Here is a 114,753-nt window from a genome sequence, read left to right on the forward strand (position 1 = left end):
GAGCGCATGATGTGCTCCAGCGTGCCGAGCGTGTCGAAACCGGGAAAGAGCGGTACGGGCAGCCGCCGCCCGGTCGCGTCCAGCCAGAGCGAGGACGGTCCCGGCAGGATACGGATGCCGTGCCGGGCCCAGACCGGATTCCAGTTCTCGATGCCCTCGGTGTAGTGCCACATCCGGTCCCGGTTGATGTGGTGTCCGCCCGCCGCCTCCGTGATGCCGAGCATCAGCCCGTCGACATGCGCGGGCACTCCGGAGAGCATCTTGCGCGGCGGAGTGCCGAGCCGCTCCGGCCAGTGGGCGCGGACCAGATCGTGGTTGCCGCCGATACCGCCGGAGGTGACGATCACGGCCTGCGCCCGCAGTTCGAAGGAGCCGGTGACCGTACGGCTGCTCGCGGTGCCGCGTGCGGCGTCGCTCGGCTCCAGGATCTCGCCGGTGACGGTGTCCACGGCGCCGGCCGTGGCGCCGAGGCCGGTGACACGGTGCCGGAACCGGAAGGTCACCAGCCCTCGGGCGGCGCCCTCGCGCACCCGCCGCTCGAACGGCGCGACCACTGCGGGCCCGGTGCCCCAGGTGATGTGGAAGCGCGGTACGGAGTTGCCGTGCCCGAGCGCGTCGTATCCGCCGCGCTCGGCCCAGCCCACCACCGGGAAGAACCGCACGCCCTGCGCATGCAGCCAGGCCCGCTTCTCGCCCGCCGCGAAGTCGACGTACGCCTCGGCCCAGGCGCGCGGCCAGCGGTCCTCGGGACGGTCGAAGCCGGCCGTGCCGAGCCAGTCCTGGAGGGCGAGTTCACGGCTGTCCTTGATCCGGAACCGGCGCTGCTCGGGCGAGTCCACGAAGAACAGCCCGCCGAAGGACCAGTACGCCTGGCCGCCGAGCGACTGCTCGGGCTCCTGGTCGAGAAGGATGACGGACCGGCCCGCGGCGGCCAGTTCGGCGGTGGCGACCAGGCCCGCGAGGCCCGCCCCGATCACGATCACATCAGCGTCGTACGCCATGGTTTCCGTCCTTCGCGAGCAGATGGCGGGCCGCCGGCCGGACAGGCGGCCGGGCAGGTGGTCCGATCCTCCGTACGCGTGAGTAACACGTCAACTGGTTGGATGGGGTTCATGAGCCCTGCTGACGAGATCCTGGACGTCGTCGACGAGAACGACCGTGTGGTCGGACGGGCGCCACGCGGTGAGATCTACGCCAAGGGCCTGCGCCACCGCTGTGTCTTCGTACTGGTACGGGACGCCGAGGACCGGGTGTTCGTCCATCGCCGGACCGCCGGCAAGCTCGTCTTCCCTTCTCTCTACGACATGTTCGTGGGCGGTGTCGTGGGCGCGGGCGAGAGCTATGACGAGGCGGCGCTGCGGGAGGCCGAGGAGGAGCTCGGCGTGTCTGGCCTCGACCGTCCCGTACCGCTGTTCCCGTTCCGCTACGACGCGCCGGACGGATCCGTCCGGGAGAGCGCGTATGTGTACTGGGTGCGCTGTGCGCTGCCGGTCGATCCGCAGGTGGAGGAGGTCGACTGGCACGATTTCCTGACGGAGGCCGAGCTGGAGCGGCGGCTCGGCGAGTGGGAGTGGGTGCCGGACGGCCTCGCGGCGTACGAGCGGCTCCGGGCCTCCCGTGCGCCTCACGCGCCGCCCGCGTAGGGTGCGGCACGTGACCGGCTTTGTACGGAGCCTGCGGCTGTGGTTCGCGCCCGGGCGCATCGGCGACGAGGGCGAGACACCCGACTACCGGTTCTCGCTGGCCAATGAGCGCACCTTCCTGGCCTGGATCCGTACGGCGCTCGCGCTGGTGGGCGGCGGATTCGCGGTCGACCAGTTTCTGCCGGACCTGCGCTGGGGCGTACGGGTCGGGCTCGCGGTGGCGCTGCTCGCGGCCGGAGCCCTGTGCGCGCTGCGCGCCGTCAACCACTGGGTGCGGTGCGAGCTGGCGATGCGGCGCGGCGAGGATCTGCCGGTGTCCGGTTTTCCCACGCTGCTGAGTCTGGCGGTGGGACTGGTGGCGGTGGTGATGCTGATCATCGTGCTGCTGGGCCGGGCGGGCTGATGCCGACGGGCGCTCCCGGGCCTCCGGAGCCAGTGCCTCCGGGCCAGGTGCCTCCGTCTCCGGTGCCCGACCGGGATCCCGGACTCCAGCCGGAGCGCACCCGGCTGGCCTGGCGGCGTACGACACTCACCTGCACCGTCGTGGCGGTGCTGGCGGCCCGCCAGGCGATCCACGGCGGTGGTACGGCCGCCACGCCGGCCGCCGTCGCGGCCGTCGCCCTGGTCTGGCTGGGCTTTCTGGCCGTGGCCCATCGCCGGGTGCGGGCCCTGGACTCCGTACGGCCGCGGGCGCTCCCGGTGAGCGGCGCCGTCGCCACGGCGGTCTGCACCGTACTGCTGGCGGTGTGCGCGGTGGCGGTCATGAGGTGAGCCTGTGAGCCTCCGGGCCGCCCGGCACCGAGGCTTCAGCACTGGGCTTCGGCACCGCGCTTCGGCATCGGGCTTCGGCACTGGACGGCATACCGACCGGTCGGCATCATGGTCGCAAGACCGTACAGCCGGTACGGCCCTGCCCTCCCTCGACCGCCCACGGAGGTACCGCACCATGAGCCCAGCTCCCCTGCCAGGACTCGATCCCGAGAAGCTGCGCGGCCGGCTCGATCTCGTCCGGCCCGGACTGGTGGGCGGGCCGCTGGAGGCACGGCTGATCGAGGGCGGCCGGTCGAATCTGACGTACACCGTCACCGACGGCTCCGGGCGCTGGGTGGTCCGCAGGCCTCCGCTGGGCCATGTGCTGGCCACCGCCCATGACATGGCGCGCGAGTTCCGGGTGATCAGCGCGCTCCATCCGACGGCCGTGCCGGTACCGGAACCGCTGCTGCTCTGCGAGGACGAGTCCGTCCTCGGCGCGCCCTTCTATGTCATGGAGCATCTGGAGGGCACGGCGTACCGTACGGCCGAACAGCTCGCGCCGCTCGGTCCCGAGCGCACCCGCGCCGCCGTCCTCGCGCTGGTCGACACGCTGGTCGAGCTGCACGCCGTCGATCCCGAGGCGGTCGGTCTCGGTGACTTCGGCCGGCCCGAGGGCTTCCTGGACCGTCAGCTCCGCCGCTGGGGCAAACAGCTCGCCGCCTCCCGCGACCGCGAGCTGGCCGGTATCGACGAACTGCACGCCGCTCTCGGCCGCGCGCTGCCCGGCTCGCCCTCCCCCACCGTCGTCCATGGCGACTACCGGCTCGACAACGTCCTGATGGACAAGGACGACCGGATCACCGGAGTGCTCGACTGGGAGATGTCCACGCTGGGCGATCCGCTCACCGATCTGGGCCTGCTGGTGATGTACAGCAAGCCCCTGGAGGTGGCGGACTCGCCGGTCAGTACGACGGCGGGAGCGGCCGGCCATCCCTCGCCCGGCGAACTGGTCGAGCGGTACGCGGCGCGCTCGGGCCGTGACACCTCCGCCATCGCCTGGTACACGGCGTTCGCCTGGTTCAAGCTCGCCGTGATCCTGGAGGGCATCCACTACCGCTACACCCTCGGCCGGACCGTGGGACCCGGCTTCGACCGGATCGGCGATCTCGTCCCCGTCTTCATCGAGCACGGTCTCACCACACTCCAGGAAGGCTGAGTCCCACCCATGGATTTCGCATTCGACGCCCGTACCGAAGAGCTGCGCGCCAGGCTGCTCGCCTTCATGGACGCGTATGTCCTGCCGGCCGAGCAGGTGGCACAGGAGCAGCGCGCGCGGCTGGCCGATCCCTGGGACACGCCGCCGGTGGTGGAGGAGCTGAAGGCCGAGGCGCGCCGGCAAGGGCTGTGGAATCTGTTCCTGCCCGACAAGGAGTACGGCGCCGGGCTGACCAATCTCCAGTACGCGCCGCTCGCCGAGATCACCGGGCGCTCACCGCAGTTGGCGCCCACGGCGCTGAACTGCGCGGCGCCCGACACCGGCAATATGGAGGTGCTCGCGCAGTTCGGCACCGGGGAGCAGCGGAAGCGCTGGCTGGAGCCGCTGCTCGCGGGCGAGATCCGCTCGGCGTTCGCGATGACCGAGCCGGAGGTCGCCTCGTCGGACGCGACGAACATCCGGACCAGGATCGAGCGTGACGGCGGTGACTATGTCATCAACGGCCGCAAGTGGTACATCTCCGGTGCGATGAACCCGGAGTGCGCCATCTTCATCGTGATGGGCAAGACCGATCCGGACGGCGAGGACATCCGCCGCCAGCAGTCGATGGTCCTGGTGCCGCGCACCGCTCCCGGGCTCGAAGTGCGCCGCGCGATGCGGGTGTACGGCTACGAGGACCACTTCCACGGCGGCCATGCCGAGGTCGTCTTCGACAACGTACGGGTGCCCGCGACGAATCTGGTGGGCGAGGAGGGCGGCGGTTTCGCGATCGCGCAGGCCCGGCTCGGGCCCGGCCGTATCCATCACTGCATGCGGCTGATCGGCATGGCCGAGCGCGCGATCGAGCTGATGTGTCTGCGGGCCGTGTCCCGTACGGCGTTCGGCGGGCCGCTCGCCCGGCAGGGCGTCGTACAGAACTGGATCGCGGACGCCCGGGTGACGGTCGAGCAGCTCCGGCTGCTGGTGCTGAAGACGGCCTGGCTGATGGACACGGTCGGCAACCGTGGCGCGCACACGGAGATCCAGGCCATCAAGATCGCCACGCCGCGCGCGGTGGTGGACATCATCGACTCGGCGGTCCAGTTGTACGGCGCCGGCGGAGTCAGCCAGGATTTCCCGCTGGCCGAACTGTGGGCGGCGGCGCGGACCTTGCGGCTGGCGGACGGTCCCGACGAGGTGCATCAGCGGTCGCTGGCGCGGCGGGAGCTGAAGAAGTACCTCTGAGGCTCGGGCGGCCGGAAGCATGGTGGCGGTGGAGGCGCCGCGAGGGTTGCGCGTGGGTCGCCGGGGACGTCGCGAGGGTCGCGCGGTGGTCGTCAGGAGCGCCGTGCGGCATCAATTCGCCACTTATTTCAGCCTTTACGGTGGTAATCGCCTCATGGGTCTCAACTCGGGCCTCTTCCCTGGCTAGCGTCGGCAGCGCTCTACCGACCGCAAGCCGTGCACCGGAGCCACAGGGGGAACCACCATGCGTCACCGTTCGATCGCCGCTCTCGCCGTGTCCGCCGCCTTCGCGGCGGTCGTCGCCGCCGCGCCCGCCGCCTCGGCCGAGCCGAATCCGCCCGGCTGTCCCAAGCAGTACTTCTGCGCCTACTCCGGCGAGGGACAGAGCGGCAGCCTGCTGCTGAAGACCGCGGGCAACTGGTCGGGCAGTGTGGCCGGCGTCCGCTCCGTCTTCAACAACGGAGTCCGCTTCGCCGGCGGCGACCATGTCCAGCTCTCCTGGCGGTTCAACGGCCGCGACTGGGGCCAGTGCTTCCACTACAACCCGGGGCCCGGCGAGTACAAGGCCGACTTCGTCGGTGTCACGGTCACCAAGGTGGTCTGGCGCGGTGAGTGCTGAGCCACCGCCATGGAGAGCCACTGAGAGCTCCTGAGAACTCCTGAGAGGATCCGGCGGCAGCCGAGGGACCTCTCAGGGCCCGTCCGTAGGGCCTGTACGGCGCACAGGCCCTACGGACGAAGCGCCCGCAGCAGCAGGTCCGCGAGATGGTCGGCGACCTGCTGCGGAGTGAGGCTGCCGTCCGGCCGGTACCAGGTGGAGAGATGGTGGACCGAGCCGAAGTGGTAGTCCACCACCAGATCGGCCGGAGTGGCGGTGGAGAAGACACCGCTGCGCTGGCCCTCCTCGATCAGCGCGCGGAACCGCTCATGGTAGCGCCGCCGCTCGGCCCGTACCTGCTTGTTCTTCTCCGGGCTGAGATGGTGCATCGAGCGGAAAAAGATAGAGGCGTCGTCCAGATTGTCGATCGTCGTCACCACGACATCGGCGGCGGCGGCCCGCAGCCGGCGCTCCACCGGCTCGTCCGCGTCGGCGAAGGCGTCCAGACGCTCCTGCTGAAGGCGCAGAACACGGGCGTAGACCTCCTGGAGGAGATCCTCCTTGGAGCCGAAGTAGTGGTAGAGGGCGCCCTTGGTGACGCCCGCCGCCTCGACAATCTCCTGCACCGAGGTGCGGTCGTAGCCGTGCTCGGCGAAGAGCCGGGTGGCGGCGGCCAGCAGCCGTTGAGGGACGGGCACTCCGCCCCCGTCCGTCGTCCTGGCCATCTGCCGCCACCTGCTTTCCGTTCCGTACCGCGCGCACTGTCCGTCCGCGCGCTGTCCGTCCGAGGGAACGCGGTCCCTGTCCGAGGATCTTCCCACCTCCGGTCACGGACGGCTCCGGCGGGAAGGCCGGAACCGTCAGACCGTCAGCGGCTCTGTCCCTCGGTCGCCTCCCATTTCTGCTGGACACGGTTCATCGTGGCCAGCCAGCGGTCGGGATCGCCCGCGCGCGCCTGGTAGTAGTCGGCCACCTCCGGATGCGGCAGAACGAGGAAACGGTCCTCCGCCATGGCGGTGAACAGGGCGTCGACCACCTCCTCCGGCTCGATGGCGGTGGCGGCGAGCACCAGTTCGCCCGCGCTGCCGGACGCGGTGAGCATGTCCGTACGGACGCCCTGCGGACAGACGGCGTGCACCTTGAGCCCGCGGTGGCGGTAGGTCAGCGAGAGCCACTCCGCGTAGGCCAGCGCGCCGTGCTTGGTGACGCTGTACGGAGCCGCGCCGATCATGGTGAGCAGTCCGGCGGCGGAGACGGTGGAGACGAACCGGCCGCTGCCGCGCTCCAGCCAGTCGGGCAGCAGCGCCCTGACGGTCCGTACATGCGCCATGACATTGACGTCCCAGGCGGTCGACCAGACCTCCTCGCCGACGAGCCCGTCGCCCGGCGAGCCGACTCCGGCGTTGGCGCAGTAGATGTCGACGGTGCCGCCGAGCGCCTCACGGGCCTCGGCCACGATCAGCGAGGCGTCACCGGGAACAGCACGGGCGCCGATCTCCGCGGCGACGGCCTCGGCCTTCTCCGCGTCGAGATCGTTGACCACCACCCGGGCGCCCTCGGCGGCGAATCTGCGGGCGAGCGCGGCGCCGATACCACCGCCGGCTCCTGTGACCACAACTCCCGCGCCCTGCACCGTACTCATCGGGTCCTGCCTCTCCGGGCTTCCGGTTCCGCGCCGGCCGCTCCGCCGACACCAGCAGACTAACCAGTCGGTATGTACGGAGGGAAGGGAGCAGGACACGGGCGGGGCTCAGCCGTACAGGGTGCAGAGTGGAAGCAGAGAGGAAGAGGGAGGCTGCACATTCAAGGTGCCTCGGTTGCCCTCCATACGCTCGATGGTGATCTCGAAGCTCGGGGTGAGGTCAGAGTGCCATCAGGCGCTTTCGATTCAGGCGACAGTGCCCGCGGTTCTTTGCGCGGCCTCGGCGGTGTCGCTCGCGCGAGCTGCTGCTTCCCATGCGGCTACGGCGGCGACGATGCTCAGGAACGCGGCTACGACGGCGGCGCGCCCGGCGGTGAGCCAGTCCTGCCAGATGGTGAGGGCGAGGGCTATGGCGACGATGAGGGCGGATACGAGGATCAGGGCGTGCCGCTTCTTGGTCGGTGACATCCCAGGACCGTATCCGAGCCCGAGCGTCCGGGTTCTGCGGCAGGGGAGCGCTCAACTCCGAACCGGAGAAGGGCCCTACGGTCACAGATCCGTAAGGCCCATCCCGGTAGCCCCGTCGTCTGACGCGGGTACATTTCCCAGTGGACGCTAGGAATGGAGACCAGTATGCCCCACTACAGCGACATCCAGGGGAGCGCAGACAGCAACGGACAGAGGCTGTCTCGCCTACGCATGCGCCGCCGCTGGACTCAACAACGACTCGCTACCGAAACCGGATACTCCCTCTCCGCAGTGAAAGCCTTTGAACAGGGACGCCGTTCCCTTGACCGCCCCGCAGTCATCCTCACCCTCTGCCGCGCTCTCGACTGCCACCCCACCGAAATCACGGGCGGCCCCGTAATTCCCCCGACGAGCGACCACGACGGCCAAGAAGCCGTTGCGGGCGTGGCCGCAGTACGCCGCGCGATCCTCCGCCACGGCCGGCCCGCCCGTCCAACCGAGCAGGAGGTCCGAGAGGTTGACCTTCACGACCTTTGCAAGCGGACGAACGAGGCCAACCGTCAAAGGGCCTCCGCTTCGTTCACGAAGGCCAGCCGGACCCTGCCCGCGCTACTCCGTGACCTCCAAGTGGCCGCCGAGGTCAGCGAGGGAGACGATCGCCGTACAGCGTTCGGTCTGCTTACCTCCGCCTACGAATGTGCAATGCAGTACCTCTACAAACTCGGTCACGTCAGTGACGCGACCCTCGCCACCGAGCGCGTGATGTGGTCTGCCCAGGAGACAGGCGACCCGCTTCGCATCCTGGCCGCCAACTGGTACGACGCTGGAGAGTTCCTGTCGATTGGCGAGCACGACGAGGCTGGCGCCATCATTGACGGCGCGCTGTCCAGCATCAGCGCCATCAGGGGGCCAGGGCCTGCGGCCGTGTCGTTGAAGGGGGCATTCGAGCTGAAGGCGTCGCTGAACTACGCTCGCGCGGCAGACGGCAAGTCCGCAGAGCAGTACTGGAAGCGCGCAGGCGAGACCGCAGAGCAACTTGGCGAGGACCGGAACGACTTTCAGTTGCAGTTCGGGCCAACAAACTTCGCTATCTGGGGTGTCTCTCTTCCAGTCGAAATGGGCAAGGGACGCCTGGCGGTAGAGCGCGCGGAAAAGGTCAAGCTCCCCGAGCAGTACTCGCCCGAGCGGCGGTCGCATCACTTCATCGACGTGGGCCGTGCCCACTTCTACAACGGACAGCGGGAGGAAGCTCTCGGCGCGTTCCTCACTGCGGAACGCCTGGCTCCGCAGGCGACCCGGATGCATGCTGGGGTGCGGGAGACCGTCGGCACGATGATCCGCACCCAGAAGCGCGGCCAACTGGCGGAGTTCGGCACCCGGTTGGGGGTGGTCTGACGGAAAGGGGCTACATTCTGTAGCCCAAGCGTCACCCCTCGGTCCGTAGCGTCAGTGGCAGAGATCACAGACTCAATGGACTGAGGGGGCATTATGCCCGAATCGATCGAACGACGGCCGTGTGGACGCGCCACGAACGCTGACTTTCCGCTCGACTTCGCCACGATGGTGGAGACCGCGCGACGAGTGATCGACTGGGACGGCCGGGTGCCGGCCAAGGATCTAGAGACGGCCACGCACCAGATGCGCGGCTTCCTCGGTCTGCTCATTCCGGCTGCGGAGGAGCGTCTTGGGCGCTTTGCCCCCGTGGGTATCGAGGAGGCCCGCCGACGCCTGGCCGCCGGCCCCGGGCTGCTCGGCCCTGTCCGTCACGCGCGCTGTCTGGCCCGGTCCGTTCTCTCCCTGTGCGCTCACCTCGGCCAGGGCGACGAGGAGCGGAGTACGGCGGCTGAGTCTCCCGAGCCGTGGACGCCGCCGACCGGGACGACGGTCGAGATGGTGCCCGTTGGGCGTTACTGGGACGCCGTCCGGGTGCGGTCCTATATCGGCGAGCGTGTGATCGAGCGCATGGGCGCGGACAGCGGTGCGGTCATCGAGGACTGGCACGGCCAGGTCCTGTACTGGCTGATTCCTCTCGGTGCCGCCGACGCCTGGGATCTGCCGTTGTCGGCAGTCGTGCCGCTGAGCGTCGCCACCTTCCTCTCGGTGCCGCCCGTGAGCTACACGGGAGAGGAGAAGCGGCTGCGCTGGATCGTGCCGCTGACCGCCACGCGCTACCTGACGGATCCCGTGCTGCTGCACGACACGCTCACCGCGGAGATCCTCGCGGCGGCCAGCAGCACCTCATGAACTCCGTACCGGCCACCCCTATCGGCGGGGACGGTCCGGCCGGTACGGACAACTGCCCTGGTCGTCATGAGCGGCTGCTCTTCGACGGCCAGAGCAGGCACGACAAGCAGTCAAGTTCTCTCACCCATCCCGAGAGGAAAGCGATCATGACAATGCTCGTTGAACTGCCCAGCCGAAAGACCGTCCCGCTCGACATACTGGAGCTGGAAGTCACCGGGGGGTGTCAGCTCACGTGCACGCACTGCCTGTCCTCGTCCAGCCCTCAGGGGACGCACGGGGCGATGACCCCGGCCGACTGGGAGTCGGTCGTGACGGAAGCTGCGGCGCTCGGCATCCCGACAGTGCAGCTCATCGGTGGCGAGCCCACGATGTACCCGCAGTGGATCCCGCTCACCCAACTCGCCCTGACGCTCGGCCTCAAGGTCGAGATCTACAGCAACCTGTTTCACGTGCGCCCGCAGTGGTGGGACGTGTTCAGCCAGGACGGGGTGTCGCTCGGGACGAGCTACTACAGCGACCGAGCTGAGAAGCACGACAAGATCACCGGCAGGCCCGGGAGCTATCACCGGACCCGCTTCAATATCCAGCACGCGGTCTCGCTCGGTATTCCGATCCGGGCCGGCATCGTGGACGTGCTCGATGGGCAGCGCGTCTCGGAGGCGCGCGCCGAGCTGCTGGAGATGGGGGTGACGCGGATCAACACCGACCGGGCGCGTGCCGTGGGCAGGGCCTCGATCCCGGGGCAGTCTCCGACCCTGGACGAGATGTGCGGCCGGTGCACCCGAGGCCGCGCGGCCGTACTCCCGAACGGTGACCTCGCGGGTTGCGTCCTGTCCCGCAACTTTCCCGCCGGCAACGTCCGGGAACAGAGGCTGGCGGACCTGCTCAGCGGGCCCGCGTGGGCGGATCTCTCGGCGAGGATCCCGCTCCCGGCCCGCGGGGCGTGCGGGCCGGACGACTCCGATGCTTGCGACCCCTCCAACAACGCGTGCGACCCCACCGACGACTAGCCAGACCGACAAGGAAGAGTGCACATGGACTGGGAGCAGAGGGCCTTACGGCTCGCCGACGAGGTGACCGATCCCGTCTCGCGGTGGCGCGAATCCATCGCCAGCACGGCCCGGCATGAACTGGTGCCGCGCTGGTGGGAACGGCACGACGGAGACACATGGATCCTCCGGGACGGGCCGTCGGACATCGAACATTGGATGCGCAGGGCCTACAGCGATAGGTCGGTGATCACCCGGGTGGGGACAGCCCACGCAGACCACGGCGAGCTGGGTGACCTCACGGAGGGACGGCCGACGTCGTCTGCCACGCATCCGGGACTGGTCGTACGGATGCTGCGCCACGGACGCCTGGCGGAAGGCATGGATCTGCTGGACGTCGGCACCGGCGCCGGCGGGCTGACCGCGTACGCGAGTCGCCGACTCGGCGACCAGCATGTGACTAGCGTCGACGTCGACCCGTACCTCTGCGACGTGGCGCGGGACCGCCTGGCGGCCATGGGCCTGCATCCGCAGATCCACACCCTGGACGCCACTGCCACCAAGCTCCCTGAGACGTACGACCGGATCATCGCCACAGTCTCCGTACGGCCAGTGCCCGCGTCGTGGCTCGCCGCTCTGCGGCCGGGCGGCCGACTGGTCACGACCATCGCGAATACGAGCCTGATCCTCACCGCCTGGAAGACGGAGGACGGTGGAGCGACAGGCCAGTTCGAGCGCGACTGGGCCGGATTCATGACCTCGCGCCGCGGCGAGGACTACGAGCCGGGCCTGACCAAGCTGTTCGATGTGGCGCGCGACCTCGACGGAGACGAGGCGTCGACCGGCCGGTATCCGGTGGTGGACGTGGAGAATGCCTGGGAGCTGCGCAGCATGCTCGAAGTCCTCGTACCCGGCGTGGAGTTGGACTACGAGCAGCAGGGCCGGAGGCGCATCGCGTACCTCGTCCACGCGGACGGCTCATGGGCACGCGCTGCGGCCGACCGTCTGGATCCGCCCACGGTGCACCAGGGCGGCCCCCGCCGACTGTGGGACGAACTGGAACGCATCCGCAACCGGCAGTCCGCGGAGGGCGGTCTGTCGCTGTACGGCAGTCCGGTCAGGGTCACGCCGGACGGTGTGTGCCACCTGTCCCGCGGAAGGTGGACGGCCACCATCGCATGAACGGCCAGGACGGGGACGGTCCTCCGCCACCCCATTGGCACGGCTACGCCTGGAACGGACGCCGATGCCGCCCCGGAAGCGACCCGTACCTCCGCCCCCGGCCGGCGGATACGGAGCCGCCGAGCATCGAGGTCCAGTTGGCGCGGTTCGCTGAGACCGCCGCTGTGCTCACCACACACCACACGGTTGATGAGGCGTGTGCCTGGCTGGAGGCCACACTCCAGGGGTACCCGCGGGCCGCCAGGACCCCGCTGCCGACGGATGTACTCGCCCAGGCGCGGGCGCAGCTCGAACGCGGCGGGGAAGTGGACTGGTTCTACTACTCCATCGACGGCCGGTACGTGGAACGCACACTCGATATCTGCCCCCGTCCCGGCGCCGAGACGGTGCGGTGGCCGTACAGCGGGTGTCCCCAGCCTTCATAGCGGGGCCAGCACGGCGGCAGGTATCAACCCATGGCGACTGAATCGGGTTAAGGGTCGCGCCTATGAACGCCTCTCCCCGGCTGGTGGTCCGGAAGCCCTGGCCGGGGGAGGTCTGCAAAACCCCGGCGCGGCGGCCGACACCGGAAGTTCCGGACGCCGCGCCGGGTCCATTCTGAATCAGGCTCTCCCGCTCGAGAGCAGGTAAGGCCCCGTCGCGGGAGGTCTCGAAGCCCTCCGCGTCGGGGCCTTCGGCATGCTATGGCTGCCCTCGCCGGGGCCAACCGTGCGTCTACGCAGGCGTCCGTCAAACAGGGGGTCATCTACATATTCGACAAGCCGCGGGCTTCGTTCCGTATGGCACTCACGCGCGCTAGCGTGCGTGAGCATGACAGACGACCCGATCACGGAGGTAGCGGAATGAGCCTGTCCAGACGGGGTTTGCTGGCCGCCGGCGGCGCGGTGGGAGCCGCCGGAGCGCTCGCCGCGGGTGCCTCGCACGCCGCCGCGCACTCCGGGAGCGCGCCCGCGGTGCGTACGGGCTTCGACCGGCTGGCCGCCGACGGCTACCGGCTGCTGTCGGGCCGGAGTATCGGCCTTGTCACCAACCCGACCGGGATCACCCGCGACGTACGCCATGTGGTGGATGTGATGCACGGCGACGACCGGGTGGATCTGGCCGCCGTCTTCGGCCCGGAGCACGGCTTCCGGGGGACGGCCCAGGCCGGTGGCTCCGAGGGCCGCCACGACGACCCGGCCACCGGGCTGCCCGTCTACGACACGTACCTCAAGAGCGGTCAGGCTCTCGCGGACATCTTCACCGAGTCCGGAGTGGACACCGTCGTCTTCGACATCCAGGACGCGGGCGCCCGCTTCTACACCTATATCTGGACGCTCTACGACTGTATGGAGGCGGCGGCCCTCGCGGGCAAGCGCTTCGTCGTACTGGACCGGCCCAATCCGGTCACCGGGCGGGCGGCGCTCGGGCCCGTTCTCCAGCGGGAGTTCGCGACCTTCGTGGGACGCGAGCCGATCTCTCAGGCGCACGGAATGACGGTCGCCGAGCTGGCGCTGCTCTTCAACGGTGAGTTCCTGGCGGAGCCCGTGGAGCTGACGACGGTGACCATGTCGGGCTGGCGCCGCGCGGACTTCTTCGACGCGACCGGACTGCCCTGGGTGCCGCCGAGCCCCAATATGCCGACACCGGACACGGCGCTGGTGTACGCGGGCACCTGTCTGTTCGAAGGGACGAATCTGTCCGAGGGACGCGGTACGACCAGGCCGTTCGAGCTGCTCGGCGCCGAGGGCATCGACCGGACCTGGGCCGAGGCGGCCAACGCGCTGGAGCTGCCCGGAGTGCGCTTCCGCGAGGCGTACTTCGCGCCGACCTTCTCCAAGTTCCAGGGCAAGACGATCGGCGGAGTGCAGCTCCATGTCCATGACCGGACGTCGTTCGATCCGGTACGCACCGGGATCGCGCTGCTGGTGACGGCGAAGCGGTCCTGGAGCGGATTCGCCTGGCGCCCGGACAACTGGATCGACAAACTGACCGGCTCGGCACAGGTCCGGACACTGATCGACGCGGGCGCCGACACGGACGAGGTGGTGGACGCCTGGCAGAGCGAGCTGGCCGCGTTCCGCAGGGTACGGCGCGGCTATCTGCTCTACCGCTGAGCACCGGGCGCCGGGCCGGACCGGGCCGGACCGTACGTATCCGTCACGGTCCGGCCCGGTCCCTGGATCAATCCGCCGGCATCACTCCGTCAGCGGTGCGACGGGAACTCCACCACCTGCTGGTAGGTCGGCCTGTTCTGCCAGTTGACCGTGGGATGGGTGATACCGCCCAGCGCCCGGTGGATGATCGCGTCCGTGCACCACTGGTTCCCGGCCGAGCAGTTCTCGTCGCCGGGATAGACCGTGTTGGCGGGCGCCGCCACCGCTGCCTTCAAGGTGGTGAGCAGCGTGTCCCGGCAGGCGCTCAGCCCACCGCCGCCGCAGTAGGTGGTCGCCGTCGGGGCCTGGACCGGATCGCCGAGCACCTGCCTGAGGTCCTTGTCGACATATCCCCACCAGCCGTACTGGAACGCCGAGCCGCTGTGCGCGCCCGTCGGACCGTGGCTCGACGCCGGTGACTCGTCGATCGGGAGCGAGGCGGTGAGCGCCTGGTAGAGCCCGTCGCCGAGCGCGGGCCTGAACTGCGCCTCGACCAGCCGTGGCCACCAGGCGTCCATGATCCGTACGGCGGCGGAGTGGCCGTAGGTGTGCGAGCCGGGCGCGGTCTCCTTGCGCTGAGCGCCGGCCGCGCGCCAGGTCTCCAACTGCTGTACGGCGGTGTTCAGCGCCGGATCGGTGACGGGCGCCGAGCGCACCACCCGGAGCAGTTCGGGCAGCACCTGCTCACCGCGCAGATCGGTCACGGCGGCCTCGGCCATCGCCCGGGTCAGGGAGGCACGGGTGACTCCGCCCTGCGCGACCAGCCTCTTGACGCGGCCGTCGAGCAGATCGCCGCGGTGCACCGCGCCGAAGCCGAATCCGGCCGTGTCGTACTCCCTGGCCTGCCGGTTGTTCCAGGAGATGTAGTAGTCCTGGCCGGCCGACTGCGGATGCTCGGCGAAGGGCGTGTACGCGGCGGTGTTGTGCACCGGGTCGTAGCTCTGCCACTCGTACGCCTGCTCGGCCCGCACGGGCAGCGCGGCATCGACACCGGCCGCCCGCACCGGATTCATCCCGCTGTTGAAGTAGGCGGCGGTACGGGAGTCCGCGTAGAACCAGTTGAAGGCGTAGTCGATGTTCGAGGCCGCCCGCTGGAAGGACGCGGCGTCCTTGGTGTACGAGGGATCGTTGAGCATCTGGAAGCCGATGATCGAGTCGGCCTCGTGCCGGTAGGTGGTGCGCAGCGAGGTGTACGCGACGGGCTTGCCGCCGATGGTCGCGCGATGGGTGACCGTGCCGTACTCGGTGCGCCGGACCTGGAGCCGGTAGGAGCCCGCGGCGGTGGAGTCCGCGACGCTCGGCTTCCAGGAGTTGACGCGCTCCAGCTTCTCCATCGGTGTGCAGACCGAGCGGAAAAGATAATGAGCGGACGCCTTGGTGGGAGCCGATCCGTCGGGCTCGCACAGCTCGACGGCATAGGTGTCGGTGATGTCCTGGCCCGAGGAGGTGGCGCTCCAGGCGTAGTCCTGGCCACGGCCCATCTGGACATACATGCCGACTCCGGCGAAGGAGACGCCTCGGGCGCTGATACCGGGGCCCTGGAGTTCCTGAAGCATCATGAGCTGTGGCGCGAAATAGCCGGTCTGCGGACCGAAGACGGCCACGGGATTTCCGCTCGCGGTGTGCTCGCCGGAGACCAGCAGGGCGTTGGACATCCCGCGCTTCGCGGAGAGCGAGCCTTGCGGGATCACACCGTTGTCGAAGATCCCTTGGGCGGGCTTCAGCCGCTCGGGAGCGCGGACCGGCGCCCTGGTGCCGGTGCCCGCCGAGCCCGTCCTGTCGTACACGAGCTGCTCGGCCTGGACGGAGCCCGCGTCGGGCAGGGCCGTGCCTCGTGGCTGCGCGGGCCTGCGCGCGTACGGGAAGGCGGTGCCGTCATGGATGGTGAGCACGGCCTCGGGATCGTCGCGCTGGCGGAAGGACTCCCAGACCCGGGTGCCCTCGACGACGCCGTACTTCTGCTGTGCGGCCAGCAGCGAGAGAGCGGCCTGCACCTCGCCGCCGCCTCCGCCGCCGAACTGACCGCCGACGACGGACGCGATGGAGATCAGGTCCGTGATCTTGAAGGGCTGGATCTCGCCCACGTTGGTGATCGAGTCGATCTTGCCGGTGAGAACGTACTCACCGGGGAAGTACCGCCCGTCCTTGGACTGCTGGCGATAGGCGTTGATGCCGTCGACATACGCCTGCGCGTCGGCCATGGCCAGCTCGCCGCGCTCGCCCTCGGTGGTTCTGATCCGCTCGATCTGGGCCTCGTACTCGGCTTCGGTGTACGGGGCCGAGGGCCAGAACTGCTGCTCCAGGCCCTGGTTGGCGAGCGCGCCGCCGGCGAAGGAGGTCAGCTCGCCACGGCCGATGTGCCGGAAGAGATCCATCATCCAGAGCCGGTCCTGGCCCGCGGCGTAGCCGGCGCCGAACTCGGTGCCGTAGCGGGTGGTGCCCTTGATGTGCGGTACGCCGGTGCGCTTGTCGCGCGTGATCGTGACATCCGGGCGCGGAGTGGTGACGGACTCGACCTGGTCGGCGGGAACACCGAAGGAGGCGTCGTTGAAGAAGTCGTTGAGCTTCGCGTCGGTGAGCCCGCTCTGGCCCGCCACCAGCGCGTCGTACCGGCCGAGTTGGTCGGAGCTGTGCGCCGGGCGGGTGCCGAACACCTGGTGGAGGAGGATATCGGCGAGGGTGGCGTTGCCGTTCTGTCCTGGCGGCAGGATGTCGTCGCACTGGCTCTGGCAGTGGTCGGCGACGGGATCCGCGGCGAGTGCGGACGCGGAGGCGAGTGCAGGGGCGCGGGCCGGCTCGGCGGAGGCCCGCGCCTGCGGGATCAGCAGAGCCGCGCCCAGCGCGAACACCGCGGCGGTGGCGGGCAAGAGTCTTCCGGTGCGTCGTCGCATGGATGCTCCTCAGGGAGGCCGGTGCGCCGGAGGTTAGCGACGGTATGACCGCTGAGTAAGATGAACATCAGTCACCTTTTCCGGATCCCCACATCGGCCCTCCCGCGGACCGCCCCCGGATCACCGCTGGATCGCCTTTACATCACCTCCGATTTAGGCTCGAAATCGACCGGGATGTCCCGGATATTGAGGCGATCCGGAATTCGATGGAGCCAAACGGGGCAGGCGTACGTCCATTCCTCAACGCCGAAGTAGCGACGGAGGTGGCATGCGATGGCCGGATTCCGGAGTCTTGCGAGACAGGTGCGCGATCCGCGGTGCGATCTGGCCTTGCGACGGTACTCACTGCGCAAGTGCCTGGAGCGGTTTGCCCCTTATGGGCACCGGGCGACCTGGGATCATCTGTGCGCACGGCACAGCATCGAACCCGAGGACAGGTCACCCGATCCGGTGCGGCTGATGGCCGCGCTGGATGAACTGGAGGAGGCGCGGGCCGTCTGGCTCGCGTACGAGGGAGAGTTCGCGGAGCGGCGCAAGCGCGAGAAGCACGACGGGCTGAGGCGGCCCGGGAGCTTCGACGACTGGCACCGGCGGACCTGGGGCGGCAACGGTGTGGCCCGCTGCGACGATCCGGCGGTCCATCCGTCCGAGTCGCTGGCCGAGGTGCTGCGCCGGCTGATCTCGGGCCTGGAGTCGGAGCCCGGCACGGCCTGTCCTGTCTGTGCGGAGAACGGCATCGTCTGGCGGCCCGATCTGTCCGACGAGCCGTGGTCGGGGCCGGTCTGCCGGGGCTGCGGCATTGTCGTACCGCAGCCGGTCCTGACGGCCGAGGCGCTGGACCGGGCGAAGCGGATACGGCTCAAGGAACTCGCCTCGGTGGCATGAGAACCGCGGGGGCGGGCTCCGAGACGGTACGCCCCCGCTCGGTCCTCGGCTCCTCTATGGCCCTGTTTCCGGCTCGGTCGGGCAGCTCGTGTCAGCAGCAGGCGTCGACATCGGCGTCCGAGGCGGTGTCCGTGGTGTCCGGGGCAGTGGTGTCCGTGGCAGCGGCTTTACGTTCCTTGGGGATCCGGCGCTCGGGCAGCAGACGCGAGCCCGCCATCCGGTCGCCGAAGACATCGTCCGGATTGGACAGGACGCAGGTCTCCAGCGAGAGACAGCCGCAGCCGATGCAGTCCGTGAGATGGTCACGGAGCCTGCCGAGCTGCTTGATGCGCTCGTCCAGCTCCGAGCGCCAGGCCCGTGAGAGCCGGGCCCAGTCGTCACGGTTCGGTGTGCGCTCCTCCGGGAGCTCGGCGAGGGCGTCCCTGATCGTGGCGAGCGGAATGCCCACGCGCTGGGCGGCGCGTACGAAGGCGACACGGCGCAGCGTGTCACGGCTGTAGCGGCGTTGGTTGCCGCTCGTCCTGCGGCTGCTGATCAGTCCTTTGGACTCGTAGAAGTGGAGCGCCGACACCGCGGCGCCACTGCGCGCGGAGAGCTGTCCGACGGTCAGCTCATGGATCTTCTCGGGAATCTGTGGCACCTCTCGAAGCGTACTGTCCGCGCCTGATGTCCGCGGCCCGGTGTCCGCGTCGGAAGCACCCGGTGTCCGCGTTGACAGAAGCAACCGGGCCCAGCAAGCTGAGCAAGCGCTTGGACAGGATGAGCCGCCCGGACAGGCCGCGGAACGGGCTTCGAGAGGCAGGGAACAGGGACATGGCTGAGCCGAGGATCTTCACCTCCGCCGAGGAGCTGCGCGCCGGGGTCGGCGAGCCGCTCGGTCACAGCGACTGGCTGGAGATCGACCAGAAGCGGATCGATCTCTTCGCCGAGGCCACCGGTGACCATCAGTGGATCCATGTGGATCCGGAGCGGGCGGCGGCCGGTCCGTTCGGTACGACGATCGCGCACGGCTATCTGACGCTGTCGCTGCTGCCTCTGTTCGTACCGCAGATCGTCCGGGTCGAGAACGTCACGATGGGCATCAACTACGGGACCAACAAGGTCCGTTTCCCTTCGCCCGTGCCCGTCGGCTCACGGCTGCGCGCGTCGGCCGTCATCACGGAGGCCGTGGAGGCGGGCGGCGGTGTGCAGATCACCACTCTGGTCACGGTCGAGCGCGAGGGCGGCGAGAAGCCGGCCTGTGTGGCGGAGGCCGTCTCCCGTTACTACTTCTGATCACCACTTCCGACCGGTCACTGCTTCTGACCGGCTACGGCCTCCGAGTGGCTGCTACTTCTGGGCCGAGACCATACGCAGCACGAGGTCGGCGTAGAGCGCGCCGACCTCGTCGGGCGTGCGGCGGCCCGCCGCGTTGAACCAGCGCGCCACATCGATACAGAGCGACAGCACCGCGAGCGTGGTGCCCGGCACATCCGGTACGTCGAACTCTCCGTCCCGTACACCGTCGCCCAGGATGCGCCGTACGGCCGCGTCGCTGCGCCGCCGCAGTCCGACGATCTCCGTACGGTGCTCGGGCGCCAGTGCGTCCAGCTCGTACTGCACGACCCGCGCCGTGGTGTGCCGCTCCGCGTGCCAGCGGACGAAGGAGCGTACGGCCTCGGCCAGCCGGTCCGCCGCCGTGCCGCCGCCGTCGGCCGCGGCCGTCAGGATCTCCAGCGCCTTGTCGTGCCCGATCCTGCTGATCCGGTGGAGCAGCTCTTCCTTGGTCTTGTAGTGGATGTAGAGCGCCGCCGGGCTCATCCCGGCGCGGCCCGCGATATCGCGGGTGGTGGTGGCGTGGTATCCGCGCTCGGCGAATGCCTCGACGGCGGCGACCAGCAGCCTTCTGGCCGCCTCCGGCTCGACCTCACCCCACGGAGCGCTCTCGCCGTCCGCCGTCTGTTCCGCCGTACGCATCGCTCACACCTTCCACTTCCACTCGGCCTCGGCCTGCCGTTCGGCCGTCCACTCGGCAGGACGAACACCATACCCCGAGCTGAGCAAGCGCTTAGAGCCGCGCATATTGCGGTGAGGGCCGAAGCGTCGCGCGCGTACCTTCCCCGTATGACGCACTCGCACACAGACCGTCCGACGCCTCCGGCGCAGACGTCCTCCTCGCAAGCCCCGGACTCCGGCTCCGCCCGCCCCTCCCCCGCGACCTGGCTGCCGCTCGCCGCCGCCGCTGTCACGGTCGTGCTCTGGGCCTCGGCCTTTGTCTCGATCCGCAGCGCGGGCGCCGCCTACTCGCCCGGAGCGCTGGCCCTCGGCCGGCTGCTCTTCGGCGCGCTCGTCCTCGGTACGGTCTGTCTCGTACGGCGCGAGGGCCTGCCGCCGCGAGCGGCCTGGCCCGGTATCGCCGTCTCGGGTGTGCTCTGGTTCGGGCTCTACATGGTGGCGCTCAACTGGGGCGAGCAGGAGGTCGACGCGGGCACCGCCGCGATGATCGTGAACATAGGCCCGGTCCTCATGGCGCTGCTGGGCGTCCGGCTGCTCGGCGAGACGCTGCCGCCGCGGCTGGTGGCGGGCATGGGGGTGTCGTTCGCGGGCGCGGTGGCCGTGGGGCTCTCGATGTCGGGCGAGGGCCGTGCCTCGGTGCTCGGCGTGCTGCTGTGTCTGCTGGCGGCGGTGGCGTACGCCTCCGGCGTGGTGGCGCAGAAGCCGTCGCTGGCGCGGGCGAGCGCGCTCCAGGCGACGACCTTCGGCTGTCTGGTGGGCGCGGTGGCCTGTCTGCCGTTCGCGGGACAGCTCGTCCACGAGGCCGGGAGCGCGCCGCTGTCGGCCACGCTCAACATGGTCTATCTGGGCGTGTTCCCGACCGCGCTGGCGTTCACGACCTGGGCGTACGCACTGGCCCGTACGACGGCCGGGCGGATGGGCGCGACGACCTACGCGGTTCCGGCGCTGGTCGTGCTGATGTCCTGGCTGTTCCTGGACGAGGTCCCGGGCCTGTTCACACTCGCGGGCGGCGCGCTGTGCCTCGCCGGAGTGGCGGTGTCCCGCTCCCGACCGCGCCGCCGTACCGCCGTCGCGCCGCTCAAGGAGGAGAGCTGACAGGCGTGCCCAGCGCCCTCGGTGCTTCGGCTGCGGTCTACGCGTCCAGGCCCGGCAGGTTTCTCGGTGCCGGGCAGATACGGCGGCCGAAGTCGTCGAAGACGTACAGATGCGCGAGATCGACCAGCAGCGGCACCTGGGCGCCCGTACGCAGCCGCATGTCCGGGCCGGTGCGGACGACGAGATCGCTGGCCGCGATGGCCGAACGGTCCTGGCTCGGGCTGTACGCGGCGGGCCCGGCCGCCTCCTCCGGCTCGTCCAGGACCGCCGCGGGACCACCGGAATGTCCGGACGCGCGCCCGCGCAGCCGGGCCAGTACGCCTGTCTTCCGGCCGCCGTTCCTGCGTCGGCGCGGTGCGGTCCCGGTCCTGGGCCTGGGCGATTCGAGGTCGGTCACCACGGCGGGCCTGGAGCCGATGTTGAGATGCACCAGCGCCTCGTGTCCCTGGTACTCCATGTGCTCCACGATGCCGCTCAGCGCCACCTCGCCCGGGCGCGCCTGGCCCGGCGCGGCGATACGGGCCGCCTCGGACCGCAGGCCCACGATGATCTGCCGGCCCTGCTGGATACGGAGCAACTGGTGGTCGGAGCTGAGCGGTTGGGGCAGCGGCAGCCGCTGCCGGCCGAGGTCGATGGACATCCGCCCGTCCAGCGGCGCGTACACCACGGCCTGGAGCAGATTGATCCTCGGTGTGCCGATGAACGCGGCGACGAACACGTTCGCCGGCAGCGCGTACACCTCGCGTGGCACGCTGACCTGCTGGAGCACTCCGTCGCGCATCACCGCCACCCGGTCGCCGAGCGACATCGCCTCGGCCTGATCGTGTGTCACATAGACGGTGGTGACGCCCAGTTCGGCGGTGAGCTGGGCTATCTCGGCGCGCAGACGGCCGCGCAGCTTCGCGTCCAGATTGGAGAGCGGCTCGTCCATCAGAAAGGCGGAGGGCCGCCGGGAGATGGCGCGGCCCATCGCGACACGCTGGCGCTCGCCGCCGGAGAGCTGGCTCGGATAGCGGTCGAGCACGCTCTCGATACCGAGCATCCTCGCGGTGGCCTGAACCCGCTCGGCAGTGTCCGCGCGCGGGTTCTCCAGCCGGAGCGGAAAGCCGATGTTCTCGCGATTGGTCATGTTCGGGTAGAGCGCGAAGTTCTGGAACACCATCGCCATCCCGCGCTCCCGCGTCGGCATCAGATTGGCGTACTCGCCGTCGAGCAGCAGATCGCCCTCGGTGATGTCCTCCAGTCCCGCGATCATGCGGAGCACGGTCGATTTGCCGCAGCCCGACGGGCCGAGCAGCACCACGAACTCACCCGGGGCGATGTCGAGCGAGAAGCGGTCCACGGCTCGGGTGGACCGGCCGTAGACCTTGCTGACGCTGTGCAGAGAGATGGCGCGAGTCATGAGGTTCCGCCCGGGAGGGAGAGAGGGAGCGGCTGCGACGCCTGAAGTTAGCCGACTACGCGCGGTCAGGGAATGACTCTTGCCAACCTTCGGGAGCAGAGGTACGGAACGGGCATCAGGTACGACGCGCGGAGAACCGGTTCGGCAACCGGTTTCCGTCAAGCGGCGACCGGCCGCGCCCTGGCGTCCCGCCGTCCGGGCGCCGCAGACCGAGTCCGGCCGCCGCCAGCAGCAGCGCGCCGAGCATCACGAACGGCGCGGCCGTTCCCGCGACACCCGCCACCAGACCGGCGGAGGCGGGCGCGGCGACCTGTCCGAGGCGGTTGCCGGTGAGCCGTAGCGCCAGGGCGGTGGAACGGGCCTCGTCGGGAGCGGCCCGTACGACGGTCGTCATCGACAGCGGCTGGCCGACCCCCAGACAGAAGCCGAGCGCGCCGAGCATCAGGGCGAGTCCCCATACCGGTACGGGCAGGGCGATGCCCGCGCACAGCACTCCGCCGAGCGCACAGGTGACGGTGAGCAGGACCGTACGGCCGAGCAGCCGCAGCATCGGCGGCATCACCAGACGGCAGGCGATGGTGGCGGCGGCGCGCAGGCTGAGCAGCAGACCGATCGTGGCGGGCGCGATCCCGCGCTGCTCACCGATCACCGGCAGATAGGCGGTGAGGATATCGGTCGCGGAGAGCACGGCCAGGCTGATGAAGATGCCCGCAGGCACGCCTCTGGTCCGCAGTATGCGACGGACGGGCACCTTGGCGGGCCGCTCAGCCGCTGTGGACCGCGCTCCCGCCCGGCTGTGAGAGGTACGGGACTCGATCCGCCAGAGCGAGGTGAAGGCGACGGCGGCGGCCACCGCCGAGGCGAGCAGGGCGAGGGCGCTCGTACGGGCCATGTCGTCGCCCTGTCCGGAGACCAGCAGCCCGGCGGCGACCGGTCCCGCGAGCTGGCCGAGCGAGGCGCCGATGGTGAAGTGGCCGAAGTTACGGTCCTGTTCGGCCGGTGCGCTGCGGCGGGCGACGATCGACTGGGCGCCGATGACAAAGCAGAGATGGCCGAGGCCCATCAGCCCGCTCCAGGCGCCCAGGGCCGCGAGCGAGCCCGCCGTACCGCTGAGGGCGCAGCCGGCCGAGATGAGGACGACTCCGGCCACCAGCAGCGGCGCGCACCGCCCCTGGTCGGTCCTGCGGCCCAGCGGTACGGCGGCGAAGAGCGGAAGCAGCGCGTAGACCGCGGTGATCACACCGATCGCGCGCTCGTCCGCGCCCATGGAGAGCGCCCGGTACGAGACGGCCGGACGGGCCATCGACACCGCGCCCTGCGCGAAGGCGAACGCGATGACGAGGCGGAGGAGCCAGCCCCGCCCGGCGGGCAGGGCGGTTGCGAAAGGGACTTCTGGAGGAGGTATGTCTGAGGCGGGCACCATCAAATGATGCCGAAGAGGATTCCGGCGCCGAGCACCACCACAAGAGGGAAGAGGCGTGGCCCGCCGTCGCCTCAGTCCAGCGTCCTGGCCAGATACGCGCGGAGCAGTTCCCGGGTCTCGGCCACGATGGCGGGATCACCGGCCGGATCCGTGCGGAAGGCGAGCTGGAGCAGCGCGTCCGTGGCCTCGACGGCGACCAGGACCGTACGATGCAGCGCCTCGGTGGGCGCCCGGCCGAGATGGGCGGCGAGCAGTCCGGTGAGACGGCCCACGACCCGGAGGCCGGGATCGGAATCCGGATCGGCCGGGTCCGCGGACCGTGAGGCCGCGTCCGCGGCCGGGTCCCGAGCCACCACCCGTGTGCCGAGCGGGAGTTGGGCGCCGAAGTCGACCAGCGCGAAGCCGGGCACGGTGCGCCTCATGGCGAGATATTCGTCCAGTACGGCGTCGATGGCGCTGCGCCAGTCGCGCGCGTCCAGCGGTGCCAGCCGCTCGCTGACACGCTCGGCGTAGCTGTCCAGATTGCGCCGGGCCAGGGCGTCGGCCATGGCGCGCTTGTTGCCGAAGAAGCGGTAGACGGAGCCGATGGGAACGCCCGCGCGGGCGGCGACGGCCCGGGTGGAGAGCTGCTCGTAGCCCATTTCGTCGAGGAGCTCGGCGCAGGCGTCGAGGATCCGCGCGAGCCGCTCCGTACTGCGCTGCTGGACGGGCGCCCTGCGCAGTCCGTCGGCCGGCTCCATGGGCGGATTCGCGGGCTGCTCGGCGTGCTGCTTCGCGTCCGTGCGGTCGTATGACGTGCGGTCGTATGACACGGAATCCATGATGCCGCGTGGCCCCGTTGACGTGCCGTGAACGCAATCCTACGGTAGTACATAGGATTGTAAGGACCAGCGGGATCGCCTCAGCAGGGAGCGGACGCGGACGATGAACGGCATCGAGCGGGCACGGAAGACGGCCGAGGATCTGGAGCACTCCCCCGGCTTCGGCAATGAACACACCTCGGAGGCCGTGCCCGGCGCGCTGCCGCTCGGCCGTAACGCGCCGCAGCGGGCGCCGCTCGGTCTCTACGCGGAGCAGCTCAGCGGCAGCGCCTTCACCGAGCCGCGCGCGCACAACCGGCGCTCCTGGCTCTACCGCATCCGTCCGTCGGCCGCGCATCCGCCGTTCGTCCGTATCGACAACGGCTCGGTCAGAGGCGCGCCGTTCACCGGGACCGTCCCCGATCCCAACCGGCTGCGCTGGAATCCGCTGCCGGAGCCGGCTCCCGGTACGGACTTCCTGGCCGGGCTCTGGACGCTGGGCGGCAACGGCGACGCGACGCAGCGTACGGGCATGGCCGTGCACCTGTACCACGCCAATACCGCCATGACCGACCGGGTGTTCAGCGACGCGGACGGCGAGCTGCTGATCGTCCCCGAGCGCGGCGGGCTGCTGATCCGTACGGAACTGGGCCTGCTCGCCGCCCGTCCCGGCGAGGTGGCGCTGATCCCGCGCGGAATCCGCTTCCGCGTCGAGCTGCTGGACGAGACGGCGCGCGGCTATGTCTGTGAGAACTACGGCCGGCCGTTCGCCCTCCCTGATCTCGGCCCGATCGGCGCCAACGGTCTGGCCAACGCCCGGGACTTTCTGGCGCCGGTCGCCGCGTACGAGGACATCGAGCGGCCGACCCAGGTCGTCAACAAGTTCTGCGGCAATCTCTGGGCAGCCGCCTACGACCACTCGCCGCTCGATGTCGTCGCCTGGCACGGCAGCCATGTGCCGTACATCTATGACCTGCGCCGCTTCAATGTGCTCGGCTCCATCAGCTACGACCACCCGGATCCGTCGATCTTCACCGTGCTCACCTCGCCCTCCGACACCCCGGGACTGGCCGGCGTCGACTTCGTGGTCTTCGCGCCGCGCTGGCTGGTCGGCGAGGACACGTTCCGGCCGCCGTACTTCCACCGCAATGTGATGAGCGAGTACATGGGCCTGATCGAGGGCGCCTATGACGCGAAAACGGCCGGCGAGGGCGGTTTCGTACCCGGCGGCGGCTCGCTGCACAACATGATGTCGGCGCACGGGCCCGACCGGGAGACCTTCGACCGGGCGAGCGCCGCCGAGCTGCGACCGCAGAAGATCGACGACGGCCTCGCGTTCATGTTCGAGACGCGCTGGCCGGTGACGGCGACCGCGCAGGCGGCGGGAGCGGACCATCTCCAGCGGGGCTACGACCGGGTGTGGCAGGGTCTTGAGCGCCACTTCAGGCCCTGAATTCCGGGCCCTGCCGCGAGATTCACAGTTGTGGAGTAGCCGGTGACCGCCTTCGCCCCCGACTCGCTGGTCCTGAACCGCAAGCTGCCGCTCTGGTATCAGGTCTCGCAGTCGCTGCGCGCCTCGATACTGGGCCGCCGGCCGCTCGATCCGCTGCGGCTGCCGACCGAGGAGCAGCTCGCCGCGCACTACGGAGTCAGTGTGCTGACGATGCGTCAGGCCCTCAAGGAGCTGGAGGAGGAGGGCCTGATCAGCAGGCACCGCCGGCGCGGCACCTTTATCGAGCCGGGCGCGCGGCGCGGTGCTCCGCGCCGGCTGCTCGGCTCGATCGACGCGGTCGTGGCGCAGCAGTCGGGCGAGCGGACGACGGTCCTCGGCCATGGGCCCGGCCCGGTGCCCGGTGAACTCGCCGAGTATTTCCCGGACTTGGACGAGGTGATCACCTATCGACGGCTGCGCTGCGACGGCGAGAGCGGTGAGCCGGTCAACTGGGCCGAGAACGCGGTCCGTCCGGAGATCGCGGCCGGTCTGGATGTGACCGATCTGGAGCGCTGGCCGATGACCAAGGTGCTGCGCGACATCCTCGGTATCCGGATCAGCCGGATCACGGACACCGTCGAGGCCCGGCTCGCGGATCCGGCCACGGCGGAACTGCTCCGGGTGCCGCTGCTCAGCCCGATCCTGCACTACACGGGCGTGAGCCACGACGGTCAGGGCCGGGTCGTGGATGTGGCCCGTATCCGTTACCGGGGCGACCGCTTCTCGTTCTCGGTGACGGTGGAGACGGACCTCATGGGCGAACCGCCGACGAGGGCGCACCAGGGCGACTAGGCTGTCAGACCTTCCAGAACTGGTCCTTTTCGGGACGAACCGGCGACCGAACGGCCGGAAACCGGCGGCGGATACGATGCCGACGAGGGCGCACAGACCGACGGGAGGGACGGTCCGCATGACGGCGACGCGGTCCGGAGCGACGGGCGGCAGCCCGCTGCTGAGTGATCTCCTGCCGTGGTCGACGGCTCCGCTGCGGTTCGGCAGGGCCTGGATCCTGGCGCCGGACCAGCCGTCCCTCACCGCCCGCTGGGACCGGCTCATGGCGGCCGAGGGCGCGGAGCGCGAGACGCTGTTCGGGCCGAGCCGGGCCCGTACCCCGCACAGCGCGGTCGCCGCGCTGCCGGGCGGAGCCACCGGGACGGGCCGGTTCGTACGGGAGTCGGGACGCTGTCCGGTACCGCGCCGGGTGCTGCACGGGCCGTTCGACGAGCAGTGGCTGATCCCGGACCACCGGCTGATCGACGCGGCACGTCCCGAGCTGTGGCGAGTCGCGGACGAGCAGCAGCTCTTCGCCGTGGAGCAGGGATACGTACCGCAGGCCGACGGTCCGGCGCTGCTGGTGAGCGCGCTGCTCCCGGACGGACGGTCACCGGCGGGCCGGCCGGGACGTATCCGGCCGCTCTACCGCCGTCCCGGTGGCACCGAGCCCAATGTCACTCCCGGGCTGCTTGCCCTTCTCTCGGCCCGTTACGGCCATGACATCACCGCCGAGGAGCTGCTGGCCTGGGCCGTGGCCGCCGCCATGCCCTCGCCCGAGGGCACGGCGGTCCCGTTGACCGCCGCTCCGGGCGTCTGGGCCGCAGGGACCGCGCTCGGGCGGCGGATGACGGCGATCCAGCTCCGTGGAGCACGCGGCGGCGAGCGGCCCAGGCTGCCCGGTGGACGGCGGCCCTATGTGCGCGCCGCCGTTCCCGACCGGCCGGAGACGATCGCATACGATCCGGAGGCCGAGGCGCTCCTGCTCGGCACGGGCCGGATCTCGCCCGTACCGGCCGGAGCATGGGACTTCACGGTGGGCGGCGTACGGATGCTGGAGCTGTGGTTCGAGCGCCGGACCGCGCCCGTCGAATCCGGCGCTCTGGAGGCGATCCGCCCGGCCGTCTGGCTCCAGGAGTGGACCTCGGAGCTGCTCGAACTGATCACGGTCCTGGCGCTCCTCGCGGAACTGCGCCCGCTCCAGCGGGAATTGCACGGAGGCCCGGAGATCGGCCGGGAAGAGCTGCGCGCGGCGGGCATCCTGCCGGTCCCGAAGACGGCTCGGCGGCCCGCCTCCGTACTGGACCACCACGAGGAGGGCCCGGAGGGCCAGTTCGCCCTGATCTGAGCCGCCTCGGGAGCGGGCCCGGGGCCGGCGCGGCGGGCCGTGGCCGGTGACGGGGAGTGGACACCGGGCCGGGCCGCCACGCAACGGGCCGGAATCGAGCGCGGGTCGAGCGGGTCTTGAGCCGTACTTGAGTGAGCTGTACCTGAGCGATGGCCGAGCGGGAACCGGGGAGAGTTCCTCGCTCGGGAAGATCGCCGACGCGGTGCCGCGGGCCGTTGGGAGTGACGGACGAGCGGAGAGCGGCACCGCGACCGGAGACCGGGATCGCCGGGGCGCGTCCCGGACTGTCGGAGTGTCCGGGCGCGAGGGAGTGACCGAGCACCGGACCGTCGGGCGTACGAGGTCCGGGCGCCGGCTCGCCGTATCGGTCAGCCGCGGCTGCCGAACAGCGAGCGGCGCAGCCGTCGCAGCGGCGCGAAGAGTGAGACCCGCGCGCTCTTGCTCGTATGCGTCTCGGAGGCGTCCCGCGAGGTCAGCTCGCGCATCAGCAGCGTCGCCTCGGCCGTCTCTCCCTGCGGTACGGCGGGGCCGCCGAGCACCGAGAGATGGCGGTCGAGACGCGAACTGGTCGCGCTGCTCCCGCAGGTGATCGCAGGGACTCGTGCCCTGTTGTGTACCGTTATCTGTTTCATTTCACTCCCCACCCGTACGAGGGCACCCGACCCGGGCAGGGTAACCCTATCGCCCCCTTCCGACACTCGTGTATCCCGCCTTGGCAATGAACCACACCCGTACGGGGATTGACGGCCATGGCTCGATCCATCTTATTTCAGGGCGAGTTGGACAGTTCGCCACTCCCGCTGTCCACTGCTTGCGTCCGTCACGCGGCGGAGGTGAAGACCGGCAGATAGCCGCCCGACTGACCGGCGGCGGTCGGGTGGTACGACTCGCCGATGTTGAGCCAGTTCACGCTGTGCAGCCAGGCCGAACCCGAGCAGATCTCATGCCCGGTGAAGGCCCGGGCGACATCGGCGAAGGCGAAGCCGTAGTCGGCGGCCCGCTTGGAGGTCACCAGATTGAGATGGTCGGCGGCGGCGTTGATCGCGGCACGCTCGTTCTCGCTCAGGCCCACGACACAGTTCCCGTTGAGCTGGTAGAAGCGCGGATAGCCGAGGACGACCACCCGGGCCGAGGGCGCCTTCGCTCTGATCGCCGAGTACACCGAGTTGAGGTTTCCGGGCAGGGTGCTGTCGACGAAGCTACGGGCCTGCGCGACCCGGCTGAGACAGGTGGCCTCCGACTGGAGGACACAGGTCGTCATCACATCGGCGAAGCCCGCGTCGTTGCCGCCGATGCTGATGCTGACAAGGTCGGTGCCCGCCGCGAGCGGGCCGAGCTGACTGGCGGTCACATCACCCGTACGGGCACCGGAGCACGCCGTGAACGCGAACGACGAAGGTGCGTGCGCGGCTGCCCAGAGGGCCGGATAGGCCTTCGGCGTGCGCTTGCAGTTGCCGCTGGAGCTGTCGTAGCTGCCGGCGCCGACGCCGGAGGAGTACGAGTCCCCCAGCGCCACATAGTCGACCGCGGCGACTCGTTCCGCGGACTGGGCGGAGGCCGCTCCGGTGAGAGCGAGCACCGCGCCCAGCAGGAGCGAGGACGAGAATGCCGTGATTCGGGACAGTTTCATAGGACCTCCCTGAGCAGGATCTCTGCCTGAACTGTGTTACCAGTCAGTTCAGTTCGCTGGAAGTGTCCATGCCAAAAACATTTCGCCGAGGTTTCCCGGGCGCCCGGTTCGTAAGAGATCGAATGGATCCGATCAGGGATGTTACGGATGTGACCGTCGAAGTACGGCCAAAGAAGCCAAAACGTGAGACGAGGCCCCAGGTCTTGCCATACAGTCCGATTCATCAATACCGTCGTACATCCACCCGCATCGGTCCATCGGCACGGCGGCTCAAGGGGAGGGCTCAAGCGTCGCGATGGCTCCCGGAGCGGGGCGCGGTAGGGGGGTGCCGTGCTCGGTGACCGCACCAGGGCCTGTCCGGCAGGACCGGCAGGACCTGGTACCGAGTCGCGTGCCGCGCGGCCAGTACCACAAGCTCACCCGCTCAGCACGGAGTGCCATGCCGTCATGTCCGGGGTGAGAACCCCCCTTTCGAACCGGAAACTCAGCCGGACCGCCCGGGGGCGGGCGGTCCACCGGACGAGAGGGAACGAGACTCGTGAGCGCTTTTCTGCGCCCGGCGGTACCGGGCGAAGATCCCTTGATCGGCGAACCGGAACGCGTCACTGCTCAGCACTACCGGCCCGTCTCCTCGCATCTCGCCATCGCTCCGCCCGTGAGCGTGGTGATTCCCGCGATGAACGAGGCACGGAACCTTCCGTACGTCTTCAGAACACTGCCCGACTGGATCCATGAAGTCGTCCTCGTGGACGGCGATTCGAGCGACGACACCGTACGGGTGGCCCGTGAGCTGTGGCCCGAGGTCAAGGTCGTCGCACAGCGCGGCAAAGGCAAGGGCGATGCCCTGATCAGCGGATTCGCCGCGTGCACCGGCGACATCATCGTGATGGTCGACGCGGACGGCTCGGCCGACGGCCAGGAGATCGTCTCCTATGTCTCGGCCCTGGTCTCCGGCGCCGACTTCGCCAAGGGCTCGCGCTTCGCCAACGGCGGTGGCACGGACGACATGACGGCGATACGCAAGCTCGGCAACCGCGTCCTGTGCGCCGTCGTCAACGCCAAGTTCGGCGCCCGCTACACCGATCTCTGCTACGGCTACAACGCCTTCTGGCGGCACTGCCTGGACGACATCACGCTGGACTGCACCGGATTCGAGGTCGAGACCCTGATGAACATCCGGGTCGTCAAGGCCGGGCTGAAGGTGCAGGAGATACCGAGCCATGAGTACGACCGGATCCATGGAGTCAGCAATCTGAGAGCCGTACGGGACGGCTTACGGGTCCTCGGAGTGATCCTCCGGGAGAAGGGCGTTCCACGGTCCGCCCGCGCCGCGCGGGCGCCACGGATGGACCTCGCGGCCCGTACGGCCCGTGCCGTGAGCGGCGGCACGGCCGCGCTGCGGGTCACGATTCCACGGGGAGAGGTGTCTTGAACCACCGTCACCGGCCCTTCTCCGTGGTGATCTGCGTCTACACCGAGGACCGCTGGGACGACATCCTCGCGGCCGTCGACTCGGTGCGGACGCAGTCGCTGCCGGCCCTGGAGACACTGCTCGTGGTCGACCACAACACCGCGCTGCTGGAGCGACTCGGCCGGGAGTACCAGGAGCACGCGGCGCGCGGAGAGGTACGGGTGCTCGCCAACGCGGGCCCTCGCGGCCTCTCCGCGGGCCGCAACACCGGAATCGCCGCCGCCCGCGGTGAGCTGGTCGCGTTCCTGGACGACGACGCCGTGGCCGAACGCGACTGGCTGCGGTTCTTCGACGAGGCGTACGAGGATCCACGGGTGCTGGCCGTCGGCGGACGGACGGAGCCTGCCTGGTCGTCCGGGCACAGGCCCGACTGGTTTCCCGAGGAGTTCGACTGGGTCGTCGGCTGTACGTACCGGGGGCTGCCCGGTGGAAAGGTACGGGTCCGCAATGTGCTCGGCGGGAACGCCTCTTTCCGGCGGACCGCGTTCGACGCCGCCGGCGGGTTCGCGACGGGCATCGGCCGCGACGGCGACAAGCGTCCGCTGGGCTGCGAGGAGACGGAGCTGTGCATCCGGCTCAGCAGGGCCGTACCGGACGGTGTGATTCTGATCGACGACCGGTCGGTCATCCACCACAAGGTCCCGGCGGAGCGCCGGCGGTTCGGCTACTTCCGTACCCGTACGTATGCCGAGGGACTCTCCAAGGCGCTGGTCGCCCGGAGCGTGGGGGCGGACAAGGGGCTCGAATCCGAGCGCCGTTACACCACCCGCGTACTGCCGGCGGGTGTCGCGCGCGGGCTGCGTGACGCGGCGCTGGGACGCCGTGGCGGCGCGGGCCGCGCCGGTGCGATCGTGGCGGGTGTGACCACGGCGGCGGCCGGCTATCTGGTGGGCCGCTTCCGTACCCGTGGCGGGGAGGCCGCCTTCTCGTCGGGCCCGATCGAATCGGGCCCGGCGGCGCGAACGGCGGCGACGGACCGGTGGGCTACGCCGGAGGCGGTCACGCCAGTGGATGCGGCGACTTCGGCGGAGGCGGCGGGCACGGTTGTTCCGGACGCGGTGGCTCCGGCGCAGGAGGCGGGCGCACCGATCACCGCCGACGCTGGCGCACCGGCGTCCGCGCCTACCGCGCTGGTCACCACGGGCCGGAGCGCCCGCGATCCGCGAGGAGCCGCCGTATGACGAACGCTCCGACGGGCCCGGCGGCGGAGCGTCCGCCGGGCCCGTCCGGGCCACTGGCGGCCGTACCGATCCTCATGTACCACGCCGTCGGACACCGGCCCGCTCCCGCGACCCGCGCCCTGTCCGTCTCGCCCGAGGACTTCACCGAGCAGATGGAGCTGCTCCACGCACGCGGATTCACTCCGGTCACCACGGCGCGGCTCGCCGCCGCCTGGCGGACCGGTGGCCCGCTGCCGCCTCGGCCGCTGCCGCCTCGGCCCGTGCTGATCACCTTCGACGACGGTTACGAGGGCGTGCACCGGCACGCCCTGCCCGTTCTCTCCTCGTGCTCCTTCACCGCCACCGTGTTCGTCTCGACCGGCTGGCTGCGCGGACCGTACGACGAGGGCGGCGCCCTCGACGCCATGCTCGACTGGGACCAGACACGGGAACTGGCCGCCGCGGGCCTGGAGATCGGCGGCCACAGCCACACCCATCCCGAGCTGGACCAGCTGGACGACGAGCGGCTCGGTGCCGAGGTCCGGCGCTGCCGGGAGATCATCGCCGAGGAGCTGGGCACGGCGCCCGGCTCGTTCGCGTATCCGTACGGCTACTCCAGCCGGCGGGTACGGCGTACGGTCCGCGCGGCCGGGTTCGCCCAGTCGGTGGCGGTGGGCAACGCGCTGGCGCGGCGCGGCCAGGGCCCGTACGCCCTGGAGCGGGTGACCGTACGGCGCACCACCGGGATCGAGGAGTTCGGACGGCTGGTCGAGGGACAGGCGGTCGCCCGTGCCTTCGCCGGCGACCGGGCGCTGACCAAGGCGTATGCCGTGGTGCGCCGCGCCCGCCGGGCGGTCGCGCTGGGCCGTACGGTGTCCGCCGGCCGGCCATGACAAGGCCGGATCAACTGCCCGCCGATGTCCCGGCCGTACGGCGGCCGTCGGCCGGGACCGGGCCCGACGGTTCCGGCGCGGCCCGCCGCCGGAGTCAAAACACCGTGCATCGGCCGTCCCCGTGCCGGATCATGGGCGGCATGTCTGCCAAGCCTCAGGACGCACTGCCGATCCGGCTCACCGTCGACGACAGCGACTCGCCGTCGGATGTGGTCGACGCGCTGTTCCTCGGCCGTTTCGCGACGGGCGAGCAGCCGTACTCGTACAGCTCGACGATCGACCGCGTCAGGTCGGGCGTCACGCTGCTCCCGCCCGGCGCCGCCGTGCTGCGCTCGGCGCGCGACGACGACCGCAGCGCGACGCTCGCGGAGGGCGACGGATGGACGCTGCTCGTCTCGCGCTGGAACCGTGGCGCGGATGTCACCGTCACGGCCGTCAGCCGTGAACTCGCCGAGAAGATCCATGAGCAGGCGACCGACGGCGCGCAGGACGAGCCGGAGCCGCAGCCGGAGAATGTGACGATGGGCTTCTGGTACGTGTCGCCCAGGCGCGGCCCGCACCGCACCACCCGGCAGATCGCCGCGGGCACCTGGGACGAGGTCAGGCCCAACTACACCGCGCCGGTGGCCGACGCGATGGACCGGCTGATGAAGGTGACACCGGACGACATCGCGGGCCGGCTGCTCCTGCTGCACGGCCCGCCGGGCACCGGCAAGACCTCGGCGCTGCGTACGCTGGCCCGCTCCTGGCGCGACTGGTGCCAGGTCGACTGCGTACTGGACCCGGAGCGGCTCTTCAACGACGTCGGCTATCTGATGGACATCGCGATCGGCGAGGACGACGGCTCGGCCAAGGGCCGCTGGCGGCTGCTGCTCCTGGAGGACTGCGACGAGCTGATCCGCGGCGAGGCCAAGCACACGGCGGGCCAGGCGCTGTCGCGGCTGCTGAATCTCACGGACGGTCTGCTGGGACAGGGCAGGAACGTTCTGGTGGGCGTGACGACCAATGAGGATCTGGAGCGGCTGCATCCGGCGGTGGTCCGTCCCGGCCGCTGTCTGGCCAGGATCGAGGTCGGCTCGCTGACCCGGTCGGAGGCGCTGTCCTGGCTCAGCAGGGAGGACGGCGACTGGGAGGCGTCGGTCGGCCGCGAGGGCGCGACGCTGGCCGAGCTGTACGCGCTGCGCCGGGGCAGCGGCCCGGCCTCGGTCCCGGCCCAGCAGGCGGGCTCGGACGCGGGCCTCTATCTCTGATGCTCCGACGGTCTCTCGGTGCCGGGCACGCGTCCGGGTGGGCGCGCGGTCAGTTCGCGTAGACGGCCCGCAGCGCCTCCTCGGCGGCGGCCAGCGCGGCTGCCCGGTCGAGGCCCAGCCGCCGCGCGCGCTCCGCGTACGCCAGCGCGGCGCTCGCGGCCTCGCGCTCGGCGGCATCACCGGCGGCGGCGATGAACGTACCGTTCCTGCCCCGGGTCTCGATCACTCCGTCGGACTCCAGCGCGCGATAGGCCTTGGCGACGGTGTTGGCGGCCAGTCCCAGCTCCTCGGCGAGTCCGCGTACGGTCGGCAGCCGGTATCCCACGGGCAGCGCGCCGGAGCGCGCCCGCGCCGAGATCTGTGTACGGAGCTGCTCGTACGGAGCGGTCGCGGCGGCCGGGTCGATCACGATCTTCAAGGTCACGGCTCGATTCTCCCTCACCGGGAACAGGGCGGCGGAGAGGCGGTGGAGAAACGGAGCCGTGGAAAAAGGGGAGGCGGCCCGGCGGAGTGCGCGCGTACCGTGCCGCTCCATGACTGTGATCGTCCGTGACTTCCGCAGCGAGGACGCCGGAGCCGTGGTCCGGCTGCGACGGGCCTGCGTTCCTTTCCAGGTGACGACGGAGGAGGCTCTCCTCTTCGATGTGGCGCACGCCAATCCCGCGAAGAAGTACCGGCTGTTGCTCGCCGAGGAGGACGGCGAGCTGATCGGCTCGGCCCATACCGGCATCGCCTACGACAGTGACGATCCCGGCCAGTCGTCCGTCACTCCGCAGGTCCATCCGGAGCGCCGGGGCCGGGGCGCGGGCTCGCTGCTGCTCCGTACGGCGGAGGAGCATCTCGCGGCCGAGGGCGCGACAAGCGTCTACGCCTGGGCGCTGGACGAGCCGTCGAGCCGGGCCTTCGCCGAGCGCCACGGCTACCGGCCGACGCGCCCGGCGCACTTCCAGCGTCTCGATCTGGCCGAAGCCACACTGCCGGAGCCGCCGCCGCTGCCGCCCGGGTTCGAACTGCGCACAGCGGCGGACTTCGCGGACGATCCCCGGCCGCTGTTCGAGGCCGACGCGGAGACCACCTCCGACGAACCGAGCGACATCAGCACCGACTTCGACGACTACGCGGACTGGCTGAACCACACCTGGAACCACCCATTGCTGGACCGCGACCTCACCACGGTGGTGATGATCGACGGCCGCGTCGCCGCCTTCACAGCGGCCCACACGGACGCCCGTACCCGCTACGCGTCCGGCATGACCGGCACACTGCGCGCCTACCGCGGCCAAGGCCTCGCCAAACTCGCCAAATCCCACTCCCTCCACCGCGCCCGCGCCGCCGGCTACACGGACGCCTACACCGCCAACGACGCCGAGAACGGCCCGATGCTGGCGATCAACCGATGGTTCGGCTACAAGATCTGCGCCTCGGAAATACGCCACGTCCGCGCCCTGACCTGAGACGCCCACAACCGGGGCGAACCCTGAACACCGGCCGGTCTCGGCGAGCCGGATGGCCCGCCCTCATGGGGCAGGGCGGGACATCCGGCTCTGGTGGGGTCGGGGGGCGGGGGCGGGTCAGGTGCTCGCTTTGGGGCGGCGGCGTGTGGTGATCAGTTTTCGTATGCCCGGCCAGGCCAGCAGCAGCACGATCACGGCGTACACCGTCACCGAGAACGGTGTGTTGACCAGGCCGGTCACGCTGCCGTCGCTGATCTGGAGGGCGCGGCGGAGCTGCTGTTCGGCGGCCGGGCCGAGGATGACGCCGATCACGGCCGGCAGCACCGGCAGTCCGTACCGTCGCATCCCGAAGCCGATCAGGCCGATGATCAGCAGGATCACCAGGTCCAGCGCCTCGCCGCCGACCGCGTACGCGCCGACGGCCGCGAAGAAGAGGATTCCCGCGTAGAGATACGGCCGCGGGATGCGCAGCAGCTTCGCCCAGACCGGCGCGAGCGGCAGATTGAGCGCGAGCAGCAGGACCATACCGACGAAGAGCGAGGCGATCAGGCCCCAGACCAGGTCGGGTTCGCGTTCGAAGAGCAGCGGTCCCGGCTGGATACCGTACTGCTGGAAGGCGGCCAGCATCACGGCGGCGACGGCCGTCGTGGGCAGTCCGAGCGTCAGCATCGAGACCAGCGTCCCGGCCGCCGAGGCGGAGGCCGCGGACTCGGGTCCCGCCACGCCCTCGATCGCGCCCTTGCCGAACTCGTCCTTGTGCTTGGAGAGCCGCTTCTCGGTGACATACGAGAGGAAGGTCGGGATCTCCGCGCCGCCAGCCGGAATCGCGCCGAACGGGAAGCCGATGACCGGGCCGCGCAGCCACGGCCGCCAGGTGCGCCGGATGTCGTTCCTGCCGAGCCAGGGACGGCCGACCGGGATCGCCTCGCCGGTGGAGCGGCGCAGATGCGCGGCGACCCAGAGGGCCTCGCCGATCGCGAAGAGACCGACCGCGACGATCACCACATCGATGCCGTCGGCGAGTTGCAGCGCGCCGAAGGTCAGCCGCTGCTGACCGGTCATCTGGTCGAGGCCGACCAGACCGAGCGTGAGACCGATGAGCAGCGAGGCGAGACCGCGGATTCGGGACGAGCCGAGCACGGAGGTGACGGCGATGAACGCCAGCACCATGATCGCGAAGTAGTCGGGCGCGCCGATGTCCACGGCGAGCGATGCCACGGTCGGCGCCAGGACCACCAGCAGGATCGTGCCGATCATACCGCCCGCGAAGTGCCCGCCCGCGGCGGCGGCCAGCGCCTGGGCGCCACGTCCCGCCTTGGCCATCGGATTGCCCTCGATCGCGGCCACGACCGCCGCGCTCTCGCCCGGTGTGTTGAGCAGGATCGAGGTGGTGGAGCCGCCGAACATCGCACCGTAGTAGATACCGGCGAACATGATGAACGCGCCGGTCGGGTCGAGTCCGTATGTCACCGGGAGCAGCAGCGCGACCGCCATGGCGGGCCCGATGCCGGGCAATACACCGATCGCCGTGCCGAGCAGCACACCGATCGCGGCCCAGAGCAGATTCATCGGCGTGAGCGCCGTACCGAAGCCGTCCAGAAGGGAGTTGAGGGAGTCCATCGGTTACAGCACCCCCATCAGCGGGCCACCGGGCAGGGGGACACCGAGCAGGTTGTCGAAGACGAAGTAGGTGACGAGCGAGAGGCCCGCGGCGATCAGCGGATCACGGTCGTAGTGGCGGCTGCCGAGCGCGTACGCCGAGCCCCAGAAGAGCAGGGCGCCCGAGACCGGGAAGCCGAGCGGTCCGATGAGCACGGCGTTCGCGAGGAAGACGCCGGCGAGGAGCAGGACCGTACGCCAGTCGCTGGGCTCGCTCAGATCGATGTCCTCGCCGCCCTCCGCCTCGCCACGGCCGCCGCGCAGGACGTCCAGGGTGAGCAGTACGGCGACGACGAGCAGGCCGACACCGACGACGACCGGGACGGTCCTGGGGCCGACCGGGCCGCGCTGGGTGATGTCGACGTTCATGGTGAGCGCGTCGGTGAGGACGAGGACGCCGAGGACGAGCAGCAGCAGGCTGACACCGAGCTCGGAATGCTCGCGCAGCCATGAGCCGCGCGGGGCGGCCGGTATTTGCGAGGCTTGCAGTGCTTGTGTGGTTTGTGGGGCTTGTGGGGCTTTGGATGCAGGCGTGCCTGGGTTTCCAGACACATCAGATGTACTGGACGAACCAGACGTACCGGTCTCGCTGTTCACAGTCCCAGCTCCTTCAGGACGGAGTCCACACGCCGGTCCTCCTCGGCGAGGAACTCGCCGAACTCGTCGCCCGGGAGATAGGCGTCGTCCCAGCCGTTCTTCTTCAGGGACTCCCGCCACCGCGGCGAGTCGTGCAGCGTGTCGAAGAAGGCGAGCAGCTTGGTGCGTTCGGCGTCGGAGAGGCCGGGCGGTGCCACGACACCGCGCCAGTTGGTGAAGTCGGTGTCGAGACCGGACTCACGGAGCGTGGGCGCGTCGAGGCCGGGTATCCGCTCGGGTCCGGTGACCGCGAGGAGCCGTAGCTCACCCGCCTTGATCTGGTCGAGGTACTCGCCGAGGCCGGAGACGCCGAAGGCGACCTTGTTGCCGAGGATCGAGGCGAGGAGTTCGCCACCGCCGTCGAACGGGATGTAGTTGACGGTCTTCGGCGCGATCCCGGCGGCCTTCGCCATCAGCATGGGAGCGAGATGGTCGGGTCCGCCGGGCGAGGAGCCGCCGCCTACGGGCACCTTGGCCGGATCGGCCCGCCAGGCCTCGATCAGCTCGCCGATCGTCCGGTACGGAGAGTCCTTGCCGACGACGACGATGTCGGACTCCTCGGTGATCCGGGCGATCGGTGTCGTGTCGGCGAGCGTCTTGGGCGTCTTGTTGGTGTGGACGGCACCGACCACACCGAGGCCCATCGACATGGCGAGCTTGCCGTTGCCGTGTTCACCGACGAGCCGGGTGAGACCGACGGTGCCGCCGGCGCCCGGCAGGTTGAACACCTCGATGTTGTGGGTGAGTTCTCCGTCCTCGGCGTTCTTGGCCATGGTGCGGGCGGTGATGTCGTAACCGCCGCCTGGGGTGTTGGGGACCATGAACCGCAGGCCGGGTATCTGCGTACCGGTGTCCGCGCCACTGCCCGACGAGAGCAACGGCGGCCCCACCAGCACCAGTAGCGCCGACCCGAGCAGGGCCAGAGGGGTGCGCAATCGCACGTCTGCCGCCTTTCGGAAAGCTTGTGAAGTGGGCCACATGTTGCCTGTGCGTTAACAAGCTGTCTCGCTTCCGGAATCAACGGACGTTGTGGTCATTGAGGTCGCGGCTTAGCGTGTCGGCGTGACGAAAGTGCTGGTGGTGGACGACGACTTCATGGTCGCGAAACTGCACAGCCGCTATGTGTCCGCGCTGGACGGTTTCACGGTCGTCGGAGTGGCGCACAACGGCGCCGAAGCGCTGCGCGCGGCCGAGCGGCTGAGGCCGGATCTTGTCCTGCTCGACATCTATCTGCCCGATATGGACGGTATCGCCGTACTGCGCGAACTACGGGCGGCGGAGGAGCGGGACAGAAGCCGGGTCAGCGTCGACGCGCTGTTCATCACGGCGGCGCGGGACGCGGGAGTGATCCGCGCGGCGCTGCGCGCGGGCGCGCTGCACTATCTGATCAAGCCCTTCAACCAGGGCGCGCTTCAGGAGCAGTTGCGGCACATCGCCTCCCTGCGTACGCGCCTCGCGGGTCTCGGCGAGGCGCGTCAGGAGGACGTCGACCATATCTTCGGCACGCGCCCGCCCGGCAGCCGCGCGCTGCCCAAGGGCCTGGCGGCCCACACGGCCGATCTGGTGGAGGGCATTCTGCGCAAGCACAAGGACGGTCTGTCGGCGACGGAGTGCGCGGACGCGGGAGCACTGTCCCGGGTGAGCGCCCGGCGCTATCTGGAGTACTTCGCGGAGACGGGCCGGGCGGAGATCTCCCTCCGCTACGGCGGCACGGGCCGCCCGGAACGCCGCTACCGCTGGACGGGCTGAGGGCTTCCCGTACCGGCACGAGCCGACGGCCCGAGCCGGTGCGAAGCTGGGCTCAGACCGTCGGCCCCGGGGCCGGTCTGGTTCCGATGACCACCGTGGCGTACAGCTCCTCCGAGCGGGCCACACGCGGGACCAGTCCGCTCTCTGCGAAGGTCTCCACCGCCAGGGCCGCCTGACGTTCGCTCGTCTCGACCAGCAGGGAACCGCCCGGCGCCAGCCACCCGGGCGCGCCCGCCGTCACGCGCCGCAGGACGTCGAGCCCGTCCGCGCCGCCGTCGAGGGCCACGCGCGCCTCATGTATCCGGGCCTCCGGAGGCAGCAGTCCGACCTCCTCGGTCGGTACGTACGGCACATTGGCGAGCAGTACGTCCACCTGGCCCCTCAGTGCGCTCGGCAGCGGATCGTAGAGATCGCCCTCGTACACCCGGCCGCCGACGGCGTCGACATTGCGCCGCGCGCACCGCACCGCGGCGGGATCGATATCGGTGGCGTACAGCTCGGCCCGGTCCAGGGCCGCGACCAGCGCCGCGCCCAACGCGCCCGAGCCGCAGCACAGATCGACCACGACGGCGCGCGGCCGGGCAAGAGCGGCGGCCTCCCGGACGAGGAACTCGGTACGGCGGCGCGGTACAAACACCCCGGGATCCACGGCGATCCGCAGACCGCAGAACTCGGCCCAGCCGAGCACATGCTCAAGAGGCAGCCCGGCGACGCGCCGGTCCACCATCACGGCGAGTTCGGCCGCGGTCCCTGCGGTGGAGACGAGCAGACGCGCCTCGTCCTCGGCGAAGACACAGCCCGCGGCCCGGAGCCTGCTGACGACGTCGGACGGAGCAGAAGATGACGGTGAAGCTGACATGGGGAGCCTTTCGGAATGCCGATGGGCACTCCCGGCGGTCACCTATGTCCGATGAACCGCACGGCCACGGGGAGGGAGCACCCGACCTGCTACAGCGGTAATGGGTCTCGCCTCCTTCGATAGGTCCACGCACTGCCTGCGACGCCCTACCCTACCCGAGTCCCTGCCGGGCGCCCGCGTGAGCGGCTGCATGAACGGCTTCCCGGGCCGCCGCCGAGCGGCTTCCTGAGCCGACTCTTAGGTTCACCTTAACTGCGGCATAAGGATGGCTCTCACCTCGTCCGAGCAGCCGATTCCGGGGTTCTCAGGGGCTAGCTTGCTGATCGCCGGGGCGGCGTTCGACGGGGAGGTCGTCTGTCGCTCCGGCGCGTTCCGCCAGCGCCGTTCCGAAGGAGAACCTGCTCATGACCGCTCGCCGTACGGCCGCCGGAATCGTCGTCCTCGGTCTTGTCCCGCTCGCGCTGACCGGGATCGCCGCCGCTCCGGCCGTCGCTCATGGGTCGCTGACGGATCCGGTCAGCCGGGTCGCCGCCTGTTACGCCGAAGGGCCCGAGAGCCCGAAGTCGGCGGCGTGCCGGGCGGCGGTCGCGGCCAGTGGCACACAGGCGTTCTACGACTGGAACGAGGTCAATATCGCCAACGCGGCCGGGAATCACCAGCAGTTGATCCCGGACGGAAAGCTGTGCAGCGCGGGCCGGGACAAGTACAAGGGACTCGATCTGGCGCGCGGCGACTGGCCGTCGTCCGCGATGACGGCGGGCAACAGGACCTTCCGCTACAAGGCCACCGCGCCGCACAAGGGCTCCTTCGAGCTGTATCTCACCAAGGACGGCTACGACCCGGGCAAGCCGCTGAAGTGGTCGGATCTGGAGGCGAAGCCGTTCCTCAAGGTCACCGATCCGAAGCTGGAGAACGGCGAGTACGTCTTCGGCGGGATCGTTCCCAACAAGTCGGGCCGCCATCTCATCTACTCGATCTGGCAGCGTTCGGACAGCCCCGAGGCCTTCTACACCTGCTCCGACGTGGTCTTCGGCAAGGACAACGGCGCTGCGGGCGGCGGCACTCCGGCGACGCCCGCGCCGACGGCCTCCGCGCCCACCGACGAGGAGATCGCGGACGGCGCGGACAAGTCCACCGTCGAACACAACGGCCACGGTGACACCGGCGCACACACCGACACCACCGCCGACACCACCGGTGCTGACACCGACAACGCCGGCACCGATAACACCGACACCACTGCCAACGCCGACACCGCCGACACCGAGGCCTACGGCGACGCCAACTCCCCCGAGACGAAGGCCGTCGGCGCCGCCGCCGAACAGCCACAGCCCGCCGCCGAGCAGCCCGCCACCGGACAGCAGAACCTCGCCGAGACCGGCGGCTCCGGCGCCACCTCGTATCTCGCGATCGGCGGAACGTCGGTCCTCGCCATCGGCGCCGCCCTGCTGTTCGCCGCGGCCAGGCGCAGGGCCGTACCGTCCGCCCGGCACGGCCGCTGACACCTGCGGCGCGCGCGTCAGCCGATCACCGAGGCGCAGGTGGTCGGTGTCGCGTGCGCCGGATCGAGGGCGTTGGTGACCTCGTGGAAGGCGATCCGGTCGATCAGCCCGATCGCCGCGTGCTCGGAGAAGTCCAGCGGGCACAGGTCCTGGAGCAGCACATTGCGTACGTCGGGGCCGCTCAGGAACTGTGACCGGTACGGAGTGACGATCTCGTCGTAACGGGTGGCGATCACGGTGTAGCGCACTCCGGGTACGGTGTCGCCGCCCGCGTTGAGCTTGGTGAGGAAGGCGGATCCGGCCACCTGGTCGGCGAGCGCGGGAGTCTTCTCGTTCAGCAGGTCTCCTATTCCCGGGAAGTACCGGAGCAGTCCGGTCAGTCCGAGCAGAGTGGTGCCGTGGTTGTCGGGAGCGAGGCCGACCAGGGCGTTCACCTTGGCCGCTCCGCCGAGGAACTTCAGATAGTGACGCGGCATCATGCCGCCCTGGGAGTGGCCGACGATATCGACCTTCGCGGCGCCGGTGGCCGCGAGCACCTTGTCGACATAGGCGGCGAGCTGTCCGGCCGAGGCGTCGATGGGGCCCAGACCGTAGAGCAGCGGTACGCCGGGGAGTTGTCCGTAGTCGAGCGAGAAGACGCAGTAGCCCCGGTTCACCAGATACGGCGCGAGGCCGAGCCAGTTGTCGATGGCGTTCGCGAAGGTGCCGTGGACGAGAACGACCGGGCGGGGATGGGCTGTAGAGGGCTTGCAGGAGTAGTCGTTCCAGCCGCTGCTCGACGCGGAGACAGCGGTGGAGGTCGTAACAGCGGCGGTGGGAACGGACGTCGCGGCGGTGGGGGTCGCGGCAACGGCGGGAGTGGCCAGGAAGGTGACGGCCAGCAACAGCGCGGTCAGTGGTCCGAGCGCGCGTTTCCAGGGCAGCATCGTGCGATCTCCTTGCGGCTCAAGGGAAATGGCGATGTCTGTCAGCCCTGTGGCCCGGACCACAAAGATGGTGGCGCTGAGCTAAGTTACGCACGGGTAAAGCAGGGAAGGGAAGTTACGCGTCGGTAAAAACTCCAGGGCCGACACAACTCGGGTCAGCCGCCTGCCGCCTGCCGCCACCCCGAACCACCGTCATCGGGGCATGCAGCTGATGCCGCATACCCGCCCGGATGCCGGCTCTCGCTTATCAGATCGAGGCGTCGCCGGCCGGCGAAAGCACGGCGCACGGACGCAGGACCATGAGCGAGCCTTCCAAGGTCGCCACCATGGCAAAGGGAAACCGGTCGAGCTCAAGACAGAGTGCGACGTCATCAGGGTGCACTCCTTGACGCACACCCTCCGCCAGTTCGGCGGCGGCGCGTGACTCGGCAGCGCGGCGGAGGAACTCAGCAGCATCCGTCCCAGCCTTGGTGGCTCTCCGAGCGATGTATTGAGCGCACGCCAGATCTTCATCGGCCTGACCATCTTCGCCAGTGACCACGAACGTGACACTGTCACTCTTGCGCGTCCGCAAGAGCTGAGCCGTTGCCTCCGCCACCACGAAGCCGGCACACAGCACCAGCGACGCCTCCTTGACCGCAAGGGCGCCGACCGTCCCTGCCGTGGTTTTCTGCACAACGGTCCGTCCGCCAAGGTCAACAGACCGCAGCAGGCCCGGCGAGTTGACCATGTCGAACCCAGGAGCGGACGGACCGTCTTTGAGCGCCACCCAATCCGGGTGGCGAGCCTTGAGCGCCAGGGCTTCGTCCAGCGACTCAGCAAGAACGATCTTTTCCGCCCCCTGGGCAAAGGCCCAGGCAGCCACGGTGAAAGCACGCATGACGTCGACCACGACCGCCACGGACGGGGCTTCGACCAGATCAGCGATGCCAAAGAAACGAGCGTCCATTCCGGTCGTGATCGTACCCCGGGCAACCCCGGTTCCAGGGCGCTGAAACCATGCTGAAACCGCGCTGAACGCGCCCTGCCGCAACCTCTGCGGCATGACGACAACGACATCGCACTCTCTCGCCATCGCGGCCAAGGGGCTGCGTAAGGCCTACGGGGACAAGACGGTCCTCGACGGCATCGATCTGGCGGTGCCGGCCGGCACCGTCTTCTCCCTGCTCGGCCCGAACGGCGCAGGCAAGACCACCGCCGTCAAGATCCTCTCCACCCTCATCACCGCCGACGCCGGCGACCTGCACGTCGGCGGCCACGACCTGGCCGCCGAACCGCAGGCCGTGCGGGCCGCGATCGGCGTCACCGGGCAGTTCTCCGCCGTCGACGGCCTGATCACCGGCGAGGAGAACATGCTCCTCATGGCGGACCTGCACCATCTCTCCCGCAGTGAGGGCCGCCGTACCACCGCCGAGCTGCTGGAGCGCTTCGACCTCACCGAGGCCGCGAAGAAACCCGCCTCCACCTACTCCGGCGGCATGAAGCGCCGCCTCGACCTCGCCATGACGCTGGTCGGCGACCCGCGGATCCTCTTCCTCGATGAGCCGACCACCGGCCTCGACCCGCGCAGCCGCCACAACATGTGGGGGATCATCCGCGAGCTGGTCTCCGGCGGCGTCACCGTCTTCCTCACCACCCAGTATCTGGAGGAGGCCGACGAACTCTCCGACCGTGTCGCGGTGCTGAACGACGGCAAGATCGCCGCCGAAGGGAGCGCCGACGAGCTGAAGCGGCTCATCCCGGGCGGGCACGTCCGGCTCCGCTTCACCGACCCGTCCGCGTACCAGTCCGCCGCCGTCGCCCTGCGGGAGGTCACCAGGGACGACGAGGCGCTGTCGCTCCAGATCCCCAGCGACGGCAGCCAGCGCGAGCTGCGCTCCATCCTCAACTGGCTGGACTCGGCCGGCATCGAGGCGGACGAGCTGACCGTACACACCCCCGACCTCGACGACGTGTTCTTCGCCCTGACCGGCGGCACCAACGTCCCCAGCCACGGGACCAACGTCCCCAACCAGCCCAAGGAGACCGTCCGATGAGCGCCCTCTCCCTCGCCGTACGTGACTCGAACACGATGCTGCGCCGCAACCTGCTGCACGTCCGGCGCTACCCGTCCATGACCCTGAACCTGCTGCTCACGCCGATCATGCTGCTGCTGCTCTTCGTCTACATCTTCGGAGACGTGATGAGCGCGGGCATCGGTGGCGGCGGCGCCGACCGCTCCGACTACATCGCCTATATCGTCCCGGGCCTCCTGATGATGACCATCGGCTCCACCGTGATCGGGGCCGCGGTGTCCGTCTCCATGGACATGACCGAGGGCCTCATCGCCCGCTTCCGTACGATGGCGGTCTACCGCGGGTCGGTGCTCATCGGACACGTCGTCGGCAGCGTGCTACAGGTGCTTGCCAGCCTGGTCCTCGTCGGTGCCGTCGCCGTGGCCATCGGCTTCCGCTCCACGGACGCCACGGCCCTGGAGTGGCTGGCGGCGTTCGGGCTGCTCTCGCTGTTCACCCTGGCGCTCACCTGGATCGCGGTCGGGATGGGCATGGCGAGCCCGAACCCCGAGGCGGCCAGCAACATGGCCATGCCGCTCATCCTCCTCCCGCTCATTTCCAGCGCCTTCATCCCGGCCGACACGATGCCGGGCTGGTTCCAGCCGATCGCCGAGTACCAGCCCTTCACCCCGGCCATCGAAACCCTGCGCGGCCTGCTGCTCGGCACCGAGATCGGCAACAACGGGTGGATCGCGATCGCCTGGTGCGTCGGCCTGACCGCGCTCGGCTACCGCTGGTCGACGTCGCTGTTCAACCGCGATCCGAAGTAACCGCCATGACAGCGCGGGCCGCCTCACGCAGCTCGTCCCGCTCCAGGGCGGCGTACTCCGACACCGCGTCGGTGTACGCCGCCCTGTCGGCCTCCTCGGCAGCCTGCCGGGCACGGGCTTCCGACATCGTCGGCTGGAACTCCCGCATCACCCCCAGCCGTTCGGCCAGCGCGATCATCCGTACGGCACCGGCACCGGCCTCGCCGGACGCGAGCCCCGCCATGCCGAGGGCGTGCAGCATCGTGCCGAACAAGGGAAGCTCGGAAGGCGAGCCGACCGGATCGGAGAGCAGCGTCCGCAGCCGCTGCCGCAGCCGGTCGACCACCTCCGCGACCGGCCCGAGCCGGCCGGCGTGCGCGTGCGCCGTCACCGCCACCGACTGGATCAGGAACGCCCACGGGTCGAGCCAGGCATCGCCGCCGCGCATCGAACCGACCGCGAGCATGCGCTCCACGGCGCCGCGCCACAGGCCGAGCCCGACCTCCGTCAGTCCGCGGGCGAGCGCGATCTCGGCGCGCCCGCCGAGGTCGGAACGGTAGAAGTCGTCGTGCTGCGGGGTGTTGTCGCTCTCCGCCTGCCGCAGCCAGTACTCGGCCTCGTCGGGGTCGCCGCGCTGGAGGCAGGCGAGGACGAGGGACGTGCGGATGAAGATGTAGTCGCGCCCGTCGTTGAGGCGCGGCAGTACCTTGAGCACCGCCTTGAGGTGCCCGTACGCTTCCTCGCCCCGCCCCGTCCGCAAGTACAGCTCGCTCAGCCGGGAATGCCCCATGAGCTGCATCGACGGATTGTCGGCCGGGGCCAGTCCGGCGATCATCCGGCGGGCCGAGACGAGCGCGCGGTCGAGGTCGTGCTCGTACTCCCAGACGTAGGTGGCGATGGACTCGGCCATGCCGGCGACCAGCGGCTGCTCGCTGTCGCAGAGCCCCCGCAGCACGGCGTAGTCGGGAGGCAGCATCTCGGGGACCGCGCTCAGCACCACCGCGGCGGCCCGCAGCAGCGTGTCCGGCGGGGCCGGGGGCAGCCGCCGGAGGGTGACGAGCTGGCGTACGGCGCGCGGGCCGGTGCCCATGAGCAGGGCCGCCGTGCACGACACCGCGGCGGCGCGGGCGACCTCGACGTATGCGGGCTCGGGGTAGTAGTGCGACAGCGGCGGGCCGGTGTCGGCGGCGAGGGCGACGAGGCGGGGGTAGTTGGAGTCGGTGGACCACAAAGCGGCGAGGACGGCGGTGAGGGCGGCGATGGCGGGGCCGTCCGTACGGGCCAAGGCGTCACGGGCCGGCGCGTCACGGTTACGGGCCAGGGCGTCACGGGCCAGGGCGTACCGCAGGGCCAGTACGAGGTTGTCCTGCTCGGCCTTGATCCGCTCCCAGGCGGCCAGGGGTTCCGAGCCGAGGAGTACGTCGTGGTGCGCGACCCCGAAGTCCCGTGCCCAGGCGAGGAATTGGCCGACGGCCTTCTCGTCCTCGCCCGCCTCCGTACGCCGGGCCGCGCTGAACTCCCGTACGGTCTCCAGCATCCGGAACCGCACGCCGGCCGGGGTGTCGGCGACGGTGAGCAGCGACTGACCGGCCAACTGCTCCAGTAGAAGCAGCGCGTCCTCGCCGAGGACGTGCTCGGCCGCTTCACCCGAGAAGCCGCCGGGGAAGACGGACAGCGTGCGCAGCGCCGCCCGGGCGTCCTCCGCGAGCAGGTTCCAGCTCCACTCCACGACCGCGTGCAGCGTGCGGTGGCGCTCCGGTATGTCCCGGGCCCCGCCGCGCAGCAGCGCGAACCGGTCGCCGAGGCGCCGGGCGATCTCCGGCACCGACAGCACCCGCACCCGCGCCGCGGCCAGCTCCACGGCGAGCGGCAGCCCGTCAAGGTGGCGGCACAGCCCGGCCACCGCGTCCGGCGGCAGCTCCACGCCCGGCCGGGCGGCCCGGGCCCGCTGGGTGAACAACTCGACGGAGATGTCGAGACCCAGCTCCGGGAGCGCGTACACCGCCTCCGACGTGAGGCCCAGCGGGGCCCGGCTGGTGGCGAGGACCCGCAGGTCCTTCGAGGACGAGACCAGGGCCTGTACGAGGCCGGCGGCACCGGCGATGACCTGCTCGCAGTTGTCCAGGACCAGCAGCGCGGGCCCGGCGCCGAGCACACCGAGGATGCCGGACACCGCATCGGCCGGAACGTGGCCGCTCATGGCGCCGGGCCGACCTTCGCCCGCGCCGAGCGCGGAGGCCACCTCCGCGGCCACGTCCTCGTCCGCCGTGACGCCGGCGAGCGGCACGAAATACACCACGCGCTGCTCGGCCCGGCGGCTGACGGCGTGCGCGAGCCGGGTCTTGCCGAGGCCGCCGGGGCCGACGACGGTGACGGCGCGGGAGGCGCGCAGCAGCCGCTCCACCGCCGCGATGTCCTCGTCCCGGCCGAGGAGCGGGTTCGGCTCGTGCGGCACGCCGTGCCTGACCACGGGCGACTCGCCGCGCAGCAGCTCCTGCTGTACGGCCTTGAGCCCGGCGCCCGGATCCGTGCCGAGCGTCTCGCGCAGCTCACGGCGGTACGCCTCGTACCGCACCAGCGCGGCGGACGGGCCCGCCGTCGCCGCCTCGCCGCGCAGCAGCTCGGCGAGCACCTCCTCGTCGCGCGGATGCTCCGAGGCGGCCACGGCCAGCGGCCCGGCGGCCTCCGCGTGCCGCCCGAGCCGGGCGAGCGCGAGCGCCTGCGCGCGTACGAGCGTGCCGCGGACCGGGGCGCGCTCGGCGCGCAACGCGGCTACCGGGTCGTCGGTGTCACCATCCGCATCAGGGGTGTCCTTCCACAGCGCGAGCCCGGCCTCGGCCGCAGCCAGCGATCCCGCGTGGTCCCCGGCCCTGGCCCGGTCCGCGCTCGCCGCGGCGTGCAGCAACAGGGCGGAGCTGTCGACCTGGTCCTCGGCGAGGGCGAGCCGGTATCCGGTCGGCGTGCTTACGATCACATCGGCACCCAGCTGCGCCCGCGCCCTGGACACAAGGACCTGCAACGCCTTCCCCGGCCGCTCCGGCAACTCGCCCGGCCACAGCCCCGCCACAAGCCGCTCGATGCTGCACCCCGCGCGCAAGTCGCCCGCGAGCAGCGCAAGGAGACCCCGGAGCCGAGGCGCGGTGACCTCCTGCCCGCGACAGGCGACACGCGGCAGCAGAGTCAGATCGGTGGTCACCCGTGCAGATTAACCAAGGCACCGCCCGCCGGAACTCCCACCGCGGCCGAACCCCCACCACGCAGGCGGCCCTCACCCACCGCCCGCCCACCGCCCGGACGGCTCCCGCAGCCACGCCGACCGTTCCTGCGGGAGAGACCCCGCGCAGCGCGAAGGGCCCGGGCCACCGTGGGTGGTCCGGGCTCTTTGGGTGGGCTCGTGGGGTGTCAGCCGATTTGGGCGTCGAATACGGCGAGTGCCTCCGTCACCGGCTGGAAGAACGTCACACCGCCCGAGGAGCAGTCACCGCTGCCGCCCGAGGTCAGTCCGAGCGCGGTGTCGCCCGCGAAGAGCGAGCCGCCGCTGTCGCCCGGTTCCGCGCAGACCGAGGTCTGGATCAGCCCGTTGACGATGTCACCGTTGCCGTAGTTCACGGTGGCGTCGAGTCCGGTGACCTGTCCGTCGTGCACCTGTGTGGTGGAGCCGCTCCGCGTCACCTGCTGGCCGACCGTCGGGTCGGCCGCACCGGTGATCGGCCGGCTGGAGCCGTCGTAGAGATTGACCTCGCTCGGGTGCGCGACCTCCGCGGTGTACCTGACCAGGCCGTAGTCGTTGTCCGGGAAGCTGGATCCCTCGTTCGTCCCGATCACGGTGCCCTGCGCGTCGGACCAGGTCTGGATGGCCTCCGTGCAGTGCCCGGCGGTCAGGAAGTACGGCGCGCCGTCCTTGACCACGTTGAAGCCGAGCGAGCAGCGACCGCCGCCGCCCGTGATGGCGTCGCCGCCTGCGACGAAGGGCGTGAACTCCCCGGCCGTTCTCTTCAGTTCGGCCTTGCCGCCGAGTCCTTCCACCACTCCGCTGAGCGTGTCCCAGGCCTCGCCCTCGACCGTACGGTCGGCTGTGACGACCACCTTGTTGGTCACCGGGTCGACCGCCCAGGACGTACCGGGCACGGCCGCCCGGTCCGCGAGGGCCTGCCGGGCGCTCCTCAGCTCGGCCAGGGAGTTCTGGACCACCCTGGCCCTGCCGCCGGCCCGGCGTACGGTCTCGGCCGCCCGCTCGTCGACGACATTCATCACCAGGGCCCCGGACTCGGCGTCGTAGTACGAACCGGCGGCGGCGCCGCCCAGATCTTCGCCGAGGACGGAAGCGAGATTTCCGGCCGCCTTGGCCGTGAGTGTCTTGACCTCGAACTGAGGTGTTTCCTCACTGGCGTTCGCAGTCTGGAAGGTGATTCCCGCGACGACCAGTGCGATCACGGCACCGCCCGCCGCCGTCGCCTTTTTCCTCGATATGCGCCGGTGGTTCAATGTCGGCCTCCTGTGGGGGAACCGCGCCAGGGCATGTGGGGTGACCTGACACGGAGTAGGAGCCGCCCACTATTCCGAGACCGACCGGCCGTACACAAGGCCGACTTCCGGACGGACGTACCACAAGCCGACCGGGCGGCGGGCCTGTCGGGCGGCCGAGGTCAGAGAGTGTCCGTTCCGTTTGCGAACACTCGGTGCAACTGCCGTGTCATCAACGGGTGAGGACTAGTCCTGTCCTGAATCCGTCCCCACCGGAGCGCGGATCGGCCTTATGCAATCGGCTCCGGCCCGGGACAATCAACATGAACCGGGCTCTTGTACAGCTCTTGTACGGAGGGCACAGCTCTGTGCCGAGGTCATGGCCGAGGCGCATATGACGAAGGGGGCGGGAGTTGCGACGTCGGCTGCGCGCGGCGGACGGGCGGCATCTGATGGTGGAGCGTCTGGGGGATCCGCGCGGCAGACCGGTCTTTCTGCTGCACGGCACACCGGGCAGCAGGCTGGGCCCTGCCCCGCGCGGCATGGTGCTGTACCAGCGAGGGATGCAGCTCATCGCCTACGACCGCCCGGGATACGGAGGTTCGGACCGGCTGGAGGGCCGCAGTGTGGCCGATGTGGCCCAGGACGTGGCGGCGATCGCCGACGCCCTCGGGCTCGAACGGTTCGCCGTCGTGGGCCGCTCGGGCGGCGCTCCGCACGCCCTGGCCTGCGCCGCGCTGATGCCCGAGCGGGTGACCCGTACCGCGGCGCTGGTCACACTCGCCCCGCGGGACGCCGACGGGCTCGACTGGTTCGAGGGCATGGCCGCCTCCAATGTCCTGGAGTACACCGCCGCGTCCAAGGATCCGGACGGCATGGCCGCGCGGTTCATCCCGCGCGCGGACGCGATCAGGAAGGACCCGATGCGGCTGCTGGACGAGCTGCGCAGAGAGCTGACGGACTCCGACCGCATGGTGGTCGCCGACGCCGGAGTCAGAACGATGCTGCTGCGCAACTACCAGGAAGGGCTGCGCGGTTCGGCGTACGGCTGGATCGACGACGCCATCGCCTTCTCCAGCCCTTGGGGTTTCGATCCCGCCCGTATCCAGGGCCCGGTGCTGCTGTGGCACGGCGAGCAGGACGTCTTCTCACCGGTCGGCCACTCCCGCTGGCTCGCGGAGCGCATCCCGAGCGCGACGGTCGTGCTGGAACCGGCCGCCGCGCACTTCGCCGCCCTGCACGCCCTTCCCAGGATCCTCACCTGGCTGCTGGAGGACTGAGCCTGCTACGGGGCAGGAGCAGCAGCCCACGGCCGGGCGGTGCGGCTTCACTATGGCCGCACCGCCCGCACCGCCGCCGTACCCACACCGCTCACACCGCCAGCGGCTCCAGATCCCGGTACACCCTCCGGTCGTCCCGCGCGAACCGCGTCAGCGCGTGCTCGTCGCCCAGCAGCCGCGCCAGTTCCTCGACCGTCTCCGCCCGCAGCAGCGCCGCCTCGTCCTTGCGGCCCAGCGCCCCCAGCGTCACACACATGTTGGAGGCGACGGCGAGCGTCTCCGGATGATGCGAGCCCAGCGACACCCGCAGTCCCGCGACGGCCCCGCGCTCGGTGACCAGCGCCTCGTCCAGCTCGCCCAGATCCGCCTTGGCGTTGGCGAGACTGACCGTACAGAACAGCGTGTGCGGATGGTCGTCGCCCAGCACCTCCCGCATCATCCGCAGCGCGCCCTGGAGAAGCTGCTCCGCCAGCTCCGGAGCGCCGCATCCCCACTGGTAGACACCAAGGTTGTTGACCGCGGCGAGAGTGTACGGATGCCGCTCGCCCGGCACCCGGAGATACTGGTCGACGACCTCCTGCGCCAGATCCCGGGCCGCCACCGGCTCACCCGCGGCGAAGTGGTCGGCGGCCAGATTGAGATCGCAGGCCAGCGAGTCCGGGTTGGGCTCGCCGCCGTACTTGGCCCGGTACCGGTTACGGGTCGCCGTGGTCAGCCGGCGCGCGTCCTCCAGCCGGCCGGCCCTGCGCAGCGACACGGCGAGGCTCTTGGCCGCGGCCAGCGTGCCGGGAAAGGCCCGGCCGAGCTGCTCCTTGTAGAGGGCGTACGTCCGGGTGAGCAGCGCGACCGAGTCCTCGTACCGGCCGATCTCCCGCAGATCGCGCGCCAGACTGGTGGCGGAGGAGAGGGTGTACGGATGGTCCGGGCCGAGCACCTCCGTCCGCCGGTCGAAGACGTCCTGGTCCATCTCGCGCGCCTGCGAGTAGCGGCCCACCATCCGCAGATTCAGCGCCCGGTTGTTGGCGGCGGCGAGCGTCCTCGGATGGGACTCGTGGAAAATCCCGCTGAATCCCTCGTGCGCCTCCTGCGCCAGATCCAGCGCCTTGGCGTACTCACCGAGAGTGCCGAGGTCCATCGCCAGTCCGCTGGTGGTCATATACGTGTGCGGATGGGTCGGCCCGAGCACCCTGCGCTGCCGTTCGAGAGTCTCCTCGTCCAGCTCGCGCGCCTCCACATAACGGCCCTGCGAGCGGAAGATGTTGGAGAGATGGAAGCGCAGATACAGATACTGCGGATCGTCGTTGCCGAGCATCTCCCGCCAGCTCGTGCGCAATTCGTCGGCGAGCTCGAAGGCGGCCAGCAGATCGCCGCGCTTCCACAGATAGCGCACCCGGTCGATCATCAGCCGCCGCGTCTCCGGCCGCTGGCACAGACTCGCCTCGGAGGTGGCCAGATGCGGCCAGATCGTGGCGAACCGCTCCCAGGTGGCGGGATTGTCGATCGGCTCGTCGCCGTCGGGCCTGGCGCCCGCGAGGATCCGGTGCACGGCGTGCCTGGCGTCCTGCTGCTCCTCCTCGGTGAGCTGCGCCCTGATGATCGCCTGGACCAGCCGGTGCACCTGGATGCTGTTGCCGACCTGGTCCACCTTGGCCAGCGCGAACCGGCCGATCTCCCGGATGACGCGGCCGAGCACCAGCGTCTCCTGGAGCGAGACGTCGTACGGCTTGAGCGCCTCGATCATCTCCTTGCTGTAGAGGAGATTCGCGGAGATCGGCTCCGGTGCGAAGAAGGCACAGAGCTGGAGCAGCCGTACGGCGGCGGGCGAGCGGTCCTTGAGCCGCTCGATGGAGATGTTCCAGGTCGCGGCGACCGGTTCCGGATAGCCGACGGGCTGGTTGAGCGCCAGCACGCTGGGTGCCTGCTGCCCGAGCTGGTCCAGATACTCGGCGACGGGCGTCGCCGTCTCCGCGATCCAGGCTGCGGCCTGCTCGACCGCGAGCGGCAGATCGCCGACCGCGGTGGCCACCTTGTCTGCGTCCTCGGCGGAGAGCCCCGGCGCGCGCCGCTGGAGGTGCTCGATGGACTCCTCGCGCAGAAAGACGTCGACGGGCAGCGCGTCGCCGTACTGCGACCAGCTCTGGTTACGTGAGGTGACCAGGACATGGCCGGGCCCGCCCGGCGGGAAGAACCGCTGGAGCTGCTCGGGATCGTCGGCGTTGTCGAAGACCAGCAGCCAGCGCGAGGAGGGCACACCGCGCCGCAGCAGATCGATCGCCTCCTGCGAGGCTGCGGACATGTCGTCGCCGCCCTGCGCGCCGAGCCGTACGGCCAGTTCGGCGAGGCCCGCCACCACATCGGCGGTCTGCTCGGACGAGATCCACCAGACCAGGTCGTAGTCGGCCATGAAGCGGTGTACGTACTCCAGCGCCACCTGTGTCTTGCCGATCCCGCCGAGCCCGTACAAGGTCTGCGGCTGCGGCAGCACCACGGCCATTCCGCCGCCGAGCTGGTCGCGCATCCGCTCCAGTACGAGGGAGCGCCCGGTGAAGCCGGAGTTACGGGCCGGCGCGTTCCAGATCTTGGGCACGGTGCCCGGGAAGCGCGGGCCCGGCGAGACCGCGTCGGCGAGCTGTACGGGCCGCTCCAGCGCGCGCAGCAGCGCCGTGGTGGCGTGCGCCTCGTCCAGCCGGAACAGGTCCACCGGATTGCGGTCGATGTACGGAGTGGTGAGCCGGACATCGCCGACCCGCAGCGGTACGAGCCTGCGCCGCGCGCCGCCCGGATCCTCGGACGCCGCGCGCGCCCATACCTCCACGGCGCGCGAGGACTTGAGATAGGCGCTGGAGAGCAGGACGACCGTACGGCTGGCGTTCTCGGCGGCCGGATTCCCGAGGGCGGCCGGAGCCGCCGAGACATCGCGGGGGACGACCCGGAAACCGGCCCGCGTGAGCACCGATTCGATCCAGTCGGCCCACATCCGGTTCTCGGCCACATAGCTGAGGAGGAGATCGGCCGGCAGTGCGGGCCTGCGCCGGGTGAAGGCGTCCCGGATCCGCAGTCTGGTCTCCTCGCCGACCGTGGGCATCGAGGTGATGGCGCCGTCGGTGACATAGGCGGTCACCCGCTCGAACGCGGAGAGCAGGGAGTTGCTGAGACCGGCCTCGTCGCCGAAGGTCGCGAGAGTCTCCTCGTACGCGTAGTAGGGACGGTACGGAATCTCCACCGCGCCCCAGTACGCGGTGAGTTCCTCGCCGGTGAGCCCGCCCGGGAACCGGTCGAACTTCAGCCGGGCCAGCGCGCGTCCCGCGTCCGCCTTCTCCTTCTCGCCCTCGTCGATCCGCATCGGTACGGGGAAGATCCGGATACCGCGACCGCCGTAGCGCTCGTCGATCTGGCGGGCCACCGCGGCGGCGCCGTCGATCGACTGGTCGCTGAGCGTGAAGCAGTCGACCAGCACATCGGGCAGATGGACCGTGCAGATGTCGGCGATGTCGCTCAGACCGGTCCTGCTGTCGATGAGGACATAGTCGTAGTGGGCCTTCATGTCGTCGCGCAGGGCGTCGAAGAAGTGGCCGCCGCCCAGCCGGTCGTAGAAGTTGTCCCAGTCGAAGGTGGAGACGGTCGCGGAGTACTCGCGGTTCTGCTTGCCCGCGGAGACGAAGTCGAGTGTGCCGCCCGCCGGGAACTCCCAGCCGAGATGCTCCGGAGTCAGGGAGACGGCGTGCGGCTGGATACGCGCGTAGTCGCGGTGCCAGTCGTCGGGCCGCTCCACCGGGCTGGTGGCCGCCCAGGCGTACTCGGTGATCAAATCGATGACGCCGGTGGTGGCGCCCAGGGTGGAGGGATCGAGGAAGGGATGGAAGAACCGGTGCAGACCGGGCGCCTCCAGATCCCAGTCGACGGCCAGGACCCGCTGCCCGTTGGCGGCGAGGATCCAGGCCGTATTGGCCAGGGCCATGGTGCGGCCCGTGCCTCCCTTGTACGAGTAGAAGGTGACGATGCGTCCGTCACGACGTTCTGTCATCCGTGTCCTCCGCATCGGGCGCCAGGTCGTGCGTCTCGGGGATGTAGTGCGTCGTCGCGTACTCGGCGGCCATCGGACCGCGCAGCCGCGGCCGTTCGGTATGGCCGCCGCCCGCGGGCGGATAGACCGCCGCGTGTCTCAGATACTGCTGGGCCGCCGCCTCGACCACCTGCGGCAGTATCTGGCCGAACGCCTCCATGCTGGGTACGCCTTTGGCGGCGGCCCGGCAGGCGGCCCGGCCCTGGCCCATCTTTCTCGGCATGGTCTGCTCCAACCGCTCGGCCAGTTCGGCCTCCTCGGCCCTGCTCTGCTGATCGTCGCGGTTCCACGGCACGACGACGCTCACCCAGGGCCGGTGCTCTGCGTCGAACGCGGCGAGCCGCTCGCGCTGTTCCTCGTCGCGCAGGGCCCACCGGTCGACCAGCAGGATCTCCGGCCGGGTGGGCGACTGCTTACCGTCGCGCGGTACGGGCACCTCGTCGAAGGAGAGGATGTCCGCCTGGTAATTGAGGGACCGCACCAGATCCCGGGTGACATAGGCCAACGGCCTCACGGAGTCCGGATGGTAGGGATTCCAGTCCTGGGCCATTCCGCCGTAGTAGTGCGAGGCCCGGCCCTCCGGAAGATCGTGGCGGGTGGGCGCGGCCACGGTGACCTGCATCGGCCGCGGTCCGCCGCTCGTGCCGAAAGCGCTGGGAGCGTTGCGGTAGTCGACCGGGCGTCCCGGGCCGACGGCGGCGGTGTCGGCGACGCTGACAATGCGTTTGGCGAGTTCGTAGACGGCCCGTTCGTACTCCTCGGCGAATATCCGGAGTTTGATCAGACCGTAGAGCCCGTCGGTGACGTAGCGGTCCCCGAAGTCCCGGTGGTTGAACTGCAACCGCTCGGCCGGGCCCGGCAGTTGACGCGGCGGCACCGGCACCCAGAGGGCCGGCACGATCGCCTCCGCCGTGCGATTGCTCTTGGCCTGTTCATAGATGACGCGCTGGGCGAAGGCGAACCACTCCTTGCCGCACATCTCGCTGGCGAAGTAGCGCGGCGAGAAGAGCGGCACGAACACCCGGCAGGTGGCCAGCACTTCGGCCAGCCGCTCCGACCAGCCCTCTCCCGAGCGCATCTCCCGGTCGATGAACCCGGCCTGTGCTCCGGCCGGCAGATCCGTCATGGCCATCACATGGGCGCTCAGATCCCGGAAGAGCCGCTCCACCCACATATCCGGATCCGGTCCCCCCGCACCGTCCCTCGGTGTGTGCGCATAACTGAGAAAGAAGTACGGCCGATGGTCAGCCGCTCGCTGTTGCGGTAACGCTTGCACACGACCCCCGTCCTGTGTGAGCACTCACCTCCACGAAATCCCTGAAAGTCATGGAGACAAGCGAACCAATCATTCCGGAACCGAGCCCCTCCCTCCCCATGCCGTTCGGTCAATCAACGCCGCTTTTCAGTCATCCACGACTCCGCGTGGGCGACGGCGTCCTTGATCGAGAACGACCTCGCGGTTGTTCCGCCGAGCTGTCCCTTCTGTTCCAGATCCCAGGGGAATGACGCCCCGATCGCCTCGAAATCACTGTCGTCGAGGCTGACATCCTCATATTCCACCCACCGCGCGCCGTTGTCCGGCCCTTTCACCACACAGTGATAGGAGCGCAGGGTGGAGCCGACCTTGTATTCGGCCAGATGGAATGCCGTACAGGCGGCGAAACCCACATTCACCATCAGCACCCGCGCGTCCGCCGCGACCATGGCGCCGAGCGGTGAGTCCTCGCCGAGATGGCTGTGGAGCGGATGCCCGGCCATGAGCTCCGCCGCGCGCCGCCCGATCGCGGCGAAGGAGGTCTGCGGATGGGTGCTCCTGACGGCCCCGGGAGCGGTACGTACGGACTCGGCCAGCCGGCCCATCGCGGTGCAGGGCGTGGTCAGCGGATCGAAGGCGGGCATCCGGGCCCGGAAGGCCGCCGCCTGCCGTCTGGTCAGTCCCTGGATCTGGGCGAAGTGGGCCGAGGAGGTGTCGGAGTTCTCCTCGGTGAAGGCGGGCACGACCAGAGTGCCGTCGGAGCCCAGCGCCGTCAGCAGGGCCGTACGGAGGATGTCGGCGTCCAGTCCGGTGCCGCTCAGCGAGGCGTGGACGAGCAGAGTCGTGCCGTCGGTGACGCCCAGCGCGGCCAGTTCCGAGGCCAGTTCCTCGACCGAAGCGGCGGTCGGCCCGTCGGTCGGCGCGGCGGGCGGCACGTCGGTCGATGTCGTCTCAGCCACGGTCGGCCTCTTCCCGGAGTGTGGTCAGCAGGCTCTTCCCGCCGACGGTCAGTTCGGCCGCGTCCTCCAGCGTGTCCAGCGCCCGGCGGGCCTGGTCCCGGTGGCGGGGATCGTACGCGGCGAGCCCCACCCGTTCGTACGCGCCCGCCAGCAGCGCCGACAGCGGGACCGGCTCCTCCTGCCAGGGCGCCGGTCTGTGCCACTCGCCGTCCAGCGCGTAGAGGTCGGTGACCTCGGTCAGCGCCCGCAGCCTGGCCGCGCGCAGAGCGCGCAGCAGCGCGGGCGCCAGCTCCTCGGCGCTGCCCTGTACGGGAACGCCCAGGGCGCCGTAGCCATGGCCGTAGCCGTAGCTGTGACCATGGCCACGGTGGTCGGCCGAGGGCCCGGCGGAGACCAGAGGCGTCAGTGTGGAGAGCGTCGCCGCGGCCTCGGCGGTCTGGTCCGGCGCCCGCTCCCTGAGCAGCCGCCAGGCCGCCGCCAGCCGGTCGCTCCAGTCGGCCGCCTCGTCATGTCCGAGCCCGGGATGGACCGGGACGCCGAAGCAGTCGCGGTACGGGTCGAGATCGTCGAGCGCCAGATCGGGCGCGCCGTCCCGGCCGAGCCGGCGCACCGGGCGCCAGTACGAGGTGGCCTCGTCGGTACGTACGACGAGCGGCTCCGCCGTACCGACACGCACCACGAAGCCCTTCTCGGCCACGCGCACCTCGGCCTCTCCGCGCTCGCCGGGACGGCCCAGCCGCAAGGTGCCCAGGGTGGGCAGATGGAGCCCGCCGTCCGCGTAACCGATCCGTGCGGGCAGATCCAGGCCGCCACGGACGACCGCGGCGGCCACATACGCCGGGAGCCGGAGCGCGGTGGCGAGGGCGTCGGGCCGCTCGGCGCGCAGGGCGGCCACGGAATCGATCAGCCAGGTGCGGGTGTAGGGATGGGCGAGTACCGCGTCCAGCCCGTCGGCGCTTGCGGTGTTTTCGGCGGATCGCTCCACGATGCCCGCCAGCTCCCAGGCCTCCTGCCAGGCGTCACCGCCACGGCCGGCCAGCTCGGCGTGCAGCTCGGCCAGCAGTGAGCGGGTCAGCTCCTGCTGGGCGACGAGCAGTTCACCGGTGTCGGCGACGGCGGGCGAAACGAGGGCGGCGGCCGTACGGGACTCGATCCCGCGGATCAGCGCCTCCAGATCGGCGCAGTAGACGGAGGTGTTGTCGAAACCGCCCGGGGCCTCCGCACCGGCCGTGGCCGGTCCCGGTGCCGTGGCCAGTCCTGTCCCCGATGCCGAGCGGTAGCGGTGCGTGTAGAGACCGCCGCCGCAGGAGCGTACGACCGGGCACTGCCGGCAGGTCTCACTGACGCCCGCGAGCCCGAGCTGTCTGGTCCGTACGCCGGGATGCGCGGCGACCTCGTCGAAGGAGTGCGTGAAGACGTCGAAGCCGGTGGCCGCCGCGCCGTCGTAGGCGCTCTTGAGCGAGTCGACCTGCTCCAGCGCGCCGTCGGTCTCCACGACGACCAGATCGGTGGGCGCGAGTCCCAGCGACTCGGTGAGGCTGGGACCGCCGCTCAGGGTGGAGAGCACCGACTCGAAGAGCCGTACGGGCATCGGCCGGCCGTCGGCGTCCCAGCGGTCGAAGACGGTGAGCAGCCAGTCGGCGTACGCGGTGGCCGAACCGTCGGGACGCGGCGGCGGATCGTCCCAGGTGGCGTGCGGAAGCAGAAAGTCGATCCGCGGCGGTTCGAGCGCGGCCAGCGCGTCGTACACCGCGACCGGATCGTTGGCCACGTCGATGGTGCACAGCAGCCCGAGATCGAGCGGACGGTAGCGCTCCTGCCGCAGCAGGCCCACGGCCCGCAGGACTTGCGGATGGCTGCTGCGGCCGTCCGCGAAGCGGCGGTGGCGGTCGTTGGCCGCCTTGTCGCCGTCCAGGGAGATACCCACCCGGACGCCGAACTCCGCGAAGAGATCGAGATAGCGAGGGCTGAGCTGGAGCCCGTTGGTATGGATCCGTAAGTCGAGTTCGGCCACTCCGTCAAGGGCCCTGGTCAGCTCCTCGCAGACACGGCGCAGCCGCTCCGGCCCGGCCAGCAGAGGCTCCCCTCCGTGCAGGATCACTGACACGGAGGGCAGGGCGTGGGCCTTGGCATGCTCTGCCAGTCGCAGAGCCGTCCATGAGATCGCCTCGTCAGAGATTGCCTTGGGGCGGGTGCGCCAACTCTGATCGGCGTGTTCGTAGATGTAGCAGTGGTCGCACGCGAGATCACACCTGCTGTGGACCTTCAACACGATCTCGCGAAATGGGACCAAGGGTCCTGTCATTACACCAGTCTATGGGACCCCGGGCCTGTCATTGCGCCAGTCAGAGGGCGGAATTGAAGCTCGAGACGCGCGCGGTGCGACCGGTGGGCATGGGCAGTACGCGTCCGAGCTTCTTGGCGACACCGGCGTCGCGTACATCGATCTCCGCGAGGGGAGTCCTGTTCTTCTTCGCAGTGGCGAAGGTGGCAGAGGTCTGATAGGTCACGACGGCCGTCCTTGGTGATGTAGTCCGAAGAGGAGACACGGCACCGTTGCAGTGTCAGCGGCTCGACTTTACTCTCGTTCACCCGGGCAGCAACTCAGGCGCTCGATGCCGGGACAAAACGTAGTCAGAAATTCACGAGGCAGAGCGGAGTAGACCGTTCCGCCTTTCGGGTGACAACAAAACAGCAGACGGGGGCGCGCATGGCCGAGTTACGCGGACCACTGCACAGCATGGTCTTCCGAAACGCTGATCTGCCGATTCTCTTCCATCACGCGGACGCCATCGCCATCGCGCGCCAGCGCCAGGCCGTCCAGGCCACCCGCCTCCAGCTCCTCCTGCTTGTCGTGGGCGCGGCGCTGGCCGCGCTGCCCTGGGGCGGGAAGGTGGGGGGCTCGTTCCAACTCATCGGCGCACTCAGCGCGTTGGCGTACGCCGGAGTGCTTCTGCTCACCTTCCGCTCCGCGGGCCAGCGAGCAAAGTCGCACTGGCAACTCAACCGCTCCGCCGCGGAGTTCATCAAATCACTCTCCTGGCGGTACGCCGTCCACGGAGCGCCCTTCGACACCGGTGCCGCCGACGCGGCCGGACTGTTCACCAGCCGGATGGAGGCAGGGCTCAACGAACTCAAGAAGGTCGGCTGGGAGGATCCGCGCGACGGTTCGGGCGGTGACCGGAGTGTCACGGGCGTGCTGGGACCGGTCGGCGAACTGATCACAGGGCCCATGCGGCTGCTGCGCGAGAAGCCTTTCACCATACGCAAGGAGACCTATGTCAGGGACCGCCTGATCGAACAACGCAACTGGTACCACCGCAGAACGGTGATCTCGCGCCGCGCCACCACGCTCTGGTCGGCCACCATCGCCCTGCTGACTCTGCTGGCACTCGTCCTGGCCACACTGCGCACCTTCTCGGTCACCGGATCCTCGTCCGTACTGGGCCTGCTGTCGGCATCGGCCGCGGCCTGCCTGGCGTGGAGCGAGGTCCGCCGCCATCAACCTCTCATCTCCGCACACTCGTTGGTCGAAGAGGACCTGGCGGCGATGCACACGGCGATGGAGACGATGGTGACCGAGGACCAGTGGGCGAACGCCGTATACGAGACCGAACGCATCGTCTCACCCCAGCACACCGACTGGCTGGTACGACACCGCAGTTGAGCCGAGGCGCGGGTGTCGCGCGCGGTCCTTGAGCGTGTGGTGCAGCCCCCGTGCTGGCCCACTACGGGGATTGCGGGCACCCGCTGAGGGGCCCATGCGGCTCCGGCTCTACAGCGCCTGGACCGGCGCAGACACGCAACGCGCGCTCCACATACCGGCCGTCGATGGAGTAGTAGAACCAGTCGACTTCCCCACCGCGGTCCAGCCGTGCCCGCGCGTCGGCAAGCGCCTCCTGGGAAGCGGATCCCTGGCGGCGCGCGGGTAGTCCTGGAGCGCCGTCTCCAGCCAGGCCAACGCCTCGTCGGCGGCGACATGCGTGGTGAAGACAGTGGCGGTCTCGGCGATCCGCTTCAACTGGACGTCGATGCTGAGCGGCTGGACGTCGGTGCTGGGTAACTCTCGGGCACCATCCCGCAGTGCGGAAAGACCAATCCGCGGGCCGGTCCAGGCATAGCCGTGCCAGTGCATTGAAGAAAAATTCTCCGGAGTCTCGAAGACGGCGACAGCGACGGCAGTCATGCTGTCGCCGAAATCTCTGCGGCCAGGGCGCCGTGCAGCAGTTCAGCGTCGGTCAGGTAGCGCGTCGCGGTCAGCGGGACGGCCCAGCGGAGACGGCGGGACCTGTCCGTGAAATGCGCAGGCGGTACCGCCACGAACGTCGCGACGCCCAGCGGCACAACCTGCTCCGACGGAAGGTCCCACTTATCCGCGGTACCCGGAGCCACGAGCCAGTAGAGGGCCGATCCATACGAGTCCTGGATGACCGCGCCGCTGCTGCCGCCCAGGCGCTTGATCACTCGCTCGCCGACATCGGTGCGTACCCGTACGGCATCCCAGTACCGCCCGGCGGCCACCAGCACCACGGCCGTCCCGGCCGGCGGCGCCCACGGCTCCGAGGAGGAGCGGAGCACGGTGGTGCCCGAGCCCTCCGAGCCGTAGCCCAGATGGGTGCACAACGTGAGGACGGACCGAGCCAGGCAGTGCGCGTACCGGACCGGTCCTAGCACGCCCGGGTCGGCGTCCATACGCCGCCGCGCCTCCTCGATACCGGCCGAGGAGAAACTCCCGAGCTGCTGCTCCGCCTCCGGGATCAGGAGCCCCAAATGAGCACGCAGCCGGAGGACGGCCGTCTCCAGGTCCTCATCCAGTAAACGAACCCCTGCGGCGAGAGTGTGCTGAGCCGTGTCCACCATCGTGGCGAAGTCAGGCGGCAGGGCTTCGATGTCGGAGGCTGCTGTTCCGGTCTGGTGAGTCGTCATGGTCGGCTCCATGTAGCGGACGGTGGGCTGACCGTCACATGGTGGCCGCGTAAAAGCCCCTGTGCGTTGCGCGATTGGCAACGCACAGAGGCTTGACCGACTACTGAGCGTGCGCTAGACGCCGCACCACTCTGCAAACTCACGCAGACGTTCGTCCGCGCGTTGGCTCCCCCGCAGCAGTGTCGCGACCGTCTCATGTACCGAGTGGTGGTAGCGCGTCAGTTGCGGTGACGCATCACGCGCCGAGTACAGCGAATCGAGCGCAGGCCGTGCTGTCCACGCCTCAGCGCGAGCCCGGTCGATCCAGTAATGGGCAGCTCTCGTCGGCGGGTAGTCCTCCGGCAACCGCACCTGCAACGCGTGGTCGAGGGCTTCCGCGTGCTCGTCCCGGTCACCGGCAGCCGCGATCTGATGCAAACGCACGTTCAGCGGCCCGAATGCCAAGGCGTAGTCCCGCGTCTCCCCTGTCTGGTCGGCCAGCTCAGTGGCCTCCCCCAGCCAGTCGTCGGCAGCATCGTCGTCACTGTTGCGCGCAGAAAGGACAGCGGCCCGGAGCTGCAACGTGCCGCGAACCGCCCTGGTGGCGCGGCTGCCGTCGTCATCCAGGTCCCGCAACGCGTGCCGCATCAGCGAGACGCCCCGGTCGAGGCGGGAGTTGTCCGCTGCCATCTGCGCGCGTTCGTATCGCTCGATTGCGACCTGCCGCGGATCGCCGGACTGCGGCGCGGCCACGGCCATACGTGCGAGCGCCAGCCGAGCGAGGTCCATGTAGCCGAGGCGGTAGGCGACGATCGCTGCCGTCCGGGAGATCTCTGCTTGCAGGTCGTGGGCCCGCTCCCGGCGGTGCCCCGGTGCCGTGTACATCTGCGTGGTGATCGCGACTTCGCTGATCAGCCCCGGCAGGTGCTCGGCGATCTCCAAGAACTCGGCCTTCACACGGAGCTGCACGACTCGCGCGGCCTCAGCCTCCAGAACGTCGAGTGAGCGAGAAGGCGGGGCATCGTCCGGTGGGATGTCCCAGTCGTCGAACGATGTGCTGATCGGGGTCAGCAAGGCGTCCAGCCTGTCCTTTTGAAGGGCCTGGATGTAGGGCTGGCCTCGCAGGACCGAGACACCGACGCCGAGGGCGCGGGCGACGGTGGCGAGGATGGGTTCGCTGGGGTATCTCTCGCCGTTTTCGATGCGGGAGAGCTGGCTTGCGGAGACGTGGGCGCGGCGGCCCAGCTCGGAAAGGGAGTAGTCACGGATGAGTCGGAACTCGCGGATACGCGCGCCGATGCTCTCTGTGGACAGGTCCGTGTTGCCGGGCATAATGGCTCCCGTTCTGTGCTGACACCCAGAACGGTACCGCCGGTCGGCTCCGGAGGTACGGCCGAGCGGCCCCCACTTGTGGGGGCCGTCGTGCTGTGCGGGCACGACTGGCACGCTCACGGGCAGCTGTCCGTATCCCACGAGGGCGCGGGCGACATCGGGAGCGGTCCGGTCCGTAGGTACGGGCTCGGAGCAGAGGCTGTCGCTGAGGAGCGCGGCAATGGGCACACCCGGCTCGGAAGCCAACCGGGACAGGACGTCCGCCGAAGGCGATCCGTGCTCTACGTTCCGTGCTCGATGGTGTGACAACTTGTAACGCTCAGAGAGCTGTTGGAGGCCGAATGGTGAGGCTGGTGCTGTGGGACATCGACCACACGCTGATCTCGACACGGGGCATGGGGCGCGAGCTGTCTGCCGCCGCGTTCCACAGGACGACCGGCTTGCCGATGCGCGAGCAGGCGAAGATCGACGGCATCACGGAGCCCGTGATCTTCCGGGAGACAGCGAGGCTCCACGGCTTGGCCACGGACCGCGGAGATTTCGAGCGATTCGCGGAGGCACTGACGGAGGAGCACATGACGCACTCCGCCGAACTGCGCGAACGCGGCCATGCACTACCCGGGGCCGCTGCTGCATTGGACGCGCTGGCGTCGTCCCCAGGCGTCATCCAGACAGTGGTGTCCGGGAACATCCGACGGGTCGCCGAGATCAAACTCGGCGTATTCGGCCTGGACCGGCACATCACCTGGGAACTGGGGGCTTACGGCGAAGACGCCGACGAGCGCCCTGAACTCGTCCGGCAGTCCCTGACACGGGCCAACTGCTCGCCGGACGACGCCGTACTGATCGGCGATACCCCTGCGGATGTAGAGGGCGGCGTGGCCAACGGAGTTCGTGTGATCGCCGTAGCGACCGGACGCAGCACTGAGGACGAGCTACGGGCGGCAGGGGCTGACATCGTCCTGGCCGATCTACGGAACACCGCTGCGCTCCTACACGCCACTGGCGTTCACAGCCAGGCATAGCCCTACAGATGGCGAAGAGACCCATCGCCAGCGCGCCAAGTCGCATTGGCAACTCAACCGCTCCGCCGTCGCGCGTGCCCGGCCGGTTCAGGCGCGTTTGACGCCCTCGCACCAGATCACCGTTACCGGCTTTCCGCGCTCGCGGGCGTAGCGCACGATGTCGCCTGTGCCGCCCAGGCCGCGGGCCGGGAGGCCGTCCCAGACCGCCAGGAGACGGTCGCAGTTGTCCGCGATGTAGGTGCCCGCCGCGTAGTAGGCCTCGTCCGTGGAGTGCGGGAAGGCCATCCGTACCTCCAGCGTGGCCCGGTCCTTGAGCCGCCGGTAGTCGGCGAGTTCCGCCGGGTCGTCGAAGCCGTCCTCGTAGTCACCGCTGGGAATGACGGCGGTGAGCCGGGCGCCGTGGTCCAGGGCGAGGACCGCGAAGAGCTGGTCCGCGCCGGCGGCGAGGCTGGAGAGCGCCTCCAACGAGCCCTGATGGCCGTGGAGTACGGACTCGATGGCGGCCCTGATATGCGCGTAGGCCTCGGCCGGGATGTTTCTGTGACCGGTCACTCCGATACGTTCCACTGCTCCACAGCCCCCGTCCACCCTGTGGCCGACCACCACGACAGTGTCTCAGAACCGCGCAAGGGCGGGCCCCCGCCCGGTGGATCGGACGGGGGCTCGACGGTGGCGGCGGAGGGCGTGCGGGAGTGCGGAGCGGCTCCGGGCGGGCGCCGGGTCGGGCCAGGCCGGTCAGTAGACGCTGACGCCGTACGTGCTGAGTGCCGGGACGATCGGCTGGAAGTACGAGGTACCGACACCGCCGGAGCAGCTTCCGCTGCCGCCCGAGAGAATCCCGATGGCGAGGGTGCCCGAGTAGAGCGCGCCGCCGCTGTCGCCGGGCTGGGTGCAGATATTGGTACGGATCAGTCCGCTGACGACTTGGCCGCCACCGTAGTTGACCGTGTTGTTGAGACTGATCACAACGCCGCTGCGGACACCGGAGACGGCACCGCGGAAGGTGACGGGCATCCCGACGGTGGCGTTGGCCGCGCCGGTCATGTCGGCGGTGCCGACGGTGCCGGGCACGGGGATCGACGGGTTTGTGTACCGCACGAGGCCGAAGTCACGGCTGGGGAAGCTGGTTCCGGTCGTGGTGCCGACCACCGTCTTGCCCGTGGGATCCGCGTACCAGGTCGAGGTACCGGTGGTGCAGTGTCCCGCCGTCAGGAAGTAGTACGTGCTGCCGCTGACGACATTGAAACCGACCGAACAGCGCGCGCTCCCGGTGTAGACGGCGTCACCACCGGAGAGCTGCGTGGAGAGCCGGCCTGCCGTGTGCTCGAAGCGCAGCGCCCGGGCGTGAGGACCCGCGGCCCGCTCGATCGCGGCGATCTCCGCGGTGGAGACGGTGCTGTCCGCGGTGACGACGACCTCGCTGGCGGCCGGGTCGGCGTGCCAGGCGATGCCCGTCACGCCGGCGTCCAGGACGGCGTCACCGATAGCGGCGAGCCCGCTCGCGCCGGACCGGCCGACAGTGTCCGCGCTTGCGGCGGGCACCGCGAGCGCCACGGCGGCGAGGAGTCCGGTGACCACGGCGAACGTACGGATACGTCCGAGCCCGTCGGCGCGGCGGATGGTGCGCTTGATCCTCACTTGGCGTTCCTCCCGGAAGGAATCGAGGGCCCTCCGTGGGGTACGGGCCCGTGAGGCGCGGCCGGGGACGACCATCCGTCCCGGACGGAGCGCACGCCCCCGCCGGCGCTGCTCGGGAGTATCAGGGCCTTCAACTCCCGCCGCAAGGGCGGCTTTTGGCCGCGCACCGAGGTCGGGTCGCGTGGAACGGCACGGCAACGGCAGACCCGTACAGCGGCTCAGCCCACGACCGTACGTTCGCCCGCCGGGACCGGGATCGGCAGTGTGTTGCCGGGCGGTGGGAACGGGCAGATGAAGTGGTCCGCGAAGGCGCACGGCGGCAGCAGCGCACGGTTGAAGTCGACGGTCACCGTCCCGTCCTCGGCCGGAGCGGCCGGGCGCAGAAAGCGGAAGCGGTAGCTGTCCTTTCCGCTGGTGGTGTCGGCGAATACCGCCCAGAGCGAGCCGTCCGCCTCCACCGCGACCTGGAGGGTGTGTTCCGTACCGCCCACGCTGAAGGCGATCTCTCCGCCCAGACCGAGGCCCCGCTCACGTCCGTCGGCGTTCTCGACCAGGACGGTCCGGCTCTTGTCGTACGGCCGGAACCGGCCCGGCAGCTCCCACTCCGCGTCGTACGCCGTGGCCTCGATCCCTCGGAACGCGCGCCGCGCCGCGGACCCGGGATCGACGTCGCGCACCGCCCAGAGCCCTTCGCGGCGCAGTACGACGAGTCTGTGCTCGCCGGCCGCGATCCGCGACGCCTCGAACGGACCGCTGTCGGCGGTCAGCCGGATCTCTCCGGTGAGTGGCCGGCCGTCGACGGTGAGCCCGTCGCCGTCCGCCGCGCTCAGCACCACACCATCACCGTCGCCGTCACCGTCACCGACCGCGCGCCAGAGCCCCGGAACTCCGGGCAGCCGTCCCTCGGGGTGATCGGCGAGCCAGTGCGTACCGACGAGCGCGAGCGGTCCGTACGGCGCCGCGACCGTAGCGGTACGGCGCTCGTGCCAGCTCCGCCACTCCTCGGCCGCGCTGGCCGCGTCCCCGCCAGCACTAGCACCAGCGCCCGCGTCTGCGCCCGTATGGGCCTCCGTACCGATGTCCGTCGTCATGCCGTTTCAGCCTTTCCGTAGCGGATCGGGAAGTCCCAGATGCGACCGCAGCGTCTCGCCCTCGTACTCCGTCCGGAAGGCCCCACGCTCCTGGAGGAGCGGCACCACCAGCTCCACGAAGTCGTCCAGACCGCCCGGCGTGAGATGCGGTACGAGAATGAATCCGTCCGCCGCGTCCGTCTGGACGAAGGTGTCGAGTGCGCCGGCGACGGTCTCCGGCGTCCCGATGAAGGACTGCCGCGCGGTGGTCTCGATGACGGTCTGCCGGATGGACAGGCCCTTGGCCTCCGACAGCGCCCGCCACCTGGCCGCGACGGCGAGCGGATCCGCGACCCGGACCCGGCCCTGGACCAGCCCGGAGTCCGGGTCCGGATCGATCCCGGGCAGCGGCCCGTCCGGATCGTACGCCGAGAGATCGCGTCCCCAGACCTGCTCCAGCGCGAGCATCGCGTTCTGCGGCGAGATCTGCTGTCTGCGGATCTCGACGGCCCGCTCCTGCGCCTCCGCGTCGCTGTCCCCGAGGACGAAGGACACACCGGGCATGATCTTGAGATCGGCCGGCTGTCTGCCGTACTTCGCCAGCCTGGCCTTGGTGTCGGTGTAGAAGGCGCGGCCCTCCTCCGGCGTGCCGTGGCGGCTGAAGATCACATCGGCCGCCGAGGCGGCGAACTCCCGGCCCTCGTCCGAGTCGCCCGCCTGAATCACCACGGGATGGCCCTGCGGCGACCGCGGGACGGTGAACTCGCCCTCGATCTCGAACTGCGGTCCCGAGTGGGCGAAGGGCCGAGCCCTGCCGTACGGCGAGCCGGGCCCGGCGGGTGTCCAGGAGTCCCACAGCTCACGGGCGGTCGCGACGAACTCGGCGGCCCTGGTGTAGCGGTCGGCGCGGTCGAGATAGCCGCCGCGCCGGAAGTTCTCCCCGGTGAAGGCGTCGGACGAGGTCACCACGTTCCAGGCGGCGCGTCCCGCGCTGAGATGGTCGAGCGTGGCGAGTCTGCGGGCCAGTTCGTACGGCTCGTTGAAGGTGGCGTTGACGGTGGCGGCCAGCCCGAGCCGGTCGGTGACGGCGGCCAGCGCGCTCAGTACGGTGAGGGACTCCGGGCGGCCGACCACGTCCAGGTCGTGGATCAGACCGTTGTGTTCGCGCAGCCGCAGCCCTTCGGCGAGGAAGAAGAAGTCGAACTTGCCGCGCTCGGCGGTACGGGCGAGCTTCTCGAAGGAGGAGAAGTCGATCTGGGACCCGGAGCGCGGATCGGCCCAGACGGTGGTGTTGTTGACGCCCGGGAAGTGGGCGGCGAGATGGATCGGCTTGCGGTCGGCGCCCGTTCGGGCGTCGGAGGTACGGACGGCTCGGGTACGGACAGCTCGGGTACGGGCGGCTCGGCTACGGGCGGCCCGGGTACGAGCCGTCTCGGCGCGAGCGGTTCCGTTCGGATCGGCGGCGGTCATCGGACTCCCCCGGCGGTCGTGTACCGGCTGACCGGGCGGGCGAGGCCGAGATGCTCGCGGAGCGTGCCGCCCGGATGGAAGGTACGGAAGAGGCTGCGGTGCTGGAGCAGCGCCACGGTGCCGTTGACCAGCCGTTCGAGATCCCGGTGCGGTTCGGCGGGCGTGAGGTGGAAGCCGTCCACGGCACCGGCGCCGTGCCAGCCGGTGATGAGTTCGGCGAGGCCCGCGGGACCGCCGCGGTAGTGCGGTCCGGCGGCGCCGGCCGTGGTGCGCGGCCGGCTCTCCAGGCCCGGGTCCAACGGGCGTTCGCCGTCGCCGAGATGGATGGTGAGCGCGGCGAGGACGCGCAGGGTGTCCGGGTCGCGGCCGTGGTCGGCGGCGCGCGCCCGGAGCCGTTCGCGCAGTGCCGCCGCCTCCTCGGCGCGCCCGGCCCGTACCAGCACCACATCGGCGTGGCGCGCCGCGGTCTCGCCGCTGTGGCCCGCGGTCCCGTCGATCACGGTGACCGGGCGGCCCTGTGGCGGTCTCGGCACGATGGACGGGCCGCGGACGCGGAATCCGGTTCCCGCGAAGTCGACATAGTGCAGCTTGTTGCGGTCGATGAAGCGCCCTGTCGACGTGTCGCGTATCTCGGCGTCGTCCTCCCAGCTGTCCCAGAGCCGGGCGGCGACCTCGGCCACCTCACCGGCCTCGCGCCACAGGGCGGCGGCGGGAGCGGCCGGCCGGCGGCCGAAGAGCCGGGCCTGTGCCGGCGTGTCCGACACATCGACGAGCCAGCCCGCCCGGCCACGGCTGACCCAGTCCAGGGTCGCCAGGGCCGTGGAGACATGGAACGGCTCGGTGTGCGTGGTGGTGACGGCCGGCACCAGACCGATGCGCTCGGTGGCCGGCGCGACCCGCGAGAGCACGGCGAGCGCGTCGAGACCGGGCCGGGCGAAGGAGTCCTGGAGAGTGACGAAGTCGAGGACGCCGCGCTCGGCGAGCCGGACGAGTTCGACGTACCACGCGGCGTCGTAGTGCGGCGGACCGCCGATCTCGGCGGCGAGATGCAGTGGTCGGGTGGCGGACATGGCGGGCCTTACCTTTCGGCTTCGGACGGGCCGCTCGGGGCCCGTCCGGCGGTTGAGGACACGGCACGCGGACCGTCCGGCGACGGCGGTACGGCGCGCGGCCGGTCGGCGGAGGAGGAGGACACGGGCCCGGTGCGGAAGGGCAGTTCACCGAGGAGGCTGAGCGCGGCCCGCGCGGTCGCGTCGTTCTGCCGGAACGCCGGTCCACCGGTACGGGGCCGGGTGAACGCGCCGCTGGAGCGGGCGGTGGTGTACGGGCCGAGTGCGAAACGCCGTGGATGCGGACGGCCGTCGCGCTCCACGAGCCGTCCGTCGTCCGGGTCGACCTTGACCAGCCCGGCTCCCGCGGTGACGGCCGCGCCCTCCTCGTACAGCGCGCGCAGCAGCGGGCTGCGGGTGCGCTCCGGCGAGGGATCGGGCAGCCGGGCCTCGACCAGGGCGCGCGCCTCGACGTACTCGCCGGGCACACCGGCGCTGCGGGCCCGGAAGACGCCCTGCCGCTCATCGGTCTCGACCGTCATGTCCGGGCCGAGGAAGCGGACCACACCGGCCCGCGAGAGCGCGAGCAACTGGCGCAGTCTCGGGCCCGGCGGGCCCGAGGCGAGATAGCTGAAGAAGCCGTGCCACCGGTCGTCCATGTCCCCGAGGTCACCGAGGCGCATGAGCTGCCCGTAGACCGAGAGAAGCCCGTAGAAGACGGCCAGGTCCGCACTGTGGGACGGATCGTGCCGACGGACGAGATCGGCGGCTATGTACGCGCGCAGCGCGTCCTGGAGTGCGTCGTACGAAGGAAAGCGCAGCCCGTCCAGCGGCCGGTCGAGGGCGGCCAGATCGATGCGGTCGGCGGGATCCGGTACGGCGGTGGTGACCAGGGCGTCCAGCTCCGGGCTGCCGGGATCGGCCGCCGCGTACTTCTCCTCGAAGTCGGTCCAGCCGACGCGCGTACGCTCGGGATGGGCGCTGAAGAGCCGGTGGTAGTGGGCGAATCCGAGTTCCTTGTCCACCAGCGGCCGGAGATCGCGTTCGAAGTCGGGCGGGCCCGGTCTGCTCAGCAGCTCGTCGATCTGCGCGGGCCCCAAGAAGCGCGGCAGCGGCGGCCGTTCACCGTCCGGACCGTAACCGATCTTGGAGTGGTACGGGACTCCGCGCCGCGATCCGACGTACAGGACCGGCTCCCGTCCCGATGGGTGGTACGTGAGCGCTCCGCCGTCGTGGTCGGCGCTCCCGTCGTCGGCGCTGCCCGAGTACCGTCCGCCGCGTCCCTCGGTCAGGAGCACCATCAGGTCGACAAAGGCGAGTCCGAAGCCCCGGACGAGTACGGGCTCACCGGCGGGCAGTGCGGAGAGATCACTGTCGGCGGTGAAGTCCGGCGGCAGATGGATCAGTTGACGGCGTCGCGCGAATTCCCCCAACTCCCGCTGCCGCGCGTCCGGTTCACCGTCGAGATGGCCGAGGGTGAGCACGACGAGATCGGCGAGCAGCGGCTCGGCGCGGTCCTCCAGCCAGACACGCTGCCGTCCGCCGCGCGGGCCGCTGATCCGCAGAGCGTGGGTGCGGTGCCGATGGAGCGTGACACCGGGCGGCAGGGCGGCCACGGTCTGTTCGTACACCCAGCTCAGATAGGCGCTCTGCACCTGTCGGCTGGGAAAGGTCTGGCCGGTCAGCGCGGTTATCGCCGCACGGAGTCCCGGCTCGGCCTGCTCGGACTCTGCCGGGAGCGATATTCGGCCCTCCCCGACCTCCCGGGCCCATTCGTGGAGCGCGGGCCCCGGCCGTACGGGACCGTCCAGGGCGACCGATTCGTCGGTGTACATGGTGACGTCCTCGGCCATGGAGTTCATCCACAGCAGCGGTGACTGGTCACGGCGCCAGATCCGGCCGGCGCCCGGCGGATACGGATCCACGAGATGGATGTCCAGCGGCCGGCCGTCGTACAGGGACGGCGCGTTGGCGGCGAGCCGCTCCAGAAAGCCCGTGCCGCGCGGGCCCGCGCCGATCACCACGAGGGAGGGAGTGACGACCGGAGTGACGACCGGAGGGCGGACATCACCCGTTGACGCAGGCGGCACAGGCGGCACGGACGACGCAGGCAACTCGGACGGCACAGGTGGCACAGGCATGCGAAGGCTCCGTGGATACGGTGATCGAACACGGGATGTGCCTTCACAGACAGTGCGGGCGGACCGAGCCCCTCAGCAGGATCCACCGCACCACCGAGGCTAAGCGGTGTGTACGGCCTGTTGTCAAGCTCGTCCGGACTGTGAGCATGCGGTCTCACTCAGTTGACGTGGAAACGGATGCCTGTTCCACTTGATCCCATGCATCGGCAGCAGTGGCTGGTCACGCGCTCCCACATCGACTTCGGTCGAGTGTGGTCCTCTTCCTGTTGAGCTGACACCCTGCACGGCCCGGCAGTCCCGGCGCTTCCGCGCCGTTCCACGTGCCTTCACACGCAGAGCGTCACGCTCGAATCCCCTCGCCCGTGTTATCCGCCCGCCATCCTCAGCAATCACAACCGCAGCAGTCACAACCGCTGCAATCGCAGTCGCAGTCGCGGCAGCAGCCCTCCCGCTTCTTGCGCGACCACGGACCTTCGTACTCCTTCGCACAGCACAGCTTGCAGGTGCAGCACAGTCCGACGAAGACCGCGCAGCCGGCCCAGAAGCCGCGCCTGCCGGGCTTCTGCGGCTCCGGCACGGGGCCCGGCAGCCCGCCCGGGCCACCGGGTCCGCCCGGTATGCCCGGATGTCCGCCGCCATAGGGATTGTTCGAGCCGTAGGGCCCGTACGCTCCGGGGCCCTGGCCGGCGTACGGATTGCCCTGCGGCGGCAGACCGCCCTGTCCGTCCCGGCCGCCCTGTCCGTCCCGGCCGCCCTGTCCGTCCCGGCCGCTCTGCGCCGCGTGCCCACAGGCCGTCGTACCGAAGGCGCGGTCGACGGATATGCGCAGTTCGTGCGCGAGCAGCACATGTGCCAGCCGGTCGTCGGTGAACTCCGCGTCCCGCAGCGCGAGCCTGATCCCGCGCACCGCGTCGTCGGCGAGCCGTCGGGCCTCCGTCAGCGAGGTGCCGGTCGCGGTGAGCGGATTCCAGGCACCCGACGCCTCGTCAGCTCGCTGGTCCTCCACGGCGTCCAGCAGATGCGCAAGCCGGCCGAAGAGTCGGCCGGCCTCGGCGAGCGGCGCGCTGTTGCCGGGCCGGCCGGCCAGTACGGCGGTGTGCGCGAAGGCGGCGGCCGTGGCCGTCTCGGTCGGTTCGGTGACGGTGAGCAGCGGAGTGCCGGGACCGGCCAGCGCCTCGATCTCCGGCTGCCGGTCGACCGCGTCGACCAGCACCGCCGTATCGAAACCGAGCTCCGCGCCGGTCCGCGCGCCCGCCCGGTCCCAGCCGCCGGCGACCTTGCGCGCGGCGGCGGCCAGCGGCTTGCGCTTCAACAGCCCGTCCCGGTCGGCGACGTGGTCCCGTACCTTCGCCGAGGCCAGCACCAGTGAGACGGCGGCAGCCAGCCGCGCGCCCTCGCCATGGGCGACCGGCGCGGTCCGCATACCGCGCAGCGGACAGGGCCCGGCCGTCCGACGCCGCACATCGGCGCGTTCGAGCTGAGCCTCCGTCAGAACCGAGACGATCAGCCCGTCGTAGTTGGTGACGATCCGCGAGAACTGGCCGTGGTCCGAGCGAAGTGCCAGACAGAGCCCGCAGAGATGGGCCATCCACTCGGTCCTGAGACCGTCGGTGAGATGGTGACTGCATGGTCTGACGATTCCGAACATGACTGATCCCCCGAGAAGTCACTCATTGGCGCGCGAGGCATCGTACCGAGCGCTCCGTTCACCCGTACGTCCCCAGCCTCACCCATCTGGCCGGAAGTTCATATTTTGCACCCCGTCAGGGGCCCTACGCTGGAAGAACCTTGACGAATCGCCACATCTTCTGCACCAGTACCGTCACGAATCGCCTGCGCGCCGACTATCCCCTTGGCGCTCAATCCGCATCATGGACGACGATAGGGGCAGGGAACGAGATGTGACCGCGGTGAAAGGAGGCGTCCATGGGATCGGTGCGCAAGGCGAGCGCCTGGCTGGGCCTCGTTGAGGACAGCGACGAGCGTTACTACGACGACGAGTACGCCGAGAGTGCGGAGAGCGGCGACACCTGGAAGACCGATCCGCGGGTGCGGGTCGCCTCCGAGACCGCCCAGGAGCGTGACCGCAGAATCGCCACCGTCTCCCCGGAGAGCTTCCGGGACGCCCGGAGCATCGGTGAGCTGTTCCGCGCCGGTGTCCCGGTCATCATGAACCTCACCGCCATGGAGGCCTCCGACGCCAAGCGCGTCGTGGACTTCGCCGCCGGGCTGATCTTCGGACTGCGCGGTTCGATCGACCGGGTCGCCACCCGGGTCTTCCTGCTGAGCCCGGCCGACACGGAGATCGTCACCGGCGACTCGGCGGGACGGCCGCAGGACGGCTTCTTCAACCAGAGCTGAGCAAGGCGCTCATCGGTTCACCGAGGCGCGCGCCGCACCGGAAGTGGCCCGGAGCCGGAGTGGACCCCGGAGTGGACCGGAGTCACCGGAAGGCGTCAAGACCGGTGAGCGCCTTGCCCAGGACAAGCTGATGCATCTCGACGGTGCCCTCGTAGGTGAGCACCGACTCAAGATTCGTGGCATGGCGCATCACGGGATACTCCAGCGAGATCCCGTTGGCGCCGAGGACCGTCCGCGCGGTCCGGCAGATCTCGATCGCTTCCCGCACATTGTTGAGCTTGCCGAAGCTGATCTGCTCGGCGCGGAGCCGGCCCGCGTCCATACGCCGCCCGAGATGGTGGGCGAGCAGGATTCCCTTGTGCAGTTCGAGGGCCATGTCGGCCAGTTTGGCCTGGGTGAGCTGGAAGCCGCCGATCGGCCGTCCGAACTGCTCACGTGAGGTGGCGTACGACAGCGCCGACTCGAAGCTGGCGCGCGCGGCGCCCATGGAGCCCCAGACGATGCCGTACCGGGCATGGCTCAGACAGCTCAGCGGTCCGCGCAGTCCGCTGACTCCTGGGAGTACGGCGTCGGCCGGGAGCCGTACATCGTCGAGGACCAGCTCGCTGGTGACCGAGGCGCGCAGCGACCACTTGTGTCTGATCTCGGGCGCGGAGAAGCCCGGAGTGCCGGCCGGGACGAGGAATCCCCGGATATCGCCGCTGTCGCCGCTCCCGCCCTCTGCGTCGTCGGTGCGCGCCCAGACGACGGCGACTCCTGCCACCGAGCCATTGGTGATCCACATCTTGCGGCCGTTGAGCACCCAGTCGCCGCCGTCGCGCTTGGCGTACATCCGCATTCCGGCCGGATCCGAGCCATGATCGGGCTCGGTGAGTCCGAAGCAGCCGATGATCTCGCCCGCCGCCATCGCGGGCAGCCAGCGCTGCTTCTGCTCGTCGGAGCCGTAGCGGTGGATCGCGTACATGGCGAGCGAGCCCTGTACGGAGACGAGCGAGCGGATCCCGGAGTCGGCGGCCTCCAGCTCCAGACAGGCGAGCCCGTACTGGACGGCGGTGGCGCCCGCGCAGCCGTAGCCCGTCAGGGACATACCGAGCGCGCCGAGTCCGCCCAGCTCCCTGGCCAGCTCGCGGATGACGGGCAGCTCGCCGCGCTCGTACCACTCGGCGATATGAGGCAGCACACGGTCCGTGGCCCAGGCGCGCACGGTGTCGCGGATCGCCAGGTCCTCCGGGCCGAGGAGATCGTCGAGACCGAGAGGATCGATGGGATCGAAGGGCGGGAGCTTCGCGGCGGACGGTGCGGACATGGCAGGACCTCCCGGCGGCTCACGGAACTCGGACCGGCACAAACTAGCAGCGCCGTTGTGCCTCGTCCTCGCCGGACCCGGCTGTTTCCGGGCCCGGCCGGCCCGGCCGACCGTCCGACGAGCGGCAGCCGCTAACCGCGTCCGCGGCCCGCCGGGAGAGGCGCCTCGGTGGCCGCCCGCGGATCGGCCCGCGGATCCGTCCGCTGCTCGGCCCGTGAGTCTGTCCGGGGATCGGCCCGTGGATCTGCCCGCGAGTCCGAGGAGGCGCGGGGCTCCGGTGTGCCGCTCGGGCGGGCACGGCGCTGCTCCGGTGGCTTACGGAGCTGCGGTGCCTGTGGCTGCCTCTGCTGCTGCCGCCGGACCTCCGGCGGTGCCTCGGTCGGCTCCTCGGCGGCGCGCGGCGGGCACTCCATGGTCCTCGGCAGCCGCAGCGCGGCCAGCGCGCCGAGCAGCAGCAGTCCCGCGCTGACCAGCAGTGTGATGTGCAGCCCGTGCACGAACGAATGGCGTGCGGCGGTCCGCAGACTCTCACCGGCGGGTCCGCCGAGCCGGGCCGCCACCTGATAGGCCTCACCGAGCGAGTCGGCCGCGGCCGAGCCCGCGGCGGCGGGAACGCCCTTGACCGAGGAGACCGCGGGTGCGTACGCCGCGTTCATCACACTGCCGAGCAGCGCGATTCCCATGCCCGCGCCGAGCTGGTACGACGTCTCGCCTATGGCTGCCGCTCCGCCCGCCTGATCGGCGGGAGCCTCGCTGAGCATCGACTCGTACGCGCCGAAGAGCGTGGTCTGGAGTCCGAAGCCCAGCAGGACGAAGCCCGCCGCCAGCAGGCCGGGCCGGTCGTGCTGGCCCATCAGGACCAGCAGCAGCACGGCGACCGCGGTCAGGACGAAGCCCCAGGACACCATCCGGCGCGGGCCGAGCCGACGCAGTGTGGCCGATCCCGTGATGCCCGCGGCCATGGCGGCGAAGGTGAGCGGCAGCAGCCGCAGTCCGGTCTCCAGCGGACTGAGCCCCAGCACGAGCTGGAGGTACTGGACCGCGATCAGCTCCAGACCGACCAGGGCCAGCATGGCGAGGACGATGCAGCCGACAGAGGTGGAGAACGTGGGCCTGGCGAACATCCGCATGTCGATCAGCGGATGCTCGCGGCGGCGCTGTCTGCGGACGAAGAGGATCAGCAGGGCCGCGCCCACGCAGAGCGGACCGAGCGTCGCGAGGCTCAGCGGCCCTTCTCCGGCGCCGAGCCGCTTCACCCCGAACACCACTCCGAGCACTCCGGCCGCGGCCATCAGCGCGCCCAGTACGTCCCAGGGACCGTCACCGCAGCCCTTGGACTCGGGCAGCAGCACCCGGCCCAGCGGCAGCAGGACCGCCAGCAGCGGGATATTGATCAGGAAGACCGAGCCCCACCAGAAGTGTTCGACGAGAAAACCGCCGAGGACCGGGCCGACGGCGGCTCCGACGGCCGCGACGGCGGTCCAGACACCGATGGCGACGGCCCTCTCCCGCCGGTCGGGAAAGACCGCGCGGAGGATGGAGAGCGTCGCGGGCATGATCATCGCGCCGCCGACACCGAGCAGCGCGCGTGCCCCGATCAGCACCATGGGCGAGCCGGCGAAGGCCGCGAGGGCCGAGGCCGCGCCGAAGAGCCCGTAGCCGATCAGCAGCACACGTCTGCGCCCGATGCGGTCGCCGAGCGTGCCGAACAGGATCAGCAGCGAGGCACAGACCAGCGGATACGCGTCCACGATCCAGAGCAGCTCGACACCGCTGGGCCTGAGGTCCGCGGTGACGGCCGGCACGGCGACATGCAGGACCGTCGCGTCGAGCGCCACCAGCAGCAGACTGACACAGAGGACGAACAGGACGACCCAGCGATTGGCACCGGTGGCCGCGCGCAGCCGTGATCCGGCCGTGGTGGTCCCGGACATCTGAGTACCTCCCAATGCGTCCCTCGCGCTCGGCGGGCCGACGGGGACAGTGGTCCCTCGGGGTGGCCCGGCATCGACGGGCGAGTGAGCCGACAGCGTACGCGAGTGAACGCGTGTGGCGCGTGGTGGCTCCCTCGCCGTTCCGACCAGGCGGTGTGGCGTACGCCACGCCGCACCGGCCAGGACCGCGGGCCCAGGGCGTGCGCAAGCAGCAGGGAAATTCTGTGCGACGCCACGGTGAACTATTTCTGTGCTGCACAAAGACAGTTCCTGGAAGGGCGTGTCGGTGAATAGGGCCGAAGGTCACTTGGATTTTCGGAACCGCTTCGAATAAACGGTCCGCCGAGGCGTACTCCACATCACATCGTCATCACGAAGGGACGTGATGGACCGGTTCACTCACTCACTCGCTGTAACGTCCATTGTGTGCGTACCGACATCTTTGCCCGCCTGGACCGGGAGCCGGAGCCGCCGAAGATAGAGATCCCGCGGATGAGCCGCACCCGCACGGCTCTCTTCGGCGGGACATTGGCGTTCTATCTCGCCATCGTCGTCGCCGTGCTCGTCACCTCCTCACTGGTGACCCTCGACTGGAAAGTCATGCTGTTCCGGCCCTATCAGCAATGGCCGGATCTGCATGCCTTCCTCGACTACTTCGTGGTGCTCGGCCAGCGCGGCCCCACCGCCGTGATGATCGCGGCCTGGCTGGGCTGGCGCTCCTGGCGCCAGCACACGGTGCGCCCGCTGCTGGCGCTCGGCACCGCTCTCCTGCTGCTCAATGTGACCGTCGGCGCGGTCAAGCTCGGGCTCGGCCGGCTCGGCCCGCACTACGCGACGCAGATCGGCTCGGCCGAGCTGTTCGCGGGCGGCGATATATTTCCTTCGGGCCATACCGCCAACGCCGTCGTGACCTGGGGAATCCTGGCCTATCTGGCCACCACGCCACGGGCCAGACGCTATCTGTCGGTCCTGTCGGCCGTGGTGGCACTGGGCGTGGGCGCGACCACCGTCTATCTCGGTACGCACTGGCTGAGCGATGTGCTGCTCGGCTGGGCCGCCGGTCTGCTGATCCTGCTGGGACTGCCCTGGTTCGAGCCGCTGATCGGCCGTGCGGAACCGGCCGTCCTCGCGGTGCGCGACCGCTGGCTGGACAGCCGCCGCCGGATCCCGACGACTCCGGTCGCGGCCGGCGGACCGAGACCCACGCCGGTCCCGCAGGGCGCCTCCGCGCAGGGCGAGGAGCCTCCGCGCGAGTCCGTCGGAGCAGGTCACAGCAGTCGCGCCGGGAGCGCGCGGAGCACCGCGCAGCTCACCCAGTCCCGGCCGCACGCAGTGCGCTCCGAGCGGACACCGACGGCTCCGGCGGGCAGCCGCCGCCCACCGAACTCCCGGCCGGTCACGGGCGGCTGAGCGGACCGGGGACGGTACGCACAGCCCTCCCCCGGCCCTCGCCACCTCTCCGGCACAGACGAAGGCCCCGGCCGACCAGGCCGGGGCCTTCGTCGTACGGCGGCGGCTCAGCCGTGCCAGCAGCGGATGACCTTGCCGTTCTCGACCTCGAAGTTGAGGCGGCCCTCCAGGTACTCCATCGTGATGATCGAGCCCGGTGGCAGACTTCTGACCGTCGTCCAGCCGCGCCTGCGGGCGCGCCGCTCGGCGCTCTCGGCGTCGAGTCCGACATAGGAGCCGGGGACGTCGTCGGGCTGTCGGGACTGACTCGGTATCGGTGCCATAACACTCACCGTAGGCGCCACCGGGCGGTGAAGGAAGCCGAACGGATACCGGCACAGGACGCTTCCCGTCTCTCAGCGGTCACGCTTGTGTCACAGGATCACGCGATCGGCCGAACGCCAACAACTTCACTCTTACGGGCAGTTCGCGGTCGGCTCAGAAGTAATTCCATGAGCCCGAAGATCACATGAATTGCACCTTCTTGAATTTCCCGCGCCGGACAGCACACGATGCCCCGTCGGCAATTGACGGGGTGTGGAGAATTCACGTTTTCCTCGCACAATCCACCGACCGGCCACATGTTCCATCGGTCTCCGGGGCGCTCGGTCAGCGTGTGGCGGCGGACACGGGCGCCGGGTCCAGCCGTACGGAGAAGTCGTTGTCACCGGTGTAGCAGGGAGCGGCCAGCCAGCCGTCGGTCCCATGGCCCGTGCAGACGTATGCCGTCCGCTTGTCCCAGATGTCGTCGAGGATGCGGGAGATCCGTATCCCGGCGGCGTTCCGCGCCGGCACCAGCCACAGATCCCACCACTGGCGCCCGACGACCGGCCGCGCGGCGAGCGGACCGTACGGCAGTGTGAAGGCGAACGATCCGCCGCGGCCGGTCACGGCGACCCGGTGGCTGCGGTCGGTGCCGCGCAGCCGTGCCTCGGCCTCGGCGCCCTCGCCCAGCTCGGCGCCGTACAGCATGCCCTCGACGGTCGTGGAGCCCGGTTCGCAGCGGACCGTACCGGCCTCGGCGTGCGGAGCGCGGACCCAGGAGCGTACGGCGAGCCGGCCGTCCGCGGTGGCGTACGGAATCCGGGCGGCGACGCGGCCCGCTCCCGGGATCCGGTCGACAAGGGCGCGTACGTCGCGGACTCCGGGCCGTACGGGCTGCTCGCCGGGAGCGCCCGTGAACACATCCCAGTGGCCCTCGGCCAGCTCGACCGTGCTGGGCAGCACGGCGCGCAGCCGGGACTCCCCCGCCCAGGTCAGCGGCAGCCGCACCTCAGCGGCACCGGCTCCGGCAAGCGCGTCCGTGTCGGTGCCGGCATCCGTGCCGGTGTCGGCACCGTCCCGCAGGCGCAGTACGAGCACCGCGTCGGGACGGGCGGCACCCGTGATGTCGAAGGTGATACCGCCCGCGGAGTCCGCGATGCAGTCGGCCGTACATCCGGCGGGTGACGCCCGCCGTCCGTTGGCTCTCATCCGGTCCTGCCCTTTCTGATCACATACGGCTTCTGATCACATACGGCGGCCCATGGTGAACGGACCGACCGGTTAGACGTGGAAATGCCCCGGATGGTGCCGACTTCAAGGAGATCCGCACGGTCACCCGCCCAGGCCGCACCACCGGTGAGCCCGATGCACCGAAAGCAGCAATGAGTTTCAGCCACCCCATTGGTTCACTGATTTCCCGATTTGTCGACCTGTACATGTACTGACCTGCGGTTCCGCGGACCGGGCCAACTTCCGTCCGCCCGGAGCGTGTTGACACGGAATGACTCGTTCCTGACGACGGCCCGCCCTTTGCGCCGGATGGTTCGATTCCATGCGTGTCCGCGCGTGACCCGGGCCACGGCTCGCCCGTTGTCTTCTTTACGAGCCGGGAACAGCCCGGCCCCACGCACCGAGTTCGAGGAGCCACCCGTGCCGCGCATGCTCGACGTCAGCGAGGACGTACGCGCCGAGATCGGCGACGAAGAAGCCGACCGGCTGCTCGCCGGCGAGAACTCCCCGGGAAGCTACGACTGCACCTCCTGCCGGACACCCGGCGACTCCGAGCAGGAGCGGACCAGCACCGTGCTGTTCGTCGGCGAGGAGACCGCCGTTCTCGCCTTCGCCCACGCCACCTGTATCCCTTCCCAGGTCGTCCAGGTCGCCGAGGAGCAGCTCCAGGGCGCGGTCCGCTCCATCACCGGCGGCGAGCAGCCGGAGACCTCCCGGCCCGATCCGGGCGCCGGCGGCGGCCAGGCCGTCCTCGGCGTCACCAGCGGACTGGTGCTGATCGAGGGCGATCTGCATCCCGCCCTGGTTGTCGAGCCGACCGCGCCGATCGCCCGTCCCGGCTCGCGCGGCACCACCGACGAGTTCCTCACGCTCCTGATCGAGCAGGGCTTCCGGCCGGTCTCCGATCTGAACACGCTGCCCGGCGCGCTGCCCGGCTGGTCGGTGCTGCTCGCCATGGGCCAGCTCCACGCCGTGCTCCAGCCGGGCACCGGCGGCGGCAGCCCGGTCGCCTGGTGGCAGGCCCATCAGCCGCTCCAGGTCACCGAGGGCTGGCGTGCGGCGGCCAACAAGTCGCACACCGTACTGGTCTTCGCCGCACCGGTCGGCTCCATCGGCCAGCAGCCCCGGGAGGATCTGCTGCGTGACGCCCTGGAGAAGGCCGCGGCCAACGGACGGCTCGTCGCCGCGGCGATGCCGCTGGCCGGCACATGAGCGAGGCGTCGAGCACCACACTCCGGCTGCTGCTCCGCCGGCCGACGGCCGATTCCCAGGACGGCAGCCCGCATCCGACGGACGAAAGGGTCGTTGGCTCCTATGTGCACTCATACGACTCCTCCCGCCAGCAGTACCAGAGCCAGATCCCTTCCATGCGCCCCGCGCAGGACGTAGCGGACGGATACTCCACTACGCCGATCTACGACGCGCTGTACTCGGAGTTCCGCCGGTCCTTCCGGGCGCTGCCCGGCGATCGGAGCAATGAGGAGAATCTCGGCTTCACGGCCTTCGGCACCGGGCTGCACGCCGCTCACGGGGGATACGGGCACACGCCCTACTCGGGCTCCTGGCAGCGCGACCCCCGGCAGCCCGCAGGACGCCACACACCGGCGGCCCTCCCCCCGGGGCCCCGCCGAGGCGTCTGACCGCCGGAAGCGGTGGGGCCCGGCGCGGACGATCCCGCACCGGGCCCCACCGCTTCCGGCGTGTCCTCCCGCAGCTTCTTCCTGCGGCCTGCTCGCCTGCTACTTCTTCCGGCCGCGCTTCTCGCGTACCCGCACGGAGATATGGATCGGGGTCCCTTCGAAGCCGAACTCCTCACGGAGCCGGCGCTCGACAAACCTCCGGTAGCCGTGCTCGATGAAGCCCGAGGCGAAGAGCACGAAACGCGGCGGCTTCGTGCCCGCCTGCGTACCGAACAGAATCCGCGGCTGCTTGCCGCCGCGGATCGGATGCGGATGCCCGGCGACCAGCTCACCGAGGAACGCGTTGAGCCGCCCGGTCGGTACGCGCGTCTCCCAGCCCGCGAGCGCCGTCTCGATCGCCGGGACCAGCTTCTCCATATGGCGGCCGGTACGGGCCGAGACATTCACCCGAGGCGCCCAGGCGATCTGCGCCAGCTCCGTCTCGATCTCGCGCTCCAGGTAGTAGCGCCGCTCCTCGTCCAGCGTGTCCCACTTGTTGAACGCGACGACCAGGGCGCGGCCCGCCTCGACGGCCATCGTGATGATCCGCTGGTCCTGGACGCTGATCGACTCGCTGGTGTCGATCAGTACGACCGCGACCTCGGCCTTCTCGACGGCGGCGGCGGTACGCAGCGACGCGTAGTAGTCCGCGCCCTCCTGGAGATGGACGCGGCGGCGGATGCCGGCCGTGTCGATGAATTTCCAGACCGTGCCGCCCAGCTCGATCAGTTCGTCAACGGGATCACGGGTGGTGCCCGCGACCTCGTTGACGACCACACGCTCCTGGCCCGCGACCTTGTTCAGCAGGGACGACTTGCCGACATTCGGCCGGCCGATGAGCGCGATACGGCGAGGGCCGCCGACGGCCGTGCCGAAGGTCTGCGCCGGCGCGTCGGGCAGGGCTTCGAGCACCGCGTCGAGCATGTCGCCCGTACCGCGGCCGTGCAGCGAGGAGACCGGATGGGGCTCGCCGAGCCCGAGCGACCAGAGCGCGGTGGCGTCCGGTTCGCCGCTCGGTCCGTCGACCTTGTTGGCGCAGAGCACGACGGGCTTGCCCGACTTGCGCAGCAGCCTGACCACGGCCTCGTCGGTGTCGGTCGCGCCGACCGTCGAGTCCACCACGAAGACCACCGCGTCGGCGGCCTCGATCGCGTACTCGGCCTGGGCGGCCACGGAGGCGTCGATGCCCAGGACGTCCTGCTCCCAGCCGCCGGTGTCGACGACCTTGAAGCGCCGGCCGGCCCACTCGGCCTCATAGGTGACCCGGTCACGGGTGACGCCCGGCTTGTCCTCCACGACCGCCTCACGGCGGCCGATGATCCGGTTCACGAGTGTCGACTTGCCGACATTGGGGCGGCCGACGACGGCGAGGACGGGCAGCGGGCCATGACCGGCCTCGCCGATCGCGCCCTCCACCTCCTCGGCCTCGAAGCCTTCCAGCGCGGCCAGCTCCATGAAGTCCGCGTACTCGGCATCGCCAAGCTGTCCGTGCTCGTCGCCGGAGTCGATCTGGTCGTTCATGAAGTCCGTACCTCGTTCATCGTGATCGGTGCACCGCTCGACGCGGTGCACTACTCAAAAGCCAAGTCTCGCGCACGCCCCGGCTCCGGCGTCCTCGCGAGCCGACGAGCCGGCGCCCGCGCCCGGCCGGCCAGGTCCTGTCCGGTCGACAGGACCTAGCGCCCGGTGAGACGCCTGGCGTGCTCCAGATGCGCGGTCAGCCGCTCCTGGATCCGTACCGTGGCCTCGTCCAGCGCCTTGCGGGTGCGCCGCCCGTCACTGTCGCCCGCCTCGAAGGCGTCGCCGAAGACGACGTCCACCCGGCTGCGCAGCGGAGGCAGCGCCGGTATCAGCCGACCGCGGCTCTCCGTACTGCCCAGGACCGCGACCGGCACGATCGGCGCTCCCGACCGTACGGCGAAGTAGGCGAGCCCGGCGCGCAGCGAGGCGAAGTCTCCCTCGCCTCTGGTGCCCTCGGGAAAGATCCCCAGCACTCCGCCGGCCCCGAGCACTCCGAGCGCGTCACCGATCGCACCGCGGTCGGCGACGGCACGGTCCACCTTCACCTGTCCGATCGACCGCAGGAACGGGTCGAGCGGACCGATGAACGCCTCCTTCTTGACCAGGAAGTGCACCGGGCGAGGCGAGACACCGATCACCATCGGACCGTCGATGTTGTGCGAGTGGTTGACGGCCAGTATCACCGGACCGCTCCCGGGTACCCGCCAGGCGCCCAGCACCCGTGGCCTCCAGAGCCCGTTCATCAGCCCGACGCCGATACGGCGGCCGACCTCCGCGCCCTGTGCGGACACCGTGCTCACTTCGCGGCCCGCTTCTCCTCGACCAGGGCCACGACACGCTCCACGACCTGCTGGAGCGTGAGCTCCGTGGTGTCGACCTCGATCGCGTCGCCGGCCTTCGCGAGCGGGGACGTCTTACGGCTGGAGTCCGCAGTGTCCCGCTTGATCAGCGCGTCCTTGGTGGCGGCGACATCGGTCGCCTCCTTGCCGGTCAGCTCGCCGCTGCGGCGGGCGGCGCGGGCCTCCGGGGTCGCGGTGAGGAAGATCTTGACGTCGGCGTCCGGCAGTACGGTCGTACCGATGTCACGGCCCTCGACCACGATGCCGTTCGCCGCGGCGGCGGCGATGGACCGCTGGAGCTCGGTGACGACGGACCGTACCTCGGGCACGGCGCTGACCGCGCTCACCTTGGCGGTGACGTCCTGGGTACGGATCGGCGCCGAGGCGTCCGTACCGTCGACGGTGATCGTGGGACCGGCCGGATCCGTGCCCGAGACCAGGACGGGCTTGCCCGCGGCGGTCGCGACGGCCACGGCGTCCGTGACATCGATCCCGTTGCTGATCATCCACCAGGTCATCGCGCGGTACTGCGCGCCGGTGTCCAGATAGCTCAGCCCGAGCCGGGCGGCCACGGCCTTGGAGGTGCTCGACTTGCCCGTGCCCGAGGGCCCGTCGATGGCGACGATCACGGCGGCCGGGGCGGTCCGGGCGGGGGTTGCTCCGTTTTCCACGGGGGGCGGACACCTTCCTGGTTCTCGGGGTGGATGCGCGGGGACGCACAAACGCCCCCGCACAAGGTTACCGAGTGTTCAGGACCGCCCATGCACCCGTTCGGCGGGACGCGGGCGTACGGAACGCCGCCGCGTCACCGCCGCGTCACCGCCGAGTCACTGCCGGATCGACCAGCCGCGCTCCCGCAGGGCCGCGGAGAGCACCGGCGCCGCCGCCGGTTCCACCATGAGCTGGGCCAGTCCCGCCTGCTGACCGGTCGCGTGTTCGATACGGACGTCCTCGACGTTGACGCCCGCGCGCCCGGCGTCCGCGAAGATCCGGGCCAGCTCGCCGGGACGGTCGCTGACCAGCACCGCCACGATCTCGTAGGCCGCCGGGGCCGCGCCGTGCTTGCCCGGCACCCGTACCCGGCCCGCGTTGCCACGGCGCAGCACATCCTCGATCCCGGCCGCGCCGCCGCGCCGTTTCTCCTCGTCGGAGGACTGGAGTGCGCGCAGCGCCTCGACCGTCTCGCCGAGGTCCGCGGCGACTCCCGCCAGCACATCGGCGACGGGACCGGGATTCGCGGAGAGGATCTCGACCCACATCCCGGGATCGGAGGCCGCGATCCGGGTGACATCGCGGATGCCCTGGCCGCAGAGGCGTACGGCCGTCTCGTCGGCCTCCGCCAGCCGCGCGGCGACCATGGACGAGATGAGCTGAGGCGTGTGCGAGACCAGGGCGACCGCCCGGTCGTGCGCGTCGGCGTCCATGACCACGGGCACGGCGCGGCAGAGCGCGACCAGCTCCAGGGCCAGATTGAGCACCTCGGTGTCGGTGTCCCTGGTCGGCGTCAGCACCCAAGGGCGCCCGTCGAAGAGATCGGCGGTCGCGGCCAGCGGACCGGAGCGCTCCTTGCCGGACATCGGGTGCGTACCGATGTACGAGGCCAGATCGAGACCGAGCGCCTCCAGCTCACGGCGCGGGCCGCCCTTGACGCTCGCCACGTCCAGATAGCCGCGGGCCACGCCGTCCCGCATGGCCGCGGCGAGCGTGGCCGCGACATGGGCGGGCGGTACGGCGACGATCGCGAGGTCGACGGGCCCTTCGGGCGTCTCGTCCGTGCCGGCGCCGAGCGCGGCGGCGGTACGGGCCCGGGACGGATCGTGGTCGCTGAGATGGACGGTGACGCCTCGGCCGGCCAGGGCCAGCGCGGCCGAGGTGCCGATCAGGCCGGTTCCTATGACGACGGCTGTTCTCACAGGGCTCTCACTGGGCGATGTCCTTGCGGAGGGCGGCGGCTGCGCCGAGGTAGACGTGCGCGATCTCCGACCGGGGAAGGTCGGACTCGATATGGGCGAGGATACGGACGACTCGCGGCAGGGCGCCCTCGATGTCCAGTTCCTGGGCACAGAGGAGAGGGACATCGGCCATTCCGAGCCCACGCGCGGCGGCGGCCGGGAAGTCGCTGTGCAGATCGGGCGTGGCCGTGAACCAGATACTGATCAGATCGTCCGCGGTGAGCGCGTTGCGCTCCAGTATCGCCATGAGCAGCAGCCTGACCTGGTCGTCCATATGCCCGGGCTCGTCCCGCTCCAACTGCACGGCCCCACGGACCGCTCGTACCGCCACGACGTTCTCCTCGTTCCGTACCGCGTTCCGTACCGCGCCCGCCCGATGCCCGGGCCGCTCGACCCAGCCTAAACAGCCTGGCAACGCCCGGCCCGCGCTGCCGCCTCCGTACGCCGCGGCCGTACGCTCTCGCGCATGACGCCCGAAGCCCTCGTCCGTGACCACACCGTCTACTCCTGTGTGATGGGCTCGCGCGCCTTCGGGCTCGCGACGGAGGAGAGCGATACCGACCGGCGAGGTGTCTTCGCCGCGCCGGCTTGGCTGTACTGGCGTTTCGAGAAGCCGCCGACGCATGTGGAGGGCCCGGCGCCCGAGCAGTTCTCCTGGGAGCTGGAGCGCTTCTGCTCGCTCGCGCTGCGCACCAATCCCAATGTGCTGGAGTGTCTGCACTCCCCGCTCGTCGAGCGGCTCGACGACACCGGCCGTGAACTGCTGGCGCTGCGCGACGCGTTCCTGTCCCGGCACGCGCACGAGACGTTCGTACGGTATGCCGTGGGCCAGCGCAGAAAGCTGGAGGCGGACGTCCGGCAGCACGGCGCCCCGCGCTGGAAGCACGCGATGCATCTGCTGCGGCTGCTCGCGAGCTGCCGGGACCTGCTGCGTACAGGCACGCTGACCATCGACGTCGGTGCGGACCGGGAGAGCCTGCTCGCGGTCAAGCGCGGCGAGGTCCCGTGGGCCGAGGTGGAGCGCAGGATGGCCCGTCTGGCCGACGAGGCCGACGAGGCGGCCACGCGCTCGCCGCTGCCACCGGAGCCGGACCACGCCCGTGTGGAGGACTTCCTGATCCGCACCCGCCGCGCCTCAGCGCTCCAGCCGCACACGGACGACCAGCTCGTGCAACGCCTCGTACGCGACGGGCGCGTCGGAAAGGGCCGTATCTGACCGCGCCTCCTCCAGCACCGCGCCCAGCGCCTCCACATCCGCCCGCAGCCGCTCCGGCCCGGGCCCGTCGGCCCGGCCGTGCTCGGCCGCGGCCTTCGCCGCGATCAGCTCCGGCAGATACCCAGGCGCCGCCACCTCGCCCAGCAGGGTGGGCAGATGCGCCTGTATCTCACCGCTGCGCATGAGATGGATTCCTGTGAGCAGCGCGCGGAAGGTGTAGAGCAGAGGCTTGAGCTCACCGGTCTTCTCGAAGAGCCGCCACTGCGTCCGCGCGAAGCCCTCGTAGTGGTGCGCGTGGTGGCCGGTCAGCACGCCGGGCGCGAGCGCGGTCAGCTCCCGGTGCGTCTCGCTCGTGCGCACGACCAGCGGCGAGAGAAGCTGTTCCAGGACATAGCCGTTGTGCCGCAGCATCAGTCGGGCGAACTTGCGCAGGTCGTGGGTGACGAGATCCATTTCCGTACCGTCCCGGTCCGCCATCCAGGACCGGGTCTCGGCCGGCTCGTGGAGCCCGGTGAGCGCGGCGACCGGCAGGAGATGGACACCGCGCAGATCCACATCCGAGTCCCGGCTCGGGAAGCCGTACAGATGCGCTCCGGAGACGGTGACGAACAGCAGCGGATCGCTCTCCTCCGCGAGGACCGGGCCGAGGTCGGTGACCGGCAGTCCGGCCGCGCGGAGGCGGTCTTCGGCGGTTCTCCCGTGCGCTGTTCTTCCGTCTGCGGTTCTGTCGTCTGCGGTTCTGTCGTCTGCGGTTCTGTCGTCCGCAGTGTCTTCGTCCGTTCGCATGGATCAAGAGTCCCAGAGGGCTCCCAGTGACATCAGGTCGCTCCGGTACTCGATGCGCTCGGCCCATTCCTTGGGCCAGGCGCCCGCGCCGAGGTGGGCGCCGGCGAAGGCGCCTGTCAGGCAGGCGATGGAGTCCGAGTCGCCTCGGGTGCAGGCGGCGCGGCGCAGGGCGGTGACGGGGTCGGCGGGGAAGAGCAGGAAGCAGAGGAGGGCGGTGGCGAGGGCCTCCTCGGCGGTCCAGCCGTCGCCGGTCGCGAGGCATGGGTCGGTCTCCGGTGAGGGTGTGCGCAGGGCGAGCTGGACCCGTTCCAGGGCCGCCAGGCACTCGTCCCAGCCGCGCGCCATGAAGGACTCGGGCGCCGCATCGTGCGAGCGCGTCCAGAGGTCGCCGAGCCAGCGGTGGTAGTAGCGCTCGCGGTTCTCGTACGCGTACGAGCGCAACTGTCCCACCAGTCCCAGCGGTTCGCCGCCCTGCGCCAGCAGATACACCGCGCGTGCCGTGAGGTCCGAGGCCGCGAGCGCCGTCGGATGGCCATGGGTGAGCGCCGACTGCAACTGCGCCGCGCCCGCCCGCTGTTCGTCGCTGAGTCCCGGTACGAGCCCGATCGGCGCCACCCGCATATTGGCGCCGCAGCCCTTGGAGTCGAGCCGGCTGGCCTGCTGCCAGGGCCGGTCGCTGTCCAGGAGGCGGCACGCCGTCATGCACGTACGGCCCGGGGCGCGGTTGTTGTCCGGCGAGTGGTACCAGGCGACGAACTCCTCCCGCACCGGCCGCTCCAGCCGCAGCGGACCGAGTACGCCACGGTCCATCGCCGTCCGGATGCCCCGGGCGAACGCGAGCGTCATCTGGGTGTCGTCCGTGACGATCGCGGGCCTCGGCAGGGACATCTCCCGCCATGGTCCGCACTTGACCAGGATCGACGGCACATCGTTGAACTCGGTCGGGAAGCCGAGGGCGTCACCGAGCGCGAGCCCGATCAGCGAGCCCGTCGCGGCCTGTTTGGTGAGGGTCCTCGCGATGATCATTCGGTCCGTCCTTCCGGTCGATCCGGTCGCAGAAGAGGTGGATGCAGTGTGGTCGCGGCGCCCGCGCGGTACAGCGCGGCCGGTTTCCCCCGGCCGCCCGTCCTGCGCGGCGGACGCTCCAGCGCCTGGACGAAGCCGGGCGTGGTGAGCACCTTGCGCCGGAAGTTGGGCGGATCGAGCTCCACGCCCCAGACGGTCTCGTACACCTGCCGCAGCTCGCCGAGCGTGAACTCGGGCGAGCAGAAGGCCGTGGCGAGACAGGTGTATTCGAGCTTGGAGCCGACACGGTCGTAGGCATCGGCGAGGATGTGCTCATGGTCGAAGGCCAGCGGACCGTTGGCGCCGAACTCCACCCACTGGGCACGCGCCGCGTCCCCGCCGCCGCGCGGCTCCGGCAGATCGGGCACGAGCGCCGCGTACGCCACGGAGACGACGCGCATCCTCGGATCGCGGTCCGGATCGCTGTACGTCCGGAGCTGCTCCAGATGGAAGGTGCCCGCGGTCCGCGCCGACAGACCGGTCTCCTCGGCGAGTTCACGAAGGGCGGCCTGCCCGGCGGACTCCCTCGGCAGGACGAAGCCGCCCGGCAGCGCCCAGGCGCCCAGATAGGGCTCCTGGCCGCGCTCGACGAGCAGGACATGCAGCCGGCCCTCGCGGACGGTGAAGACGGCGAGGTCGACGGTGACCGCGAACGGCTCGAAGGCGGACGGGTCATAGTCCTCGGGTACCCGCGCCCGCGCCCGCCCACCGGCCGGGGCGCCGGCCGGGGCGTCGGCCCGCCGCGCGCTCACCGTCGCTCCGGCAGCGGCGGTGCGAAGTCCCAGCCCCGGGCGAGCAGCGCGTCGACGGCGGCCACCGCGACGGCGAGCCGCTCCTCGTGCGATCCGCTCACCCGGATGAACTGCCGTCCGGTACGGACGAGTTCCGCGCCGAACCGGCCCGTCATCCAAGGCCGCAGCTCCTCGCCGTCACGCAGCCCGTCGTCCTCGAAGGCGACACCCTCGTGGTCGGTGAGCAGCCAGAGATGATGGCCGTTCAGCTCAGCGATCGCTGCGATCTCCGCGGCCTGGGCATCGCGTCCACCCACATACCGCTCGTGCCAGACGGTCGCGAGATCCCTGGACCAGTTGCGCGGCAGCGTCAGTCCGAGTGTCCCCACCACCCCCGCCGCGAGAAGCCGGCTCCATTCGGTGCGGGTCGTGCGCCGCACCGGCAGGGACGAGCCTGGTCCACCCCCGTGGGTCCAGGTCCACCAGCCGTACGCGGCGAGGGTGATGAAGACGACCTGTAGCCCCGCGTCGGCGTACAGGCCCGCCTGGGTGAACAGCAGGATGAAGAAGACGTTGTTGGCGATTCCTATGGGCCAGTTGGCGAGGTGCCGGCGGGCCACGAGCCACACACAGAGCGCGCCGCTGCCGAAGCCGAGGACCTCGGTCCAGCTCACCGGCGTGTCCAGGACGGTCAGCAGCGGACGCCGCAAGGGATCGAGGATGTCCGCGAGACTCACACCCGCCTCCTTAATGGTCATACTGACTATAAAGGCGAACAGACGTGCCCCACAAGGGAAAAAGCCCGCGGCCTGGCGGCCACGGGCTTTTCTTCAGATCGACCGGGTTCTTCTTCCGACCGACGGGTTCATCCGGCTGACCGGGTTCGTCCGGTCGGCCGCTCCGGCTACAGTCCGACTTCCTTCATCAGCATGCCGACCTCGGTGTTGGTGAGCCGGCGCAGCCAGCCGGACTTCTGGTCGCCCAGCGGGATCGGCCCGAAGGACGTCCGTACGAGCCGCTCCACCGGGAACCCGGCCTCGGCCAGCATCCGCCGGACGATGTGCTTGCGGCCCTCGTGGAGAGTGACCTCCACCAGATAGTTCTTGCCGGTGTTCTCGACGACACGGAAGTGGTCGGCCTTGGCGTAGCCGTCCTCCAGTTGGATGCCGTCCTTGAGCCGCTTGCCCAGATCGCGCGGCAGCGGGCCCTGGATCGCGGCCAGATAGATCTTCTTGACGCCGTACTTGGGGTGCGTCAGCCGGTGCGCCAGCTCACCGTGGTTGGTGAGCAGGATGATGCCCTCGGTCTCCGTGTCGAGCCGGCCGACATGGAAGAGCCTGGTCTCACGGTTGGTGACATAGTCGCCGAGGGACTGGCGGCCGTCCGGATCCTCCATCGTGGAGACGACACCGGCCGGCTTGTTCAGCGCGAAGAAGAGATACGACTGGGTCGCGACGGTCAGCCCGTCGACCTTGATCTCGTCCTTCTCCGGATCGACGCGCATGCCCTGCTCCACGACGATCTCGCCGTTGACCTCGACGCGCGCCTGCTCGATCAGCTCCTCGCAGGCGCGGCGCGAGCCCATGCCCGCGCGGGCCAGGACCTTCTGGAGGCGCTCGCCCTCCTGCTCGGCGCCGGGAGACGTCTTGGGCGTCTTGACCGAGGGCCGCTCCGCGTACCGGTCGCGGTTGCGCTGCTCGATCTTGGCGTCCAGCTCACGAGGACGGGCTGCGGCACCACGACGCGGGCCGCCACGGGCGCCGCCGCCCTGCGCGGACCTGGGAGCGCCCTTGGCGCCGCCACGGGCCGCCGCGCCCCGGGCACCGCCGCCCTGACGGGAGCCGCCGTCCGTCTCACCGGAGCGGCCGGAACCACCGGAGCCGGAACCTCCCGAACCGGAACCGGAGCCGGAGGAACGGCGCGCGCCGCCAGGCGCACCGGACGCGCCGGAACCGCCCGTCGGGCCCGAGCGGCCGACATCGTAACGGCGCTCCTCGGGACGCGGGCGTGACGGCCGCTTCTGCTGGTCGTCACGGCCACCGCCGCCGGCGCTCCGGCCGCTGCCGGCACCCCGGCCGCCCCGGTCGTCCCGGCTGTTCCGGTTGCCGCCGCCGCTCCCGCCTCCGCTGTTCCTGTTGCCGCTTCCGCTGTTCCTGCCACTGCTTCGCATCAAAGTTCCGTCTTGTCGTCTGCGTCGGTATCCGGTGCGTCCGGATCGAACGACGGAACACCTTCCTGGCTCTCGGCCTCGATCGCGTCCGCCTCGGGGAGGAAGGGCGCGAGCTCCGGAAGTTCGTCCAGGCCCCGCAGGCCCATCCGCTCCAAAAAGTAGTTCGTCGTCCTGTACAGGATCGCACCTGTTTCGGGTTCCGCGCCCGCCTCCTCGACCAGCCCGCGCTGGAGCAGCGTGCGCATGACGCCGTCGCAGTTGACTCCTCGTACCGCGGAGACCCGGGAACGGCTCACGGGCTGGCGGTACGCGACGACCGCGAGAGTCTCCAGCGCGGCCTGGGTGAGCCGGGCCTGCTGGCCGTCGAGCACGAAGCCCTCGACGGCCTCCGCGTACTCGGGCCGGGTGTAGAACCGCCAGCCGCCCGCGATCAGCCGCAGCTCGAAGCCTCGGCGCTGGACGGTGTACTCGTCGGCGAGCTCGCGCAGCGCGTCGGCGACGGCCCGTCGGGGACGGTCGAGGACCTTGGCGAGATGCTCCTCGGTGGCGGGCTCGTCGACGACCATGAGGACCGCCTCCAGGGCGGGCTTGAGATCCAGTTCCGCGACGGTACGTGACTGCTGCTGCTCGCTCACACCTTCTCCTCGCTGTCCTCGGCGGTATCGCTGTCCTCTACGGCGCGGCCCTTGGCGGCCCGGTCCTCCACGGCACGATCCTCGGCGGCCCGGTCCTCGGCGGCCCGGTCGAATTCGTCGGTCACGGCCGGCTCCGTGTCGCCGTCCCCGCCCGTCCAGCGGACCATGAGCCGGCCGAGAGCCTCCTCCTGGTCCAGGGAGACCGCCCGCTCCCGGTACAGCTCCAGCAGGGCCAGGAAGCGCGCCACGACGGTGAGGGTGTCGGCGGCGTCCGCCGTGAGCGCCTCGAAGCTGGCCTCCCCGCGCTCCCGCAGCAGCGCGACCACGATCCCCACCTGCTCCCGTACGGAGACCAGCGGCGCGTGGATGTGGTCGACGTACACCTGCGGCTTGGGCTTCGGCTGCATCGCCTTCACGGCGAGCGCGGCGAAGCCCTCCGGCCCGATCCTGATCACGACCTCGGGGAGCAGTGCGGCGTGCTGGGGCTCCAGTCCGACGGTACGGGGATAGCGCCGGGCCTCGGCGTCCAGGCGCCCGCTGAAGATCTCGGCGACCTGTTTGTACGCGCGGTACTGGAGCAGCCGCGCGAAGAGCAGGTCCCGTGCCTCCAGCAGCGCGAGATCCGCCTCGTCCTCCACTTCGGCGGCGGGCAGCAGCCGGGCGGCCTTCAGATCCAGCAGTGTGGCGGCGACCACGAGGAACTCGGTGGTCTGGTCCAGGTCCCAGTCGGGGCCCATGGCCCGGATGTGCGCCATGAACTCGTCGGTCACCTTGGACAGCGCGACCTCGGTCACATCCATCTTGTGCTTCGAGATCAGCTGCAACAGCAGATCGAACGGCCCTTCGAAGTTCGCCAGCCGCACGGTGAACCGCCCGTCGTCGGCCTCGGACTCACCGTCGGGCGCGGTGGCGGGCTCGGTGGGCTCGCCGTCGGGCTCGGCAGCCTGCGCGACGACCGCTCCGGGCGCTTCGGGCGCCTCCTGCGCCGCAGGAGCGACAGCCGCCGTCGCGGGCGCGGGCACTGCGGCCTCAGGCTCAGGCGCGGGCTCCGTGGACGTTACGGGCGCGACGGGCCCGGAGGTCTCCTCAGGCGCCGCGACTGGTCCGGCGCTCTCCTCAGGGGCCGCCGGTGCGGGTGGCGGCACGCCTGGGCCGCGGCCCAGCGGGCGGCGGGCGGAAGCAGAGGGCGGCGGCATCGGGGTCCTGGAGGCGGGAAGCGGAGGTACTGCCCGCGCAGGCTACCCTCAGCGCCCGCGCAGGCGCCGTACGAGGATGCTCGCGTCGCCGCGTGATTCGAGGTCGGCGAGGACCACCGCGACCGCCTCGCGGACGATCCGTCCGCGGTCCACGGCGAGGCCGTGCTCACCGCGCAGCACCAGCCGCGCGTGCTCCAGGTCCATCAGTTCCTCGGCCGAGACATAGACCGTGATCTTCTCGTCGTGCCGCTCGCGCCCGCTGGGACGGCGGTTGGCGCCTCGCCCTCGGCGGCGCTGCTGGCCGCCGGACGGCGCGGGCCCAGGTCCGCCGGCCTCCTGCGTCCGGCGTCCCTTCACCGCGTTGGCCGCCACGGCGTTGGCGGCCTGCTCCGCGCCCGCCGTACGGCTCCGTGGGGCTTCCGCGGAGTCCGTGCCGGCGGTGGAGTGCTCGTCCGCGGGAGCCGGCGCCGACGCGGCCGACGCGGTCTGGCCCTGCGCGCCCGGCTCGCCCGCCGGGTCGCTCTCGCCGGCCGGTGCGGGCACCCGCGGCTCGCCGTTGGCGTTCCGGCGCCGCTCCGCGGGCGAGGAGGACTGGAGCGCCGTCCCCCCGGTCGTACGGAACAGCTCGTCGGCCCCGGGCAGACTCACTCGGCGTGACACCGGGCGAGCACCTCCCTGGCGAGCTGGCGATACGCGGCGGCGCCCACGGAGTTCGAGGCGTACGTGGTGATGGGCTCACCGGCGACCGTGGTCTCCGGGAAGCGCACGGTCCGCCCGATCACCGTGTGGTACACGTGGTCGTCGAAGGCCTCGACCACTCGCGCGAGGACCTCGCGGCTGTGCACCGTACGGGAGTCGTACATCGTGGCGAGGATGCCGTCCAGCTCCAGTTCCGGGTTGAGCCGCTCCTGGACCTTCTCGATCGTCTCGGTCAGCAGGGCCACTCCGCGCAGCGCGAAGAACTCGCACTCCAGCGGCACGATCACCTTGTGCGCGGCCGTCAGCGCGTTCACGGTCAGCAGACCGAGCGAGGGCTGACAGTCGATCACGATGTAGTCGTAGTCCTGCATCAGCGGCTTCAGCGCCCGCTGGAGCGTCGACTCGCGCGCGACCTCGCTGACGAGCTGCACCTCCGCGGCCGAGAGGTCGATATTGCTGGGCAGCAGATCCATGTTGGGCACGGCGGTCTTCAGGAGGACCTCGTCGGCCGCCATGCCCCGCTCCATGAGCAGGTTGTAGACGGTGAGGTCCAGCTCCATCGGATTGACGCCGAGACCGACCGACAGGGCTCCCTGCGGGTCGAAGTCGACAAGCAGCACACGCCGGCCGTACTCCGCCAGCGCGGCGCCGAGGTTGATGGTCGACGTCGTCTTGCCGACGCCGCCCTTCTGGTTGCACATCGCGATGATCTTCGCGGGCCCGTGGTCGGTCAGCGGGCCCGGAATCGGGAAGTACGGCAGAGGACGCCCGGTCGGGCCGATCCGCTCACGGCGCTGGCGTGCGGCGTCGGGGGCGAGAGTGGCCGCGTACTCGGGATCCGGCTCGTACTCGGCGTCGGGGTCGTAGAAGTGCCCCTCGGGCACTTCGTCGTAGTCGGCGAATGGAGTGGACTCTCGGCCACCCTCGTTGCCGGCCATGGCGTTCACGTGTTGGCCGTCCATCATCTGGTGGGCTGTCGTCATGTGCTGGTGGGTGGCGAAGGTGCGGACAGCTACGGAGCCGACAGCCTCGAACCCGGACGACGGGCTCTGGCCCCTCACCGGCATTCCTGGTTGACCACCCCCGGGAGTAAATGTCGACTCATTCACAAGTCGTCTTACCTCCTTGGACGGGACCAGGAAACTTATCGATAGGTCAGCGTGGCACCATGCCGACGGTTGGCGACTCTATGGCGTGTCACCGGTCCGCAGCAACACAATCCGCCGGACCCGGCCCGATGTGTCGGCAACGGAACATCCCTCTGTCAAGGGCGCACAAGCCTCTCATCAAGGCATGGCGCACACGTTTCACGGCTCGGCGAATCGGTGAAAAGGTTACGTTCGAGGCGAGTTGACCGGGAGTTCGGAGCCGTCCGGGCACACGTCCGGCCGGACCCCGTCGATCAAGGTCCGGCCGCTGGCGTGATGTTGACGTCACAGATTGACGCATCAGCCCAGAAGCGCGCTCAATTCGGCGTGATCCAGTCCATGGGCCTCGGCCACCTCACGGTAAACCACCTGGCCCTCATGGGTGTTGAGGCCCTTGGCGAGGGCGGGATCGCGGCGCAGCGCCTCGGTCCAGCCGCGGTTCGCGAGCTCCACGATGTACGGCAGCGTGGCGTTGGTCAGCGCGTATGTGGAGGTGTTGGGCACGGCGCCCGGCATATTGGCGACGCAGTAGAAGACCGATCCATGGACCGGGAAGGTCGGTTCGGCGTGTGTCGTCGGACGTGAATCCTCGAAGCAGCCGCCCTGATCAATCGCAATGTCGACAAGTACACTTCCGGGCTTCATCTTGGCGACGAGCTCATTGGTGACGAGCTTCGGCGCCTTCGCTCCGGGGATGAGCACGGCTCCTATGACGAGGTCCGCCTCGACGACCGCACGCTCCAGTTCGAAGGCGTTGGAGACGATGGTCTGGACCCGGGTGCCGAAGATCCGGTCGGCCTCGCGCAGCTTGTTGATGTCACGGTCGAGCAGAGTCACATGGAAGCCCATGCCGACGGCGATCTGGGTGGCGTTCCAGCCGGAGACGCCGCCGCCGATGACAACGGCCCGGCCCGCCGCCGTGCCCGGCACTCCGCCCGGCAGAACGCCACGGCCGCCGGCCGAGCGCATCAGGTGGTACGCGCCGACCTGCGGTGCCAGCCGGCCCGCGACCTCGGACATCGGCGCGAGCAGCGGCAGCGCCCGGCCCGCGGTCTCGACCGTCTCGTACGCGATGGCCGTGGTGCCCGAGTCCAGCAGGGCGTCGGTGCAGGCGCGGGAGGCGGCGAGATGGAGATAGGTGAAGAGCGTCTGGCCCTTGCGGAGCCGGTGGTACTCCTCCGCGACCGGCTCCTTGACCTTCAGCAGGAGGTCGGCGGCGGCCCAGACCTCGTCCGCGCCGGCCAGGATCCGCGCGCCGGCCGCGCCGAACTCCTCGTCCGTGATCGAGGAGCCGACGCCGGCGTTCCGCTCGATGACGACCTCATGGCCCTGGCTCACCAGCTCATGCACACCGGCGGGCGTGATCGCCACCCGGAACTCGTTGTTCTTGACCTCTCGGGGGATACCGACCAACACGGCAGATCACGGTCCTTGGCTCAGGGGATTGCGAGGGCAATGCCAGAGGGACCCGGGCGCGGGAGAGCGCACCGGGATACACCGCGTTGAGGTGCGGCGGATCCAGTCTAATGAAGGATTTCCCACTGTCTAGCCTTGCAAAGCATTATTCCCCGGCCGTAGCGCTGCGGATTTCGTAGGCGTTTCCTTCGGTTTCCAGCAGCCGATCGGCCGTGGCGCGATGCAGCCTGGCCGCGGTCGGATCGCCGAGCCGGTCCAGCGTGTCCGCCACCCGGAGCTGGAGCGCGGCCTGGAGCCGTACGTCTCCGGCCAGCCGGGCCCATTCCACGGCCTCCTGACAGGTCTCCAGCGATTCCTGCGGCCGGCCCGCGTACTCCTGGACCCGGGCCGCCTCGCTCAACGCCCTTGCCTGGGCCGGGAGATCACGCAGCCTTCGGTGGACGGCCACGGCGGCCCGCCAGCTCCGCAGCGCCTCGCCGTAGTGGCCCGCATAGGTGTGGACGGTGCCGAGGCGGCCGTACAGCCTGGCCTCGTCGGCGCGTTCGCCGCGGCTGAGCCGCTGGGCCAGCGCCCTTCCGTACCAGTCGGCGGCCCGCTGCCAGTCCTGGAGATCCTGGTACGCGCCGCCTACGGATTCCATCGCGCGGCCGGTCGCGTAGAGATCGTTCGCGGCCCGCCCGGCGTCCAGCGCGGCGCGGTAGCGGGCGAGCGCGTCCTGCGTACGGCCGGTCTGGGCGTCCAGATCGCCGATGTTCAGCAGCGCGGCGGCCTGCTCGCGGTGCAGCTCGCGCCGCTCCGCGATGTCGAGGACGAGCTGATGGAGCCCGTACAGCTCGGGCGCGGCGGCCTCGGTGCCGCGGTGCGCGGCCAGCGCGCGGACCAGTGCGGCGATCAGCCGGCGGGCCAGGGTGTCCAGCTCTCCGTCGGCGACGGCGAGCCGGGCGGAGGCCAGCAGGGCGGGCTGCCGAGAGTCCAGCCACTCGGCCGCGGCGGCGGTGGTCGGATAGCGGAGCGAGCGTGGCAGCGTGGCCAGCCGTTTACGGGCCGGAGAGCCGTCGGGCTCGGTGATGGCCCGGCAGGACTGGAGCAGCCGTACGGTCCGCTCCAGCATCCGGGCCCGCGCGAGCTGTACCTCGGACTCGCGGTCGTGCTTCTCCAGGAGGTCGCGCAGCAGCGGGAGGAGACAGCCGGGCACCAGATACTGGTCGTCCGCCGCCCGCTCTTCCGCTGCCGGACCGCCGCCTCTGCGCAGCAGCCCGAGCGCGGTGAAGTCGGCGAGGGCGGTCCTGGCGGCCGAGACCGAGCAGCCGGCCAGCGCGGAGGCGGTGTGCGCGTCCACGAGCCCGGCCGGAGCGAGGGCGAACAGCCGCAGGACACGGGCGGCGGACGGCGGCAGCGTCTCGTACACGAGCCGGAAGGCGCGGGCGAGCGGGCGGTCGCCGACCGGGCGTTCGGAGTCGTGCGGGAGGGCACGCAGCCGCTTGGTCGCGTCGGCGACGGAGGCGGTGGGCCGGGCGGCGAGCCAGCCGCCGATCAGGACGAGCGCGGCGGGCTGGCCGCCGCACTCCTCGGCGAGGGACTCGGCGGCCTGCGGATCGACGGTGATCCGGACGGCGCCGGTGAACCGCGCGAGCAGTTCGATGGCGGCCTTCGCGTCCATGCCGCCGAGCGTGCACGGGCGGACATCGGGGATTCCGGTGAGCGGGCCCTGCGCCACGGCGACGACCAGGCAGTCCGGATTGTCGGGCACGAGCGGATCGACCTGCTCGGCGTCGGCCGCGTCGTCGAGGAACAGCAGCACCCGCCGTACGGCCAGGGCCTCCCGCACCATTTCGGAGAGCTCGTCCTCACCGGCGCCGGGCGGCGTGGTGATGTCGAACGCGCCGAGGATCTCGCGGGCCGTGCGCTCGGTGGGTACGCGCTCTCCGCCGGGCTCGGTCAGCCTGGTCCTGACGACGCCGTCGGGATAGTTGTCGCGCAACTGCCCGGCCAGTTCTTCGGCGAGCGCGGTACGGCCCGCTCCGGGCCGTCCGGCGATCAGCAGTACCCGGGCGCGCGGCTCCTTGCGTCCGGAGATGGTGTTGAGTCCGGCGCGCTCGATGTCTCCGTGCAGGGCCTTCAGTTCCCGTACCCGGCCGAAGAACTCCGCGGGCCGCGGGCCGGCGCCGCTCCGTGCCGCTCCCGCCGAGGGCTGGGCGCTGCCGTGAGGTCCTGCCGTACTGCGGCCGGGTCCGGTGCCGACGTCCGTACCGGCAGCGGCGCCCACCGGACGGATCCCGGCGGTGACCGGCGTGTCCTCGGCTGCGTCCGGATCGTCGGGATCGTCCACGGGACCGAGCTCGTCGTAGAGACCGGCCATGTCCTTGTCAGGGCCCGCCTCGGCCGTGGCGGATGTGGATGCGGATACCGATGCGGATGCGGATGCGGATGGAGCCGGTGATTCGGCTGGGCGGTCCGCCTTCTCGGTCGCCGTGCCGACGGACGCGGAATCCGTGGAAGTGGAGTCCGGGCCTGCGGCCTCGCTCGCGGCAGCGTCGGTCTCTGCGGACCCGTCGCCGGACGTGGACACGGCAACGGCGGCGGGACGGCGTCTCAGGAAGGGACGACGGCGCCGTGCGGCCGACGGAGGGCCACCCTCCGTGACGGCGGCGGGAGTGTCGCTGGTCGCGTCCTCGGGACTCTCCGGGAGCTTCACCCGGGCCGTACCTTTCGTCTCGGAACCGTCCTCGGTCGCCTTCGCGACGGCCGGCTTGGACCGGCGGCCACGCCGCTTGCCCGAGGGACGATCGGGTTCATTCACCGCCGCGGCGTCCGGCTGCGCGTCGGTGGAGCCGCCGCCCTTCCCCGTGGCGCCCGTACGGCCGGGGCCGCCCACATCCACCGCCTGATCCGTCACGGGCCACGCTCCCGTCCGCCTGCGCACGAGCCGAGCCCGGCGGATCTCCGCACGGGCGGTTCGAGCGTAGTTCACTCTCTGCGACGGAAGCGGTGGAGCGCGGCCGACCGATCCCCCGATCGGATCAGTCGTATCGTCAGATCGAGCGACCGCGCTTCAGGACGCGCGCACCGCACTCAGGACTCGCTGCCAAGCCCAGGATTCACGGGTTCAGGATTCAAACGGACGGGCGGGCCACGGCGCGTCCGCCGGCCGCAGCGCCTCGACGCCGTCACCGGCCAGCACCGCGCCGAGCGCGAGAACGCCCACGACCAGACAGTTGTTGTGCAGTTCGCCCGCGAGCACACCCCGGGTCAGCTCTCCGAGCTCCACCCGCGCCAGCTCCATGTCCGCCTCCTCGTCGGAGACCTCGAAGCGCTCGCCCTGCGCCTCCGACAGATCGCGCGCGAGGAAGATCCGTACCGCCTCGTCGCAGCCGCCCGGCGTGGTGTAGACGTCCGTCAGCACCCGCCAGTCCTCGGCCTTGACATGCGCCTCCTCGTACAGCTCGCGCTGCGCCGCGTGCAGCGGATTCTCGCCCGGTACGTCGAGCAGCCCGGCCGGGATCTCCCACAGCTTCTGGCGTACGGGATGGCGGTACTGGCGCAGTACGAGCACCCGGCCCAGATCGTCCAGCGCGAGGATCGCCACGGAGCCCGGATGGACCTGGTAGTCACGTGAGACGACCGTGCCGTCGGGCATGACCACATCATCCGTACGGACACTGGTCTTGTTGCCGCGGAAGGGCGTCCTGGTGGCGGTGATCCGCCACTCCTCGGGGGCGTCCTTGATGGTCATGAAAGCGTCCTTCCACACAGCGCGCGCACGCGGAGGACGCGCACGCGGAAAACCGGGGCAGGAATCCTGAAAGACCCCCGTGACCCCGGCTCCACCGTATCGCCTACGCGCCGGCGGCCACGCGCTCCGGTGAGCCGGGACGCCCGCCCCGACGGCGCTCCACCGCGGCCTTCACCAGACCGGTGAAGAGAGGGTGCGGCCTGGTCGGCCGGGACCGCAGCTCCGGGTGGGCCTGGGTGGCGACCAGATAGGGATGTGTGGTGCGCGCGTACTCGACGTACTCGACCAGCTTGTTGTCGGGCGAGGTGCCCGAGAAGACCAGACCGGCCTTCTTCTCCAGCTCCGCGCGGTAGGCGTTGTTGACCTCGTAGCGGTGGCGGTGGCGCTCCTCCACATACGGCTGGTCGTCATAGACCTCACGCACGATCGAGCCCTCGGCGAGCTTCGCCGGATAGAGGCCGAGCCGCATCGTGCCGCCCAGATCTCCGGCGCCCTCGACGTACGCGAGCTGCTCCTCCATGGTGGAGATCACCGGGTGCGCGGTGCCGGAGTCGAACTCGGTGGAGTTGGCGTCGGGGATGCCTGCCACATTGCGCGCGGCCTCGATCACGATGCACTGGAGCCCCAGACAGAGTCCCAGCAGCGGGACTCCGTTCTCCCGCGCGTACTGGATCGCACCGACCTTGCCGGTGACTCCGCGCTCGCCGAAGCCGCCCGGGATCAGGATTCCGTCGACATCGGCGAGCTGCCGTGCCGCGCCGGCCGGAGTTTTACAGTCGTCGGATGTGACCCACTTCACTTTGACGCGCGCCTTGTTGGCGAAGCCGCCGGCGCGCAGCGCCTCGGTCACCGACAGGTAGGCGTCGGGCAGATCGATGTATTTGCCGACCAGCGCGACGGTCACCTCGTGGTCCGGATTGTGGACGCGGTCCAGCAGATCGTCCCAGACCGTCCAGTCCACATCGCGGAACGGCAGATCCAGTTTCCTTACGACATAGGCGTCCAGGCCCTCGGTGTGGAGCACCTTGGGGATGTCGTAGATCGACTTGGCGTCCACGCAGGCCACCACCGCCGCCTCGTCCACATCGCACATCAGCGAGATCTTGCGCTTGATCGGAAGCGGGACATCACGGTCGGCGCGGAGCACGATCGCATCCGGCTGGATTCCGATGTTGCGCAGAGCCGCCACCGAGTGCTGTGTCGGCTTGGTCTTGAGCTCTCCGGACGGGCCGATGTACGGCAGCAGCGAGATATGGACGACGAAGACGTTGTCGCGGCCGACCTCGTGCCGTACCTGGCGGACGGTCTCCAGGAAGGGCAGCGACTCGATGTCGCCGACCGTGCCGCCGACCTCCGTGATGACGACATCGACATCGTCGGTCGCCATCCGCCGGATACGGTGCTTGATCTCGTTGGTGATGTGCGGAATGACCTGAACCGTGTCGCCCAGATACTCGCCGCGCCGCTCCTTGGCGATGACCTGGGAGTAGATCTGGCCGGTGGTGACATTGGCGGAGCCGTCGAGATCCACGTCGAGGAAGCGCTCGTAGTGGCCGATGTCCAGATCGGTCTCGGCGCCGTCGTTGGTGACGAACACCTCACCGTGCTGGAACGGATTCATGGTGCCGGGATCGACGTTGAGATACGGGTCGAGCTTCTGCATGGTGACCCGCAGACCGCGCGCCTTGAGCAGCGCACCCAGACTGGAGGCGGTCAGGCCCTTGCCGAGGGAGGATGCGACGCCCCCGGTGACGAAGATGTGCTTGGTCGTCGAGGATGTCGAGGATCGGGTCGGCATGGCCAAGAGAGGCTCCCGTGGTCGCGGTCTGAGGTGCGTACCGGTGTCCCTGCCGAAGCGGTGAGGGACTTCCGTCGCTGCGGGTTCGGGGCCTCTTCGCCTTGCTGGGAGTCCACCGGTCCACGGGCTACCAGGGTATCAGCGACGCGACGAGGCCGGTTCCGGCCACGCGTCCCACGCCCTTCGCACGTGGCACCCTTTGTCCCGTGAGTCACCCTTGGCCACGATGTTCGTCGGACCTATGTTGCCGGGACCGTGGCGCAGAACTCCCAGGTGCGTCGTATCCTGCTCGGACGTTCGCTGCCGAGTCCGGCCGGCATCGGCACACCCCGCCCGATTTCCCGGAAGATGAGCTCGTCAACGACTCTTGACCGAAGTACGCGCCCCGCGGGGCGGACATGGCCGTTCGACTGGAGATGCACGTGGCCGGGCGCATCGAGGATTACGCACTCATCGGAGATATGCAGACCGCTGCCCTGGTCTGCCGGGACGGCACAGTCGACTGGCTGTGCCTGCCCCGCTTCGATTCGCATGCCGTGTTCGCGGCACTGCTCGGCACCGATGAACACGGCTTCTGGCGGCTGGGGCCGGCGCATCCCGCCGGCTCCACGCCGCCGCGGGCGGCCAGGCGCCGCTACCGCGGGGACTCGCTGATCCTGGAATCCGAGTGGGACACCCCGCGCGGCACGGTGCGCGTGACGGACTTCATGCCGCCGCGCGACGGCGCTCCGCAGGTCATCCGGATCGTGGAGGGCATCAGCGGCCGGGTGCCCATGCGCTCCGCGCTGCGGATGCGGTTCAGTTACGGGCGCGTGGTGCCGTGGGTGCACAAGGTCGACAACCGCACGGTCGCCGTCGCCGGGCCCGACTCGGTCTGGCTGGACACCACGGCGGAGACCTACGGCAAGGACCTCACCACCTACTCCGACTTCACCGTGGCGCCGGGCGACCGGATCGCCTTCACGATCAGCTGGCAGCCCTCGCACCGGCAGCCGCCCGCGCTGCCCGATCCCGAGGGCTCGCTGGAGGCGACCTCCGACTTCTGGCGCGAGTGGGTCGAGCACTGCACGTACCACGGGCCCTACCGCGAGGCGGTGGTCCGTTCCCTGATCACACTCAAGGCCCTGACATACGCGCCGACGGGCGGGATCGTCGCCGCGCCGACCACCTCGCTGCCGGAGGAGATCGGCGGCGTACGGAACTGGGACTACCGCTACACCTGGCTGCGCGACGCCGCGATCACGCTCTCCTCGCTGCTGCGCACCGGCTACCGCGAGGAGGCCCGCGCCTGGCGCGAGTGGCTGCTGCGCGCCGTCGCAGGCGATCCGGAGAACCTCCAGATCATGTACGGCATCGCGGGCGAACGGGAGCTCGGCGAGGCCGAGCTGGACTGGCTGCCCGGCTATGAGCGCTCGGGCCCGGTCCGGGTCGGCAACGGCGCCGCGCACCAGCTCCAGCTCGATGTGTACGGCGAGGTCACCGAGGCGCTGCATCTCGCGCATATGACGGGCCTGGCCCGTAACGACTACGCGTCGGTGCTCCAGCTCAAGCTGATCCGCTATCTGGAGAAGCACTGGGACCAGCCGGACGAGGGCATCTGGGAGGTGCGCGGGCCGCGCAGGCACTTCGTCCACTCCAAGGTGATGGCCTGGGTCGCGGTCGACCGCACGATCAAGCTGATCGAGTCCGGCGAGGCGGACGGGCCGCTGGAGCGCTGGCGCGAGATGCGGGACGACATCCACCGCGATGTCTGTGAGAAGGGGTACGACAAGGAGCGGAACACCTTCACGCAGTCGTACGGCTCCAAGGAGCTGGACGCGTCGCTGCTGCTCATCCCGCAGATGGGCTTCCTGCCGCCGGACGACAAGCGGGTGATCGGCACGATCGAGGCGATCCAGCGCGAGCTGTCCACGGAGGACGGCTTCGTGATGCGCTATCCGACCTCCGGCGCCGAGGCGGGCGTCGACGGGCTGGCGGGCGACGAAGGTGCCTTCCTGGCCTGCTCGTTCTGGCTGGCCGACGATCTCGCGATGATCGGGCGGGTGGACGAGGCGCGGAAGCTCTTCGAGAGGCTGCTGGCGCTCAGGAACGATCTCGGGCTGCTGGCGGAGGAGTGGGACCCGCGGCTCCAGCGTCAGGTCGGGAACTTCCCGCAGGCGTTCAGCCATGTGCCGCTGATCGACACGGCGCTGCGGCTGACGGCCTCGGGAGCGTACGGAGGCTGAGGGCGGTCCGGAGGCCGGGACGGAGAGCGCATCTCCGTCCCGGCCTCCCGCATTCCCGCTGCTTGCGTGTCGCGTCGCCGCTCGCGTTTCCTGTCGGTGCTCGCGTTTCCTGTCGGCCGTAACCGCGGGTAGCCTCCGGCTTCATGGACAGTCAGGGCGGAATCACCGTACGGCGGGCGCTTGAGCTGCCGGGACTGCGCGGTGGTCTTCCCGAGGTCGTCGCCTGCGCGGACCGGCTGGACCGTACGGTGCGCTGGGTGCACGCGGGCGAGGTGCCGAACATCGCCTCGCTGCTCAAGGGCGGCGAGCTGCTGCTCACCACCGGGCTCGGTCTGGGCGACCGCTCCGCCGACCAGCGCGCCTTCGTACGCAAGCTCGCCGACCGCGGGATCGCGGCGCTGGTGGTGGAGCTGGGGCCGCGCTTCGACCGGCTGCCGACGGCGCTGGTGGAGACGGCGCGGGCGGCCGGGCTGCCGGTCGTACAGCTCCATCGTGAGGTGCCGTTCGTCTCGGTGACCGAAGAGGTCCACACGGAGATCGTCAACGGCCATTACGCGCTGCTGAGGCAGGCCGAGGAGGTCCACCGTCGGTGTACGGAGGCGCTGCTGGAGGGCGGCGGAGTGCCACGGGTGCTCCGTATCCTCGCGGACTTCGCGGGCAATCCGGTCTTCCTGGAGACAGCGGACGGGCAACTGCTGTACGCGGCGGCGCCCGGCGCGGGACCTGCGGCGGCCGATCCGTTGCAGATCTGGGAAGGGCTGCGCGGCCAGCGGTCGGCGCGGGCCGCCGGGCCACCCGTCGGAGCGGTGCTGGTGGATGTGCCGGGCGGCGGCCACGGTACGGGCGCGGTACGGGCCCGGCTGGTGCTGCCCGCCGTATCGGCAGCGCCGCTGCCGGTGCACCGGATGGCCGCCGAGCGCGCGGCGGGCATCCTGGCCGTCGTGCTGATGCAGGCACGCCAGGAGGAGGAGCTGGCGGCGCGTGGCCGTGGTGATTTTCTGACCGATCTGGCCGAGGGCCGGATCCTCGCCGAGGACGCGCCCGCGCAGGCACGTGTACTGGGCTTCAGGCCGGGCGAGGGACCGCTGCTGCCGGTGGTGATGCGGCTGGGCCCCGAGCCGCTGCCGTCGGGCAACTGGGCGCTGCTGGCGCGGGCGGTGCTGGAGGAGCTGTCGTCGGTGGGCGTTCCGGTGCTGCTGGGCGTACGGCCGGTGGAGGGCCGGGTTCCGCTGCTGCTGGGACTGCGCTCCGAGTCGGAACGTACGCCGGTGGCCGACCGGGTCGCGACGGCGCTGCGTACGGGCGTCGCGCGGGCCGGTCTGGAACGCGCGGGCGCACAGCCGCCGGTGGTGGTCGTCGGAGTCGCGGGTGGCTGGGCGGCGGCGGGCGCGGCGCTGCGGCACGCGGCGGAGACCGCGACGGCGGCGCAGGGCCTGCCCGAGCGCCCTTGGTACGACGCGCGCCGCCTGGACATCGACCTGCTGCTGTGGCGCCTGCGGGAACACCAGGACCTGGCGGCCTTCGTGGACCGCGCGATCGGCCCGCTGCGTACCCATGACCGCACGTCCCGCCCGGCGCTGCTGCCCACGCTGGAGGTCTATCTGGCCCACGCGGGCCGCAAGGCGGAGACGGCCCGCGAACTGCATCTGAACCGCCAGACGCTCTACAACCGCCTGGCCCGTATCGCCGAACTGCTGGGCACGGACCTGGACGATCCGCAGACGGTCCTGGCCCTGAGCCTGGCGCTACGGGCGAGACGCCACACGAAGTAACGGCAGGTACCGGCGACGACGGCGGAGGCCTCAGCGGAGACGGCGTGCAGGCTGGGCCAGTTCGTCGTAGACACAGAGGACTTGGGCGATGGTCTCGTCCTCCGTCGGCCAGGTCTCCGCCTGGGCCCGGCCCGCCGTGGCGAGCCACTGCCGGCGGTCCGGGTCGCCGAGGAGCCGTACCACCGCGTCGCCGAGGGCTCTCGCGTCTCCGTACGGTACGAGTTCCGCCGCGTCGCCGACCAGTTCGGGAATCCCGCCGACCGCCGTGGCGATCAGCGGTACGCCCAGCCGCAGCGCCTCCTGCGCGAGGACCGAGCGGGCCTCCCAGCGGCTGGGCAGCAGGGCGATATCGGCGGAGGCGAGGAGTTCGGCGACATCGTCACGGCGGCCGATCAGTTGCACCGGCAGTTCAGCCGCGTCGATACGCCGCTGGAGCCGCCCGCGCTCCCGGCCCTCGCCCGCGATGGCGAGCAGCGGCGCGGGATCGAGGCACCGCCACACCTCGGCCGCGTCGAGCAGCGTGTCGTATCCCTGTTCCGGCCTGAGACTGCCCACGGCCATCAGCAACGGTCGCTCGACCGCGCCGAGTTCGGCACGGGCCTTGCTCTCCGGGCCGCCGACCGGCCGGTCCGACGCGGGCAGCGCGACCGGCGCGAGGCGGGCGTCGCGCGCGCCTCTGCTACGGGCCCGGTCGACCAGCTCCGACGACGTACCGAGCACAATGGCCGCCGCCCTGACGGCCCTTCGCTCCAGCAGCCGCATGAGATGGCCGCGCGGCCCTTCGGTCTGCGCACGGCTGTGCCAGGTGACCACCAGCGGTATCCGCTGACCGCCGAGCGCGATCGCCGTCCGTACGGCGGCGTGCACTCCATGCGCGTGCACCACGTCCGCTCCGGCGCACGCGGCGCGCAAGGTCGCGACGGACGCCGGGTCCCCGCGCCGTGGTACGGCGACGTGGTGCGCCCCCGAGCCGCTGAAGTCATAGATACGCTCGACATCCGCCGGGGCGCACACCGTGACGCGCACGCCCCGGGCGACCAGCCCCGCCGCCAACGATCGAACGTGCGCGCTGCTGCCCGCACTGCCACCGCCCAACACCTGGACCGTACGCAGTTGAGTCACGTGGTCAAGGCTCCTGGATCGGGATCGGGGACACCGTCAAGGATGCCAGTCCGGACGCGCGTTCAGGCACCGCGGGGAGGTCGTTCTTGTGTCCGGCACCGCAAGCACACAATCGCAACCACCCACACGGGTGAACCCACGGCGCGCGCCGGGAGCCACACCGCACTGCCGAACCGCGGCCCCTAGCCTCCGGACCACGGCCCCTGGCCCGAAGACGAACCCGCTTAGTCCGCAGACGAACCCGCTCGGGCCGTGGCCAACAGCTCCTCCGCATGCGCCCGCGCCGTCTCCGAGTCCTCCTGGCCCGCCAGCATCCGCGACAGCTCCCGTACCCGGTCCTCGCCCTCCAGGACCGTCACTCCGGACCGTGTCACCGAGCCGTCGTTCGTCTTCTCGACCAGAAGTTGACGGTCGGCGAAGGCCGCGACCTGCGGAAGGTGCGTCACCACCACCACCTGCGCGGATCTGGCGAGCTTCGCCAGCCGGCGGCCGACCTCGACCGCCGCCTTGCCGCCGACGCCCGCGTCCACCTCGTCGAAGAGATAGGTCGGTACGGGATCGGAGCCCGCGAAGACCACCTCCACCGCGAGCATCACCCGGGACAGCTCACCGCCGGACGCGCCCTTGGCGATCGGCCGCGGCTGGGCGCCCGGATGAGGCGCCAGCAGCAGTTCCACCTCGTCGGCGCCGTGCGGGCCGTACACCACGGAACGCCCGCCCACCACGATCCCGGACATCTCGTCCGCGGTCCCGGTCTGCCGGATGTCGAAGGAGACGCGCGCGTGCGGCATGGCCAGTGAGGCCAGCTCCGCCGTGACGGCCTCCGCGAAGCGCGCCGCGGCCTCCGTGCGGGCGTCGGTCAACGCCTGGGCGAGTACGGACAGTTCGGCGCGCAGAGCGTCACGCTCGGCCGTCAGCCCGGCGATCCGGTCGTCGTCGCTCTCCAGCTCGGTCAGCCGCGCGGCGCTCTCCTCGGCCCAGGCCAGTACGGCGGAGATGTCCTCGCCGTACTTGCGCGTGAGCGCGGTGAGCGCGGCCCGCCGCTCCTCCACCGCGGCCAGCCGCAGCGGATCGGCGTCCAGATCCTCCGCGTAGCCGGCCAGTTCGCCCGCGACGTCCGCCAGCAGGATGGAGAGCTCGCCCATCCGTTCGGCGAGCGCGGCGAGCACCGGATCATGGGACCGTACGGCCTCCAGCGCCCGGCCCGCGCCCGCGACGAGCGTGGTCGCCTCGACGCCCTCCGGATCCTCGGGATTGCCCGCGAGCGCCGCGTGCGCCACGGCCGCGGCGGACGCGAGCGCCTCCGCGTGGCCGAGCCGCTCCGCCTCGGCGGCGAGCTCGGTGTCCTCTCCCGCCCTCGGCTCGACGGCCGCGACCTCGTTCAGCCCGAAGCGCAGCAGATCGGCCTCCTGCGCCCGCTCACGGGCCCGGGTGGTCAGCTCCTCCAGCTCCGTGGCGACGGCCCGCAGCCTGCGGTACGCCGCCGTGTAGGCGGCCTGGGGCCCGGCGACGCCCTCGCCCGCGTACCGGTCGAGCGCCTGCCGCTGCCGCGCGGGCCGCAGCAGTCCCTGCTGGTCGGTCTGGCCGTGCACCGCGACCAGATCGTCCGCCAGCTCGGCCAGCACGCCCACGGGCACCGAGCGCCCGCCCAGATGCGCCCGTGAGCGTCCCTCGGCGGAGACGGTTCTGCTGACGAGCAGCGTCCCTTCGTCCAGCTCGGCCCCGGCCTCCTCGGCCCGTACGGCCGCGGGCGTGCCCGCGGCCATCGTGAGCCTGCCCTCCACCACCGCCGACCTGGCGCCGATCCGTACCAGCGCCGGATCCGCGCGCCCGCCGAGCAGCAGTGCCAGGCTGGTGACGACCATGGTCTTGCCCGCGCCGGTCTCACCGGTCACCGCGGTAAAGCCTGGCGACAGCTCGACGACCGCGTCGTCGATGACCCCGAGCGACCGTATCCGCATCTCCTCCAACACGGTCATGACCATACGAGGTCCTGGCGCCGCCGCGCGACGGACCCCACCCACGGTTCGCCCGGCCGAGGTCCGTCCGCGCTCAGTGCGGTGCCCCGCGGCTCAGTGAGGTGCCCCGCGCCAGCCCGACACCGGCAGCGCGAACTTGGCCACCAGCCGGTCCGCGAACGACGCGTGGTGCAGCCGCGCCAGCCGTACGGGAACGGCGCCGCGCCGTACCTCCACCCGGGCTCCCGGCGGCAGCTCGACCGTTCTGCGCCCGTCGCACCAGAGCACACCGTTGGGCGTGTGCGCCTGCACCTCCACCGCGAGCACCGTGGTCGGCGAGGTGACCAGCGGCTTCGCGAACAGGGCATGGGCGCTGATCGGCACCATCAGCAGCGCCTCGACCTCCGGCCAGACGACAGGACCGCCGGCCGAGAAGGCGTACGCGGTCGAACCGGTGGGCGTGGCGCACACGATGCCGTCGCAGCCGAAGGCGGTCACGGGCCGTCCGTCGATCTCCAGGACGACTTCGAGCATCCGCTCGGGCGAGACCTTCTGCACGGCCGCCTCGTTGAGCGCCCAGTCCCGGTGGACCACATCGCCGTTGCTGTGCACGACGACATCGATCGTCATCCGCTCCTCGACCTCATACGCACGGGTGACCACGCGGTTGACGACCTTGTCCAGATCGTCCCGTTCCGCCTCGGCGAGAAAGCCGACCCTGCCCAGATTGACGCCGAGCATGGGAACGCCGGAGGCCCGTGCGAAGGCGGCACCGCGCAGCAGCGTCCCGTCGCCGCCGAGCACGATGAGCAGCTCACAGCCGTCCAGGACGTCGGGCGTGGCCTCCGGGACGGTCTCGACGGACGGCGGCAGCGGCAGATCGTTGGCCTCGGTGGCCAGTACGCGTACGCCGAGACCGTTGCGTACCAGTCCGTTCACGACGAGTTCGGCGCTGCGGATCGCGGCGGGCCTGCCGGTGTGGGCCAGCAGGAACACGGTGCGGTCCGCGTTGGCGGACCGCAGGCTCCCGGCGGTCTCGGTGGCCGTGGTGCTCAGGGCCGGTTCGGCGGCCGGGATGTGCTGAGCGCCCAGCGTGACCGGCGCGCTCTCGGTGATCAAGGTGGTCGAGGTGTTCGGGGTGGTCTGGATGGTCTGCGCGGGCTCGGTGCTCTGCGCGGGCTGCGTGGGCTGCGTGGTCAACGGGGTCCCTCCGCCACTGCACGGTCGACATCCGCCGGGTCCAGCTCGGGCGCTCCGGCGTGGAGCCACAGAAAGTACTCGACATTTCCGGACGGCCCCGGCAACGGACTCGCGGTGACTCCCTTTACTCCGAGACCCAGTTCACCGGCCCGCCGCGCCACCGCCCGTACGGCCTCGGCCCGCAGCTCGGGACTGCGTACGACTCCGCCGCTGCCCAGCCGCTCCTTGCCCACCTCGAACTGCGGTTTCACCATCAGTACGAGATCGGCGCCGGGCGCGGCGCAGCGCACCAGCGCGGGCAGCACCAGCCCCAGCGGAATGAACGAAAGATCCCCGACCACCAGATCCACAGGCTTCCCTTCGATCGCGTCAAGCGTCAACTCGCGTACGTTCGTACGGTCCTTGACGGTGACGCGTTCATCGCTCCGCAGCGACCAGGCGAGTTGTCCGTAGCCGACGTCCACCGCGACCACCTGGCCGGCGCCGGCCCGCAGCAGGACATCCGTGAAGCCGCCCGTGGAGGCGCCCGCGTCGAGCGCCCGCCTGCCGTGGACCTCCAGACCGAGCGGAGTGAAGGCCGCCAGCGCGCCCGCGAGTTTGTGTCCGCCGCGCGAGACATAGTCGGGATCGCCGTCGTCCGCGGTGACGACGACGGCGGCGCTCGTCTCCACCTGGGTGGCGGGCTTGGTCGCGGTGGTGCCGCCGACGGTCACCCGGCCCGCGGCGATGAGCTGGCTCGCGTGTTCACGTGAGCGCGCGAGGTTACGGCGTACCAGTTCGGCATCGAGACGGCGGCGTGCCAGTCCTGCCACGTTCGGTTCAGCTCCTGTGGTCGTACGCGAGAGGGATCACCGGGGGCCCGGGCCCGGGCCCGGAGCGCCCTGCCGGCCTTGCGGTCCCTGTGGGCCTTGCGGTCCCTGTGGGCCTTGCGGCCGAGGTCCTTGCGGGCCCTGGGGCGCCGGACGTGCGTCGAGCGCTGTCAGCGCGTCACGCAGCCCACGGTGTACATCCTCGTACACCTCGACATGTCCGTCCGTCGGCAGGTGGTCGGCGTCGCCGAGACGGGCCAGCCACGCGTCCACCTCGGTGTCGCCGGTCGGGACGGTGGCCACGCCGAGCGGGCGTGGCGCCGCCGGGTCGTCCGCGGGAGGTCCCGCCGTCCCCGGCCCGTTCTCGGCCGGTCCGGCGGCCGGGCCCGCCATGGAGTCGCTCATGCCCAGACGCTACCGCGAAGCCCTGCGGTACCGTCGATCACGATGGCGACGACGGAGGAGTGCCGCAGCGCACTCGAAAAGCTCTCGGACAATCTGGCACGCGCGAACGGGGAGGTCCGCACCGCGGCCGGGCTCGACCGTTCACTGAGCTGCCACATCACGGATCTGGACCTCACCTTCACCGGCCGTCTCGTGGACGGCCGGATCGAGGTCGCCGACACCGTACAGGGACCGCCGCCGCAGAAGGCGGAGATCGGGCTGGCCATGGCGGGCGACGATCTGGTGGCGCTGGTCGACGGCGAGCTGAACTTCGCCCGCGCGTGGGGCTCGGGACGGGTCAGACTGGACGCGGGCTTCCGCGACCTGCTGCGCCTGCGCACACTGCTCTGAGCCTCTGGGCCGCCTCGTGAGCGGCGGTGGGGTTGTACGGACCGTCCTCTCACTTCGCCTGCGGTACGGGCACGGCCCGCCGGGCCCGCCGTCCCGCCGGCACCACCAGCGGCGTACCGGTCTCCGGGTCCTCGATCACCTGGCAGCGCAGACCGAAGACCTCTTCCACGCGCTCGGCCGTGACGACCTCCGAGGGCGCGCCCTCCGCCACGATCGCGCCGTCGCGCATCGCGATGAGATGTGTGGCGTAACGGGCCGCGTGGTTGAGGTCGTGCAAAACGGCGACGAGCGTACGGCCCTGGGTCTCGTGCAGTTCGGCACAGAGGTCGAGCACATCGATCTGGTGCTGGATGTCGAGGAAGGTGGTGGGCTCGTCGAGCAGCAGCAGCGGTGTCTGCTGGGCGAGGGCCATCGCGATCCAGACACGCTGACGCTGGCCACCGGACAATTCATCGACATAACGATCAGCCAGTTCATCGACACCGGTCGACACCATCGATTCCTCGACTGTCCGCTCGTCCTCCGGCGACCACTGGCGCAGCAGCCCTTGGTGCGGATAGCGGCCACGCGCCACCAGATCCGCGACCGTGATCCCGTCGGGCGCGACGGACGACTGAGGCAGCAGACCGAGACTCCTGGCGACCTTCTTGGCGGGCATCGTGTGGATGGCCGTGCCGTCGAGCAGGACACGTCCTTGGGAGGGCTTGAGCATCCGGGAGAGCGCACGCAGCAATGTCGACTTGCCGCAGGCGTTCGGGCCGACGATCACCGTGAACGAGTGGTCGGGGATCTCCACCGACAGATCGCGGGCGACGATCCGCTGGTCGTAGCCGAGAGTCACCGATTCCGCGGTGAGGCGCTGCATGGACGTACTCCTGGTGTCCGACTGTTCTGGAGGACCGTCG

The 114,753-nt window shown here is 70.5% G+C and carries 101 protein-coding genes and 1 pseudogene (1 of these 102 only partly in view); 38 read left to right on the top strand and 64 right to left on the bottom strand.

Annotated features, from left to right (window positions below; genetic code table 11):
• Positions 1-1,001: the 5' portion of an FAD-binding dehydrogenase gene (locus ACFV6H_RS09995; RefSeq protein ID WP_385540261.1), read on the bottom strand. It extends 655 nt beyond the left edge of the window; only the first 1,001 of its 1,656 coding nucleotides appear in the window; the start codon lies at positions 999-1,001; its stop codon lies beyond the left edge, outside the window.
• Between the two features lie 111 nt (positions 1,002-1,112).
• Here ACFV6H_RS09995 and ACFV6H_RS10000 point away from each other — a divergent pair, with 111 nt between their 5' ends.
• The 6 genes from ACFV6H_RS10000 to ACFV6H_RS10025 all read left to right on the top strand — a co-directional run bounded on the left by ACFV6H_RS10000 (position 1,113) and on the right by ACFV6H_RS10025 (position 5,455).
• Positions 1,113-1,643 (top strand): NUDIX domain-containing protein, encoded by a 531-nt coding sequence (locus ACFV6H_RS10000; RefSeq protein WP_385540263.1) that lies wholly within the window; start codon positions 1,113-1,115, stop codon positions 1,641-1,643.
• A gap of 10 nt (positions 1,644-1,653) precedes the next feature.
• Positions 1,654-2,046, top strand: a complete 393-nt coding sequence (locus tag ACFV6H_RS10005; protein ID WP_384777720.1) for a YidH family protein — start codon at positions 1,654-1,656, stop codon at positions 2,044-2,046.
• 62 nt (positions 2,047-2,108) lie between these two features.
• Positions 2,109-2,414 carry a DUF202 domain-containing protein gene (locus ACFV6H_RS10010; protein ID WP_385540266.1) on the top strand — a complete coding sequence of 102 codons (306 nt, stop codon included), beginning with the start codon at positions 2,109-2,111 and terminating at the stop codon, positions 2,412-2,414.
• A 175-nt stretch (positions 2,415-2,589) separates the two neighbouring features.
• A complete protein-coding gene (locus ACFV6H_RS10015; protein ID WP_385540268.1) occupies positions 2,590-3,612 on the top strand; it encodes a phosphotransferase family protein in 1,023 nt (340 codons plus the stop codon).
• A gap of 9 nt (positions 3,613-3,621) precedes the next feature.
• Positions 3,622-4,836: an acyl-CoA dehydrogenase family protein gene (locus ACFV6H_RS10020; protein WP_385540270.1), complete on the top strand. Its 1,215-nt coding sequence runs from the start codon at positions 3,622-3,624 to the stop codon at positions 4,834-4,836.
• 244 nt (positions 4,837-5,080) lie between these two features.
• Positions 5,081-5,455: a peptidase inhibitor family I36 protein gene (locus ACFV6H_RS10025; protein WP_384777732.1), complete on the top strand. Its 375-nt coding sequence runs from the start codon at positions 5,081-5,083 to the stop codon at positions 5,453-5,455.
• 110 nt (positions 5,456-5,565) lie between these two features.
• Here the strand turns inward: ACFV6H_RS10025 and ACFV6H_RS10030 are convergent, their stop codons facing one another.
• The 3 genes from ACFV6H_RS10030 to ACFV6H_RS10040 form a co-directional block, all read right to left on the bottom strand.
• Positions 5,566-6,159 carry a TetR/AcrR family transcriptional regulator gene (locus ACFV6H_RS10030; protein ID WP_384777735.1) on the bottom strand — a complete coding sequence of 198 codons (594 nt, stop codon included), beginning with the start codon at positions 6,157-6,159 and terminating at the stop codon, positions 5,566-5,568.
• 143 nt (positions 6,160-6,302) lie between these two features.
• Positions 6,303-7,076, bottom strand: a complete 774-nt coding sequence (locus ACFV6H_RS10035; protein ID WP_385540272.1) for an SDR family NAD(P)-dependent oxidoreductase — start codon at positions 7,074-7,076, stop codon at positions 6,303-6,305.
• A gap of 246 nt (positions 7,077-7,322) precedes the next feature.
• Positions 7,323-7,544, bottom strand: a complete 222-nt coding sequence (locus tag ACFV6H_RS10040; RefSeq protein ID WP_385540274.1) for a hypothetical protein — start codon at positions 7,542-7,544, stop codon at positions 7,323-7,325.
• Between the two features lie 165 nt (positions 7,545-7,709).
• Here ACFV6H_RS10040 and ACFV6H_RS10045 point away from each other — a divergent pair, with 165 nt between their 5' ends.
• The 6 genes from ACFV6H_RS10045 (at position 7,710) to ACFV6H_RS10070 (ending at position 14,055) form a co-directional block, all read left to right on the top strand.
• On the top strand, positions 7,710-8,939 hold the full coding sequence (locus ACFV6H_RS10045) for a helix-turn-helix domain-containing protein (RefSeq protein WP_385540276.1): 1,230 nt from the start codon (positions 7,710-7,712) through the stop codon (positions 8,937-8,939).
• A 93-nt stretch (positions 8,940-9,032) separates the two neighbouring features.
• Positions 9,033-9,788, top strand: a complete 756-nt coding sequence (locus ACFV6H_RS10050; protein ID WP_385540278.1) for a DUF6415 family natural product biosynthesis protein — start codon at positions 9,033-9,035, stop codon at positions 9,786-9,788.
• 146 nt (positions 9,789-9,934) lie between these two features.
• Positions 9,935-10,798 carry a radical SAM protein gene (locus ACFV6H_RS10055; RefSeq protein ID WP_385540280.1) on the top strand — a complete coding sequence of 288 codons (864 nt, stop codon included), beginning with the start codon at positions 9,935-9,937 and terminating at the stop codon, positions 10,796-10,798.
• A gap of 24 nt (positions 10,799-10,822) precedes the next feature.
• Positions 10,823-11,959, top strand: a complete 1,137-nt coding sequence (locus ACFV6H_RS10060) for a methyltransferase domain-containing protein (protein WP_385540282.1) — start codon at positions 10,823-10,825, stop codon at positions 11,957-11,959.
• Positions 11,960-12,096: 137 nt separating this feature from the next.
• A complete protein-coding gene (locus tag ACFV6H_RS10065) occupies positions 12,097-12,384 on the top strand; it encodes a hypothetical protein (RefSeq protein WP_384777756.1) in 288 nt (95 codons plus the stop codon).
• A 417-nt stretch (positions 12,385-12,801) separates the two neighbouring features.
• On the top strand, positions 12,802-14,055 hold the full coding sequence (locus ACFV6H_RS10070) for an exo-beta-N-acetylmuramidase NamZ domain-containing protein (protein ID WP_385540284.1): 1,254 nt from the start codon (positions 12,802-12,804) through the stop codon (positions 14,053-14,055).
• A gap of 89 nt (positions 14,056-14,144) precedes the next feature.
• Here the strand turns inward: ACFV6H_RS10070 and ACFV6H_RS10075 are convergent, their stop codons facing one another.
• The gene (locus ACFV6H_RS10075; protein ID WP_385540286.1) at positions 14,145-16,985 is read right to left on the bottom strand and encodes a penicillin acylase family protein; all 2,841 of its coding nucleotides are present in this window, start codon (positions 16,983-16,985) and stop codon (positions 14,145-14,147) included.
• Between the two features lie 273 nt (positions 16,986-17,258).
• Between ACFV6H_RS10075 and ACFV6H_RS10080 the strand changes: the two genes are divergently transcribed.
• On the top strand, positions 17,259-17,870 hold the full coding sequence (locus ACFV6H_RS10080) for a hypothetical protein (RefSeq protein WP_093595773.1): 612 nt from the start codon (positions 17,259-17,261) through the stop codon (positions 17,868-17,870).
• A 91-nt stretch (positions 17,871-17,961) separates the two neighbouring features.
• On the opposite strand, the gene soxR is transcribed toward ACFV6H_RS10080, so the two are convergent.
• A complete protein-coding gene (gene soxR, locus ACFV6H_RS10085; RefSeq protein ID WP_385540289.1) occupies positions 17,962-18,510 on the bottom strand; it encodes a redox-sensitive transcriptional activator SoxR in 549 nt (182 codons plus the stop codon).
• Positions 18,511-18,683: 173 nt separating this feature from the next.
• Between soxR and ACFV6H_RS10090 the strand changes: the two genes are divergently transcribed.
• Positions 18,684-19,145, top strand: a complete 462-nt coding sequence (locus ACFV6H_RS10090) for a MaoC family dehydratase (protein WP_384777769.1) — start codon at positions 18,684-18,686, stop codon at positions 19,143-19,145.
• Positions 19,146-19,199: 54 nt separating this feature from the next.
• On the opposite strand, the gene ACFV6H_RS10095 is transcribed toward ACFV6H_RS10090, so the two are convergent.
• Positions 19,200-19,826: a TetR/AcrR family transcriptional regulator gene (locus ACFV6H_RS10095; protein ID WP_385540291.1), complete on the bottom strand. Its 627-nt coding sequence runs from the start codon at positions 19,824-19,826 to the stop codon at positions 19,200-19,202.
• 147 nt (positions 19,827-19,973) lie between these two features.
• On the opposite strand from ACFV6H_RS10095, the gene ACFV6H_RS10100 reads away from it, so the two are divergent.
• Complete coding sequence (locus ACFV6H_RS10100) at positions 19,974-20,960, top strand: DMT family transporter (protein WP_385540293.1); 987 nt, start codon at positions 19,974-19,976, stop codon at positions 20,958-20,960.
• Between the two features lie 37 nt (positions 20,961-20,997).
• Here the strand turns inward: ACFV6H_RS10100 and ACFV6H_RS10105 are convergent, their stop codons facing one another.
• The 3 genes from ACFV6H_RS10105 to ACFV6H_RS10115 all read right to left on the bottom strand — a co-directional run bounded on the left by ACFV6H_RS10105 (position 20,998) and on the right by ACFV6H_RS10115 (position 24,525).
• Complete coding sequence (locus tag ACFV6H_RS10105) at positions 20,998-22,362, bottom strand: ABC transporter ATP-binding protein (RefSeq protein WP_385540294.1); 1,365 nt, start codon at positions 22,360-22,362, stop codon at positions 20,998-21,000.
• A 115-nt stretch (positions 22,363-22,477) separates the two neighbouring features.
• Positions 22,478-23,782 carry an MFS transporter gene (locus tag ACFV6H_RS10110; protein WP_385540296.1) on the bottom strand — a complete coding sequence of 435 codons (1,305 nt, stop codon included), beginning with the start codon at positions 23,780-23,782 and terminating at the stop codon, positions 22,478-22,480.
• 74 nt (positions 23,783-23,856) lie between these two features.
• Complete coding sequence (locus tag ACFV6H_RS10115; protein ID WP_385540422.1) at positions 23,857-24,525, bottom strand: TetR family transcriptional regulator; 669 nt, start codon at positions 24,523-24,525, stop codon at positions 23,857-23,859.
• Between the two features lie 184 nt (positions 24,526-24,709).
• Between ACFV6H_RS10115 and hmgA the strand changes: the two genes are divergently transcribed.
• The 3 genes from hmgA (at position 24,710) to ACFV6H_RS10130 (ending at position 28,196) form a co-directional block, all read left to right on the top strand.
• Positions 24,710-26,038 (top strand): homogentisate 1,2-dioxygenase, encoded by a 1,329-nt coding sequence (gene hmgA / locus ACFV6H_RS10120; RefSeq protein WP_385540297.1) that lies wholly within the window; start codon positions 24,710-24,712, stop codon positions 26,036-26,038.
• Between the two features lie 42 nt (positions 26,039-26,080).
• On the top strand, positions 26,081-26,869 hold the full coding sequence (locus ACFV6H_RS10125; protein WP_385540299.1) for a GntR family transcriptional regulator: 789 nt from the start codon (positions 26,081-26,083) through the stop codon (positions 26,867-26,869).
• 118 nt (positions 26,870-26,987) lie between these two features.
• Entirely contained in the window at positions 26,988-28,196 is a 1,209-nt protein-coding gene (locus tag ACFV6H_RS10130; RefSeq protein ID WP_385540300.1) for a type ISP restriction/modification enzyme, read from the top strand.
• Positions 28,197-28,564: 368 nt separating this feature from the next.
• Here the strand turns inward: ACFV6H_RS10130 and ACFV6H_RS10135 are convergent, their stop codons facing one another.
• Together ACFV6H_RS10135 and ACFV6H_RS10140 are read right to left on the bottom strand one after the other, a co-directional pair.
• Positions 28,565-28,828: a hypothetical protein gene (locus ACFV6H_RS10135; protein ID WP_093601326.1), complete on the bottom strand. Its 264-nt coding sequence runs from the start codon at positions 28,826-28,828 to the stop codon at positions 28,565-28,567.
• Between the two features lie 188 nt (positions 28,829-29,016).
• Positions 29,017-29,826: an SGNH/GDSL hydrolase family protein gene (locus tag ACFV6H_RS10140; protein WP_385540302.1), complete on the bottom strand. Its 810-nt coding sequence runs from the start codon at positions 29,824-29,826 to the stop codon at positions 29,017-29,019.
• A gap of 538 nt (positions 29,827-30,364) precedes the next feature.
• Between ACFV6H_RS10140 and ACFV6H_RS10145 the strand changes: the two genes are divergently transcribed.
• The 4 genes and pseudogenes from ACFV6H_RS10145 to ACFV6H_RS10160 all read left to right on the top strand — a co-directional run bounded on the left by ACFV6H_RS10145 (position 30,365) and on the right by ACFV6H_RS10160 (position 34,600).
• Complete coding sequence (locus tag ACFV6H_RS10145; protein ID WP_384777796.1) at positions 30,365-31,258, top strand: glycosyltransferase family 2 protein; 894 nt, start codon at positions 30,365-30,367, stop codon at positions 31,256-31,258.
• A pseudogene (locus ACFV6H_RS10150) lies at positions 31,255-32,241 on the top strand (glycosyltransferase family 2 protein); the annotation flags it as partial. The gene ACFV6H_RS10145 and the pseudogene ACFV6H_RS10150, both read left to right, overlap by 4 nt.
• Positions 32,242-32,552: 311 nt before the next feature.
• On the top strand, positions 32,553-33,350 hold the full coding sequence (locus ACFV6H_RS10155) for a polysaccharide deacetylase family protein (RefSeq protein WP_385540424.1): 798 nt from the start codon (positions 32,553-32,555) through the stop codon (positions 33,348-33,350).
• Between the two features lie 140 nt (positions 33,351-33,490).
• Positions 33,491-34,600 carry a DUF5925 domain-containing protein gene (locus tag ACFV6H_RS10160; protein WP_093604382.1) on the top strand — a complete coding sequence of 370 codons (1,110 nt, stop codon included), beginning with the start codon at positions 33,491-33,493 and terminating at the stop codon, positions 34,598-34,600.
• Positions 34,601-34,649: 49 nt separating this feature from the next.
• Here the strand turns inward: ACFV6H_RS10160 and ACFV6H_RS10165 are convergent, their stop codons facing one another.
• Complete coding sequence (locus tag ACFV6H_RS10165) at positions 34,650-35,024, bottom strand: GntR family transcriptional regulator (protein ID WP_384777802.1); 375 nt, start codon at positions 35,022-35,024, stop codon at positions 34,650-34,652.
• 109 nt (positions 35,025-35,133) lie between these two features.
• On the opposite strand from ACFV6H_RS10165, the gene ACFV6H_RS10170 reads away from it, so the two are divergent.
• Entirely contained in the window at positions 35,134-36,054 is a 921-nt protein-coding gene (locus ACFV6H_RS10170; protein ID WP_385540304.1) for a GNAT family N-acetyltransferase, read from the top strand.
• Between the two features lie 117 nt (positions 36,055-36,171).
• Here the strand turns inward: ACFV6H_RS10170 and ACFV6H_RS10175 are convergent, their stop codons facing one another.
• The 3 genes from ACFV6H_RS10175 to ACFV6H_RS10185 form a co-directional block, all read right to left on the bottom strand.
• Positions 36,172-37,674, bottom strand: a complete 1,503-nt coding sequence (locus ACFV6H_RS10175; protein ID WP_384976761.1) for a tripartite tricarboxylate transporter permease — start codon at positions 37,672-37,674, stop codon at positions 36,172-36,174.
• Between the two features lie 3 nt (positions 37,675-37,677).
• Complete coding sequence (locus ACFV6H_RS10180; protein ID WP_385540426.1) at positions 37,678-38,202, bottom strand: tripartite tricarboxylate transporter TctB family protein; 525 nt, start codon at positions 38,200-38,202, stop codon at positions 37,678-37,680.
• Between the two features lie 104 nt (positions 38,203-38,306).
• Positions 38,307-39,290 carry a Bug family tripartite tricarboxylate transporter substrate binding protein gene (locus ACFV6H_RS10185; protein WP_384976763.1) on the bottom strand — a complete coding sequence of 328 codons (984 nt, stop codon included), beginning with the start codon at positions 39,288-39,290 and terminating at the stop codon, positions 38,307-38,309.
• Between the two features lie 154 nt (positions 39,291-39,444).
• Here ACFV6H_RS10185 and ACFV6H_RS10190 point away from each other — a divergent pair, with 154 nt between their 5' ends.
• Positions 39,445-40,098: a response regulator gene (locus ACFV6H_RS10190; RefSeq protein ID WP_384777946.1), complete on the top strand. Its 654-nt coding sequence runs from the start codon at positions 39,445-39,447 to the stop codon at positions 40,096-40,098.
• Between the two features lie 52 nt (positions 40,099-40,150).
• Here ACFV6H_RS10190 and ACFV6H_RS10195 read toward each other — a convergent pair whose 3' ends face one another.
• Positions 40,151-40,957, bottom strand: a complete 807-nt coding sequence (locus ACFV6H_RS10195; RefSeq protein WP_385540305.1) for a putative protein N(5)-glutamine methyltransferase — start codon at positions 40,955-40,957, stop codon at positions 40,151-40,153.
• Positions 40,958-41,361: 404 nt separating this feature from the next.
• On the opposite strand from ACFV6H_RS10195, the gene ACFV6H_RS10200 reads away from it, so the two are divergent.
• Positions 41,362-42,459 carry a lytic polysaccharide monooxygenase gene (locus ACFV6H_RS10200; protein WP_385540306.1) on the top strand — a complete coding sequence of 366 codons (1,098 nt, stop codon included), beginning with the start codon at positions 41,362-41,364 and terminating at the stop codon, positions 42,457-42,459.
• A gap of 17 nt (positions 42,460-42,476) precedes the next feature.
• On the opposite strand, the gene ACFV6H_RS10205 is transcribed toward ACFV6H_RS10200, so the two are convergent.
• Together ACFV6H_RS10205 and ACFV6H_RS10210 are read right to left on the bottom strand one after the other, a co-directional pair.
• Positions 42,477-43,385, bottom strand: coding sequence for an esterase/lipase family protein (locus tag ACFV6H_RS10205; RefSeq protein WP_385540307.1), 909 nt, complete (start codon positions 43,383-43,385; stop codon positions 42,477-42,479).
• Positions 43,386-43,632: 247 nt separating this feature from the next.
• Positions 43,633-44,334, bottom strand: a complete 702-nt coding sequence (locus ACFV6H_RS10210; RefSeq protein ID WP_384976770.1) for a 2-phosphosulfolactate phosphatase — start codon at positions 44,332-44,334, stop codon at positions 43,633-43,635.
• Between the two features lie 94 nt (positions 44,335-44,428).
• Between ACFV6H_RS10210 and ACFV6H_RS10215 the strand changes: the two genes are divergently transcribed.
• Together ACFV6H_RS10215 and ACFV6H_RS10220 are read left to right on the top strand one after the other, a co-directional pair.
• Positions 44,429-45,421 carry an ATP-binding cassette domain-containing protein gene (locus tag ACFV6H_RS10215; RefSeq protein ID WP_385540308.1) on the top strand — a complete coding sequence of 331 codons (993 nt, stop codon included), beginning with the start codon at positions 44,429-44,431 and terminating at the stop codon, positions 45,419-45,421.
• The gene (locus tag ACFV6H_RS10220) at positions 45,418-46,209 is read left to right on the top strand and encodes an ABC transporter permease (protein ID WP_385540309.1); all 792 of its coding nucleotides are present in this window, start codon (positions 45,418-45,420) and stop codon (positions 46,207-46,209) included. Before ACFV6H_RS10215 ends, ACFV6H_RS10220 begins: the two co-directional genes overlap by 4 nt.
• Here the strand turns inward: ACFV6H_RS10220 and ACFV6H_RS10225 are convergent.
• The gene (locus tag ACFV6H_RS10225) at positions 46,190-49,384 is read right to left on the bottom strand and encodes an ATP-binding protein (RefSeq protein WP_385540310.1); all 3,195 of its coding nucleotides are present in this window, start codon (positions 49,382-49,384) and stop codon (positions 46,190-46,192) included. The genes ACFV6H_RS10220 and ACFV6H_RS10225 overlap by 20 nt on opposite strands.
• Positions 49,385-49,590: 206 nt before the next feature.
• Complete coding sequence (locus ACFV6H_RS10230; protein WP_385540311.1) at positions 49,591-50,673, bottom strand: S1 family peptidase; 1,083 nt, start codon at positions 50,671-50,673, stop codon at positions 49,591-49,593.
• 392 nt (positions 50,674-51,065) lie between these two features.
• Here ACFV6H_RS10230 and ACFV6H_RS10235 point away from each other — a divergent pair, with 392 nt between their 5' ends.
• Entirely contained in the window at positions 51,066-51,932 is an 867-nt protein-coding gene (locus ACFV6H_RS10235) for an alpha/beta fold hydrolase (RefSeq protein ID WP_384777835.1), read from the top strand.
• 91 nt (positions 51,933-52,023) lie between these two features.
• Here ACFV6H_RS10235 and fxsT read toward each other — a convergent pair whose 3' ends face one another.
• From fxsT to ACFV6H_RS10260, 5 genes are all read right to left on the bottom strand, one after another.
• Complete coding sequence (fxsT, locus tag ACFV6H_RS10240; RefSeq protein ID WP_385540313.1) at positions 52,024-55,956, bottom strand: FxSxx-COOH system tetratricopeptide repeat protein; 3,933 nt, start codon at positions 55,954-55,956, stop codon at positions 52,024-52,026.
• Positions 55,940-57,295, bottom strand: a complete 1,356-nt coding sequence (fsxC, locus tag ACFV6H_RS10245) for an FxsC protein (protein ID WP_384777841.1) — start codon at positions 57,293-57,295, stop codon at positions 55,940-55,942. Before fsxC ends, fxsT begins: the two co-directional genes overlap by 17 nt.
• An 89-nt stretch (positions 57,296-57,384) precedes the next feature.
• A complete protein-coding gene (locus ACFV6H_RS10250; RefSeq protein WP_385540428.1) occupies positions 57,385-58,134 on the bottom strand; it encodes an aminoglycoside N(3)-acetyltransferase in 750 nt (249 codons plus the stop codon).
• A 67-nt stretch (positions 58,135-58,201) separates the two neighbouring features.
• Positions 58,202-60,514: a radical SAM/SPASM protein FxsBH, inactivated beta-hydroxylase extension form gene (gene fxsBH, locus ACFV6H_RS10255; protein ID WP_385540315.1), complete on the bottom strand. Its 2,313-nt coding sequence runs from the start codon at positions 60,512-60,514 to the stop codon at positions 58,202-58,204.
• Positions 60,515-60,554: 40 nt separating this feature from the next.
• Positions 60,555-60,719 (bottom strand): FXSXX-COOH protein, encoded by a 165-nt coding sequence (locus tag ACFV6H_RS10260; RefSeq protein ID WP_107469256.1) that lies wholly within the window; start codon positions 60,717-60,719, stop codon positions 60,555-60,557.
• A gap of 230 nt (positions 60,720-60,949) precedes the next feature.
• Between ACFV6H_RS10260 and ACFV6H_RS10265 the strand changes: the two genes are divergently transcribed.
• On the top strand, positions 60,950-61,876 hold the full coding sequence (locus ACFV6H_RS10265) for a DUF4231 domain-containing protein (RefSeq protein ID WP_384976784.1): 927 nt from the start codon (positions 60,950-60,952) through the stop codon (positions 61,874-61,876).
• A 108-nt stretch (positions 61,877-61,984) separates the two neighbouring features.
• On the opposite strand, the gene ACFV6H_RS10270 is transcribed toward ACFV6H_RS10265, so the two are convergent.
• From ACFV6H_RS10270 to ACFV6H_RS10280, 3 genes are all read right to left on the bottom strand, one after another.
• Positions 61,985-62,395, bottom strand: a complete 411-nt coding sequence (locus ACFV6H_RS10270; protein WP_385540317.1) for a hypothetical protein — start codon at positions 62,393-62,395, stop codon at positions 61,985-61,987.
• Positions 62,392-63,135 (bottom strand): DUF6415 family natural product biosynthesis protein, encoded by a 744-nt coding sequence (locus ACFV6H_RS10275; RefSeq protein WP_385540319.1) that lies wholly within the window; start codon positions 63,133-63,135, stop codon positions 62,392-62,394. Before ACFV6H_RS10275 ends, ACFV6H_RS10270 begins: the two co-directional genes overlap by 4 nt.
• 114 nt (positions 63,136-63,249) lie before the next feature.
• Positions 63,250-64,446 carry a helix-turn-helix domain-containing protein gene (locus tag ACFV6H_RS10280; RefSeq protein ID WP_385540320.1) on the bottom strand — a complete coding sequence of 399 codons (1,197 nt, stop codon included), beginning with the start codon at positions 64,444-64,446 and terminating at the stop codon, positions 63,250-63,252.
• Between the two features lie 341 nt (positions 64,447-64,787).
• Between ACFV6H_RS10280 and ACFV6H_RS10285 the strand changes: the two genes are divergently transcribed.
• On the top strand, positions 64,788-65,471 hold the full coding sequence (locus tag ACFV6H_RS10285; protein WP_385540322.1) for an HAD family hydrolase: 684 nt from the start codon (positions 64,788-64,790) through the stop codon (positions 65,469-65,471).
• Between the two features lie 87 nt (positions 65,472-65,558).
• Here the strand turns inward: ACFV6H_RS10285 and ACFV6H_RS10290 are convergent, their stop codons facing one another.
• The 7 genes from ACFV6H_RS10290 to ACFV6H_RS10320 form a co-directional block, all read right to left on the bottom strand.
• A complete protein-coding gene (locus ACFV6H_RS10290) occupies positions 65,559-66,038 on the bottom strand; it encodes a hypothetical protein (protein WP_385540323.1) in 480 nt (159 codons plus the stop codon).
• Between the two features lie 168 nt (positions 66,039-66,206).
• Positions 66,207-67,109 carry a S1 family peptidase gene (locus ACFV6H_RS10295; RefSeq protein ID WP_385540325.1) on the bottom strand — a complete coding sequence of 301 codons (903 nt, stop codon included), beginning with the start codon at positions 67,107-67,109 and terminating at the stop codon, positions 66,207-66,209.
• 218 nt (positions 67,110-67,327) lie between these two features.
• Complete coding sequence (locus ACFV6H_RS10300) at positions 67,328-68,200, bottom strand: DUF1684 domain-containing protein (protein WP_385540327.1); 873 nt, start codon at positions 68,198-68,200, stop codon at positions 67,328-67,330.
• 6 nt (positions 68,201-68,206) lie between these two features.
• Entirely contained in the window at positions 68,207-69,505 is a 1,299-nt protein-coding gene (locus tag ACFV6H_RS10305) for an NtaA/DmoA family FMN-dependent monooxygenase (RefSeq protein WP_385540430.1), read from the bottom strand.
• Positions 69,506-69,645: 140 nt separating this feature from the next.
• Positions 69,646-70,719: an LLM class flavin-dependent oxidoreductase gene (locus ACFV6H_RS10310; protein WP_385540328.1), complete on the bottom strand. Its 1,074-nt coding sequence runs from the start codon at positions 70,717-70,719 to the stop codon at positions 69,646-69,648.
• A gap of 8 nt (positions 70,720-70,727) precedes the next feature.
• Complete coding sequence (locus tag ACFV6H_RS10315) at positions 70,728-72,839, bottom strand: FAD/NAD(P)-binding protein (RefSeq protein ID WP_385540330.1); 2,112 nt, start codon at positions 72,837-72,839, stop codon at positions 70,728-70,730.
• 382 nt (positions 72,840-73,221) lie between these two features.
• Positions 73,222-74,487, bottom strand: coding sequence for a DUF5685 family protein (locus ACFV6H_RS10320; protein ID WP_385540332.1), 1,266 nt, complete (start codon positions 74,485-74,487; stop codon positions 73,222-73,224).
• Positions 74,488-74,765: 278 nt separating this feature from the next.
• On the opposite strand from ACFV6H_RS10320, the gene ACFV6H_RS10325 reads away from it, so the two are divergent.
• Positions 74,766-75,200 (top strand): cell division protein SepF, encoded by a 435-nt coding sequence (locus ACFV6H_RS10325; RefSeq protein WP_384976805.1) that lies wholly within the window; start codon positions 74,766-74,768, stop codon positions 75,198-75,200.
• Positions 75,201-75,282: 82 nt separating this feature from the next.
• On the opposite strand, the gene ACFV6H_RS10330 is transcribed toward ACFV6H_RS10325, so the two are convergent.
• A complete protein-coding gene (locus ACFV6H_RS10330; protein WP_385540334.1) occupies positions 75,283-76,506 on the bottom strand; it encodes an acyl-CoA dehydrogenase family protein in 1,224 nt (407 codons plus the stop codon).
• A 131-nt stretch (positions 76,507-76,637) separates the two neighbouring features.
• Positions 76,638-78,440, bottom strand: a complete 1,803-nt coding sequence (locus tag ACFV6H_RS10335; RefSeq protein WP_385540336.1) for an MFS transporter — start codon at positions 78,438-78,440, stop codon at positions 76,638-76,640.
• Positions 78,441-78,866: 426 nt separating this feature from the next.
• Between ACFV6H_RS10335 and ACFV6H_RS10340 the strand changes: the two genes are divergently transcribed.
• On the top strand, positions 78,867-79,850 hold the full coding sequence (locus ACFV6H_RS10340; protein WP_384976810.1) for a phosphatase PAP2 family protein: 984 nt from the start codon (positions 78,867-78,869) through the stop codon (positions 79,848-79,850).
• A gap of 107 nt (positions 79,851-79,957) precedes the next feature.
• Here ACFV6H_RS10340 and ACFV6H_RS10345 read toward each other — a convergent pair whose 3' ends face one another.
• Both ACFV6H_RS10345 and ACFV6H_RS10350 read right to left on the bottom strand, forming a co-directional pair.
• Entirely contained in the window at positions 79,958-80,173 is a 216-nt protein-coding gene (locus ACFV6H_RS10345) for an I78 family peptidase inhibitor (protein WP_384782505.1), read from the bottom strand.
• A 325-nt stretch (positions 80,174-80,498) separates the two neighbouring features.
• Positions 80,499-81,362 carry a transferase gene (locus tag ACFV6H_RS10350; protein ID WP_385540339.1) on the bottom strand — a complete coding sequence of 288 codons (864 nt, stop codon included), beginning with the start codon at positions 81,360-81,362 and terminating at the stop codon, positions 80,499-80,501.
• 441 nt (positions 81,363-81,803) lie between these two features.
• Here ACFV6H_RS10350 and ACFV6H_RS10355 point away from each other — a divergent pair, with 441 nt between their 5' ends.
• Together ACFV6H_RS10355 and ACFV6H_RS10360 are read left to right on the top strand one after the other, a co-directional pair.
• Positions 81,804-82,595, top strand: coding sequence for a hypothetical protein (locus ACFV6H_RS10355; RefSeq protein ID WP_066955394.1), 792 nt, complete (start codon positions 81,804-81,806; stop codon positions 82,593-82,595).
• Entirely contained in the window at positions 82,592-83,023 is a 432-nt protein-coding gene (locus ACFV6H_RS10360) for a hypothetical protein (protein WP_384976814.1), read from the top strand. Before ACFV6H_RS10355 ends, ACFV6H_RS10360 begins: the two co-directional genes overlap by 4 nt.
• A 99-nt stretch (positions 83,024-83,122) precedes the next feature.
• Here ACFV6H_RS10360 and der read toward each other — a convergent pair whose 3' ends face one another.
• The 5 genes from der to aroH all read right to left on the bottom strand — a co-directional run bounded on the left by der (position 83,123) and on the right by aroH (position 87,705).
• Positions 83,123-84,583 (bottom strand): ribosome biogenesis GTPase Der, encoded by a 1,461-nt coding sequence (gene der / locus ACFV6H_RS10365; protein ID WP_385540341.1) that lies wholly within the window; start codon positions 84,581-84,583, stop codon positions 83,123-83,125.
• Between the two features lie 155 nt (positions 84,584-84,738).
• Positions 84,739-85,326, bottom strand: coding sequence for a lysophospholipid acyltransferase family protein (locus ACFV6H_RS10370; protein WP_384976892.1), 588 nt, complete (start codon positions 85,324-85,326; stop codon positions 84,739-84,741).
• A gap of 53 nt (positions 85,327-85,379) precedes the next feature.
• The gene (gene cmk / locus ACFV6H_RS10375) at positions 85,380-86,093 is read right to left on the bottom strand and encodes a (d)CMP kinase (RefSeq protein ID WP_385540343.1); all 714 of its coding nucleotides are present in this window, start codon (positions 86,091-86,093) and stop codon (positions 85,380-85,382) included.
• 156 nt (positions 86,094-86,249) lie between these two features.
• A complete protein-coding gene (locus tag ACFV6H_RS10380; RefSeq protein ID WP_385540345.1) occupies positions 86,250-87,335 on the bottom strand; it encodes a prephenate dehydrogenase in 1,086 nt (361 codons plus the stop codon).
• A gap of 7 nt (positions 87,336-87,342) precedes the next feature.
• Entirely contained in the window at positions 87,343-87,705 is a 363-nt protein-coding gene (gene aroH / locus ACFV6H_RS10385) for a chorismate mutase (RefSeq protein WP_093592834.1), read from the bottom strand.
• 135 nt (positions 87,706-87,840) lie between these two features.
• Between aroH and ACFV6H_RS10390 the strand changes: the two genes are divergently transcribed.
• Positions 87,841-88,590: a DNA polymerase beta superfamily protein gene (locus ACFV6H_RS10390; protein ID WP_385540347.1), complete on the top strand. Its 750-nt coding sequence runs from the start codon at positions 87,841-87,843 to the stop codon at positions 88,588-88,590.
• Here the strand turns inward: ACFV6H_RS10390 and ACFV6H_RS10395 are convergent.
• The 13 genes from ACFV6H_RS10395 to ACFV6H_RS10455 form a co-directional block, all read right to left on the bottom strand.
• Positions 88,510-89,376 carry a DNA polymerase beta superfamily protein gene (locus tag ACFV6H_RS10395; RefSeq protein WP_385540349.1) on the bottom strand — a complete coding sequence of 289 codons (867 nt, stop codon included), beginning with the start codon at positions 89,374-89,376 and terminating at the stop codon, positions 88,510-88,512. The genes ACFV6H_RS10390 and ACFV6H_RS10395 overlap by 81 nt on opposite strands.
• 3 nt (positions 89,377-89,379) lie before the next feature.
• The gene (locus ACFV6H_RS10400; RefSeq protein WP_385540351.1) at positions 89,380-90,402 is read right to left on the bottom strand and encodes an ADP-ribosylglycohydrolase family protein; all 1,023 of its coding nucleotides are present in this window, start codon (positions 90,400-90,402) and stop codon (positions 89,380-89,382) included.
• Complete coding sequence (locus tag ACFV6H_RS10405; RefSeq protein ID WP_385540353.1) at positions 90,399-91,193, bottom strand: NUDIX domain-containing protein; 795 nt, start codon at positions 91,191-91,193, stop codon at positions 90,399-90,401. The genes ACFV6H_RS10400 and ACFV6H_RS10405 overlap by 4 nt, the downstream gene beginning before the upstream one ends.
• Positions 91,190-91,909 carry a nicotinamide riboside transporter PnuC gene (pnuC, locus tag ACFV6H_RS10410; RefSeq protein WP_385540355.1) on the bottom strand — a complete coding sequence of 240 codons (720 nt, stop codon included), beginning with the start codon at positions 91,907-91,909 and terminating at the stop codon, positions 91,190-91,192. Before pnuC ends, ACFV6H_RS10405 begins: the two co-directional genes overlap by 4 nt.
• A 167-nt stretch (positions 91,910-92,076) precedes the next feature.
• On the bottom strand, positions 92,077-93,342 hold the full coding sequence (locus ACFV6H_RS10415; protein WP_384976830.1) for a pseudouridine synthase: 1,266 nt from the start codon (positions 93,340-93,342) through the stop codon (positions 92,077-92,079).
• Entirely contained in the window at positions 93,342-93,908 is a 567-nt protein-coding gene (gene scpB / locus ACFV6H_RS10420) for an SMC-Scp complex subunit ScpB (protein ID WP_382866600.1), read from the bottom strand. The genes ACFV6H_RS10415 and scpB overlap by 1 nt, the downstream gene beginning before the upstream one ends.
• Before the next feature lie 65 nt (positions 93,909-93,973).
• Positions 93,974-95,173, bottom strand: a complete 1,200-nt coding sequence (locus ACFV6H_RS10425; protein ID WP_385540358.1) for a segregation and condensation protein A — start codon at positions 95,171-95,173, stop codon at positions 93,974-93,976.
• Between the two features lie 48 nt (positions 95,174-95,221).
• Positions 95,222-95,821 (bottom strand): hypothetical protein, encoded by a 600-nt coding sequence (locus ACFV6H_RS10430; RefSeq protein WP_385540433.1) that lies wholly within the window; start codon positions 95,819-95,821, stop codon positions 95,222-95,224.
• Positions 95,818-96,939 (bottom strand): ParA family protein, encoded by a 1,122-nt coding sequence (locus ACFV6H_RS10435; protein ID WP_363083530.1) that lies wholly within the window; start codon positions 96,937-96,939, stop codon positions 95,818-95,820. The genes ACFV6H_RS10430 and ACFV6H_RS10435 overlap by 4 nt, the downstream gene beginning before the upstream one ends.
• A 381-nt stretch (positions 96,940-97,320) precedes the next feature.
• A complete protein-coding gene (gene ald / locus ACFV6H_RS10440) occupies positions 97,321-98,436 on the bottom strand; it encodes an alanine dehydrogenase (RefSeq protein ID WP_385540361.1) in 1,116 nt (371 codons plus the stop codon).
• 145 nt (positions 98,437-98,581) lie between these two features.
• Positions 98,582-100,702, bottom strand: coding sequence for a tetratricopeptide repeat protein (locus ACFV6H_RS10445; RefSeq protein WP_385540435.1), 2,121 nt, complete (start codon positions 100,700-100,702; stop codon positions 98,582-98,584).
• Between the two features lie 840 nt (positions 100,703-101,542).
• Complete coding sequence (locus tag ACFV6H_RS10450; RefSeq protein WP_385540362.1) at positions 101,543-102,169, bottom strand: NUDIX domain-containing protein; 627 nt, start codon at positions 102,167-102,169, stop codon at positions 101,543-101,545.
• A gap of 103 nt (positions 102,170-102,272) precedes the next feature.
• Entirely contained in the window at positions 102,273-103,967 is a 1,695-nt protein-coding gene (locus tag ACFV6H_RS10455) for a CTP synthase (protein WP_093599798.1), read from the bottom strand.
• Positions 103,968-104,365: 398 nt separating this feature from the next.
• Between ACFV6H_RS10455 and ACFV6H_RS10460 the strand changes: the two genes are divergently transcribed.
• The gene (locus ACFV6H_RS10460; protein WP_384976837.1) at positions 104,366-106,192 is read left to right on the top strand and encodes a glycoside hydrolase family 15 protein; all 1,827 of its coding nucleotides are present in this window, start codon (positions 104,366-104,368) and stop codon (positions 106,190-106,192) included.
• A 143-nt stretch (positions 106,193-106,335) separates the two neighbouring features.
• Positions 106,336-107,964: a PucR family transcriptional regulator gene (locus tag ACFV6H_RS10465; RefSeq protein ID WP_385540365.1), complete on the top strand. Its 1,629-nt coding sequence runs from the start codon at positions 106,336-106,338 to the stop codon at positions 107,962-107,964.
• A 30-nt stretch (positions 107,965-107,994) separates the two neighbouring features.
• Here ACFV6H_RS10465 and ACFV6H_RS10470 read toward each other — a convergent pair whose 3' ends face one another.
• The 5 genes from ACFV6H_RS10470 to ACFV6H_RS10490 all read right to left on the bottom strand — a co-directional run bounded on the left by ACFV6H_RS10470 (position 107,995) and on the right by ACFV6H_RS10490 (position 113,458).
• Positions 107,995-109,086 (bottom strand): glycosyltransferase family 4 protein, encoded by a 1,092-nt coding sequence (locus ACFV6H_RS10470; RefSeq protein WP_385540367.1) that lies wholly within the window; start codon positions 109,084-109,086, stop codon positions 107,995-107,997.
• 224 nt (positions 109,087-109,310) lie between these two features.
• The gene (gene recN, locus ACFV6H_RS10475) at positions 109,311-111,065 is read right to left on the bottom strand and encodes a DNA repair protein RecN (RefSeq protein ID WP_385540369.1); all 1,755 of its coding nucleotides are present in this window, start codon (positions 111,063-111,065) and stop codon (positions 109,311-109,313) included.
• Positions 111,066-111,158: 93 nt separating this feature from the next.
• Positions 111,159-112,067, bottom strand: a complete 909-nt coding sequence (locus ACFV6H_RS10480; protein ID WP_384793658.1) for an NAD kinase — start codon at positions 112,065-112,067, stop codon at positions 111,159-111,161.
• Positions 112,068-112,240: 173 nt separating this feature from the next.
• Positions 112,241-113,056, bottom strand: coding sequence for a TlyA family RNA methyltransferase (locus tag ACFV6H_RS10485; RefSeq protein ID WP_385540371.1), 816 nt, complete (start codon positions 113,054-113,056; stop codon positions 112,241-112,243).
• 36 nt (positions 113,057-113,092) lie between these two features.
• Positions 113,093-113,458: a hypothetical protein gene (locus ACFV6H_RS10490; protein ID WP_385540373.1), complete on the bottom strand. Its 366-nt coding sequence runs from the start codon at positions 113,456-113,458 to the stop codon at positions 113,093-113,095.
• A 42-nt stretch (positions 113,459-113,500) separates the two neighbouring features.
• Here ACFV6H_RS10490 and ACFV6H_RS10495 point away from each other — a divergent pair, with 42 nt between their 5' ends.
• Positions 113,501-113,848, top strand: a complete 348-nt coding sequence (locus ACFV6H_RS10495) for a sterol-binding protein (RefSeq protein ID WP_384793630.1) — start codon at positions 113,501-113,503, stop codon at positions 113,846-113,848.
• 49 nt (positions 113,849-113,897) lie between these two features.
• Here the strand turns inward: ACFV6H_RS10495 and ACFV6H_RS10500 are convergent, their stop codons facing one another.
• Positions 113,898-114,713, bottom strand: a complete 816-nt coding sequence (locus tag ACFV6H_RS10500) for an ABC transporter ATP-binding protein (RefSeq protein ID WP_385540375.1) — start codon at positions 114,711-114,713, stop codon at positions 113,898-113,900.
• Between the last annotated feature and the right edge of the window lie 40 nt (positions 114,714-114,753).

Source organism: Streptomyces sp. NPDC059743, assembly GCF_042732975.1.
Taxonomy (GTDB): domain Bacteria; phylum Actinomycetota; class Actinomycetes; order Streptomycetales; family Streptomycetaceae; genus Streptomyces.

Coding starts and splice junctions, on each gene's coding strand:
- ACFV6H_RS10000 (WP_385540263.1), top strand. CDS start 1,113: ATGAGCCCTGCTGACGAGATCCTGGACGTCGTCGACGAGAACGACCGT.
- ACFV6H_RS10015 (WP_385540268.1), top strand. CDS start 2,590: ATGAGCCCAGCTCCCCTGCCAGGACTCGATCCCGAGAAGCTGCGCGGC.
- ACFV6H_RS10020 (WP_385540270.1), top strand. CDS start 3,622: ATGGATTTCGCATTCGACGCCCGTACCGAAGAGCTGCGCGCCAGGCTG.
- ACFV6H_RS10025 (WP_384777732.1), top strand. CDS start 5,081: ATGCGTCACCGTTCGATCGCCGCTCTCGCCGTGTCCGCCGCCTTCGCG.
- ACFV6H_RS10030 (WP_384777735.1), bottom strand. CDS start 6,159: ATGGCCAGGACGACGGACGGGGGCGGAGTGCCCGTCCCTCAACGGCTG.
- ACFV6H_RS10035 (WP_385540272.1), bottom strand. CDS start 7,076: ATGAGTACGGTGCAGGGCGCGGGAGTTGTGGTCACAGGAGCCGGCGGT.
- ACFV6H_RS10040 (WP_385540274.1), bottom strand. CDS start 7,544: ATGTCACCGACCAAGAAGCGGCACGCCCTGATCCTCGTATCCGCCCTC.
- ACFV6H_RS10045 (WP_385540276.1), top strand. CDS start 7,710: ATGCCCCACTACAGCGACATCCAGGGGAGCGCAGACAGCAACGGACAG.
- ACFV6H_RS10050 (WP_385540278.1), top strand. CDS start 9,033: ATGCCCGAATCGATCGAACGACGGCCGTGTGGACGCGCCACGAACGCT.
- ACFV6H_RS10055 (WP_385540280.1), top strand. CDS start 9,935: ATGACAATGCTCGTTGAACTGCCCAGCCGAAAGACCGTCCCGCTCGAC.
- ACFV6H_RS10060 (WP_385540282.1), top strand. CDS start 10,823: ATGGACTGGGAGCAGAGGGCCTTACGGCTCGCCGACGAGGTGACCGAT.
- ACFV6H_RS10070 (WP_385540284.1), top strand. CDS start 12,802: ATGAGCCTGTCCAGACGGGGTTTGCTGGCCGCCGGCGGCGCGGTGGGA.
- ACFV6H_RS10075 (WP_385540286.1), bottom strand. CDS start 16,985: ATGCGACGACGCACCGGAAGACTCTTGCCCGCCACCGCCGCGGTGTTC.
- ACFV6H_RS10080 (WP_093595773.1), top strand. CDS start 17,259: ATGGCCGGATTCCGGAGTCTTGCGAGACAGGTGCGCGATCCGCGGTGC.
- ACFV6H_RS10090 (WP_384777769.1), top strand. CDS start 18,684: ATGGCTGAGCCGAGGATCTTCACCTCCGCCGAGGAGCTGCGCGCCGGG.
- ACFV6H_RS10095 (WP_385540291.1), bottom strand. CDS start 19,826: ATGCGTACGGCGGAACAGACGGCGGACGGCGAGAGCGCTCCGTGGGGT.
- ACFV6H_RS10100 (WP_385540293.1), top strand. CDS start 19,974: ATGACGCACTCGCACACAGACCGTCCGACGCCTCCGGCGCAGACGTCC.
- ACFV6H_RS10105 (WP_385540294.1), bottom strand. CDS start 22,362: ATGACTCGCGCCATCTCTCTGCACAGCGTCAGCAAGGTCTACGGCCGG.
- ACFV6H_RS10115 (WP_385540422.1), bottom strand. CDS start 24,525: ATGGAGCCGGCCGACGGACTGCGCAGGGCGCCCGTCCAGCAGCGCAGT.
- hmgA (WP_385540297.1), top strand. CDS start 24,710: ATGAACGGCATCGAGCGGGCACGGAAGACGGCCGAGGATCTGGAGCAC.
- ACFV6H_RS10130 (WP_385540300.1), top strand. CDS start 26,988: ATGACGGCGACGCGGTCCGGAGCGACGGGCGGCAGCCCGCTGCTGAGT.
- ACFV6H_RS10135 (WP_093601326.1), bottom strand. CDS start 28,828: ATGAAACAGATAACGGTACACAACAGGGCACGAGTCCCTGCGATCACC.
- ACFV6H_RS10140 (WP_385540302.1), bottom strand. CDS start 29,826: ATGAAACTGTCCCGAATCACGGCATTCTCGTCCTCGCTCCTGCTGGGC.
- ACFV6H_RS10155 (WP_385540424.1), top strand. CDS start 32,553: ATGTACCACGCCGTCGGACACCGGCCCGCTCCCGCGACCCGCGCCCTG.
- ACFV6H_RS10160 (WP_093604382.1), top strand. CDS start 33,491: ATGTCTGCCAAGCCTCAGGACGCACTGCCGATCCGGCTCACCGTCGAC.
- ACFV6H_RS10170 (WP_385540304.1), top strand. CDS start 35,134: ATGACTGTGATCGTCCGTGACTTCCGCAGCGAGGACGCCGGAGCCGTG.
- ACFV6H_RS10175 (WP_384976761.1), bottom strand. CDS start 37,674: ATGGACTCCCTCAACTCCCTTCTGGACGGCTTCGGTACGGCGCTCACG.
- ACFV6H_RS10190 (WP_384777946.1), top strand. CDS start 39,445: ATGGTCGCGAAACTGCACAGCCGCTATGTGTCCGCGCTGGACGGTTTC.
- ACFV6H_RS10195 (WP_385540305.1), bottom strand. CDS start 40,957: ATGTCAGCTTCACCGTCATCTTCTGCTCCGTCCGACGTCGTCAGCAGG.
- ACFV6H_RS10200 (WP_385540306.1), top strand. CDS start 41,362: ATGACCGCTCGCCGTACGGCCGCCGGAATCGTCGTCCTCGGTCTTGTC.
- ACFV6H_RS10205 (WP_385540307.1), bottom strand. CDS start 43,385: ATGCTGCCCTGGAAACGCGCGCTCGGACCACTGACCGCGCTGTTGCTG.
- ACFV6H_RS10210 (WP_384976770.1), bottom strand. CDS start 44,334: ATGGACGCTCGTTTCTTTGGCATCGCTGATCTGGTCGAAGCCCCGTCC.
- ACFV6H_RS10215 (WP_385540308.1), top strand. CDS start 44,429: ATGACGACAACGACATCGCACTCTCTCGCCATCGCGGCCAAGGGGCTG.
- ACFV6H_RS10220 (WP_385540309.1), top strand. CDS start 45,418: ATGAGCGCCCTCTCCCTCGCCGTACGTGACTCGAACACGATGCTGCGC.
- fxsT (WP_385540313.1), bottom strand. CDS start 55,956: ATGACAGAACGTCGTGACGGACGCATCGTCACCTTCTACTCGTACAAG.
- fxsBH (WP_385540315.1), bottom strand. CDS start 60,514: ATGACAGGACCCTTGGTCCCATTTCGCGAGATCGTGTTGAAGGTCCAC.
- ACFV6H_RS10265 (WP_384976784.1), top strand. CDS start 60,950: ATGGTCTTCCGAAACGCTGATCTGCCGATTCTCTTCCATCACGCGGAC.
- ACFV6H_RS10270 (WP_385540317.1), bottom strand. CDS start 62,395: ATGACTGCCGTCGCTGTCGCCGTCTTCGAGACTCCGGAGAATTTTTCT.
- ACFV6H_RS10275 (WP_385540319.1), bottom strand. CDS start 63,135: ATGACGACTCACCAGACCGGAACAGCAGCCTCCGACATCGAAGCCCTG.
- ACFV6H_RS10280 (WP_385540320.1), bottom strand. CDS start 64,446: ATGCCCGGCAACACGGACCTGTCCACAGAGAGCATCGGCGCGCGTATC.
- ACFV6H_RS10285 (WP_385540322.1), top strand. CDS start 64,788: ATGGTGAGGCTGGTGCTGTGGGACATCGACCACACGCTGATCTCGACA.
- ACFV6H_RS10300 (WP_385540327.1), bottom strand. CDS start 68,200: ATGACGACGGACATCGGTACGGAGGCCCATACGGGCGCAGACGCGGGC.
- ACFV6H_RS10310 (WP_385540328.1), bottom strand. CDS start 70,719: ATGTCCGCCACCCGACCACTGCATCTCGCCGCCGAGATCGGCGGTCCG.
- ACFV6H_RS10315 (WP_385540330.1), bottom strand. CDS start 72,839: ATGCCTGTGCCACCTGTGCCGTCCGAGTTGCCTGCGTCGTCCGTGCCG.
- ACFV6H_RS10320 (WP_385540332.1), bottom strand. CDS start 74,487: ATGTTCGGAATCGTCAGACCATGCAGTCACCATCTCACCGACGGTCTC.
- ACFV6H_RS10325 (WP_384976805.1), top strand. CDS start 74,766: ATGGGATCGGTGCGCAAGGCGAGCGCCTGGCTGGGCCTCGTTGAGGAC.
- ACFV6H_RS10330 (WP_385540334.1), bottom strand. CDS start 76,506: ATGTCCGCACCGTCCGCCGCGAAGCTCCCGCCCTTCGATCCCATCGAT.
- ACFV6H_RS10335 (WP_385540336.1), bottom strand. CDS start 78,440: ATGTCCGGGACCACCACGGCCGGATCACGGCTGCGCGCGGCCACCGGT.
- ACFV6H_RS10345 (WP_384782505.1), bottom strand. CDS start 80,173: ATGGCACCGATACCGAGTCAGTCCCGACAGCCCGACGACGTCCCCGGC.
- ACFV6H_RS10350 (WP_385540339.1), bottom strand. CDS start 81,362: ATGAGAGCCAACGGACGGCGGGCGTCACCCGCCGGATGTACGGCCGAC.
- ACFV6H_RS10360 (WP_384976814.1), top strand. CDS start 82,592: ATGAGCGAGGCGTCGAGCACCACACTCCGGCTGCTGCTCCGCCGGCCG.
- der (WP_385540341.1), bottom strand. CDS start 84,583: ATGAACGACCAGATCGACTCCGGCGACGAGCACGGACAGCTTGGCGAT.
- ACFV6H_RS10370 (WP_384976892.1), bottom strand. CDS start 85,326: ATGAACGGGCTCTGGAGGCCACGGGTGCTGGGCGCCTGGCGGGTACCC.
- ACFV6H_RS10390 (WP_385540347.1), top strand. CDS start 87,841: ATGACGCCCGAAGCCCTCGTCCGTGACCACACCGTCTACTCCTGTGTG.
- ACFV6H_RS10395 (WP_385540349.1), bottom strand. CDS start 89,376: ATGCGAACGGACGAAGACACTGCGGACGACAGAACCGCAGACGACAGA.
- ACFV6H_RS10400 (WP_385540351.1), bottom strand. CDS start 90,402: ATGATCATCGCGAGGACCCTCACCAAACAGGCCGCGACGGGCTCGCTG.
- ACFV6H_RS10415 (WP_384976830.1), bottom strand. CDS start 93,342: ATGCGAAGCAGTGGCAGGAACAGCGGAAGCGGCAACAGGAACAGCGGA.
- scpB (WP_382866600.1), bottom strand. CDS start 93,908: ATGGTCGTCGACGAGCCCGCCACCGAGGAGCATCTCGCCAAGGTCCTC.
- ACFV6H_RS10425 (WP_385540358.1), bottom strand. CDS start 95,173: ATGCCGCCGCCCTCTGCTTCCGCCCGCCGCCCGCTGGGCCGCGGCCCA.
- ACFV6H_RS10435 (WP_363083530.1), bottom strand. CDS start 96,939: ATGCCGGTGAGGGGCCAGAGCCCGTCGTCCGGGTTCGAGGCTGTCGGC.
- ACFV6H_RS10450 (WP_385540362.1), bottom strand. CDS start 102,169: ATGACCATCAAGGACGCCCCCGAGGAGTGGCGGATCACCGCCACCAGG.
- ACFV6H_RS10455 (WP_093599798.1), bottom strand. CDS start 103,967: ATGCCGACCCGATCCTCGACATCCTCGACGACCAAGCACATCTTCGTC.
- ACFV6H_RS10460 (WP_384976837.1), top strand. CDS start 104,366: ATGGCCGTTCGACTGGAGATGCACGTGGCCGGGCGCATCGAGGATTAC.
- ACFV6H_RS10465 (WP_385540365.1), top strand. CDS start 106,336: ATGGACAGTCAGGGCGGAATCACCGTACGGCGGGCGCTTGAGCTGCCG.
- recN (WP_385540369.1), bottom strand. CDS start 111,065: ATGACCGTGTTGGAGGAGATGCGGATACGGTCGCTCGGGGTCATCGAC.
- ACFV6H_RS10490 (WP_385540373.1), bottom strand. CDS start 113,458: ATGAGCGACTCCATGGCGGGCCCGGCCGCCGGACCGGCCGAGAACGGG.
- ACFV6H_RS10495 (WP_384793630.1), top strand. CDS start 113,501: ATGGCGACGACGGAGGAGTGCCGCAGCGCACTCGAAAAGCTCTCGGAC.
- ACFV6H_RS10500 (WP_385540375.1), bottom strand. CDS start 114,713: ATGCAGCGCCTCACCGCGGAATCGGTGACTCTCGGCTACGACCAGCGG.